Annotated in this window: 99 protein-coding genes and 1 tRNA gene (2 of these 100 only partly in view); 78 read left to right on the top strand and 22 right to left on the bottom strand. The window is 50.6% G+C overall.

Translation table 11 applies throughout. From position 1 onward, the window contains the following. The 3 genes from BN3910_RS04865 to BN3910_RS04855 form a co-directional block, all read right to left on the bottom strand. Positions 1-469: the 5' portion of a branched-chain amino acid ABC transporter permease gene (locus BN3910_RS04865; protein WP_066926210.1), read on the bottom strand. The gene continues 413 nt to the left of window position 1, outside the view; only the first 469 of its 882 coding nucleotides appear in the window; its start codon is at positions 467-469; its stop codon lies beyond the left edge, outside the window. Between the two features lie 80 nt (positions 470-549). Then, the gene (locus BN3910_RS04860) at positions 550-1,755 is read right to left on the bottom strand and encodes an ABC transporter substrate-binding protein (protein ID WP_066924905.1); all 1,206 of its coding nucleotides are present in this window, start codon (positions 1,753-1,755) and stop codon (positions 550-552) included. A 432-nt stretch (positions 1,756-2,187) separates the two neighbouring features. Next, positions 2,188-2,721, bottom strand: coding sequence for a biotin transporter BioY (locus BN3910_RS04855; protein ID WP_066924903.1), 534 nt, complete (start codon positions 2,719-2,721; stop codon positions 2,188-2,190). Between the two features lie 302 nt (positions 2,722-3,023). Here BN3910_RS04855 and BN3910_RS04850 point away from each other — a divergent pair, with 302 nt between their 5' ends. The 12 genes from BN3910_RS04850 to BN3910_RS04795 all read left to right on the top strand — a co-directional run bounded on the left by BN3910_RS04850 (position 3,024) and on the right by BN3910_RS04795 (position 17,633). Further along, complete coding sequence (locus tag BN3910_RS04850; RefSeq protein ID WP_066924901.1) at positions 3,024-4,043, top strand: CoA transferase subunit A; 1,020 nt, start codon at positions 3,024-3,026, stop codon at positions 4,041-4,043. A 16-nt stretch (positions 4,044-4,059) separates the two neighbouring features. Continuing rightward, on the top strand, positions 4,060-4,860 hold the full coding sequence (gctB, locus tag BN3910_RS04845; protein ID WP_066924899.1) for a glutaconate CoA-transferase subunit B: 801 nt from the start codon (positions 4,060-4,062) through the stop codon (positions 4,858-4,860). Between the two features lie 49 nt (positions 4,861-4,909). Continuing rightward, the gene (locus BN3910_RS04840) at positions 4,910-6,670 is read left to right on the top strand and encodes an acyl-CoA carboxylase subunit beta (protein ID WP_066924897.1); all 1,761 of its coding nucleotides are present in this window, start codon (positions 4,910-4,912) and stop codon (positions 6,668-6,670) included. Positions 6,671-6,743: 73 nt separating this feature from the next. Next, a complete protein-coding gene (locus BN3910_RS04835; RefSeq protein WP_066924895.1) occupies positions 6,744-8,048 on the top strand; it encodes a 2-hydroxyacyl-CoA dehydratase subunit D in 1,305 nt (434 codons plus the stop codon). 1 nt (position 8,049) lies between these two features. Beyond that, entirely contained in the window at positions 8,050-9,207 is a 1,158-nt protein-coding gene (gene hgdB, locus BN3910_RS04830) for a (R)-2-hydroxyglutaryl-CoA dehydratase subunit beta (protein WP_066924893.1), read from the top strand. Between the two features lie 42 nt (positions 9,208-9,249). Beyond that, positions 9,250-10,029, top strand: coding sequence for an acyl-CoA dehydratase activase (locus BN3910_RS04825; RefSeq protein ID WP_269454182.1), 780 nt, complete (start codon positions 9,250-9,252; stop codon positions 10,027-10,029). 82 nt (positions 10,030-10,111) lie between these two features. Further along, positions 10,112-10,552: a biotin/lipoyl-containing protein gene (locus BN3910_RS04820; RefSeq protein WP_066924891.1), complete on the top strand. Its 441-nt coding sequence runs from the start codon at positions 10,112-10,114 to the stop codon at positions 10,550-10,552. Between the two features lie 25 nt (positions 10,553-10,577). Next, positions 10,578-11,681 (top strand): sodium ion-translocating decarboxylase subunit beta, encoded by a 1,104-nt coding sequence (locus BN3910_RS04815; RefSeq protein ID WP_231862195.1) that lies wholly within the window; start codon positions 10,578-10,580, stop codon positions 11,679-11,681. A 265-nt stretch (positions 11,682-11,946) separates the two neighbouring features. Beyond that, positions 11,947-12,981: a TAXI family TRAP transporter solute-binding subunit gene (locus tag BN3910_RS04810; protein WP_066924887.1), complete on the top strand. Its 1,035-nt coding sequence runs from the start codon at positions 11,947-11,949 to the stop codon at positions 12,979-12,981. Positions 12,982-12,984: 3 nt separating this feature from the next. Then, positions 12,985-13,476 carry a DUF1850 domain-containing protein gene (locus BN3910_RS04805; RefSeq protein ID WP_066924885.1) on the top strand — a complete coding sequence of 164 codons (492 nt, stop codon included), beginning with the start codon at positions 12,985-12,987 and terminating at the stop codon, positions 13,474-13,476. A 107-nt stretch (positions 13,477-13,583) separates the two neighbouring features. Then, on the top strand, positions 13,584-15,548 hold the full coding sequence (locus BN3910_RS04800) for a TRAP transporter permease (protein WP_066926204.1): 1,965 nt from the start codon (positions 13,584-13,586) through the stop codon (positions 15,546-15,548). A gap of 303 nt (positions 15,549-15,851) precedes the next feature. After that, complete coding sequence (locus BN3910_RS04795; protein WP_066924883.1) at positions 15,852-17,633, top strand: Na/Pi cotransporter family protein; 1,782 nt, start codon at positions 15,852-15,854, stop codon at positions 17,631-17,633. A gap of 126 nt (positions 17,634-17,759) precedes the next feature. Here BN3910_RS04795 and BN3910_RS04790 read toward each other — a convergent pair whose 3' ends face one another. Both BN3910_RS04790 and BN3910_RS04785 read right to left on the bottom strand, forming a co-directional pair. After that, positions 17,760-19,265, bottom strand: a complete 1,506-nt coding sequence (locus BN3910_RS04790; protein ID WP_066924881.1) for a 4Fe-4S dicluster domain-containing protein — start codon at positions 19,263-19,265, stop codon at positions 17,760-17,762. Further along, entirely contained in the window at positions 19,262-19,537 is a 276-nt protein-coding gene (locus BN3910_RS04785; protein WP_066924879.1) for an NAD(P)H-dependent oxidoreductase subunit E, read from the bottom strand. Before BN3910_RS04785 ends, BN3910_RS04790 begins: the two co-directional genes overlap by 4 nt. Before the next feature lie 320 nt (positions 19,538-19,857). On the opposite strand from BN3910_RS04785, the gene BN3910_RS04780 reads away from it, so the two are divergent. From BN3910_RS04780 to BN3910_RS04755, 6 genes are all read left to right on the top strand, one after another. Further along, positions 19,858-20,958: an ABC transporter substrate-binding protein gene (locus BN3910_RS04780; RefSeq protein ID WP_075967992.1), complete on the top strand. Its 1,101-nt coding sequence runs from the start codon at positions 19,858-19,860 to the stop codon at positions 20,956-20,958. Continuing rightward, entirely contained in the window at positions 20,959-22,419 is a 1,461-nt protein-coding gene (locus BN3910_RS04775) for an ATP-binding cassette domain-containing protein (protein WP_082790311.1), read from the top strand. A 45-nt stretch (positions 22,420-22,464) separates the two neighbouring features. Further along, positions 22,465-24,297, top strand: coding sequence for a glutamine--fructose-6-phosphate transaminase (isomerizing) (gene glmS / locus BN3910_RS04770; protein WP_066924873.1), 1,833 nt, complete (start codon positions 22,465-22,467; stop codon positions 24,295-24,297). 100 nt (positions 24,298-24,397) lie between these two features. Continuing rightward, entirely contained in the window at positions 24,398-25,132 is a 735-nt protein-coding gene (locus tag BN3910_RS04765; RefSeq protein WP_066924871.1) for an SEL1-like repeat protein, read from the top strand. 218 nt (positions 25,133-25,350) lie between these two features. Then, positions 25,351-26,634 carry an ATP-binding protein gene (locus BN3910_RS04760; protein ID WP_066924869.1) on the top strand — a complete coding sequence of 428 codons (1,284 nt, stop codon included), beginning with the start codon at positions 25,351-25,353 and terminating at the stop codon, positions 26,632-26,634. 88 nt (positions 26,635-26,722) lie between these two features. After that, the gene (locus BN3910_RS04755; protein ID WP_066924866.1) at positions 26,723-27,379 is read left to right on the top strand and encodes a hypothetical protein; all 657 of its coding nucleotides are present in this window, start codon (positions 26,723-26,725) and stop codon (positions 27,377-27,379) included. 59 nt (positions 27,380-27,438) lie between these two features. On the opposite strand, the gene BN3910_RS04750 is transcribed toward BN3910_RS04755, so the two are convergent. After that, positions 27,439-28,617 carry an AI-2E family transporter gene (locus BN3910_RS04750; RefSeq protein ID WP_066924864.1) on the bottom strand — a complete coding sequence of 393 codons (1,179 nt, stop codon included), beginning with the start codon at positions 28,615-28,617 and terminating at the stop codon, positions 27,439-27,441. Between the two features lie 133 nt (positions 28,618-28,750). Here BN3910_RS04750 and BN3910_RS04745 point away from each other — a divergent pair, with 133 nt between their 5' ends. Together BN3910_RS04745 and BN3910_RS04740 are read left to right on the top strand one after the other, a co-directional pair. Then, the gene (locus BN3910_RS04745) at positions 28,751-29,665 is read left to right on the top strand and encodes a nucleotidyltransferase family protein (protein WP_066924862.1); all 915 of its coding nucleotides are present in this window, start codon (positions 28,751-28,753) and stop codon (positions 29,663-29,665) included. Positions 29,666-29,782: 117 nt separating this feature from the next. Continuing rightward, on the top strand, positions 29,783-30,976 hold the full coding sequence (locus tag BN3910_RS04740) for an acetate kinase (protein WP_066926201.1): 1,194 nt from the start codon (positions 29,783-29,785) through the stop codon (positions 30,974-30,976). 65 nt (positions 30,977-31,041) lie between these two features. Here the strand turns inward: BN3910_RS04740 and BN3910_RS04735 are convergent, their stop codons facing one another. Both BN3910_RS04735 and BN3910_RS04730 read right to left on the bottom strand, forming a co-directional pair. Continuing rightward, a complete protein-coding gene (locus BN3910_RS04735) occupies positions 31,042-31,707 on the bottom strand; it encodes an HAD family hydrolase (protein ID WP_066924860.1) in 666 nt (221 codons plus the stop codon). Between the two features lie 12 nt (positions 31,708-31,719). Continuing rightward, complete coding sequence (locus BN3910_RS04730) at positions 31,720-32,493, bottom strand: MBL fold metallo-hydrolase (RefSeq protein ID WP_148417326.1); 774 nt, start codon at positions 32,491-32,493, stop codon at positions 31,720-31,722. Positions 32,494-32,622: 129 nt separating this feature from the next. On the opposite strand from BN3910_RS04730, the gene BN3910_RS04725 reads away from it, so the two are divergent. Together BN3910_RS04725 and BN3910_RS04720 are read left to right on the top strand one after the other, a co-directional pair. Next, on the top strand, positions 32,623-33,948 hold the full coding sequence (locus BN3910_RS04725; RefSeq protein WP_066924857.1) for a glutamate--cysteine ligase: 1,326 nt from the start codon (positions 32,623-32,625) through the stop codon (positions 33,946-33,948). Further along, on the top strand, positions 33,935-35,368 hold the full coding sequence (locus BN3910_RS04720; RefSeq protein ID WP_066924855.1) for a circularly permuted type 2 ATP-grasp protein: 1,434 nt from the start codon (positions 33,935-33,937) through the stop codon (positions 35,366-35,368). Before BN3910_RS04725 ends, BN3910_RS04720 begins: the two co-directional genes overlap by 14 nt. On the opposite strand, the gene BN3910_RS04715 is transcribed toward BN3910_RS04720, so the two are convergent. Both BN3910_RS04715 and BN3910_RS04710 read right to left on the bottom strand, forming a co-directional pair. Further along, positions 35,309-35,863 carry a QueT transporter family protein gene (locus BN3910_RS04715; RefSeq protein WP_066924853.1) on the bottom strand — a complete coding sequence of 185 codons (555 nt, stop codon included), beginning with the start codon at positions 35,861-35,863 and terminating at the stop codon, positions 35,309-35,311. The two genes, BN3910_RS04720 and BN3910_RS04715, sit on opposite strands and share 60 nt — an antisense overlap. A 7-nt stretch (positions 35,864-35,870) precedes the next feature. Further along, a complete protein-coding gene (locus BN3910_RS04710; RefSeq protein WP_187367690.1) occupies positions 35,871-36,950 on the bottom strand; it encodes a polysaccharide deacetylase family protein in 1,080 nt (359 codons plus the stop codon). A gap of 259 nt (positions 36,951-37,209) precedes the next feature. Between BN3910_RS04710 and BN3910_RS04705 the strand changes: the two genes are divergently transcribed. The 5 genes from BN3910_RS04705 to BN3910_RS04685 are packed head-to-tail and all read left to right on the top strand — an operon-like array spanning position 37,210 to position 44,783. Next, positions 37,210-40,029, top strand: coding sequence for an ATP-dependent helicase (locus BN3910_RS04705; protein ID WP_187367689.1), 2,820 nt, complete (start codon positions 37,210-37,212; stop codon positions 40,027-40,029). Next, on the top strand, positions 39,995-41,119 hold the full coding sequence (locus BN3910_RS07685; RefSeq protein ID WP_066924848.1) for an ABC transporter ATP-binding protein: 1,125 nt from the start codon (positions 39,995-39,997) through the stop codon (positions 41,117-41,119). The genes BN3910_RS04705 and BN3910_RS07685 overlap by 35 nt, the downstream gene beginning before the upstream one ends. Before the next feature lie 9 nt (positions 41,120-41,128). Next, positions 41,129-41,980: a hypothetical protein gene (locus BN3910_RS04695; RefSeq protein WP_066924846.1), complete on the top strand. Its 852-nt coding sequence runs from the start codon at positions 41,129-41,131 to the stop codon at positions 41,978-41,980. Position 41,981: 1 nt separating this feature from the next. Continuing rightward, a complete protein-coding gene (locus tag BN3910_RS04690) occupies positions 41,982-42,845 on the top strand; it encodes a hypothetical protein (RefSeq protein ID WP_066924844.1) in 864 nt (287 codons plus the stop codon). Positions 42,846-42,902: 57 nt separating this feature from the next. Further along, the gene (locus tag BN3910_RS04685) at positions 42,903-44,783 is read left to right on the top strand and encodes a cell wall-binding repeat-containing protein (RefSeq protein WP_066924842.1); all 1,881 of its coding nucleotides are present in this window, start codon (positions 42,903-42,905) and stop codon (positions 44,781-44,783) included. Here the strand turns inward: BN3910_RS04685 and BN3910_RS04680 are convergent. Then, complete coding sequence (locus tag BN3910_RS04680) at positions 44,777-45,535, bottom strand: exodeoxyribonuclease III (protein ID WP_197457242.1); 759 nt, start codon at positions 45,533-45,535, stop codon at positions 44,777-44,779. The genes BN3910_RS04685 and BN3910_RS04680 overlap by 7 nt on opposite strands. Positions 45,536-45,696: 161 nt before the next feature. Here BN3910_RS04680 and BN3910_RS04675 point away from each other — a divergent pair, with 161 nt between their 5' ends. From BN3910_RS04675 to BN3910_RS04605, 15 genes are all read left to right on the top strand, one after another. After that, complete coding sequence (locus BN3910_RS04675; protein ID WP_066924838.1) at positions 45,697-48,576, top strand: insulinase family protein; 2,880 nt, start codon at positions 45,697-45,699, stop codon at positions 48,574-48,576. Positions 48,577-48,997: 421 nt separating this feature from the next. Next, a complete protein-coding gene (gene rpsF / locus BN3910_RS04670; RefSeq protein WP_066924836.1) occupies positions 48,998-49,282 on the top strand; it encodes a 30S ribosomal protein S6 in 285 nt (94 codons plus the stop codon). A 19-nt stretch (positions 49,283-49,301) separates the two neighbouring features. Continuing rightward, complete coding sequence (locus BN3910_RS04665; protein ID WP_066924834.1) at positions 49,302-49,799, top strand: single-stranded DNA-binding protein; 498 nt, start codon at positions 49,302-49,304, stop codon at positions 49,797-49,799. Between the two features lie 23 nt (positions 49,800-49,822). Continuing rightward, entirely contained in the window at positions 49,823-50,050 is a 228-nt protein-coding gene (gene rpsR / locus BN3910_RS04660; RefSeq protein WP_066924832.1) for a 30S ribosomal protein S18, read from the top strand. Positions 50,051-51,166: 1,116 nt separating this feature from the next. Then, positions 51,167-52,114: a DUF2232 domain-containing protein gene (locus BN3910_RS04655; protein WP_148417325.1), complete on the top strand. Its 948-nt coding sequence runs from the start codon at positions 51,167-51,169 to the stop codon at positions 52,112-52,114. After that, complete coding sequence (locus tag BN3910_RS04650; protein ID WP_066924828.1) at positions 52,107-54,125, top strand: DHH family phosphoesterase; 2,019 nt, start codon at positions 52,107-52,109, stop codon at positions 54,123-54,125. The genes BN3910_RS04655 and BN3910_RS04650 overlap by 8 nt, the downstream gene beginning before the upstream one ends. Continuing rightward, positions 54,106-54,552: a 50S ribosomal protein L9 gene (gene rplI, locus BN3910_RS04645; protein ID WP_066924826.1), complete on the top strand. Its 447-nt coding sequence runs from the start codon at positions 54,106-54,108 to the stop codon at positions 54,550-54,552. The genes BN3910_RS04650 and rplI overlap by 20 nt, the downstream gene beginning before the upstream one ends. 4 nt (positions 54,553-54,556) lie before the next feature. Beyond that, positions 54,557-55,918, top strand: coding sequence for a replicative DNA helicase (gene dnaB / locus BN3910_RS04640; protein WP_066924824.1), 1,362 nt, complete (start codon positions 54,557-54,559; stop codon positions 55,916-55,918). Positions 55,919-56,070: 152 nt separating this feature from the next. Beyond that, a complete protein-coding gene (locus BN3910_RS04635) occupies positions 56,071-57,045 on the top strand; it encodes a DnaD domain-containing protein (protein ID WP_066924822.1) in 975 nt (324 codons plus the stop codon). Next, a complete protein-coding gene (locus BN3910_RS04630) occupies positions 57,042-58,001 on the top strand; it encodes an ATP-binding protein (RefSeq protein ID WP_066924820.1) in 960 nt (319 codons plus the stop codon). Before BN3910_RS04635 ends, BN3910_RS04630 begins: the two co-directional genes overlap by 4 nt. 14 nt (positions 58,002-58,015) lie before the next feature. After that, on the top strand, positions 58,016-58,687 hold the full coding sequence (locus BN3910_RS04625; protein WP_066924818.1) for an NAD(P)H-hydrate epimerase: 672 nt from the start codon (positions 58,016-58,018) through the stop codon (positions 58,685-58,687). Positions 58,688-58,795: 108 nt separating this feature from the next. Further along, a complete protein-coding gene (gene serS / locus BN3910_RS04620; protein ID WP_066924816.1) occupies positions 58,796-60,076 on the top strand; it encodes a serine--tRNA ligase in 1,281 nt (426 codons plus the stop codon). Then, entirely contained in the window at positions 60,073-61,158 is a 1,086-nt protein-coding gene (locus BN3910_RS04615) for an undecaprenyldiphospho-muramoylpentapeptide beta-N-acetylglucosaminyltransferase (protein ID WP_066924814.1), read from the top strand. Before serS ends, BN3910_RS04615 begins: the two co-directional genes overlap by 4 nt. Positions 61,159-61,176: 18 nt before the next feature. After that, the gene (locus tag BN3910_RS04610) at positions 61,177-61,812 is read left to right on the top strand and encodes a chromate transporter (RefSeq protein WP_082790305.1); all 636 of its coding nucleotides are present in this window, start codon (positions 61,177-61,179) and stop codon (positions 61,810-61,812) included. After that, positions 61,809-62,375, top strand: a complete 567-nt coding sequence (locus BN3910_RS04605) for a chromate transporter (protein WP_066924812.1) — start codon at positions 61,809-61,811, stop codon at positions 62,373-62,375. The genes BN3910_RS04610 and BN3910_RS04605 overlap by 4 nt, the downstream gene beginning before the upstream one ends. Before the next feature lie 15 nt (positions 62,376-62,390). Here BN3910_RS04605 and BN3910_RS04600 read toward each other — a convergent pair whose 3' ends face one another. Both BN3910_RS04600 and BN3910_RS04595 read right to left on the bottom strand, forming a co-directional pair. Continuing rightward, entirely contained in the window at positions 62,391-63,770 is a 1,380-nt protein-coding gene (locus BN3910_RS04600) for a UDP-N-acetylmuramoyl-tripeptide--D-alanyl-D-alanine ligase (RefSeq protein ID WP_066924810.1), read from the bottom strand. Further along, positions 63,767-64,858 (bottom strand): D-alanine--D-alanine ligase family protein, encoded by a 1,092-nt coding sequence (locus BN3910_RS04595; RefSeq protein WP_066924807.1) that lies wholly within the window; start codon positions 64,856-64,858, stop codon positions 63,767-63,769. Before BN3910_RS04595 ends, BN3910_RS04600 begins: the two co-directional genes overlap by 4 nt. Positions 64,859-65,009: 151 nt before the next feature. Between BN3910_RS04595 and BN3910_RS04590 the strand changes: the two genes are divergently transcribed. From BN3910_RS04590 to metK, 9 genes are all read left to right on the top strand, one after another. Next, positions 65,010-66,578: a hypothetical protein gene (locus BN3910_RS04590; protein WP_066924805.1), complete on the top strand. Its 1,569-nt coding sequence runs from the start codon at positions 65,010-65,012 to the stop codon at positions 66,576-66,578. Then, positions 66,568-67,860: a BREX system ATP-binding domain-containing protein gene (locus tag BN3910_RS04585; protein WP_066924803.1), complete on the top strand. Its 1,293-nt coding sequence runs from the start codon at positions 66,568-66,570 to the stop codon at positions 67,858-67,860. Before BN3910_RS04590 ends, BN3910_RS04585 begins: the two co-directional genes overlap by 11 nt. Positions 67,861-67,931: 71 nt before the next feature. Then, on the top strand, positions 67,932-70,109 hold the full coding sequence (locus BN3910_RS04580) for a DEAD/DEAH box helicase (protein WP_066924801.1): 2,178 nt from the start codon (positions 67,932-67,934) through the stop codon (positions 70,107-70,109). Continuing rightward, positions 70,110-70,820: an ABC transporter ATP-binding protein gene (locus BN3910_RS04575; protein ID WP_066924799.1), complete on the top strand. Its 711-nt coding sequence runs from the start codon at positions 70,110-70,112 to the stop codon at positions 70,818-70,820. Continuing rightward, a complete protein-coding gene (locus BN3910_RS04570; protein WP_066924797.1) occupies positions 70,810-72,591 on the top strand; it encodes a hypothetical protein in 1,782 nt (593 codons plus the stop codon). The genes BN3910_RS04575 and BN3910_RS04570 overlap by 11 nt, the downstream gene beginning before the upstream one ends. Before the next feature lie 980 nt (positions 72,592-73,571). Further along, complete coding sequence (locus BN3910_RS07980; protein WP_231862184.1) at positions 73,572-73,739, top strand: ASCH domain-containing protein; 168 nt, start codon at positions 73,572-73,574, stop codon at positions 73,737-73,739. Between the two features lie 28 nt (positions 73,740-73,767). Next, positions 73,768-74,316 carry a TetR/AcrR family transcriptional regulator gene (locus BN3910_RS04565; protein ID WP_066924795.1) on the top strand — a complete coding sequence of 183 codons (549 nt, stop codon included), beginning with the start codon at positions 73,768-73,770 and terminating at the stop codon, positions 74,314-74,316. Between the two features lie 372 nt (positions 74,317-74,688). Further along, entirely contained in the window at positions 74,689-76,074 is a 1,386-nt protein-coding gene (locus tag BN3910_RS04560; RefSeq protein ID WP_066924793.1) for a radical SAM protein, read from the top strand. 12 nt (positions 76,075-76,086) lie between these two features. Next, positions 76,087-77,235 carry a methionine adenosyltransferase gene (metK, locus tag BN3910_RS04555; RefSeq protein WP_066924791.1) on the top strand — a complete coding sequence of 383 codons (1,149 nt, stop codon included), beginning with the start codon at positions 76,087-76,089 and terminating at the stop codon, positions 77,233-77,235. 107 nt (positions 77,236-77,342) lie between these two features. Here metK and BN3910_RS04550 read toward each other — a convergent pair whose 3' ends face one another. From BN3910_RS04550 to BN3910_RS04535, 4 genes are all read right to left on the bottom strand, one after another. Next, entirely contained in the window at positions 77,343-78,962 is a 1,620-nt protein-coding gene (locus BN3910_RS04550; protein ID WP_082790304.1) for an ATP-binding cassette domain-containing protein, read from the bottom strand. A 25-nt stretch (positions 78,963-78,987) separates the two neighbouring features. Continuing rightward, complete coding sequence (locus BN3910_RS04545) at positions 78,988-80,058, bottom strand: TDT family transporter (protein ID WP_066924787.1); 1,071 nt, start codon at positions 80,056-80,058, stop codon at positions 78,988-78,990. A gap of 87 nt (positions 80,059-80,145) precedes the next feature. Then, entirely contained in the window at positions 80,146-81,393 is a 1,248-nt protein-coding gene (tyrS, locus tag BN3910_RS04540) for a tyrosine--tRNA ligase (protein ID WP_066924785.1), read from the bottom strand. A 59-nt stretch (positions 81,394-81,452) separates the two neighbouring features. After that, positions 81,453-82,679 carry an MFS transporter gene (locus BN3910_RS04535; protein WP_066924783.1) on the bottom strand — a complete coding sequence of 409 codons (1,227 nt, stop codon included), beginning with the start codon at positions 82,677-82,679 and terminating at the stop codon, positions 81,453-81,455. A gap of 120 nt (positions 82,680-82,799) precedes the next feature. On the opposite strand from BN3910_RS04535, the gene metG reads away from it, so the two are divergent. Genes metG through BN3910_RS04510 form a run of 5 tightly spaced genes read left to right on the top strand, consistent with a single transcriptional unit; the run spans position 82,800 to position 87,150 of the window. Then, positions 82,800-84,458, top strand: a complete 1,659-nt coding sequence (metG, locus tag BN3910_RS04530; RefSeq protein ID WP_066924781.1) for a methionine--tRNA ligase — start codon at positions 82,800-82,802, stop codon at positions 84,456-84,458. After that, positions 84,451-85,398, top strand: coding sequence for a TatD family hydrolase (locus BN3910_RS04525; RefSeq protein WP_066924779.1), 948 nt, complete (start codon positions 84,451-84,453; stop codon positions 85,396-85,398). The genes metG and BN3910_RS04525 overlap by 8 nt, the downstream gene beginning before the upstream one ends. Then, positions 85,398-85,973, top strand: a complete 576-nt coding sequence (gene rnmV / locus BN3910_RS04520) for a ribonuclease M5 (protein WP_066924777.1) — start codon at positions 85,398-85,400, stop codon at positions 85,971-85,973. Before BN3910_RS04525 ends, rnmV begins: the two co-directional genes overlap by 1 nt. A 44-nt stretch (positions 85,974-86,017) precedes the next feature. Next, positions 86,018-86,893, top strand: coding sequence for a 16S rRNA (adenine(1518)-N(6)/adenine(1519)-N(6))-dimethyltransferase RsmA (rsmA, locus tag BN3910_RS04515; protein WP_066924775.1), 876 nt, complete (start codon positions 86,018-86,020; stop codon positions 86,891-86,893). Between the two features lie 26 nt (positions 86,894-86,919). After that, on the top strand, positions 86,920-87,150 hold the full coding sequence (locus tag BN3910_RS04510; protein WP_066924773.1) for a glutaredoxin family protein: 231 nt from the start codon (positions 86,920-86,922) through the stop codon (positions 87,148-87,150). A gap of 51 nt (positions 87,151-87,201) precedes the next feature. Here BN3910_RS04510 and BN3910_RS08050 read toward each other — a convergent pair whose 3' ends face one another. Further along, the gene (locus tag BN3910_RS08050; RefSeq protein WP_197457226.1) at positions 87,202-87,492 is read right to left on the bottom strand and encodes a DUF1858 domain-containing protein; all 291 of its coding nucleotides are present in this window, start codon (positions 87,490-87,492) and stop codon (positions 87,202-87,204) included. Between the two features lie 312 nt (positions 87,493-87,804). Here BN3910_RS08050 and BN3910_RS04500 point away from each other — a divergent pair, with 312 nt between their 5' ends. From BN3910_RS04500 to galE, 10 genes are all read left to right on the top strand, one after another. Beyond that, entirely contained in the window at positions 87,805-89,190 is a 1,386-nt protein-coding gene (locus tag BN3910_RS04500; protein WP_066924771.1) for an aminopeptidase, read from the top strand. Between the two features lie 40 nt (positions 89,191-89,230). Further along, positions 89,231-92,875, top strand: a complete 3,645-nt coding sequence (locus BN3910_RS07680) for a Cna B-type domain-containing protein (RefSeq protein WP_187367688.1) — start codon at positions 89,231-89,233, stop codon at positions 92,873-92,875. A gap of 248 nt (positions 92,876-93,123) precedes the next feature. Beyond that, positions 93,124-94,878: a DUF7601 domain-containing protein gene (locus BN3910_RS04490; RefSeq protein WP_066924767.1), complete on the top strand. Its 1,755-nt coding sequence runs from the start codon at positions 93,124-93,126 to the stop codon at positions 94,876-94,878. Positions 94,879-94,959: 81 nt separating this feature from the next. Beyond that, a complete protein-coding gene (gene srtB / locus BN3910_RS04485) occupies positions 94,960-95,892 on the top strand; it encodes a class B sortase (RefSeq protein ID WP_187367687.1) in 933 nt (310 codons plus the stop codon). Positions 95,893-95,930: 38 nt separating this feature from the next. Then, on the top strand, positions 95,931-96,704 hold the full coding sequence (locus BN3910_RS04480; protein ID WP_148417324.1) for a hypothetical protein: 774 nt from the start codon (positions 95,931-95,933) through the stop codon (positions 96,702-96,704). 13 nt (positions 96,705-96,717) lie between these two features. Further along, positions 96,718-97,278, top strand: coding sequence for a signal peptidase I (gene lepB / locus BN3910_RS04475; RefSeq protein ID WP_066924763.1), 561 nt, complete (start codon positions 96,718-96,720; stop codon positions 97,276-97,278). Between the two features lie 191 nt (positions 97,279-97,469). Next, positions 97,470-97,709 (top strand): Veg family protein, encoded by a 240-nt coding sequence (locus tag BN3910_RS04470; RefSeq protein WP_066924761.1) that lies wholly within the window; start codon positions 97,470-97,472, stop codon positions 97,707-97,709. A gap of 57 nt (positions 97,710-97,766) precedes the next feature. Then, on the top strand, positions 97,767-98,600 hold the full coding sequence (ispE, locus tag BN3910_RS04465) for a 4-(cytidine 5'-diphospho)-2-C-methyl-D-erythritol kinase (RefSeq protein WP_066924759.1): 834 nt from the start codon (positions 97,767-97,769) through the stop codon (positions 98,598-98,600). A 306-nt stretch (positions 98,601-98,906) separates the two neighbouring features. Further along, positions 98,907-99,971, top strand: a complete 1,065-nt coding sequence (locus BN3910_RS04460; protein WP_066924757.1) for a M15 family metallopeptidase — start codon at positions 98,907-98,909, stop codon at positions 99,969-99,971. A gap of 78 nt (positions 99,972-100,049) precedes the next feature. Continuing rightward, the gene (galE, locus tag BN3910_RS04455) at positions 100,050-101,057 is read left to right on the top strand and encodes a UDP-glucose 4-epimerase GalE (RefSeq protein ID WP_066924755.1); all 1,008 of its coding nucleotides are present in this window, start codon (positions 100,050-100,052) and stop codon (positions 101,055-101,057) included. A 98-nt stretch (positions 101,058-101,155) separates the two neighbouring features. On the opposite strand, the gene murJ is transcribed toward galE, so the two are convergent. After that, positions 101,156-102,694, bottom strand: coding sequence for a murein biosynthesis integral membrane protein MurJ (gene murJ / locus BN3910_RS04450; RefSeq protein WP_066924753.1), 1,539 nt, complete (start codon positions 102,692-102,694; stop codon positions 101,156-101,158). Between the two features lie 270 nt (positions 102,695-102,964). Between murJ and BN3910_RS04445 the strand changes: the two genes are divergently transcribed. From BN3910_RS04445 to BN3910_RS04390, 12 genes are all read left to right on the top strand, one after another. Beyond that, entirely contained in the window at positions 102,965-103,630 is a 666-nt protein-coding gene (locus tag BN3910_RS04445; protein WP_082790301.1) for an ECF transporter S component, read from the top strand. 164 nt (positions 103,631-103,794) lie between these two features. Continuing rightward, the gene (gene tsaE / locus BN3910_RS04440) at positions 103,795-104,208 is read left to right on the top strand and encodes a tRNA (adenosine(37)-N6)-threonylcarbamoyltransferase complex ATPase subunit type 1 TsaE (protein ID WP_075967991.1); all 414 of its coding nucleotides are present in this window, start codon (positions 103,795-103,797) and stop codon (positions 104,206-104,208) included. Then, positions 104,196-104,963 carry a tRNA (adenosine(37)-N6)-threonylcarbamoyltransferase complex dimerization subunit type 1 TsaB gene (gene tsaB, locus BN3910_RS04435; protein WP_066924751.1) on the top strand — a complete coding sequence of 256 codons (768 nt, stop codon included), beginning with the start codon at positions 104,196-104,198 and terminating at the stop codon, positions 104,961-104,963. Before tsaE ends, tsaB begins: the two co-directional genes overlap by 13 nt. A gap of 12 nt (positions 104,964-104,975) precedes the next feature. Then, positions 104,976-105,485 carry a ribosomal protein S18-alanine N-acetyltransferase gene (gene rimI / locus BN3910_RS04430; protein WP_066924749.1) on the top strand — a complete coding sequence of 170 codons (510 nt, stop codon included), beginning with the start codon at positions 104,976-104,978 and terminating at the stop codon, positions 105,483-105,485. Then, entirely contained in the window at positions 105,466-106,473 is a 1,008-nt protein-coding gene (gene tsaD, locus BN3910_RS04425) for a tRNA (adenosine(37)-N6)-threonylcarbamoyltransferase complex transferase subunit TsaD (RefSeq protein WP_066924747.1), read from the top strand. Before rimI ends, tsaD begins: the two co-directional genes overlap by 20 nt. An 18-nt stretch (positions 106,474-106,491) precedes the next feature. After that, a complete protein-coding gene (locus BN3910_RS04420) occupies positions 106,492-107,217 on the top strand; it encodes a phosphatase (protein WP_066924745.1) in 726 nt (241 codons plus the stop codon). Between the two features lie 8 nt (positions 107,218-107,225). Beyond that, entirely contained in the window at positions 107,226-109,451 is a 2,226-nt protein-coding gene (locus BN3910_RS04415) for an ATP-dependent helicase (RefSeq protein ID WP_066924743.1), read from the top strand. A gap of 9 nt (positions 109,452-109,460) precedes the next feature. Continuing rightward, a complete protein-coding gene (gene ligA, locus BN3910_RS04410) occupies positions 109,461-111,602 on the top strand; it encodes an NAD-dependent DNA ligase LigA (protein WP_066924741.1) in 2,142 nt (713 codons plus the stop codon). 162 nt (positions 111,603-111,764) lie between these two features. Then, the gene (rdgB, locus tag BN3910_RS04405; protein WP_066924739.1) at positions 111,765-112,403 is read left to right on the top strand and encodes an RdgB/HAM1 family non-canonical purine NTP pyrophosphatase; all 639 of its coding nucleotides are present in this window, start codon (positions 111,765-111,767) and stop codon (positions 112,401-112,403) included. After that, positions 112,400-112,888 carry a metallophosphoesterase family protein gene (locus tag BN3910_RS04400; protein ID WP_066924737.1) on the top strand — a complete coding sequence of 163 codons (489 nt, stop codon included), beginning with the start codon at positions 112,400-112,402 and terminating at the stop codon, positions 112,886-112,888. Before rdgB ends, BN3910_RS04400 begins: the two co-directional genes overlap by 4 nt. Before the next feature lie 178 nt (positions 112,889-113,066). Beyond that, a complete protein-coding gene (locus tag BN3910_RS04395; protein WP_066924735.1) occupies positions 113,067-113,390 on the top strand; it encodes a hypothetical protein in 324 nt (107 codons plus the stop codon). 387 nt (positions 113,391-113,777) lie between these two features. After that, positions 113,778-113,849: transfer RNA gene (locus BN3910_RS04390), tRNA-Arg, on the top strand. Positions 113,850-113,940: 91 nt separating this feature from the next. On the opposite strand, the gene BN3910_RS04385 is transcribed toward BN3910_RS04390, so the two are convergent. The 3 genes from BN3910_RS04385 to BN3910_RS04375 form a co-directional block, all read right to left on the bottom strand. Continuing rightward, a complete protein-coding gene (locus BN3910_RS04385) occupies positions 113,941-114,390 on the bottom strand; it encodes a tyrosine-type recombinase/integrase (protein ID WP_066924733.1) in 450 nt (149 codons plus the stop codon). 6 nt (positions 114,391-114,396) lie between these two features. Next, a complete protein-coding gene (locus BN3910_RS04380) occupies positions 114,397-115,056 on the bottom strand; it encodes a tyrosine-type recombinase/integrase (protein ID WP_066924730.1) in 660 nt (219 codons plus the stop codon). Between the two features lie 168 nt (positions 115,057-115,224). Then, positions 115,225-115,343, bottom strand: partial view of an Abi family protein gene (locus BN3910_RS04375; RefSeq protein WP_066924728.1) — the 3' portion only. Its footprint extends 883 nt past the window's final position; 119 of the gene's 1,002 nt are visible here — the last part of the coding sequence; its start codon lies off the right edge, out of view — the gene reads right to left on this strand; the stop codon is at positions 115,225-115,227.

Raw genomic sequence — 115,343 nt, 5'->3', positions numbered from 1 at the left:
TCAAACCGATCATGCTCAGAACAGAAACGAAGAGGGTAACGATAGCGGCATAACTGATGCTGGTGCTGCCCAATTGTAGTGATCCGGGCACCAGCGGATCCAAGCTTTTCGCGTCCGCGCCGAAGAGAATTTGTGCTCCGTTCTGCAACAGAAAACTCATGGCAATGGCCGTGATTAACAGCGACAGACGTGGCGCATTAAGAAGGGGACGATACGCGATCTGCTGGATGAGAAGTCCGACAATTGTAGAAGCGGCAACGGCAACAATGGCTGCCAGTACAGGATGAAAATGAAATTGTACCAGGGCATAAAACAGACTGTAGGCACCGATCATGATGACGTCGCCGTGCGCAAAGTTGAGCAAAAGAATAATGCCGTAGACCATGGAATAGCCTAAAGCCACCAAGGCATAAATCGAGCCGGTCTGTAAGCCGTTGATGAATTGTGTGAAAAATAGAGATAAGTTCATACGTTCCTCCGAAAAATTCCGAACAGCGTGGATAAAAAAGACGCCGACGATCGTCGGCGTCTTTTCCGGCGAAGCGAAAATCAATACATTTCTTTGAAGACCTCTTGTCCGTTCTTCAATTCGATAATCGCCGCCTCCTTAATTGGATTGTTCTGTTCATCAAAGGAATAGGTTCCGGTAATGCCTTTCAGGTTGGATGCGCCCTTAAGCGCTTCAATTACGGCATCATAGTATTCCGGTGTCTGCGGGGTGAGCCCTTTTTCCTCCGCTGCTTTCAGCCCATAGGTCATCAGCATGGCCGCATCATAGCCGAGCGGGGCAAACATATTCGGCACATCCGAAGAGAATGTACTCTTATATTTCGCTTCAAAGTCCGCCACGCTGTCCGTTCCCGGAGCATAGCCGGAGCAGTATACCAAACCCTCTAGGTGCTCGGGACTGGCATATTCCTTAATAGACCCCATGCCGTCACCACCCATAAATTTACCTTGGAAGCCGGCGTTACGGGCTGCGGTAACGGCAAGACCAGCCTCGCTATAGTAGATCGGAAGCATAATGGCATCCGGTTTGGCCGCACTAAGCTTTGTCATTTGTGCACGGAAATCTTTATCGCCGGTGCCGAAGGCTTCAATGCCTACGACAGTCATACCGAGATCTTCCGCTGTCTTGACAAATGCATCTTTAACACCTTCCGAATAGTCGCTGCCCGTTTCATAGAAGACGGCAACCGATTTTGCTCCTAACTTCTCCTTCGCATACTTCGCCATCTTTTCGCCCTGATACGGATCGGTAAAGCAGGAGCGGAAGACGTTGGTGCGTACTTCCGGCTTATCGGCATCCGGATCGATTACCGTTACGCCTAAAGCCGTTCCGGAGGCGGTGATTTGCGGCACATTATCCTCAAACGTTTCATCCGCCAACTGGATGGTAGGACCGGTCAACACGGAGCCGATAATTGCGGTGGCTCCTTCCTGTTTTGCGAGATGATAGGCGTTGATGGCTTCCACGCCGTCGGCTTTATCATCATAGTCGAGAAGTTCCACTTTCTTTCCATTGATACCGCCACTCTCGTTCAATTGGTCAAACCAGAGCTTCACCGCATTTCGAACAGGAATGCCGTACTGTTGATAATCCCCGGTTGTATTGCCGATAAAAGCGACTTTAATGGCTTTATCGGAACCTTCCCCGTTATCGGCAGGCTTTTTGCTGTCGCTTTCCGTGGCATTGCCGGAACAGGCCGTCACAAAAAACATCAACATCACCATCAAGGCAAAAAATCGCTTCATACGCTGCTCCTTCGGTTCATACGCCTGTTTTTCTTCGGAACATCCGTGCGACTGATAGCATCTTCGTACGATGGCGGCTCTTGTGATGAAAGGCCATCTGCCCGATAACCCGTAAGCACGGTAATCCATAAAGAATAAAGAAGGCGTTGACAATCTTGCTCTTCCTTCGGCAAAGCCATTCGTGAGCAAGACTAAAAACGCATTACTTTGCAAAACCATGAAAAGTAATTTATAAAAATCTAACGCAAATAAGGGAAAATGTCAAAAAAAGTGGTTGAAATTCTGTCGTTTCTAAAGGAAAACGTTACGACGCAAGACAGGGGATAAATTGTGCTAATTATGCAAAGAAAAGGGATATTGTTATTAAAAAACGCCCCGCCATGAGAGTCAATGTACGGGGCGTTTAGTAGGTAGGGGATCGGAGACGTTTGATTAGGCTTGTTTTAACAGCGGTTCAACGTGGGGAAGGGCTACTTTTCCAACCGCAAAGGCAATGCCGGCCTTGATCAGATCGCCGGGGATAAAGGGAATGAGTCCGGCTTCCAAGACGGCCATCAGATTCATGTCCGCGCCTTTAAGGACGTCGAGAACATAGTACATATACGGAAGGCCGATGATATAGCAGCTGGCTGCAGCGACAAGAACGGCAAAGGCCATACCGGCGGTCGTTTTGCCGAATGCGGTGCGATGGGTAATGAGCGAACCCAAAAAAGCGGAAAGGATGAATCCGAACAGAAAGCCGGTTGACGGTGAAACGAAAATCGCCGATCCTTTCAAGAACAGCATGAGCACAAAGTGAACGCCCATGGCAAGCGCCGCATCAGCGGGCTGGAGGAGCAGGGCGGTCAAAATGACAAACACGGTTTGCAGAGTAATGGGAATGGGCCCGATGGGAATGCGAATCAGGGAACCGATAAAGGTGAGGGCAGCCATTACGGCGATGCGGGTAATACGTCTTGCGTTCATTTTTTCTCCTTCTACATTTTCACCGACACGGGTTTCGGCGAGAGGTGGCAACATGCTTCGTGCGGCAAGAATTACCAAACCAATTGACAACCTAAAACAAAATAAGGTTAACACGATGGACGAAGTTTACCACAGAAAAAGTATTTTTTGCAAGCGCCTGCGTATCTATTTGTTATGGCTGTTCGCGAGGAAGAATAACTTGATTTTGGCTTTTCGGTGGACGGAATCCCGAAAGTTCTGTAGAATGGATAGGAAGGCATGCAACAAGGAAAAACCTTTGCAAATGAAAGAGGAGGGGAATCATGTCGGACAAAGTGATGTCCATGAAGGACGCCGTCGCGAAGTATGTCGAAGACGGCGATGTCCTGTGCTTCGGCGGTTTCACCACAAACCGCAAACCGTATGCCGCTGTGTACGAAATTTTGCGTCAGGGGCAGAAAGATCTGGTTGGCTGGTCGAGCCCTGCGGGCGGCGATTGGGATCTTTTAATCGGATCCGGACGTGTCAAGGCGTATATCAATTGCTATACGGCGAATTCGGGTTTCACCAATGTATCCCGTCGTTTCCGTGAAGCAATTGAAAAAGGCGAGCTTCTGTTTGAAGATTACTCACAAGATGTTCTGATGTTGCAGTTGCACGCGGCTGCACTGGGTCTTCCGTTTTTACCGACGCGTTTCATGGCCGCCAGTGGATTGACGAAGTATTGGGGAATGTCCAAAGAGGTACGCAAGAGTCTCGAAAAAGTAGATGATTTAAAGCTCATAGAGATGGATAATCCGTTCCATCCGGGCGAAAAGTGTGTCGCTGTTCCGGTACCGAAGCTGGATACGGCGATTATTCATGTGCAGAAAGCCAGCCCCGACGGCACAGCCATTATTTATGGTGATGAATTCCATGACGTGGACATTGCCATGGCCGCACGCAAAACCATCGTGACGTGCGAAGAGCTGGTCAGCAATGAAGAAATCCGCAAAGACCCCGCGCAACCCAACATCTTCCAAGGCTGTGTAGATGCCGTTGTTCATGCCCTTTACGGCGCATGGCCGGCACAGTGCTACGACTACTATGACGATGATCCGGATGCGCTTCGCGAATACGACCGGGCATCCAAATACATGGATGATGAGGACGCCAAGGCAAAAATGGCGAAGAAAAACATTCCCTATGATCCGGAAAACAAGCCGGAAACCTTCAAGGACTACTGCGAAAAGTGGATCTATAGTGTAGAGAATCACGATCAGCTTTTAGACAAGATCGGTGGAAGCCGTTTAGCCAAGCTGAAAGTTGTGCCGGGTCTCGGTTACTCGACCTACGTGAAATAGCAGGAGGGGAATCGACATGTCAGATTACACAAAATATACCAAACAGGAAATGCAGGCGTATGCCATTGCCAAATCCATCAAACCGGAAATGATCGTCACGATCGGTACGGGACTGCCGCTGATTGGCGGTTCTTTGGCTAAACGTGTGATTCAGCCGAGCTGCCACCTCATCGTCGAGAGCGGCCTTATGGACTGTGCGCCGATTGAGGTGCCCAGAAGCGTCGGCGATTGCCGCTTTATGGCGCATTGCGCCGTACAATGGCCGAACGTTCGCTTTGTCGGCTTTGAGACGAATATGTATCTGCACGGTTTTGACAACAATATCGCCTTTATCGGCGGCGCTGAAATCGATCCGTACGGCAACGTCAACTCGACCTCGATCGGAGACTACAATCATCCGAAGACCCGCTTTACGGGTTCAGGCGGTGCGAACGGTATCGCGACATATCAAAATACGGTACTTATGATGCAGCACCAGAAACGCCGTTTCACAGAACATATCGACTACGTCACCAGCCCGGGATGGGTTACTGGTCCGGGAACGCGCGCCGCTGCCGGGCTTCCGGAAGATCGCGGCCCGCAGATGGTCGTTACCGATTTGGGCATCATGAAATTTGATGAGCAGACGAAGAGAATGTATCTTGCCTATTATTATCCGTACTCGTCGCCGGAAGAGATTCAGGAAAATACCGGCTTTGAGATTGATCTGAGCCGTGCGGAATTGATGGAAGGACCGAGCCCCGAAATCATTCGCATCATCCGTGAAGAAATTGATCCGGGCCAGGTGTTTATCAAGGTCCCGAAAGAAGCGAAGTAATCAACGAATGCCGAACTAACGAAAATCGGTAGTGAAAAATGGAGGAACAATGAGCGATTACATGTATTCCATGCCCGGGTATTTTCAGACGATGCCGACTGTCGGCAGACCGTTGAATCGTCCGAATCCGGAGAATGAAAAAGAACTGAAAGATATTGAGGCGGATATTGCCCGTCGCGTGAAGGAAGCTGCCGATGCCGGAAAACCGGATGAAGGCATTCATAAATCGGGCCAGATGACCGCGTGGGAGCGCATTCTGACCTTGGTGGACGACGGCATGTTCCTGCCGCTGAACTCCCTTTACAATCCCATGAACAACAAAAATGGGTCCACCGGTATTGTCAAGGGACTGGGCAAAATCGCCGGTCGCTGGACGGTGATTGTGGCATCCGACAACAAGAAGTTGGCCGGTGCTTGGGTTCCGGGACAGTCCGAAAACCTCATCCGCGCATCCGATACCGCGAAGATGCTGCATATTCCGCTGGTCTATGTTCTCAACTGCTCCGGCGTCAAGCTGGATGAGCAGGAATTGGTGTATGCCAACCGTCGCGGCGGCGGCGCGCCGTTCTACCGCAATTCGGAACTGAACCAGTTGGGCGTTCCCGTCATCGTCGGTATCTTCGGCACCAACCCGGCCGGTGGTGGCTATCACTCCATCAGCCCGACGATTCTAATTGCCCATCAGGATGCCAACATGGCTGTCGGTGGCGCCGGTATCTTGGGCGGCATGAACCCGAAGGGCTACATGGATCAGGAAAGCGCCGAGCAGCTGATTGAAGCGACTAAGCGCGATACCTCGACACCGCCGGGACGTGTGGCGGTTCATTACAACGAAACGGGATTCTTCCGCGAAGTCTATGCCGATGAACAGGGCGTTTTAGCGGGCATCCGCAAGTATGTGGGCTTCCTGCCTTGCTATGATCCCCAGTTCTTCCGCGTGGACGACCCGAAGGAACCGCTTTACTCCTCGGAAGATCTCTATTCCATCGTTCCGCTGAATAAGAAGAAACAATATAAGCCGGATGACGTGCTCGGTCGTCTCTTCGATGGTTCGGAATTCATGGAGTTTAAGAAAGGCTATGGCCCCGAAATCATCTGCGGCCTTGCCAAAGTCAACGGCTTGCTCGTCGGTGTTGTGACCAATAACCAGGGCTTGCTGATGAACTATCCCGAGTATAAGGAAGGCTCCGTTGGTATCGGTGGGAAACTGTATCGTCAGGGCCTGATCAAGATGAACGAATTTGTAACGCTGTGTGCGCGTGATCGTGTACCGCTGGTTTGGATTCAGGATACGACCGGTATTGATGTCGGCGATCCGGCGGAGCGCGCAGAGCTTTTGGGCTTAGGCCAGTCGCTCATCTATTCCATTCAGGATACGCATATGGCATCGCTCGAAATCACCTTGCGCAAGGGTACCGCTGCGGCGCACTACGTCATGGGCGGTCCGCAGGGACATACGTCGAACGTCTTCTCCCTGGGAACAGCTGCGACCGAGATGAACGTTATGACCGGTGAAACTGCTGCTGCAGCGATGTACAGCCGTCGCCTGGTTAAAGAGCAGAAAGCAGGCAACCCGCTTGATCCGACGATTGAGAAGATGAATGAGCTAATCAATGATTACACGGAGAAATCGACGCCGCAGTATTGCGCGAAGTTGGGACTTGTCGATGAAGTGGTCAACATGGTTCACCTCCGTTCGTACATTCAGGCATTTACCGAGAGCTATTATCAGAATCCGCTGTCGATCGCCCCGATGCATCAGATGATGACTCCGCGCATCATTCGCGATTTTGATATGCTGCAGAAATAAATAAAGGAAGTTCGTGCCGCGCCGGATTCGATTCGGTGCGGCGCGATCTCCCGATGGAGGAAAGGAGATTACAGTGACGGAACAAAAAGACACGGTACAGGATAAAGCCGTAACGGAGGCACCGAAGACGGACGCTGCTCCGGCTGCACCGAAGAAGAAAAAAGAGGTATTGCCCGGCGTTAAAATGTTGCAGGACATCGTAACGAACGTCTATCAGGCGGCGTGGGACGCGAAAAAAGCGGGCCGCCCGGTAGGTTGGTCTTCTTCGAAGTTTCCGTGCGAATTAGCTGAAGTTTTCGATTTGGCAGTCGTGTATCCCGAAAACCAGGCAGCGGGCATTGCCGCACGCCATGACGGTGAGCGTATGTGCCAGGAAGCCGAAAACATGGGCTTTGACAACGATATTTGCGGTTATGCGCGCATCAGCTTGGCGTACTCCGCCGGCGTTGAGACGACCAATGAGAGTCGTCGCGTACCGGAGCCGGATTTTGTGCTTTGCTGCAACAATATCTGCAACTGCATGACCAAATGGTATGAGAATATTGCGCGCATGCACAATATTCCACTGATCATGATCGATATTCCGTACCGTAACGAAGTCGGCGTTTCTCAGGACAACATCGACTACATCAAAGCACAGTTCCAGGATGCCATTAAGCAGCTGGAAAAAATCTCGGGCAAAAAGTTTGACGAGAAGAAATTTGAGGAAGTTTGCGCCAATGCCAACCGTACCTCTCAGGCATGGCTGAAAGTCTGCGATTTCCAGAAATATGTGCCATCGCCGATGTCCGGATTCGACCTGTTCAATCATATGGCGGACATCGTCACCGCACGCGGCAAAAAAGCTACGGCGGAAGCGTTTAATCAACTCGCGGTTGACCTGGAACGCTATCGCCAGGAAGGAAAGTCCACGGCACCGTTTGAGGAACAGTATCGCATTCTCTTTGAAGGCATTCCGTGCTGGCCGGCATTGCGTGACCTCTTTAAGCCGTTAAAGAAGGATGGATTAAACGTCACCGCCGTTGTTTACGCACCGGCATTCGGTTTCGTCTATGATGATTTGGACAGCATGTGTGCTGCGTACTGCAAAGCGCCGAACAGCGTTTGCCTTGAGGAAGGCGTTGAGTGGCGTGCCAAACTTTGCCGCGATAATAAGGTGGATGGCGCGCTTGTGCATTACAACCGCAGTTGCAAACCGTGGTCGGGCTATATGCCGGAAATGCAGCGCCGTTGGACGGAGCAGCTGGGCATTCCTTGCGTCGCTTTTGACGGTGACCAGGCGGATCCGCGCAACTTTAACGCCGCGCAATATGAAACCCGTGTTCAGGGCTTGGTGGAAGCCATGGCCGATCGTCGTGCGAAGATGAAGGAGGACTAAGATGAGCATGCAACAACAGTTTGAAGCGTTTGCCAAGGTCGCCAATCATCCCGACGAGCAGCTCAAGGCCTATAAAGCGCAGGGGAAAAAGGCAATCGGCGTTATGCCGTACTATGCACCGGAAGAACTGGTCTTTGCGGCCGGTATGGTTCCCATGGGCATGTGGGGAACGAATAAGAAGAATATCAAAGAAGCGAAAGAATATTGCGCTTCCTTCTATTGCTCACTGGCTCAGTTGGATTTGGAAATGCTGCTTGACGGCACGTTGGATGATTTAGATGGCGTCATCATGACGACCCTCTGCGATACGCTGCGTCCGATGAGCCAGAATATTCGTGTTTCGATGGCAAAACTTGGCAAAATGCCGACCATTTTCCTGGCGCATCCGCAAAATCGCCGTCCGGAATACGGCATCCAATACACCATTTCTCAGTACCTCAACGTCAAAGAACAGTTAGAAGAAATCGCCGGTGGAAAGATCACCGATGAAGCGCTCAAGAATGCGATTAAGGTATACAACCAAAGTCGTGCCGAGCGTCGTCGCTTTGTCAAATTGGCAGGGGAACATCCCGAAGCCGTTTCCGCGGTCAACCGCAGTGCGGCCTTGAAAGCTTCCTATTTTATGCTGAAGGATGAATACACCGAAGCGTTGAAAGCGCTGAATGATGAGTTGGAAGCGTTGCCGAAATCCGATTGGAAGGGCGTACGCGTTGTAACGTCCGGCATTATTTGTGACAACCCCGATCTGCTGCAAATTTTAGATGACAACCAAATCGCGATCGCTATGGACGATGTGGCACATGAAAGCCGCAGCTTCCGCACGGATGCTCCCGAAGAAGGGGATCCGATGCGCGCTTTGGCACAGCAGTTTGCGGATTTGGACTATTCGGTTCTTCTTTACGATGAAGCCTCGGCGGAAAATCGCCGCGCTGAACATGTCGCCGATCTGGTTCGTGAGTATCATGCGCAAGGCGTTGTGGTCTTTATGCAGAACTTCTGCGATCCGGAAGAGATGGAATATCCGTCGCTCCGTCAGGAGTTGGACAAACAGAATATTCGTCATATTCGCCTTGGTATCGACCATCAGATGCGCGACTTCGGTCAGGCCAAGACTGCGTTACAGGCCTTTGCCGACGTAATTGCAGATGAAATGGCGTAAACCTTTACTTGAGGAATAGGCAAAAAACAGTAAGGAGATACCGTGACCTATACAATGGGAATTGATATCGGTTCTTCGGCCTGTAAAGCGGTTATCTTAAAGGATGCCGACGAAATTGTCGGCACCTTTAAGGTGGCGGTAGGTACAGGCACGTCAGGACCGGATCGCGCGTTTGAAGGCGTTTTGAATGCCGCAAATCTTTCGGCCGATCAGCTCGATTATATTTTAGCGACCGGATATGGGCGCAATACGTTTTCGCGTGCGGATGCGCAGATGAGCGAGCTGAGTTGTCATGCCAAGGGGGCATACTATCTGTTTCCGGATGTGCGCACCGTCATTGACATCGGTGGCCAGGACGTCAAGGTGATTCAGATTGATAATGGCGCCATGGTGAATTTTCAAATGAACGACAAATGTGCCGCCGGCACCGGACGATTTTTGGATGTCATGGCCGGTATCTTGGAGGTGGATGTGTCGGATTTGGCGGGCTTGGCCGAGAAATCCACAAAACGCATTGCGATCAGCTCCACCTGTACGGTTTTTGCCGAATCCGAGGTGATCAGTCAGCTGGCAACTGGTGAAAAGAAAGAAGATATTGTCAACGGTATTCACTATGCCATCACCGCCCGTGTCGTCGGGTTGGCACGCCGTGTCGGGATTCGTGACCGCGTCGTCATGACCGGCGGTGTTGCACAGAACGAAGGGGTCGTAAAAGCCCTGCAGGATCAGTTGGAGCACGAGGTATTCACTTCTCCGCTGTCTCAATATGTGGGTGCATTGGGTGCTGCGCTTTACGCGCATTCAAAGGCAAAGCGAAAATAGCTGCTGGACGATTTTTGCTTTTTGATGGATAATACCTTATAGGTACTACGGACTTATTCAGGTACTATGGAAGGAGAAATTTATGCAGAAAACATATCATGTCACCGTCGAGGGGAAGACCTACGAAGTGACGCTGGAAGAAGTTGGCGCCGCCGGAAGTCCGGTTTATCGTGCACCGCAGGCGTTTGCTCCGGTTGCTCCGGTTGCCCCTGTAGCGCCCGCTGCTCCGGCCGCACCGCAGACACCGAAGCCGGCACCCGCTGCAGAAGCGAAGCCGGTCGAAGAGAAGAAACCGCACGTTGCCGGCGATGGCGAAGATCAGGAAGCTCCGCTGCAGGGCAACATTTGGAAGATCGTTGCCAATGAAGGTGACGAGGTTGCCGCAGGTGATACCGTGATCATCCTCGAAGCGATGAAGATGGAAAATGAAATTGTCGCACCGCGTGACGGTGTGATTGGCACCATTTATGTCACGGAGGGACAAACCGTTGACACCGGTGAGGCGCTCTACTCGTTGAAGTAAAGTAAGGAGATCTTCTATGATCGATATGCTTGTATCTTTTTTCAACAGCAGCGGGTTTATGGCGCTTGACTTTGGCTCGATCGTCATGATCGGTATTGCATGCCTATTTCTCTATTTGGCAATTGCCAAGGGCTATGAACCATATCTTCTCATTCCTATTTCGTTCGGTATGTTGCTGGCGAACCTGCCGCTGGCCGGATTGATGGATCAGGGAGGACTGTTGAATCTCCTTTATGAAGGTGTTCATTTAGGTATTTATCCACCGCTTATTTTCTTGGGTGTCGGTGCTTCAACGGATTTTTCTCCGTTGATTGCGAACCCCAAGAGTTTACTTTTGGGCGCTGCGGCACAGCTGGGTATTTTCTTCGCTTTTACCGGCGCGATCCTGTTGGGCTTTAATCCACAGGAAGCGGGTTCTATCGGCATCATCGGCGGTGCGGATGGACCGACCGCATTGTACCTGACCAGCCGCATGGCTCCTCATCTGTTGGGCGCGATTGCGATTGCCGCCTATTCTTATATGGCGCTCGTTCCGGTCATTCAGCCGCCAATTATGAAGGCGCTGACGACGAAAGAAGAGCGTCGTATCAAGATGACGACGCTTCGTCCGGTTTCCAAACGAGAGAAAATTCTCTTTCCGATTATCGTAACGATTGTCGTTACGCTCATCGTTCCCGCCGCGGGGCCGCTGATCGGTATGCTGATGCTTGGCAACCTGTTCAAGGAAGTCGGCGTCGTACCACATTTGGTCACGGCTGCTAAAGATACCATCATGTACACCGTTACGATTCTCTTAGGTACGACGGTCGGTGCGACCGCACGCGCGGAAAACTTTCTCACACCGCAGACGCTGGGTATTTTAGCTATGGGCCTTGTAGCCTTTGCTATCGGTACGGCCGGCGGCGTGCTTTTCGGCAAGATCATGTGTAAACTTTCGGGTGGAAAGATTAACCCGTTGATCGGCGCTGCGGGCGTATCCGCTGTTCCGATGGCTGCACGTGTCGTTCAAAAGGTGGGGCAGAAAGAAGATCCCTCGAATTTCCTTCTCATGCACGCCATGGGACCGAACGTGGCCGGCGTTATCGGATCGGCGGTTGCAGCAGGCTTACTGCTGAATATGTTCGGCTAAACGAATGTGCCATTGTTTACGATGAACTCCGTTTTTTCGACCACGTAATGTTCGCGAAATGTGGGCAGCCCTATCCGGGGTTGCGCATAAGAGAAAACGATATCATTCTTAGTTACGAGTAAGGACTACTATACAAAAAACAGTTCCTGCGGTACAGCTCAGCCGCTATTGGGAAAACTGTTGATCGGAAATGAATAAAGGAGTAGAAGAGGACCGAGTCCTCAGCAGCTGTCTATTGTTTAGACAGTATTGAAAGGAGACCCTAATGAAAAAGACACTCAGTATCTTACTTACTTTAGCCCTGGCGATTTCGTTGACTGCTTGCGGCGGCGGAGATAAACCGGCAGAATCCAAACCGGCAGAATCCGCAGGTACGGAATCCTCAATGGAGGAATCGAAGGCGGCACCGACTGGTGAAGCAGTCAACTGGAACTTTGCTACCGGCGGATCCACGGGTACGTACTATGCCTACGGCGGCGTCATTGCCAACGTGTTCAGCGAAAAAGTCCCGAACGTCAAATTGACCGTTCAGTCAACCGGCGCATCCAAAGCGAACATCTTCTCGTTGGATGACAACGAAGCCCAAATCGGCTTTGTGCAAAACGACGTTATGGATTATGCGATGAAGGGCGAGAGCCTCTTCAAAGAAGACGGCGCAATCACGAGCTTTTCGGCTGTTGCTGCGTTGTATCCGGAAACCTGCCAGATCGTCGGTGCCAAGGGCTTGACCTCGGTTGCGGACCTCAAAGGAAAGAATGTCTCTGTCGGTGATGCCGGATCGGGCGTTGAGTTCAACGCAACGCAGATCCTCGCTGCGTACGGCATTGACATCAATAAAGACATCACGAAGCATAACCTGTCCTTCGGTGACTCCGCGGAAGCCTTAAAAGACGGCAAAATTGATGCTTTCTTCTGCGTTGCCGGTGCTCCGACGACTGCCATTACCGAGTTAGCCACCACGAATGACATTTCCATTCTGTCCGTAGACCAAGAACATGCTGATCAGCTGAAGAAAGACTTCCCGTTCTATTCGGACATCTCCATTCCGGCAAACACCTACAAAGGTGTTGACGCAGATGTGCAGACGGTTGCCGTTAAAGCGACCATCATCTGCCGCAATGATCTTCCGGAAGATGCTGTTTACAACCTGGTCAAGGGTATTTTCGACAACAAAGATATGATTGGCGAATCCCATGCGAAGGGCAAATTGCTGGATCCGAACTATGCCGTTGAAGCCATCTCTGTACCGTTCCATCCGGGCGCTGAGAAATACTTCAAAGAAATTGGCGTCATGAAATAATCGATGACTTCACGCCATAAAAATGTTTTTTGGGCGGCGGTTCTCGCGTTTGTCGTTGCCGTCGCCTTCCTTCTCGTCGGGTATTTCGCTTCCGCAGGACATGAGCTGGTCCTGCGGAGCGGAAAGACGGGCAAGGTCTTTGCCCGGTATCCGATAGCGGAAGGAGATACCTTTACCGTAACCTTTATTCATTCGGTCAATCAAAAGCCATACAGCGATATGTACCGCATTGAAGACGACATGATTTATGCCGAAGAGACGCGCTTTGCGGAATTCGGCGCCGGAGTGGAAACGGAATTGAATGAGGGAGAAACGCTCTCCACCGGAGAAAACGGGGAGATCGTCATCTCCAACATCCACACGCCAATGAAACACCTGTCCTATATCGTCGGAACGGTTTCCGATCACATCCTCACTGTGGGAGGGAAAGAGGTCAGTCTACGCGACTTATGCGGACGAAATGCGACAGTTGTTTTTACTTATGAAAAGAAATAGAGCTCGAATCACCATACTTGGAAAAGGCGGATTTGTTTCGCCAGCAGAAGGAAAACGTTATTCCTTTAACCCATTGTCTTACGGACAACAAGAAAGGAGAAACGGCAATGACAGACGATATCAAAAAAACGCCTGACCAGACGCCGGAAGTAGAAGATACCGGCACCGGAACAATGGCGGATGTCGAAGAGATCATGAAAAAATATGATCGTGAATCCAACACCCGTATCTGGACCGGTACGCCGGGAATGATTATTAAATTTACCATGGCGGCTTTTGCCCTTTTCATGATCTGGCTGAATTTGTTTGCCAACTGGGATGAACGCATTCGCCGTTGTTTATTTCTCGGTACCATCATCGTATTTGCCTTTGTAATGTATCCGATGCGCAAAGGGGATACTTCGCGTGTCAACCATATGCCTTTTTATGACATTATTTTGATGCTTTTGGGCGCGGGCAGTTTCTTTTATTACATCATTAACTTTAAGGCGATCATTGACCAGGCGACCCGTATCCACCAGACCGAAATCATTCTGGGTATCATCGGCATTATTATTTTAGCGGAAGCCTGCCGACGCGTTGTCGGCTTGCCGATTCTCTTTGTTGCCGGCTTCTTTATCATTTACTCATTTGCGCAGGGTAAGGCGCTGCGCGTGATTGTGTACAACCTCTTTTATACCACGACAGGCGTCATCGGCACCCCGATCGGTGTCTGCTCGACCTACATTGTGCTCTTCATTATATTTGGTGCTTTCCTTGAAGGTACGGGCATATCTGACTTCTTTATTCAGGTTGCGAACTCAATAGCCGGCGCTTCGAAAGGCGGTCCGGCAAAAGTTGCGGTTATTTCTTCCGCCCTTTGCGGTATGGTTTCCGGTTCATCCGTTGCCAATACCGTGACCACCGGATCGGTTACGATCCCGCTGATGAAGAAAACCGGCTATCGTAGTGAATTTGCCGGTGCGGTGGAGGCGTCCGCTTCTACCGGTGGACAGATTATGCCGCCGATCATGGGCGCAGCAGCGTTTCTAATGTCGGAAATGGTTGGCGTTCCGTATGCGGATATTGCGGTTAAGGCGATTCTTCCGGCTTTCCTGTATTTTCTTGGCATCTTTATTGCCGTCCATCTGGAAGCGCTTCGCACCGGCCTGAAGGGGCTCAAGAAAGAAGACCTTCCGAAATTCGGGAAATTGGTACTGAGACAAGGGTATCTGCTGTTGCCGCTGGTTGTCCTCGTTTGGATGGTCATGAACGGCTTTACAATGGCGCGCTCGGCGGTTATCGCTACGCTCGTCGCTATTGTAGTCAGCATGTTCCGCAAAGAAACACGCCTGACGCCGATGGGCTTCGTTAATGTTTTGGAAAATGGAACGAAAAACACCATCTCTGTTGCCATCGCCTGCGGTGTTGCAGGAATCATCGCCGGTGTCGTCACCATGACCGGCCTCGGACAGGTGCTGATTTCCGCTATTGTCGGTCTGGCTAACGGAAAGCTGATCATCGCATTGTTACTCACCATGGTGACCTGCATTGTCCTCGGCATGGGTGTTCCGACGACAGCGAACTATATCATCATGGCGACGACTTGTGCCCCGATTCTGGTTTCCGGCATGGGCGTCAATGCGATTGCTGCAAATATGTTCGTCTTCTACTTCGGTATCATCGCCGATATTACTCCGCCGGTTGCGCTTGCCGCATATGCCGGAAGTGCGATTGCCCGTTCCAACCCGATGAAGACTGCTTTTACGGCCACTCGTCTGGCGATTGCGGCATTTATCGTGCCGTACATCTTTGTCATGAGTCCTGCGCTGCTCTTTATTGATACAACACTGCCGGAGATCATTCTGATCGTGTTGACTTCGATTGTCGGTCTCTTTGGCGTATCGGCCGGGCTTGCCGGATTTATCTACACCAAGATGGCCATTTGGCAGCGCATCCTCTCCGTCATTGGTGGCCTGTTGCTGATTTACCCGGGGCTTGTGACGGATATCGCCGGTGTCGGCCTGGTTGGTGTTGTGCTCGCGTTGCAGTATCTTGGCGGGAAGAAAAACAAGGCACAAGCGATAGCATAAAGTGGGTTGTTTCTAACAGATAGACATTTCTATCTTCTTAACAAGTGAAATTCAATGAAACAATCACCTTGAACGAAGCAAAAAGCAGAACCGTCGGCAAGCCCGCGGTTCTGCTTTATTTTAACCGGAAAAAAAGTAGAGTACAGCAGGGAATATCCCAATATTTCGCTTGAATGCGTTAAATTTCAGAGAACTTTTTATTCACTTCATGTACAATGATTAGGTGGGCTTGACCGAGAAGCGGCCGCCCGATTCAATGAATCCAAAACAGCCGAGAGGAATCACGAGAGGAACGACGGGACCATGACGCTATTTGATTACTTAGAATTGTTGGGCGGATTGAGCATGCTGCTCTTCGGCATGTCGATATTAGGCGACGGATTGAACGTTGTTTCCGGCGGAAAAATGGAGAGTCTGTTGGAACGGCTGGTGTCCAACAAGCTCAAAGGCGTGCTGCTCGGTGCAGGCGTAACCGCCGTCATCCAGTCTTCTTCGGCGACAACCGTCATGGTGGTGGCGTTAGTCAACTCCGGGGTGCTTAAATTAAAGCAGGCTGTTTCCATCATCATGGGCGCGAATATCGGAACGACCATTACCGCGTGGATTCTTAGTTTGAGTGGTTTGCGTGGCGACAGTTTTCTCATTCAAATGCTTAAACCCAGCTCCTTTTCTCCCATTCTTGCCATGATTGGCATCATTATTCTGTTTACGGCGAAAAACGAAACGAAAAAAGCAAAATCCGGCGTGTTTCTTGGCTTTGCTGTATTGATGTTCGGTATGGAGACCATGATGCGCGCCATGGAGCCTTTGCAAAGCTCCGCTGCCTTCTTTGAAGTGGTTGCGCTCTTCTCCAATCCGATTTTAGGATTACTTTTGGGTATTGGGATTACTGCGCTGATTCAGTCTTCCTCCGCCTTTACGGGAATTTTACAGGCCCTTTCTTCCACCGGTGCGATTACCTTCGGTACGGCGATTCCCGTTATCATGGGGCAGAACATCGGTACATGTATTACTGCGCTTCTTTCCAGTATCGGTGCGGAGGTGAACGCGAAGCGAGCGGCGATCATTCACTTGATTTTCAACGTGATTGGTACGGCATTGTTTCTCTGCGTATTCTATTTGGGCAATGCGTTTTTGCACTATACATTTTTGAATGACACGGTGAATGCGGTAAATATTGCTATTATTCATACGACATTTAACATTGCGACAACGGTGATGCTCTATCCCTTTGCGGACCATTTGGTGAAGCTGTCGAAAAAGCTCATTGTGGACAAAAAAGCGCCGGTGGAAGTGGATGCCATCGATCAGGATCTGCGCCTTCTCGAGCCGCGTCTGTTGGACCGCCCGGACTTTGCGGTGCAGCAAGCCTATACCGTTTTGTGTCAGATGATGAAGCTGACGGCTCAGGAATTTGAAGAGACCGCCTTATTGATTGAGCAGTATACCCCGGAGCGACACGAAAAAATAGAGTGGATGGAACGTCAGGTCGATCGCTATGAAGATGCTTTACAGGATTACAGTGTAAAAATCTCAAAGGCTTCGCTGTCCGATAGCGATGCGCACAAGCTGACGGCCCTGATGTATTCGCTTAACGATATTGAGCGCGTGAGCGATTATGGCATCAACCTTGCGGATCAAGTGCTGAAAAGCGTCGAATCGCCGCAGAAGTTTTCCTTGTTGGCGAAGCGGGAGTTAAAGGTCTATACCGAAGCGGTGAAAGAGATCGTACAGAACAGCTATGTTGCGCTGGAAAGCCTCTCCTATGAGAAAGCGATTCAAATTGAGCCATTAGAAGAATACATTGATGAGATCAACCAGACGTTGTCCCATCGTCACATTGATCGTTTGCAAAATGGGGAATGCAGCGCAATCAACGGCCCGATCATCATCGAAATGTTTAACAGTTTAGAACGTATTGCCGATCACTGTTCCAACATCGGCATCAGCGTCATTCAGTACACGACACAGAAGTATCTGGCGCATGAGTATCAGTCACACATCGACAAGACGAGCGATGCGTTCCGTGCTACTTTTGAATTCTATCGCACCAAGTATCAGTTACCGGCCGCTTCGGCGCAGTAGGACAACGTGTAATGCAAAAAACCTTCCCTTAGACCGACTTCTTCAAAGTGGAACACAGCGGTTCCACTTTGTCGATAGTAGCCGGTGTAAAGGAAGGCTTTTTTCTGCGCAAGAGAAAAGCGGTGATTAGACCGGTTTATCTTCCTGCGGAATATTGGTATTGTCCCAAGGGGATGCAAAGGGGGACTCGGCCGAAAATTGCGCATTTGCTTTTCGTGCACGATGTCGTGGAGTGATGACACCGGGACCGCCGATACAGCCGGCTTCGCAGGCCATTCCTTCCAGCAACATACCGTTCTTTCGGCCGGCTTTGGCCATGCGCATGAGCATCACGCAATCCGCCAATCCTTCCACCGCTTCCACTTCAATTTCGCGGTTCGGATCGATTTCTTTGGCGCGCGCAACCACTGCTTTGGCGACACCGCCACCAACGGCATAACCGCGTCCGGTTTTCGACGCATCGTGAAACGATTCTTCCGTTTCAATGGAGGAAGGCTCAATTTCTTTGGCGACAAACATACCCATGAGCTCTTCAAATGTGATGACAAAATCGACCTGATCATGCACAGCCGGTTGCAGGCCTTCCAATTTTTTGGACAGGCAGGGCCCGATAAATACGACTTTACAGCCGGGATGCGCTTTTTTAATCTGTTCCGCAGTATACATCATTGGCGTGGAACTCTCGGAAATCAGCGAATCCAGTTCCGGAAAATTCTTGCGCACCATGAGTTTCCAGGAATAGCAGCAACTGGTCCCCATAAAAGGCTGTTCATTCGGCACGCTGTGTAAAAATTCTTTCGCTTCATTCATCGTCGTTAAATCGGCACCGAGACCGACTTCCACTACATCGGCGAAACCGAGTTGTCGAATGGCCTCCCGCAGCTGTGCAGGACTGGTGAGCGAACCGAACTGGCCGGTAAAGGACGGTGCAATGATGCCATAAACAGGAGCATCCTTTTTCATCGCTTTGATGACCTGATAAATCTGCGATTTGTCCGCAATGGCTCCAAACGGGCAGGAGGCAATGCACGCACCGCAGCTGACGCATTTCTCTTCGTCAATTTCTGCGCGACCAAGATAATCCGAGCCGATCGCCTTGACTCCACAGGCTTGTGCGCATGGACGTCCTGTTTCCAGAACGGCGTTATACGGACATTCTTTTATACATTTTTTACATTTGATGCATTTGTCCTGGTCGATAACCATCTTCGTTTTACCGAAGGAAATGGCGTTTTTCGGGCAGGCGTTCTTGCACGGATGCGCCAGACATTTGCGGCAGTTGTCCGTGATCATAATGTGCCGTTCGGGACACGCTTCACAAGCGATTTTGATGACCGAAACAAGCGGGGGATGGTGAACACGCGTTGCCACATCGACTTTTTCAATATCCTGCGTGATGGATTCCGTCACATCCGCGGCGCGGGCATCCAGCCCAAGCGCCATGCGAAGACGTTCGCCATAGACGGCACGCTCGCGGAAGATGTTTTCCCGGAAGTGTGCGACTTCTCCCGGCAATGCCCGGAACGTTTCTTCATACAGGTCATGCAGGTTTTCGTCGTTATAGGCCATGCGGGCAATGCTGGCAAAAGCCATACGACGAAGCCGGATGACATCAACGTAACTGTATTTCATTCTTCCTCCTGTAAACCGTCCAGAATGCGCTCCATCACCTGAGGACTGGTTGCCTTTGTCATTTTTTCCCCATCAATGGTGACGACGGGTGCAATCCGTTTTTCTGAGGTTTTGCACGTGCCGTCGCAGGAGCACAATTCGATTTCAAAATCCGCCCCTTCAGGAACACTGGGGTATTCATATAAACTTTCTTTTAAGTCGGTGACATTGTCCAAGATATTGTCAGCACCGTAAAAGACACAACGCGTGCCGGTACAAATTTTGACTTTCATTGTTCCTCCTCGACTACAGGGGTACGCTCGCCGTCATGCGCCGAGCTGTCAGGGTGAGCCTGCCGAGACGTTTTCCCACAAGAAAAACAAACGACGAATTCGACAGACACGATGCCTTTTATTCTTTGGGAATATGTTATCACAGCCTGTACAAAAGAGATAGACTTGGCGCAGCAAGGACAGAAAAACTGGTACAATAGGGACGAAAAAAACGCCCCTTCTGTAAAGCGGAGGAGCGACCGAAAGAGAAATAAAACGTAGAAAAAGGTGCTACGCGCCATTACGTCTTAGTACGCGTGCGAAGAAAAAGGGAGAGACGAATGAAGAGAGAAAGAAATAGGACGGTGGTAAAGAGCTTTTGTTCTATCCTGTTGCTCTGTGCAAGTATGATGTTGTTCAGCGCCTGTGGCGCACCGAAGCAGCAGGAAACAGAGAAAATAAGTACGGGAGAAGAGCGTTCTTCCATAGAGACGACGGTACAGGAGAGCAGTGAAGCGGATGAATCGCTTACAGGGGAATCTCCGCTTCGTCTTGTCGCCCTGAAAGGCCCGACCTCTATGGGCATGGCCTACGTGTTATCGTCCGGAGATCAAGAACGGCATTCCTACTATTGTCGTGTTTTAGGTTCACCGGAAGAGATTGTGCCGTTGCTGGTGAAAAAGGAAATCGATGTGGCGGCTGTACCGTCCAATCTGGCCGCCGTGCTCTACGCAAAGACAGAAGGCAACATTCAGGTGTTGAATATCAATACGCTCGGCGTGTTGTATCTGGTGGAGCGTGGGGAGCGTGTCCACGCGATAACGGATCTTAAGGGAAAAACCGTGCTTGCTTCAGGCAAAGGAGCGACGCCGGAATATGCTCTGCGCTATCTTCTGGAAGCCAACGGGCTAAACGAGGACGAGGTATCCATTGAATGGAAGAGTGAACATGCCGAAGTGGTTGCTGCATTAGCGGAAAACCCCGATGCCGTGGCGTTGTTGCCGGAACCCTTTGTTTCGTCAGCAGAGGCGAATCTCGCCGACCTTCGTCGTGCGGTAGATTTGACCGAAGCCTGGGATGCTGCACAAAACGAAAGCGATGCGCCTTCTGCGCTGGTAATGGGCGTCCTGGTTGCACGGCGTGAAATCGTGAACGAACATCCCGATGCGATCGCTCAACTCCTTGCAGACGTCACGCGATCGGTCGACAAAGTAAAGCAAAATCCGGAAGAAGCGGCGAAAATCATCAGCGAATTGGGCATCGTGCCGGAAGCCGTAGCAAAAAAGGCGATTCCACACGCCAATCTCGTATCCATTACGGGTGTGAAAATGAAGGAAAAATTGGGCGGCTATTTGCGCGTTCTTGCCGAACAGGATGTGAAGGCGATCGGCGGAGCGCTGCCGGCGGACGACTTCTACTTCCTCCCGGAAGGACAGCGGTAAATGCGTGAGCCGATAAAGAGGACAATGGTTTGGGGATTTTGGCTTGTCGTATGGGCGGTTGTTGCCCACGGCATCCACAATCCGCTCATTTTGCCCTCGCCGGGACAAACGCTGGCCGCGTTGGGCTCTTTGGTGGTTGATCCGTCATTTTTTGCGCGGATCGCCACCTCACAGCTGCACGTCTTGGGCGGCTTCCTTCTTGGGTCCGCATTGGGGGTGTTTCTGGGATGGATGGCGGCGATTCACACCGCGCTGTCGCGGCTATTGGCTTTGCCCGTGCAAATGATGCGCGCCATTCCGGTGGCTTCTTTTGTCGTTTTTGCGCTGTTTTTGCTTCCCTCCGCGCATTTATCTCTTTTCATTGTTTTTCTGCTTGTTTTTCCGTTGGTGTACCAGAATACCGTTGAGGGAAGACAGGCGGTGGATGCTTCGCTCGTTGAAATGGCTGATGCGTTTCATGTGCCGTTTTCACGTCGCCTCCGCGGGATCGTATTGCCTTCGATTCTTCCTTTTCTGAGTGCTGCGTTGCGAACTGCTTCCGGGCTTGCCTGGAAGGGCGGTGTAGCGGCCGAAATGATTGCACTTTCCGGACACAGTTTGGGGGAGGCCTTATTCCAATCCAAAATTACGCTGGACATGCCGGCGCTTTTTGCCTGGACGGTGATTATTCTTCTTCTTAGTCTGCTGAATACGACGTTGTTGCTTGCTCTGTGGAACGGCGCGGCATACCGCCTGATGCGCATTCGACCGATTTGTCGGAAACGAGATTTGCAAGATCAACAAGATACTTCGCTTTCCGCACACAACCGAAATTCCTTCGGACAGGAAGAAAAAACACCCCTTGTCCGGTTGCAGAAGGTGTCCGTTTCTTTTTCGCAAAAGCTGGTATTACAGGACGTCTCGGCAACGCTTTTTACGCATGACCGCATACACATCCGCGGTTCGTCCGGCGTCGGGAAAACGACGCTGCTGCGTGTCATGGCGGCAGCAAAGGCTCCGGATGAGGGAAAAGTGGTTTATTCGTCCGGCAGCGTGCCGCGATGCAGTATTCTGTTTCAGGAAAACCGTCTGTTGGAAGGGCATAGTGTGCGAGAAAATCTGCGCTTTGTCGGCCTCGATGAGATGACAATTGAGGAAGGACTTTCGTCGCTTGCCCTTTTAGATGCAGCGGAACAGCCGGTTTCCACGCTTTCCGGCGGAATGAAACGTCGACTGGCACTGCTGCGCGCATTGCTGTCATCGGGGGCTCTGCTGTTGCTGGACGAACCGTTCGTCGGTCTGGATGAAGCGTTGCGCAGAAAGACAGCGGAGGAAATTGTCCGGCGAAGTGACCGGTTTTCCGCTCTCGTCGTCTGTGATCACGTTCTGGGAGGAGATGAGCTGGCAGAGGAGATGCTGGCAATTACCGCAGTATGGCATCTTCACGACGACGGGCATCTATGTGACATTCGTCAAGTATGATAAAATGCAAGCGAAGGTGCAGAGCATCTTTTTCAGGAGGAAACTATGTGTGGCATTGTAGGTTATGTCGGAAAAGCATCCGCCGTCGACGTACTGATGGACGGATTAAAAAAGTTGGAATATCGCGGATATGATTCAGCGGGTGTCGCCATACGCAATGATGCCGGCGCTTTTGATGTGATCAAAGAAAAAGGACGCCTGGTCAATTTGGAAAAGCGTATCGCGGAGGAAAAGCCTTCGGGAACCGAGGGCATCGGCCATACGCGTTGGGCGACGCATGGGGAATCTACGCGCAACAATGCCCATCCGCATTATTCCGCAGACGATCGCGTTGTCGGGGTGCACAACGGCATTATTGAGAATTTCAAAGAAATCAAAAAAGAACTGACCGAGAAGGGTTATACGTTCTATTCCGAAACGGATACCGAGGTCTGCATTAAGCTGATCGATTATTATTATGGCGAAAAAGCCGACCCCTTAGAGGCGTTGAAAGCGGCCAAGGCACACATTCACGGCTCGTATGCGCTGGCTATTTTGTTTCAGGATCGTCCGGGTGAAATTTGGGTCATGCGCAAAAATTCGCCCATGATTTTGGGGGTAAGAGAAGGCGCAAGTTTCTTGGCGTCCGACGTGCCGGCCATTTTGAAACACACTCGTGATGTATATTACATGGAAGATGACCAGATTGCGCGGTTAACACGTGAAGGCATAACCTTTTTTGATGCTGAGGGACATGTCGTTACCGTGCCGAAACAACACATTGATTGGGATGTTGCGGCGGCGGAGAAAGGCGGATATGACCATTTTATGCTCAAAGAAATTCATGAGCAGCCGGTGGTGATCGCCAATGCACTGCGCCATTTTGTGGATCTTAACGGTTGGATCCGCTTTGAAGGCGCAAAGCTGACGCCCGATTTTTACGATTCTTTCAATCGCATCCATATTGTTGCCTGCGGTTCGGCGTATCACGTGGCCTGTGTGTCCAAGTATGTGGTGGAATCGCTCGCCCGTATTCCGGTAGAAACAGATATCGCTTCAGAATTTCGTTATCGTCATCCCATCCTGTCGGATAAAGATTTGGTTATCATCATTTCCCAATCCGGGGAAACCGCCGATTCGCTGGCCGCTTTGCGCGAAGCACAGGCGCTGGGTGCTTCCACATTGGCCATCGTCAATGTGGTCGGCTCCTCGATTGCGCGTGAAGCCGAGCGTGTCATCTATACGGTGGCCGGTCCGGAGATTGCGGTTGCCACGACGAAAGCCTACAGTTGTCAGCTGTTGGTGATGGATTTGTTTGCACTGGATTTGGCCCTGCATCATAAGCGCTTAACCGAAGAAAAGGCACAGGAACTGATCGGCGAATTGAAGACGCTTCCGCGTAAAATGGATGCGATATTGCGTGAAGAAGAATCGTATCGTAAGGCGGCGGAGCGTTTCCTCGATAAGGAGCATATGTTCTTTGTCGGCCGCGGCGTGGATTATGCCGGCTGCTTGGAAGCGAGCCTAAAGCTCAAAGAAGTATCGTATCTGCATTCCGAAGCATATGCCGCAGGAGAATTGAAACACGGTACCATCAGCCTCATTGAAGACGGAACGCCTGTAATCGGTATTGCCACGCAGACCGATCTAATGGAAAAAACGCGATCCAATCTGTTGGAAGTAAAGACGCGCGGCGGAGACGTCACCACCTTGATTATGGAGGGAATGGAAGGCTTTGAGGATGTAGGGCAGGTGATCACCATTCCGGCCATTCATCCACTGTGGGCGAACAGCCTCTCGGTTTTGCCGATGCAGCTTTTAGCGTACTATGAATCCACGCTGCGCGGATTGGATGTGGATAAGCCGCGAAACCTGGCCAAGAGTGTGACGGTCGAATAATCCGTCTATGGGTTTGGCGTAGCTTAACCCCGGTCTCAGTGTGAGTTGAAGTGCAAGGAACAATCATCTCCATGCATTCTCTGAACAAAAGGAGCAAACGTTGATTACCTATACTTTTCCCCAATTGATCCATGATGCCTGTGTGCTCGCTGTGCAACCGGTGCTTTGCCGTGCACTGAGCGGAGCTATCGGGGATGATATGGACGATAAGGAAGCGGAACATTATATTCTTTCCATTCTCAAGGAAGAGCAGGACGCGAAAGACGTGCAGCTTTTGCCGGGGGAAGAAGGTCCGGATCTTTCCGGCCTCGGTTTTCGTGCGCTTTTTTATCTGGTGTTTCGCCAGCCGTATACCGGCCTGGAGCGCGATCCGAGTATCAGCGGAGCGCTGTCCAGTTTAACCAAGCACTATGATATGACAGAAGAGCAGATCGATATGCTTTGGATGACGCAGCATATCTATCAGACGGCATGTGATCAACTGCTGTCAGCGGATCTGCTTTCGCCCGAGGAGAAGGACTTTTCCACGTGGACGGACGAACGTGCGTTTGAAATTATGAAAATGGCCATTTCGCCTTTCGGTGAGGATGTCGACGGCTTTTTTGCTCCGTTGACCACTAATCTTGAGGTGCAGACGGATATGAAACGCGCGGACAACGGTGATCCCAATGCGATGATGGAAGTGGCCTACGATTTGATCGAAGGTCGCGGTGTGGCGACGGATTTCAAGCAGGCTGAGCGTTGGGTGAGGGAAGCGCTGGCGCAACAAACCAACCGTACGGAAGAAGCACAGAAAATGCTGGCGTTTTTGGAACTGCTCAATGAGCGCGAATAAGTAAAGTTGAAAGAGTAGAAGAAAGACCGGAGCGAATCCAAGCTTCGGTCTTTTTCTGTGTCTTAACAAAACGATTGAAAAGTGACCAGTGAAACGACTGAAAAGTGACCAGTGAAAAGACTGAAAAGTGACCAGCGAAACGACTGAAAAGTGACTAGCGAAATGATTGAAAAGTGACCAGTGACGTGATACGCTAATGATGAATAGGGGGTGATTGCGTGCCGCTGACTAAAGAAAACTACATTCCGCGCTTAATCGATAAGAAGATGGAGAAATACTTACGGGTGTTCGGTGCTCTCTGTCTCGAGGGCCCGAAATGGTGCGGGAAAACATGGACCGGCCTACATCATGCACAAAGCGTTACCTTTATGACCGAAAAAAGCCAGCGCAATTTGGCAAAGGTGGATCCAAAATACATTTTTACCGGAAAATTTCCGCAGCTGATTGATGAATGGCAAGTGGTTCCTTCGATTTGGGATGCTGTGCGCCATGAATGCGATAGAGACCATGGAAAAGGAAAATTTATTTTAACCGGTTCGACTACATTGCATACAGATGAGGGGGAAGATGAGGTCTTTCATTCCGGAACCGGAAGAATCGCATCGCTTCGCATGGATCCGATGAGCCTCTATGAGTCAGGAGAATCAACAGGAGAAGCTTCCCTTTCTGAAATGTTGGAAGGACACGTTCAAGAAGGTTATGTACGTAAGGTTGAACTGGATGAATTGGCGCATTACATCGTTCGTGGAGGATGGCCGGAAAATTTAACGGTAGCTAAAGAAGACATCGGAATCATTCCGGAAAGCTATCTTTCTGCTATTCTCGAAACAGACATGCATGAGCGTCAAACGAAAGAGAGAAGTCCGGAGAAGATGCGTATGCTACTTCGTTCCCTTTCGCGAAATGAATCCACCATTGCGGGTATAAATACACTCATCAAAGATATTGAAGAGGTCGAAAATCAGGAAGCACTCATTGAAAGCAGAACGACGCTATCGGATTATTTGGGCGTTTTAGACAGCCTCTTTCTTATCGCAAATCAGGAGGCTTTTTCCGTCAACTATCGTTCCTCTGCAAGAGTCGGGAAAACAGCGAAACGGCACCTGGTTGACCCTTCGTTATGCTGTGCAAGTTTGCACTTAACGGTAGAGAAATTATTGTATGATCATGAAACCTTCGGCTTGCTTTTTGAAGCATTGGTGGAAAGAGACTTGCGAATCTATGCCCAATATCTGGACGGGCGGTTGTATCATTTTCGGGATAATATCTCCGGCGATGAAGTGGATGCAATTATTGAATTTAAAGACGGTCGCTATTCTGCATTTGAAATTAAGCTTAGCGATGGCAGCGTTCAGGAAGCAATAGAAAGCCTTTGTCGCTTTCAAGAGAATGTCAAGAAAAAGCCGGCGTATCTATGTGTGCTTGTCGGTCATGGCGAAGCGGTAATCAAGGATCCCAAGACGGGGATTTATGTTGTACCGATTACTTCCTTACGGCCATAACAAAACAAGAGAGGGAGATAGCAATCTTTGGGGAGTGTCGTTCAGACCAAGCAAGAGGAAGAATTTTTGAAGAGAGGGGGCAAGAGGAATGAGGAATGAAAAAAAACTTCCAATACATTATCTTTTTCTCATCGTCATTGTTGTTCTTGTCGGTGTTTTTCTCGCAAAAGGAATGTTATCGAAAACCGAAAAACGTCAGAATGAAGACAACACATCGCAGGCGATTGCTTCTGCGGAAGCAAAGTCCGAGGAGACATCCGAAGAAGTGGTGATGTCGTCCTCTTCCGTGCCTAAACAGCAAGAGTCGGAACAAATGATGACGTTGTCAGCAAGAGCGGTTCTCTCCGCAATCAACCTCTTGGAGGTGCATTATGATGAAGAAGGAAAAAATTTCCTAGTCAAAGTGGAGATTGTCCCTAAGCCCGAAATGCTCAATATGATCGCAAAAAAACAGGTAAATGGCACGCTGAAATGTAAAGTGGACGGCACGATCAACACGGAAGGCGGACCGCAAGTTCGCCTCGTCGCAAAAGAAGAAAATATGGAAGTCACGTTCTATGGGAACAGAACGTATGAGATTGCGTTGGAAAACCCAACCGCACCGTTTCCTGTAGATGAGCTCTTTTTGATTAATATCAGTTTTTATTTTAAACAAGACTTGGTTCAGCCAATCGCAGATTCCTACACTTTTGTGACATCTTTGATATGCCAGCCGGATGATCCTCTATTGTTTAAAGATTTATAATCAAGCAAAGAGCATAAACAAAGCACTCGACGTATTCTCGCCGGGTGCTTTGTTTTATTTTACTTTCGCTCCAGATTCAACCGTTTTTCCGCAATGCGTCGATCGGTGTAGTCCATTAAAAGCGTATGCACGGTAGAGACCAATGGGACAAAGAGGAACATACCGACAAAGCCGAAACTGGCTGCACCCACGAGAACAGCGAGAAGCACAAGGATGCCCGGAAGGCCGGTTTGCTGGCCAACGACACGCGGATAGATGATGTTGCCCTCAAGCTGTTGCAAACAAATGAGAAAGACGAGATAGGTCGCCGCGTGCAGGGGCGAAATGGTCAGCAACGTGAAGGCGCCGAGAAGGCCGGACAAGAAGGCGCCAACGAGCGGAATCAGTGCGCCCATCATCACCATAAGCGAGACCATCAGCGAATATTCCATGCCCAGAAGGTTCATGCCCACATAGTTCATCGTGCCCAGCAGGATGGCCTCAAGGAACTGCCCCGTAAAGAAATTATAAAAACTGTCGAATGCCGTATAGGAGACGTACATAACGGTATCGGCGTGACGTTCACTGAGGAAGGTATAGATGATGCGCTTCGCGGCGCGACTTAACTTTTCCTTGCTGAGTAGGGCATAGATGGAAAAAATGAAAGAGATCAGAGCCGACATGGTAATATTCAGCACGGATCCGAGTTGCGTAAGGATATTCTGTGCAAACTGTGAAATCAACGCCTGCAGATCCACACCCTTAAAATACGTGTTGATGAACTCTTGAAGCGTAAGATTATTTACATTGTTGATCACCTGATTGATGGCGTCATTGATGCTCTCTTTCAGCGAACCGAGCCAATCGGCATGCTGAACGAAGGAGCGCGCAGCACGCAACACATCCGGGATGGCGTGAATAAAAAGTTGCATCGATGTAATGACGTTCGGAATGATGACGGCGAAGGTGAGAAAGACAAATGCAAAAATAATGGCATATGCAATGAGCATGGAAAGCACACGCGTGATCATCGGTCCGAGAGGAAGACGGCCGATGAGCGATTCAATGCGCCGCATAGGAATGTTCACGATAAAGGCAATGGACAGACCGATGAGGAAAGGCTGAATCATGCCAAGAAAGGTTAAAAACATATTCCAAAGCACGGGCAAATTGAAAAACAGGAACGCAATAGCGATAGCAAAAGCGGCAATCTGCATTCCGATAATGACGATTTTTTTCTGTTCCGGCGTCAGCTTCATGTCTATTTCCTTTCTGGCTCATTGCTTAATTCTACCATAGCTTCCCGGGTTTCGTCTGCGATAAATTGCCATTTTGTGCTATCATAAAAAGTGAAAAACAACCAAAGGAAAATAGAGCGTAAAAGGGGGGGACATGAAAAACAAACCGATACTGTTGGTGCTTGCTGCCGGCATGGGCTCACGCTACGGTGGTCTGAAGCAGATTGATCCGCTGGGCCCGACGGGCGAAATCATCATTGATTATTCGATTTTTGATGCCGTTGAGGCGGGCTTTGAGCGCTTTATTTTTGTCATCAAAGAAGAAAACCGCGAGGCATTTGATGAAGTTCTGACCAATCATTTGCCGAAAAATCTGGAAATCAATATTGTGTATCAGGATCTTGAGGATGTGCCGGACGGCTTCACTATTCCTGAAGGAAGGGTAAAGCCGTGGGGAACGACGCATGCCATTTGTGCAGCAAAAGACGTCATTGACGCGCCGTTTGCCGTGATCAATGCGGATGACTATTATGGAAAAGAAGCATTCCGGAAAATTTATGCGTTTATGACTTCCGATAAGATCAAAGAGAATCACCATGCCATGGTGGGATTTAAGATCAAGAATACACTCACCGAGCACGGCTCGGTTTCGCGCGGCGTCTGTGAAGTTGAAAACGATAAGCTGGTGCAAATTGTTGAACGCACGAAACTCTTCAAGGAAGGCGACGGCGCGCGCTTTGTCGATGAGAACGGGAACGAGCAACACCTTGATGGTGAGAATGTCGTTTCCATGAACTTCTGGGGATTCCATCCGGCTTTCCTCCCGTTTTTGCAAAATGACCTGGAGCGTTTCTTCCGTGAAGATGTTCCGAAGAATCTGTTGAAATCCGAAGCCCTGTTGCCGACTGCTGTTGGGACGGGACTATCCGAGGGAAAATTGTCCGTTGAGGTCTTAACGACGAATGATACGTGGATGGGCGTGACCTATCATGAGGATAAAGAACCGGCGATGGCCGGCTTTAAAGCGTTAGTGGATCGCGGCGTATATCCGTCCCCGCTTTGGAAGTAACATTTCGCGGCGAAGCGGTTGCAACCGTAAGGGCACGCCTGCGGCATGCTCATTGCGGCGAAAAAAGACGGCGTGCTGCGGCGCACTCGTCGCGGCGGAAAAACAGAGGAGAAGAGAATGAAAATTTTAGTGATCAATTGCGGCAGTTCATCGCTTAAATATCAGCTGTTTAACATGGATAACGAAGAAGTGATGGCGAAGGGACTGGTTGAGCGCATCGGTATTGAAGGCTCCCGTCTGGTGCAGGAAGTGGGTGAAGAGGAATGGATCAACGAGACAGCCATTCCCGACCACAACAAAGCGGTCCATCTTGTTTTTGAGGCCCTCACGGATACGAAACATGGCGTCATCAAGGATATGCAAGAAATTGACGCGGTAGGCCATCGCGTGGTGCATGGCGGGGAAAAATTTACAGAGTCCACTCTGGTGGATGATGATGTGATTGCGGCTATTGAACAGGTAATTCCGTTCAGCCCCTTGCATAATCCGGCGAACTTGCAAGGCATTAAAGCGGCACAGGAAGCGCTTCCCGGGAAGCCGAATGTCGCGGTGTTTGATACCGCATTTCATCAGAGCATGCCGAAGGAAAATTATATGTATGCGCTTCCGTATGAACTCTACACCGATCACGGGATTCGCCGTTATGGATTTCATGGAACCAGCCATTATTTTGTGACGCTTCGGGCTTCCGAACTGTTGAATATTCCCGTAGATGAGCTCAATATCATCTCTTGCCATCTGGGCAACGGTTCTTCGGTTACGGCGGTCAAAAACGGCAAGAGCTACATCACCTCAATGGGGCAGACGCCGCTTGCCGGCGTACCGATGGGAACGCGTTGCGGCGACATCGACCCCGCCATTGTGACCTTCATGCAGACCCGCCTGGGCAAGTCGGCGGAGGAAGTGGATGCGATCATGAACAAGCAATCCGGTGTGGCCGGTGTATCGGGCGTTTCCAGCGACTTCCGTGACCTGGAGAACGCTTCAGCAGAAGGCAATGAACGCGCACAGCTGGCGTTGGATATGTTCCATGCGCGAGTGCGGGAGACAGTGGCTGGTTATGCGGCTGACCTCGGACGGGTGGATGCGATTACCTTTACCGGAGGTATCGGTGAAAACGGCGCAAACGATCGCGCAGCCATCTGCAAAGGTTTAGAGATTATGGGCGTTAAGCTGGATAAAGAGACAAATAGCCAACGCAAGCCCAAGGAAAAGAAAATTTCCGCCGAGGACTCGGCCATTGCGGTCTGGGTCATCCCGACGAATGAGGAACTGATGATCGCGCGGGACACCATGCGTTTGTCGAAGTAAACACGAACAGAAAAAAGAAGCGACGGACAGCTCCGTCGCTTCTTTTTTATTTCCGGAACAAGTCGCTATTTCACTTCCCGAGCAAAACGCTCCGCCACGGCGGATAGCGGGACATCTTCCAGTGAATCCAGCTTCCACCAGGCTTCGTCAAAGGCATAGCCACTTGTCACGCTACAAGGCACCGCTAAGGCGCGTAGACCGGCGGCAGCAGCGGCACGAACGCCATTCATAGAATCCTCGATGACCAGAGCTTCATGCGGCGTTACGTTTGCTCGTTGCAAGGCCTGAAGATAGAGATCCGGGTCGGGCTTTAAGGCGACGGCGTCGTCCGCCGTGAGGACGAACGCGAAGCGGTCACGAAGGCCTAAGAAATCCAGGCGCGAATGAATCGTTTCGGCTCGATTGGAGGAGACGATGGCGCAACGAATACCGAGGGACTCGGCGTCCGCCAACCAGCGTGCAACGCCGGGCATTAGGGGAAGACGACCGAGTGCTCTCTCTTCGAGCGTATGACAAAAAAGTGTAAATCCCATTTCATCCAGATCGATGTGATATTCCCGTTTGAAATAGTTGACCAATTCCACATGCCATGCGCCTGCAGCGATGGCATATTCCTCCAGTGTTAGGGCATGACCGGTATGCTCGAGGATCCAGTCGCGCATAAGACAATAGACTTCCTTTTCGGTATCGGTGATGACGCCGTCAAAGTCGATGAATAAATAGTTGAGCATGTAAGGTCCTTTCTATGCCTGAATCACGAAGCGTTCACCGGCATGGGTAATCGTCTGAATCAGCGTGCCCGTATCGCTGCGATAGCGTGAATGAAATTCTTCGGTGATTTCGGGATGGTCGCGAAAATGCATGGGAATGAATATCTGCGGATGCAGATGTTTGAGAAAATAGGCTCCGCCAAGCATGGCATTTTCTTCCAGTCGCGGATCCACTACGCCGAAACCGATATCGATAGGATGGACCGTCACTTCCCGAAGAACTCGCAGATAATCGCGTACCTCCCGCTTCTGCTCAGCCTCTGAAAAAGAAGGCCATTTCCAGGCGTTCAAATCGCCGGCATGGAAAAAATTCACTTGATGTAATGTGAACAGGATCGAGAAGCCCTGATCGGTGGAAGGAAAGGTTTGAAAAGACATTCCGCCGAAGTCAAATTGCATATTGGGTTCGACACGGCGCGTGCGTGCAGCATTATAGGCGATTTTTCGTGCGCGGGTTTGCGCCGGGCTGCTGCTCAGTTGAAGAATATTTCCCTGTTCTTCTATTCGCTCCACATCTTCCGAAAGCACATAGAGTGCATCTTCACTTCCGGGGAAAGAGAAAATAGCCGGATTGTAGTGATCTGCATGCGCATGGGTAACTATAAACAAAATCCTTTTGTTCGTCGGCAACACCAGATCACCCTTCCAATAATCAATGACGACGAAGGTATCCTGATAATCGATGGTGAAGCCGCTGTTGTATAAATATTGAATGGTAAGCGTATGGGACATGATCGTTCCTTTCATCGGTGCTTTTTCGATTATACCCTACACGGACAAAAAAGACAGGCGGAAACCGGGGATGAGGTATGCGTCGATAAAGTTGCCGCCGTCTGAAATGCGCTGAAAATGAAATCAACCGGGAAAGGCGGAGACATGAACAGAATGTTGACGGAAGAAGAAAAAAGACGGCAGATCACGAACGTGATTCGCGCCGGGTATACCGATCGAATTCGATGGCAAGTAGGCCCGGAAATTGAGCACTTCGTTTTCGACCGGCAAAGCGGAAAACGCATCCTGTATCCGGGCGAGAATGGCATCGAGGGCATTTTGCGGGCGTTTGCTCAACGTCATACGGACTGGACGACCACTTGGGAAGAAGGTCATCTTCTCGCGCTCGAAAAACTGGGCAGCAGCATCACGTTGGAACCGGGCGCGCAGCTTGAATTTTCGCTCGCTCCCTCGGAGTCGGTGGCCATTATCCAACGCCGATACCAGGCCATGTTGGATGATCTGTATGAAATATTGGATCCGCTGGGTTATATGCTGGTGACGATTGGCCTGGATCCGTTCAACGCTGTTGAGGACATTCCGCTTTTGCCGAAATCCCGCTATCACATGATGGATGCCTATTTGTGTAATACAGGGGACTTGGCGCGTACGATGATGCGCAAAAGTGCCGCCTTGCAAGTTTCGGTTGATGTCGGAAGCGACCGCGATTTTTGCAGCAAATATCGTGTCTTGACCGCGCTCTCCCCGATTCTCTATACGCTTTTCGATTCCGCTGTGGATAACGAGGGAAAACGACTCACGACGTATAATGCCCGTCAGGAGATCTGGCGGCGAACGGATCCGGCACGCACCGGCTTTCCGGCGGATGTGTTTTCTGCGGATTTCGGTGTGGATCGCTATGCGGATTGGGTGCTTTCCGCACCGCCGATTTTTCTGCCGAAAGACGGGAAGGTCGTCGCAACCGGAAATCGTCCGCTGCATGAACTTCTTGATGAGGCAAAGGACGAAGAGGAACTCGATCGCTTTGTTCGCCACGGCATGTCCATTGTTTTTCCGGATGTGCGGGCGAAACAGGTGATGGAGATTCGCATGATGGATTCGATTGCCGCGCCCTATGCTTTCGGCGCTATGGCTCTCTTTAAAGGACTGCTCTACAACATGGATACCTTGCGCCGCCTGGAAGAGCGTTTCACGCCCATGCAGGCGGATTGGGTGGAACGGGGGAAAAATGCCGGTAGAGATAATGGAATTCAAGCATATTATCACGGCGATTATTTTGCCCATTGGGGAACGGCCCTTTGCGCCATGGCTCGAGAAGGATTAAGCGAGCAGGAAGCAGCATTTCTTGTTCCCTTAGAGAAAATGTGGAATAACCTTGACACCCCGCGTTTGGAAATCGAACGTCTGGTGGAACGTGAAGGATGGACGGAAACGTTAAGAAAGTTGGAAGTGCGTCATGTTTTATCCTGAATTTACACAAGAGTATATTCGTCGCGTAATGAAAAATCCCGACCGATATGCCGAAGATGCCCGGTCATTGATCGATGGAAGCGTGGAGAAGCGTCGGCTGTATCATGGTCAGGAAGTTCCGATGACGTATCAGGGGATGTTTTTGACGCAGGAGGATGTGGAAACGTTTCAGGAAATGATACGCACGATGGTCTCCATCGGTCGAAAAGTGACGGCGGAGTACGTAAAAAATCCGGACTATCGCAAGGGATTTCACTTTGATCCGGAAATGGAAGAACTCATTTTATTGGATCCGGGCTATGATATTCCCGTTCCGGTCGGCCGTTACGACATTTTTTATCGCGGGGGAAATGACTATCGTTTTTGCGAACTGAATACCGACGGAGCCTCTGCGATGAACGAAGATCGCGTTCTGGGTGAACTGCTCGTTCAAAGTCGGATTATGCAGGATATGCAGGAGGATTGGTACCTATCGCCCTTTTCCCTTTTTGATTCTCTTGTTTCGGCGTTTCTTGCTCGTTATCGGCAGATTCGTGGGCGGGAAGCGGAGAGCGTTGCCATTGTCGATATTTTGGAAAAAGGTACACGAATGGAGTTTGACGTCTATCGTGACCGTTTTGCCGCTGCCGGTGTCCGTGCGGTCGTTGTCGATGTCCGCGATTTACATTTTGCGGAGGGAAAATTGTGGGCGAAGGAAGAAAACGGGAAGCCGCTGGCGATTGACCTCGTCTACCGCCGATTGGTCACTTCCGACTTTCTCACCGTGCGGAAAGAAGCTCAGGCGTTTGAAGAAGCATATCGTGCCGGCGCGTTTCTCTCTTTCGGCTCATTCCGTTCCCAGGTGATGCATGCCAAAACCACCTTTACCATGTTGCATAAAGACGAGACGAAGTCCTTGCTGACGGAGGAAGAACGGGAATTCATTGCTCGACGTATTCCGATGACCTGGGAAATAACCGCGTCCGACGACAAAAGGGAAGTGATCCAACATAAGGATGCCTATATTCTTAAGCCTTACAATTCCTATGGTTCACAGGGGGTCGTCATCGGCCGTGATTATACACAGAAAGAATGGGAGTCGCTGGTGGATGCGCTCCCATATGAGAAATATATTGCACAGGAATTTGTAGACAATGATCCGACGCCGTTTTTGTTTTTACAAAACGGATTGAATGATGCGCCGAGCTTGGCTGATGAGCAGATCGTTTCCTTTGCTCAAGCGTTGAACGAAGCCGATACACCGGAAACCGCCGGACCTTTTGTGGTGAAGCCTTTCGGGCACGTGCTCGGCTGTTTCCTCTTTGATGAACAATTTGCCGGCTGTTATGTGCGCATCGGACAACACCATATGATTTCCGGTTTACGCGACTATTTTACCGCACCTGCTTTTGTCGTCACGCCCCGAAACCGGATCGGATAAGGTTTCACGAACCAGTTTGTTTCGCCATAAAAAGGTCCAAAGCGGCAAACCGATCACCGCTGTGATAATAAATTGCGAGAGCATGATTTGCGCCGTTACCAGGGGAAACAAATCAGCGGTGATTTCCCCTAAAAACCAGGCTTCACCGCTGTAGAGAAAAGAAAAGGCGGCGGGAAAGAGCGAGGCGAGCCATTTCGAGGAAACTCTGGCCATTAAGAGCGTTGAAAAAAGCGTTCCCAGTGTGCCGATGACCATGTCGATGGCACCGAAAGGGCTCCACATATTCGCCACCAGACAGCCGAGAGTGAGTCCAATAACGTTTTTGGGATCAAAGAAGGCCAGCCATGTCATCACTTCCGCATAGCGGAATTGCACCGGGCCATAACTGAAACCGAATCCCGAAAGCGTAAAGATAACGTAGACGGAGGCGATGATGCCTTGACGGGCCAGCGTTCTGGCCGACAAGAGGGAAGAGAAAGAATTCGTTTTGTTCATGTAAACCTCACTCCAGTACACCGAACGAGAAGCCCTGCTCCTGTAGCGCATGAACGATGGCAGGAAGGGAATTGCGCGTGAGCGTTTTCGCGGCGGTATCATGCATCAGAATGGTGATGACGTTCGGTTTACCGTAGGCTTCCCACGCCTCCAGGATGCGACTTACCTGCCCTTCTGTGGAATCCGGCGATGTAGAGCCTTCGGCGTCGCCGTTGAGGCAATTCCAGTCCATCCACTCGACGCCTTCTTTTTTCAGCTCAGCATCGGCTTCTTCCAGACCGTCCCAGGACATATGGCCGCCCGGATAACGCCAGGGCTTGGGATCGACTTCTTTACCCAGAAGCGCCTGCAGTGCGTCTTTTGATTTGTGGTATTGTGCGAGAATTTCGGTAGCATTACCGACGCCGCCCGGATAAAGCTTATCGTAGTCATGATCGAAGGAATGGAACGCCAAGGCATGTCCTTCCGCAAGGGTTCGTTCCAAAAGCGGTTTATTTTCCGCCGTGAACGATTGTCCGACCATAAAGAAGGTCGCCGGTACGCCAAGCTCTTTCAGCGTATCCAACAGAAGCGGCGTCGACGCCGCATCCACACCGTCATCAAACGTGAGGAAAGCTAATTTTTCGGTAAATATCGTTTTGCCGTTGTACATCGCATCATTTACATCGGCGGTATTATACGCATAGACACCAGCTGCGCGATTGTGGTTCTTTCCGGTACCGCCGGCATTCTGTTTGACTTCCGTCGTATTGGCATTGGGCTGAGCGATGCCGGAAAAGATTCCGCCTGTTTCCGCTGCTTCCGAAGAGGAAGCGGAACGATCGCTTTGATCCTCGGATAGGGAGGAACTCGGAGAGGAGGAGACTTCCTCCGTCGCGGAAGAAAGTGAAGATACCGTCGGTGTTGTGCTTTCCGGTGACGATAGATGTTTCCACAGCGAGAATAACAGCGAAAACGCAAGAATGAGAAGAATGAGGACAAGTATTGTCCCCAGAATCATTCGCCGTTCCCGCCGTTTCTGGCGTCGTTTTCGGCGCTCCGGCAAATCCGGTGCGGAATGCGGATTACGATGTCTTGTACTACGCATGGGGCGCGAAGTGTTCTCGGTCGATGCACCTGTCCTCGGCTCGCCCGACCTATCCGTCCTCGAGCGTCTTGGTGTATTTGAATTGTTATTCTCCTCTAACATATTGACCTCCCTTTTCCTCCGCATCATAGCATAGAAAGCGGGCACAGAACAAGCACGACGGCCGCTCAATACGCAGGGGCTTTTTTCTGTGTTCCGTTCCAAAAAAAACCGACAGTCCGGCAGCCTTTGATAGAATGGAAAAAGAAAGGCGGTTATGATGGACAGGGCCAACGAAAAACAGAAACAAGCGATCCGTACGACCGAGGGACATGTGCTCATCCTTGCCGGCCCCGGAACGGGGAAAACGCGCACGCTTGTTCAGCGCACGGCATATCTCATTCGGGAAAAAGGCGTTTTGCCCAAAGAGATTACGGTGACGACCTTCACGCGTAAAGCCACGCAGGAAGTGGTTGTACGTCTATCTCGCCTGTTGGCGGATGCCGGGCGCGCGCAGGACGCCGGAAAAGTACATGTCGGTAATTTCCACCATCTTGCGGGTGCTATTGTGGAAAAGGCGGCCGATCGTGCCGGATTCGGTCCTGGAGTAAAACCGCTGAACGATATGGCTAAACAGGCCTTGGTTGCCGCTCATCTTTCTTCGTTTCGCGCTATTCCGCACATTGAAACGCTCGGAATTGCCTTATCACCGGAAGCTCCGAGAGCGGTAAACGCATGGTGTCGGCTATTTGATCAGCTTCGCGAAGGCTTTGTCGATTTTCGTCCACAGGATGCGGCGACTACCGCTGCAAAAGAGGCGCTTCAACAGTATCGTCAGCTTTTGATGCGCCACAACGTGATGGATTTCAGTGAGATGCTCTTCAGTGCGTATTTACTATTAAAACAGAATCCGGACATCCTATCGGCAGAACAGGAAAAGTGCCGCTATCTGATGGTGGATGAGTATCAGGATACGAATCCAATTCAGGAGCAGATTCTTCGTTTATTGCAACAAAAGAGCGGAAACCTCTGCGTGGTGGGCGACAGCGATCAAAGTCTGTATCGCTTCCGTGGAGCAAGTGTACACAATCTGCTTTCGTTTGCCGATCGTTATGCGGATACGACCGTCATTCGTTTGGAGGAAAACTACCGTAGTGACGGCATGATTCTGGATAGAGCCGAGCGTGCATTTCGACGTGACGTCCAAATGATGTCTTCGGCTGCGCCTACCGCACAGTTGCGTGAGGACAAAGCGCTGTTTCCGGCGGATTCTACGCGTCGTCATGATGCGGCGGTACAACAGTTATTTTGTGCCGATGCGTCCGTTTGGGCTGAGCGGGTAGCCGATTCGCTTTTGCTCTTGCATACGAAGGGGCTGCCATATGAGGATATGGCGATTCTTTCTTTCTCGGTACGCTCTCCGATGATGATTACGCTTGCGCAAACATTGCATAAACGCGGTATTCCCGTCAACATGCCGCGCGGTGGGACACTGATGGCAGATCGGGATGTCCGCCGCTTTTTGGGCAGCCTCACATTGGCATTTCGTCCGTTTTTGAAGCAGGCAATGGACGAACATCTTCTTACGCGTTCTATGCTGGATCCGTTCGTTGCCTATGCGATGAACATTCCCAAGCGGGATTTTGCGGAACAGGAAAAGTATGCACAGGCGTTTCGGAAACGCCTTGCGGAAGGCGAAACGATCGTTTTTCTTGATCTCTGTTATGGTCTTCTGGGCGTTTCGCCGCTTAAAGCAACGATAAAAAAAGCGCTTTGCAATGAAGACGGCGCGGAAGCGCACCTTGGCGCAGTGCGCAATGTATTGACAGATTTGTTGGCCATGTTGGCCGTAGATCCGGAGGCGGAGAGTCGACTGACGCAGGACAATATCGTCCGCCAAAGCGCGATTCTGTTCGGCCGCTGGCTTCCTCTGCTGAATCGTACGAGACAGGCGGCTTTGCGGGAAGAACAGGAAACGGATGTTTCGGATGCCCTTTCGCTATTTACCATTCATCAATCCAAGGGACTGGAATATTCGGTTGTCTTTCTGGTGGAATCGGATCCGCGTTCCGCGTTTACTTCGCGAAGCGGAATTGCCCGTCTTACGCGATCTCCGTCGCTTGGCGAGCCGCTTTCTCCCGGCATTGCCGAGCAGATGGATCACGCGCGCCTTATGTATACGGCACGAACGCGTGCGAAATCGCTGTTGGTGGAAACGGGTATCCGCTATGGAAAAGATGATCCCGCGATTTCTGCGCAAACGGTGCAATCCTGTGTGTTCTATCCGTCCGATCCGGCGCCGGAAAGCCATCGCTTTGCCTTTACCAGCGACATTGCCTGCTATCGTCGTTGCCCGAGACAGTATTATTTCCTGCGCAAAATGCATATGCCTACGAAGCCGAATCGTGCGGCGGATCGCGGAACGTTGGTACATGAATCCTTAGCACGATATTATCGTTTTATGGTGGAACATGGAGAAAAGCCGACGGATGAGGCCGTGCTCTCCATGGTACAATTAGTACGTAACGGAATGGAACGTTCCGGTGCGGTGTTGGATGCGGACGACGGAAAATGCGCCGAGGAGCAGGTTTTGGCGCTTCATCGTGCGGAACCGTTTTTGCCGACGCAGATTACGGGCGTTGAGCAGGAAGTACATGCCCTTCTCGATCATCATGTGTTGGAAGGCAAGATGGATCTTGTATTAGAGGAAGGAAAATGGATCGTCGACTTTAAGACCGCTCGTCCGGCACCGGAACAGGAGAACGTGTATCGTGATCAGCTGCGCTTTTATCGCTGTCTGCTTTCTCCAATGCAGGCTGAAGGGACAAAGGGAATTGCTACAGAGGAAACAGCAGGTCAAATGCTGTACTATACCGCAGCTGAGGAATCGGAGCATCCTCGCGACGAATTTTCTTTTCCGATAGGGGAACGCGAGCCGTTTTTACAGGAAATTCGAGAAACCGTTGCTGCCATTGAACAGGGCGATTTTTCAGCGAGAACCGGGAATCAAACGCATTGCAGGACCTGTCCGATGCGTGAATGTTGTCCACGAGAGGAGGAGTTGCATGAGCGAGAAGAAACACGTGTTGACCATAGCTGAGATGCTGGAGGGTGTGCAAACGGATAATGAGCGCATAGCATCGTCGGAGCAGGATGTCGTACAGGACACGGCCCCGATCGACATCCCGGCGGACACCATGAGCGAAGTGCGGACGGACGTGCCCATGAAAGAATTTACCGAAGCGGGCATGGAGACACCCGTCGTCGAAGAACCCGAGGAATCGTTCCGCACCCGCCCCTGGATTATGCCGGAGCCTCCTGAACCGCCGGTAGCTCCTTCGGAAGAGGAAGAAGTGGACAATGTGCCGCTAACCGTTCCGTCCTCCGTTGCTGAGGAACGTGAAAAGGATGAGCAGGAGGAACCTGCTCTTATCACCGCTGTACCGGAAGTAGAAGGCACGCATGAAACAGGTGATGCGAACGAAACCGAAGCCGGTCGTCCAGTAGCGTTTATTTCCCATTTGTGTAAAAAAATAGCCGGAAATCCAGTGCTGGAGGACGTGAACCTCGCTTTGCTTAACGGGCACGTTCTTGGTCTTCTGGGTCCGAACGGATCAGGAAAAACAACGTTATTACGCATTCTTGCAGGCCTGGCGCATCCCAGTTCCGGTCGTGTCGAAATTGACGGCATTGTTCCGGGTACGGAGACAAAGGGAATGGTGTCCTATCTTCCGGACACGCTTTTCCTGGGGCGGGAAATGACGGTGGAAAGCGCCCGCAAGTATTTTCAGACCTTCTTTATGGATTTTGATCGGGAACGCTTTGATGAATTGGCGCAGCGCCTCAACTTGCCCGAGCGCACAAAGGTGGGCAAAATGTCCAAAGGCTATCGTGATCGTTTAGCTGTCGCGTTGGTGATGAGCCGTCGTGCGCGTCTTTATCTTTTGGACGAGCCTCTCGGTGGAGTGGATCCGGTTGTGCGCGATGAGATTCTTGACATTTTGGTTGAAGCGCTGGGCGATGAAGCGACGATGCTGATTACGACGCATCAGGTGCGTGACTTGGAGCGTATATTTGATGAGGTTTGTTTCCTGCGCGAAGGTAAGGTAGTGCGCTATGGCGTTGCGGAAGAGATTCGCAACGAAGAACAGGCGGATCTGGATCACGTGTATCGCTCGATATTCGGATAGGAGGATACGATGAAGTATTATTATTCTCTTCTACGCCGTCGTACCGCTCCGGCCCGTTGGGGCATGATGCTTGGCGCCATTGCGGTGATTTTAATGTCGGCCGCACTTCTTCCCCTTGTGCAGACAGGTGAACTTAGGGAAATGTATGCGGTTATTCCAACGGTTTCGACCACCGCTGCCCGTTTTGTACTCATTGTGGCTTTTGTCCTTGAGCTCTTTCGCTCTGTGCCGCTGGTTATGGACAACCGTTTTGGTCACCTGCTTCCGGAACAGGAACGCAAACCTCTGCTGGCCGCCCTACTGAGCGTGTTGTTCAGCGCGCTTCTTTACTTCCTTTGTGCCATTGTTTGTTCTTTTCTGGATGAATTGTTGCGCACCGGCGCTGTGCAGCAAAGTGTGCGGATGTTGACGGAAAATATGCGATTGCATCTCTTGGTTTTCTTGCCGGCGGTGTTCGTTCAGTTATTTTTCTCCATCACGCTGGTGATGTGCCTACAACTTTTTTTGCGCCGCTTAGCGCAAAAGTATGGGCTGGTCGGCCGTGTTCCGCATTCGGCAGGAAGACTTCTCACTTTTCTGGTTACCTTGGGCGTATGGGTGTTGTTTTACCGGCTGGCGATGAAAGCGCTTTTTCGTTTTCCGCTTGTTCTTGATCTGCCGAACGGTGTTATTCATCATTCCGTATTTACTGCAGAGGCCTGGAATTTCGCCGGCAATCTGTTCTTGTGGCCGGTTACCATGACCGAAACGGCGCAAACCGTATTGTCTGTTCCGGTTTTGCTGGGACTTGTGGTCTTCATTGCGTTGCAGTGGGTTGCTGCGGTCATTCTTTCGGAAGACCATCTGGACTGGGAGGTATGAAATGGGTAAGCGATTTCGTTTTGAATTTGCACGCAGTCTACCGTTTTTCCTGACGCTTATTCTTGGTGGGACAATCTATTGGCTTGTTATGCGGCAGATGTTGATGCATCCGGAGGTTCTGTTCACGCTGCCGATTCTGTTACCGCTGTTGATCGGGTTGGCCTTTGTTGTGGCATCCGTTGTTTACGTTATCGTGAACGTGAGTCATGAACTGTCCCAGCCTTCCGGCTTGTTGACTTTTTTAACGCCTCTGGCTCCATGGAAGGTGATGGTCGCGAAATGGCTGAACTTCATGGTTTCCTTTGGTCTGTCGTTTCTCGTGATGCGCTTTTTGCTGGTTCTCTTCCCTTTAGCAGGAGAAGATTTTCCGGGCGGCATGGAGATCATCGCTTCGTTGGCGGAAAGCCATCATCCGGTGAATGTTCCTTTTTTCTTCCTCATTGGCATGAGTGCCTTGAGCGGTTTGATCTTTGTGTTGCGCTGGACGCTGGTGCTTGCACTCGTGTTTTGGGTGTTGGGCTGGACGGAAATGCTTGCTTCGCGGGCTATTCTCCGCTGGGGGAAATTCCCTCTACGCGTCGTTTCGTTTCTTGCGACGCTTTTCGTCCTTGATGAAGCGGGCACGTTTCTTACTTCAATTCTTCCATGGTGTATCGATGTGGAATCCTTTCAATTGTTTCGTCCGATGAACGCGGTACCGATTCATTTTACGCTGGAATCCGCTGCCGGTTATGAGCATGGCATCGGATTCGGAGAATCGCTCTATTCCATGGGCATACCGGTGGTTCTTTTCTTGTTTTTGCTCTTAGCGATCCTTTTCTTTCTTTGGCGTGCACAGGCATGTTGGAAAAAGATTGATCGTTAATGAGGAAGAGATGTACGCGATAATATGAAGTATGCTTTGACGACGAAAGGGGAGAAAATGAACCGGTTGAGACAACACAGAGGGAAAAGCGGCTTTCTTTTGCTGGTCATGTTTTGTGCTTTTTTGCTGGGCACAGTTACGTCGGTAAAGGCGGAGAAGTCGACCATCCCGGAGCCACAGGCCGGCAATGCGATCATCGTCGTTTCCGGGGAATACGAAGGCGTTCAACCGAATGCCTTGCTTGTAAGATTGAATGAGATTCGTGCGGAGGCAAAAAAAGAAGGATTGGTGAATGCCTATGTGCCTCTTACCTGGTCCGGAGGGATGGAAGAAATTGCTCGTTTACGCGCTCCGGAAGCCGCCATTCTGATGGGACATTCCCGCCCGAACGGGGCGCGTCATCCGTTTATGGTGGCATCGAACGGGATGCGCAACAATGCGGAGAATCTGGCCTGGAGCTCACAAGGCGGAAGCACGCGCGCAGTGGAGCAATTTTATGAAGAAAAGGCGGATTATTTGTTGCGCCGACAAGGGAAAACGCCCAATGGACCGACAGGACATTATGCTACGCTGATCAATCCGGAATACGTGAGTGTCGGCGCAGCAGCGTTCTATTCGCCAATCACCGAGTGCTATCAGTCTGTGTTCGTGTTTTCCGTAGAGAAAGAACAACAGCCATTCACACTTCCGGCGTATCCGGAAAAGGCCTATGTCGAAGTAGAAAGTGGTCGAATGGCGAACTTGTCCCTTTCCTTGCCCAAGAAGGCAACAGCCAACATGGCGGCTGACTGGTCGGCAACGGCTGAGGTGCGTCGGGAAGATATTTTTTCTTCCTCGGGGATCAGCTATGCCGACGTCCCGGTTGTGGCCGGCCTGCATTGGACGATTACGCCGAAGGAGGGAGCCCGTGTGGACGGGAACCGTATTCTTTTCGCCGGCGGCGGACGTGTACACGCGGAAGCTGCTATCGGAAACACAACGGCATCAGCAATTGTCGATGTAGAAGAGACGTCGTCCGGCCAAGAACAAACGCCGGACGAAGAGAATAGAATCACCGTGGATCGCCTCTCGGGGGCGAACCGTGAGGAGGTTGCCGCAACGGTTGCGCGCACCTATTTTTCGAAGGCGGATACGGTGTTGATTGTCAATAATATGGCTTATGGAGATGCCATGAGCGCAACGAATCTCTCACGCGGAGAGATGCCGATTTTATACACGCGCCGGGACGATCTTCCCGACGCTACGCGGCTATGCCTGTTGGATCTTGCCCCGGAAAACATCATCGTTCTCGGCGGAACCGGTTCCGTCAGCAAGACGGTGGAGAATACGTTGCGTCGAGTGCTTCCGCAGGCATCATTTCGTCGCCTTGACGGACCGGATCGCTTTGCGGTCAACGCAAAAACCCTGACCAATCCCGTCGGCGGAACCATTGCCGTAAACGGCCTGGTCTTTGCGGATGCGCTTATGGCCTCGCCGCTTGCCCAGGTTAAGGGGGCACAGATCGCCCTCATTCGACCGAATGAAGTGCCGTCGGTTGTGGAGGAGCGGTTAGATAGCGCAAACAATGGCGCTCCGATTCATATCGTCGGAGGAACAGGATCCGTTTCCCTCAATGTGCAGCAGTATTTTATGCAACGCTATGACACGACGGTGGATCGCATCGCCGCGCCGGATCGCTATCGTCTTTCGTCGATGGTGGCGACGCAATTTCCACAGGGAAAACGTGCAATTTTAGTCAGTGGCGAAAAGTTTTCGGACGCGCTGGTCGCTGCTCCGCTTGCCCAGCAGTGGAATGCTCCAATTTTTCTAACCCGCGCTTTTGCGTTGGATACAACGGTGCGAGAAAGTCTTTCCCATTTTTCCCTGATTCGTCTTTTAGGCGGTCCGGCCAGTATCGCGGAAACCGTTGTGGAGGAGCTCACCGGAAAGGCTCATTGAAGCGAAAGCACCAGTTCGACGGGACAATGATCGGAGCCCATGACGTCATCATGAATGGCTGCCGAAACCAGACGCTTTTCGAGCGCCTGCGATACCAGGAAGTAGTCAATGCGCCAACCGATGTTGCGTTCACGTGACTTCGCAAAATTGGACCACCAGGTATAGGCTTCGGTTCGGTCGGGATAAAAATAACGGAAGGTGTCGATAAAGCCGTGATCCAGAAGTTGATTGAATTTGGCTCGCTCTTCATCGGTAAAGCCGGCGTTTTTGCGGTTTGTAGAGGGATTAGCCAAGTCGATCTCCCGGTGCGCTACGTTTAAATCGCCGCAGACCACCACGGGGTGGGTTTCTTCCAACTTTTTCAAATAGGCGAGGAAGGCGTCTTCCCAGACCTGGCGGTAATCCAGCCGCTCCAGACCGCGTTTGGAATTGGGCGTATAGACGGTAACCAAATAAAATGACGGAAACTCCATCGTAATGACACGTCCCTCGTCGTCATGTTCGGCTATTCCGATGCCGTACTGCACGCTGAGGGGCGCTGTTTTGGTGAAGATTGCCGTGCCGGAGTAGCCTTTTCGTTCTGCATAATTGTAATATTGCTCGTAGTCGGGAAGATCCAAAGTCAATTGTCCTTCCGACAGTTTGATTTCCTGCATACACAGGATGTCCGGATTCAGCTCTTCCAGTTTATCCAAAAAGCCTTTGCGCACCTGGGCACGCAGACCGTTTACGTTCCAAGACATGAGTTTCAACATGGTTTTTCCTTTCTATTTCGCTTGTCCTTCATGATAACCCATTTCCGGGCAGGGGGACACCGGGTATAATGAAACCGTATAAACTTCGATTACGTACAACCTAAGATTACGTACACACCATGATTACGTACAATCTATGAATACCCCCGGAGGTTCCTATGAATGAATTTCGCTTGCTGCGCTCGGAGCTCATCGCCGAGGAACAAACGACCTTTCAACAGTATGTGCATGAAAAAACCGGTGCACAGGTGTTTTGGCTGAAAAATGATGATCCCAATAAAATGTTTGCGATCGCTTTTCCGACGTTACCCATCGGATCGACGGGAAATATGCATATTTTGGAACATGCCGTTCTTAACGGCTCCCGAAAATTTCGCACGAAGGAGCCATTCTGGGATCTGTTGAAATCCAGCCTTCAGACGTTTTTAAATGCCATGACCTTTCCGGATCGCACGGTGTATCCGGTGGCGAGCCGAAACGATACGGACTTTATGCATTTGACGGAAATGTATCTGGATGCGGTATTCTATCCCCAAGCGGTGCAGGATCCGCTCATTTTCGAACAGGAAGGCTGGCACAAGGAAATTTTTTCCGCCGAGGAGCCCATTACGTATAAAGGTGTTGTGTATAACGAAATGCGCGGAGATATGTCGGCGCCGGAACAGCAGGTGATTCAGCAGATTCAACAGGCATTATTGCCGGACACCCCTTACGCGGATAATGCAGGAGGGGATCCCTACGAGATTCCGACGTTGCGCTATGAGGAATTTTGCGCCTATCATCAGGAATACTATCATCCTTCGAACGCCAAAGTTTTTCTGTACGGCGCCATTCCTGAAAAAGATGTGTTTAGCCTGATTGCGTCCTATTTTTCCGCTTTTACGCGGCGTACGATGAACACGCTGCCGGCGAAGCAGACGCCTTTTTCCGCACCGAAAGAAGCGGAATTTACGTTTTCCGTTGCGGACGGAGAAGAGGCGGAGAACAGGGACTTTCTTGCGCTCAGTTGGCTGGTGGATGAAGCACGAACCGACAGCGTGCGCTATCTCAATCAGATGCTAAGCGATGTGCTCATTGATGCCGAATCGTCGCCGCTCAGACAGCGCCTTTTTGCGGAACTGCAGCCCGCGGACGTGCTCGCGTCGGAGATGAGCTACCGAGACGTCAGTTTTCTGCTGCTGGTAAAACACGTCGACGCGTCGAAAAAAGAACGTTTTGAACAGATTGTGCTGGAGACGTTAGAACAAATCGTCCGGGACGGGATTGATCCGGAAATCTGGGAAGGCGTTTTGCATCGTATGGAATTTGATCTGCGGGAGAAAAATGGTCGGGCGACAAAAGCCATAACCTTTCTATTTGCGCTTCTTAACGAGGGCATCTACGGTCTTGACCCGGCCCCCGTTCTGCATTACGAAGATCAGCTTCATGAATTGCGCGAACTCTTGCGTCATGGCGCGCTTGAGCGCTATATTGAGGAGCGCCTGTTGAAGAATCCGCATCGCGTGTTAAGCGTGCATCGCCCGGAACCGGGGAAAAATGCCAGAAAGGATGCCGAGGCGGCTAAGGCGTTGGCAATGGAAAAAGAAAAGATGTCCGCGGACGAATTGGACGCGCTCATTGCCGAAAATCAACGCCTGCGCGATCGTCAGAATCGTTCGGACACCGAGGAAGAAAAAGCGACCATTCCGGTATTAACGCGAGATGTTTTGCCGCAAACACTGGAGAAGACGCCGCGACGCGTAACGAAAAACGGGGAGGATACACTATTATTCCATGATCTGCCCACAGCCGGCATCAACTATCTCATCGTCTCTTTTGACCTTTCGGGCTTTACACAGGATGAGTTGCCATATGTGGCCTTAGCGGCCGATCTCCTTGGAGGACTGGACACGGAAAACTATTCTTATCGCGAGTACGACAAGGCGGAGCATCGCTTTACCGGCGGCATCACCGTGACACCGACCATTTTTTCCAAGGAGGACAGCGAAGAAATTTGTCGCACGTTGCTCGTGGAGATGCCGGTCATGGGAAAAGAAAATAATGACCGGGCGTTTGCTCTCCTTGAAGAGCAGTTGCTGCGTACGTTATGGACGGACAAGGAGCGTATGCAGGAGCTGATTCGCATTCGCTACACGTCGTTTGTACAGCAAATGGTGTATGCCGGAAACACCTACGCTTCCGAGCGCGCGTTGGCAAAACACAATGCGGCCGCATATTATCGTCAAGCCGTTTCCGGTCTGACGTATTTCCGCTTCCTGGAAGGGCTGAATCAGCACTTTTCCGAAGAGGATCGGACGAAATTGGAGGAAGTTGCACATCGCCTTTTTTTCGCTCCGGGACGAGTAATCAATGTCACCGGACACGGCAAGGAGGGGGAGGTTTTCCTCGAACGCGCACGGCAGGTCGTTTCCGCCATTCCCACAACCGATACGATAGAGAAAGTTTGGACGTTTGTCCCCGCTCGCGCAGCCGAGGCTTATTCGGCAACGTCCGACGTGCAGTATAACGCGGTCGCTGCACCATTTATTAAGCCGGAAAGTCTGCACGGCAGTCTCTTTGTACTGATGAATATTCTGAACAATTCCCTGTTGTACAACGAAATTCGCGCGAAAGGCGGCGCATATGGACAGTCCGCCCTGTTTACCACGGACGGAAATGTCATTATGTCCTCCTTCCGCGATCCGCAATTGGATGCAACGTATCGCGTATTTGAAGACGTCGGAAAAGCGGTTTCGACATTGTCGCTGACGCCGAAAGACATCGATCGCTTTGTTGTCGGTGCGGTGGGCCAGATGGACAGGCCGCTCACCGATGAGCAAAAGGGACGCCGTGATCTGCTCGATTTTCTGCGCCATCGCGATATCACACGCGAGGATCGCTATCTGCAGGAAGTGCTGCATACGTGTGCGGAAGATCTTCGTGCCTGGGGTGAACCCCTTTCTCGCGCGATGGTGAACGCATCGAAAGTGACGATCGGCAATGCGGAGGCCATCCACGCGAGCGAAATGCCATTTGATGTTGTGGAGCGTCTTTCTTAGGGGATGCCGGTGATGCGCCACTCTTGGCATTTGATGTTTTATATCTTGCCGGCGATGTGTCACTCATGAAGCAGGATACGTCATCTCTTGTCGGTGCTGTGTCATGTCTTGATGGTGATGCATCATGCCGTGTCGGTGATATGTCAGGGCGTACCGGCGATATGTCCGAGCGTACCAAATTACCGGAAGTCCGATTTTCCACGCGTTTGCGCGGTATAATGAAATCGGTGAAGAGACCATCGGTCACGTGAGCGCCGGAGCATGCACGAACGGCAAAAGAAGGTAGCGATGCCGTTTTGGAGTTGCACTTCCGCATGATTTTGGTATAATAAGCGGGTGACGCAGGCGCGGCGTGTTCGCGCATGGTCGTAATCTCTGCTCCGTTAAAAAGCGGGGCGAAATCCAGAGGGAGGTGAAACGCATGAATCAGTACGAAATGGTCCTCATCCTGAAGGCCGGTTTGGAAGAAGAAGAGCGCAATCAAGTGCTCGATCGTCTTAAGGACGCCATCAGCCAAAACGGTACCGTCGGTGAAATCGATGATTGGGGCACCAGAAAGCTGGCGTACGAGATCCATTACAACAAAGACGGTTACTATTACGTCCTCAATTATGAGGCCGATCCGTCCGTTGTTGCTGAAGTGGAACGTCGCGCACGCATTTTGGATCAAGTCCTTCGCTACCTTACTGTAAAGAAAGAGGCTTAGTTCTTTTAGGAGGTAACCGATGAATCAAGTGACGATTATGGGGCGCTTAACCCGTGACCCCGAGTTGACTTACAACAATACGACAGGAAATGCCATGGTTCGCTTTTCAGTGGCCGTGGACAAAAAACTGTCCCGCGAAAAGAAACAAGAGATGGAATCACGCAATCAGCCCACCGCAGACTTCATTAACTGCGTGTGCTGGGGCAAATTGGCGGAAACGGTCAATAATTTCACGGCAAAAGGCAAACGGGTCATCGTTGAAGGACGTCTGCAGACAGGCTCCTACGAGGCACAGGACGGTTCACGCCGTTATACCACGGATGTGGTTGCCAATGCGGTTGAATTTATTGATTGGAAAGATCGTGACGGTTTCGGCGGTGGGGATGCTTCCCGTGCTTCCGGCGCCAACAATTTCCCGAAAAACAATCAGGCGGCATCGCCCGCAAATAGCGATGGCGGCGACGACTTTTTCGATGCCAACTTCAGCCCTGTGGATGATGAGCGCATTCCCTTCTAACGAAACGCATCAGGGAGGACGATATGGCCCAACGCAAGTTCAGACCGCATAAGAAGGTCTGCATTTTCTGCAAAGACAAAGAACGCGTGCTCGACTATAAAGATGTCGATGCCGTAAAAGAGTTTATCAGCGAAGCGGGAAAAATTCTTCCCCGTCGCATTACCGGCACTTGTGCTAAGCATCAGCGCGATGTGACCACCGCCGTAAAACGCGCCCGTCACATTGCCCTTATTCCTTACGAGGATAAATAAGCACAATATTGCAGTGTGCATGAAACGCCCTCAACCCGGAACGGGTTGAGGGCGTTTTTTGTTGAATTAAGATGCTTTGTCCTGAGATAGGATGCTTTATTCTGAGACAAGATTTTATTCTGAGGCAAGGATTTATTCTGAGGCATGGGTTTTATCCTGAGGAGGGACGTTATGTCCAGTGAAGGTGCGTGCTGCTAAGCGGTTGCAGGCCCTTATGATGTTTAGATTGCGTATAGTATAGGCAGTGCCCGCCGTGCTTTGTTCCGTGGAGTCCTGGCAAATAGCCGAGAGCCTCGGTGGCCCTGACATAAGCGTAATATCGAACGCTGCCAGGGTCGCGCAGAGCCCTTCGCCCCTGGCAAACGGTCGAGAACCTCGCCAGCCAGGGTCGCGTAGCGCTCCTCGCCCCTGGCAAACAGTCGAAATGGAAAGACATCAGGGGCAGCTACCCTGATAAGCGCATAATACGGAAAGTCGTCAGGGGCAGCGCCCCTGACAAAAGTGCAATACCCAATGTTGACAGGGTCCCATTGCCCCTGATGAATGACCGAAATGGAAAGTCGTCAGGGTCGGCAACTCTGACAAAAGTGCAATATCGAACGTTGACAGGGTCCCATCGCCCCTGATGAATGCCTGAAATGGAAAGTCGTCAGGGTCGGTGGCCCTGACAAAAGCGCAATATCGAATGTTGCCAGGGTCGCGCAGAGCCCTTCGCCCCTGGCAAATGGCCGAGAGCCTCGGTAGCCAGGGTCACGTAGCGCTCCTCGCCCCTGGTAAACAGTAGAAATGGAAAGACATCAGGGTCGGCAACCCTGATAAACACATAATATGGAAAGTCATCAGGGTCGGCAACCCTGACAAAAGTGCAATATCGAACGTTGCCAGGGTCGCGCAGTGTCCATCACCCCTGGTAAATGGCCGAAAACCTCGCTAGCCAGGGCCAGGGAAACAATGCAATTGGAAATCAAGTCCCGCGCCATTTGCCTGCGGAAAATGCAGAAAGCAGAAAACAGAAAGCAGAAAGCAGAAAACAAAAGGCAGAAAGTGGAGAAGAAAAGTCATCCCATCACCTTGCCTTCTTCCTACTATGTTAAAATAGGAGAGGAAGGAGAAGACATGACATTCGATATGAAAAAATGGACGGCGCCGGTTAATGCGTTGTTTGCAGCCGCGCTCACCGTCTTTATCTATTACATTTCCGCCCAGTCTGTGGGCGCCGTGCGTCTTTTGCTCTATTTTCCGTTGACGACGTTGTTTGTCGTTCAGGGCATATATTGGGCGGGTGCGGCCGGTGTGCTCAGTGTAGCTGCGATTGCGGCGTTATTTGGCATCGAAGTCGGCGTTTCCATGGCCTTACATCTTCTGGTCATTTCCTTCATCATCGGCATGATGATCAAAAGGAATGCAGCCCTATTTCACGAAATTGTATTTCCGGCGCTTCTATTTGCCGCTTTAAGTGTGTTGCTTCTTTTTGTTCAGCAGTGGATGACCGGGCAGGACGTGATGGCTATTTTGCGCGAAGAAATGCAGATTGTCACGCAGCAGATTCTCGAACTTGCCCAGCAGCAGGGCAATTTGCCTGCCGGGTCGGAAGTGCTTATACGACAGATTTTTGCCACCATGCTGAATATGTTGCCGGCATTTCTCTTTATCGAGGGCCTGGTTACTGCGATAGTGACGTCCATTTTCTCCCATCTCGTGCTTTCCCATACAGAAGAGGACGTGGTGCGCTTTTCCCTTGTCAAGTTTCAGATCACACGAAAGATCAGCGGTATCCTGTTGGGCATGGTGGCCATCGCGATGGGACTGTCCTTGACGGTCGAGTCTCTGGCCTACTTGGGCGCTAACATTGGGCTCGGTGTAATGGTTCTCTATGCTCTCCATGGTATTGCGCGCATAGACGAACAGCTTTCGCGGCGGCACGTGCCTAAGGCGTTGCGGGTTATTCTTTATCTGTCGTCGTTCATTTTCGTGTTTTTAACCTTTTTCTTCGTCCTTGTCGGCTTCTTGCTGAGCTTTCTCTATGAGCGCAATACGACCACCGAAGGAGGCAACCATGAATAGCGATTACTCTTCCGAAAACGCACAACAACGACTTTGGACCGAGGTATTGGTCGTGACGCTTATCGGCCTGTTCATGACGGTTGGCCTTTTTCTTTGGAATGCCTATGCCGGTGTGGCGGGCGTTGTCGGTACCGTTTTTTTAAGTGCCCACAGCTATATTCGCGAGCGAGAAGCACAGCGTTCTGTTGTGAATGCCATTGAAACGCTGGACCTGCATTTTGATGAAGTGACGAAAAATGCGGTCTTCGGTATGCCTTTCCCGATGACGGTATTGGATGAACGTGGCCTTTTTCTGTGGTATAACTCGTATTTTAAGAAGCTGTTTCATATTCAGGATTCGCTTCTTGGACAAAGTTACGACAAGTTGTTTGCAGACGTTCCCGTCAAGATTCTAACCGGAAAGAATGCTGAGCCCTTTCGCGTGACCGTCGGGGATCGCATTTATCTGTTTTACAATAGTGTAACGAGCTCCCAAAAAGGAGAAGCGCTGATCCTGCTTTACGGCATTGATAACAGCGATGATGAAGAAGTGCGCGAACGCTACCATGAAGAACAACAGGTGTTGGCTGTGGTGGTCTTGGATAATTACGATGAAGTGCGCGCAACGATGCATGAAGCGGATCGGCCCCTCGCCTTTGCGAAAATAGACGGACTGGTTAACCGTTTTGCGGCGGACTATGATGCAACCGTCATCAAATACGAATCCGACCGGTATCTGTTGGTATGCACACAGGCCGCGCTGGATCGAATGAAAATAGAGAGATTCCGGCTGTTGGAGCAGTTAAAGACCGAGATGGAAGGTCTCACCAACATTCGTCCTACTGCTTCTATAGGCGTAGGTTACGGGCAGGATACCCCCGCAAAAAAGATGCTGGAAGCGCGATCTGCCTTGGATATTGCTCTTGCCCGTGGAGGTGATCAGGCAGTGCTCAAATCCGGCGAACAGCTCGATTATTATGGCGGAAAGAATCAGGCTACGCAGCGCATGACCAAGGTCAAGGCGCGCGTGATGTCCAATACCATGCGCTCTTTCGTGGAAGAAGCGTCAAACGTCCTCATCATGGGCCATCAGAATGCTGACATGGATTCTCTCGGTGCCTGCCTCGGCATGCTCACCTTTGCGGAACAGGCGGGCGGCGATGCTTGGATTGTGTTGGATGAGGTCACCGCGTCCATTGAAAATCTGTACAACAAGGTCATGAACGAAGCACCGGATCTTGCCAAGCGTATCATTCGCCCGCAACGTGCGGTCGAATTGCGCAACGAGCAATCGCTCATTGTGGTGCTGGACAATCATCGTCACGACGCCACAGCGGAACCGAAGCTGTTGGATGAAGGCAATCGCGTCATCATTATCGATCACCATCGCCGTGGTGCGGGGTATATCCAAGGTGCCGAAATAGCTTATATTGAGCCGTATGCCTCGTCGACCTCCGAAATGGTGACGGAGCTGATCAGCTATCAGGATAGCGATATGGCGCTGCCGAAAGTGGCAGCTGAAGCGCTGCTGGCCGGCATTACTGTGGACACCAAGAATTTCTTTTATCAGACTGGAACCCGGACTTTTGAGGCGGCAGCCTATCTGAAAGCCAGAGGGGCGGATTCCGTTGTGATCAAAGAGCTCTTTAAAGATGACTTTGATTTGATGCGCTATCGTTCCGAGATTCTGGTCGGGGCAACCCATTTTGCTCAGGACATGATGATCGGCCGTTTTCCGCACGACATCGAAGGTTCTACGCTCATCGCTTCACAGGCGGCGGATGATCTTCTGGGCATTCGGGGGGTAAAAGCGTCGTTCGTGCTGACACTCGCAAAGCAACGTGTACACATTTCCGCTCGCAGCCTGGGTGATATCTCCGTGCAGCTGATCATGGAGAAATTGGGCGGAGGCGGACATCTGACTTCGGCGGCAACACAGCTCAACGGGTCATTGGATGAGGCACAGAGACAATTGGAAGAGGCGATTAACGCCTATTTAAAGGAGGAAAAGGATGAGAGTAATCCTGCTTAAAGACGTCAAGGGATTGGGAAAAGCCGGGGATCTGGTGAACAGCAAACCGGGCTATTTTCACAACTTTTTAGCAGCCAACGGCCTTGCCATTGAAGCGACACCGGCGGCCGTCAAGCAATGGAAAGCCAAACAGAAGCGCCTGGAAGAAGAGGAAGCCCAGCGCAAAGCCGAAGCGGAGGAATTGAAGAAAAAGATTGACGATCTGACGGTAACCGTCTCGGCAAAAGGAGGCGGAAACGGCAAGCTGTTCGGCTCCATCACCGGACAGGACATTGCTGATGCCCTGCAGAAGCAAGCGGGCCTTTCCATCGACAAGAAGAAGATTGAGCTCAAAGAATCCATTCGTGAAGTTGGTGTGCGTGAAGTCGATGTCCGCGTTTATGCCGACATGACGGCACGCCTCAAGGTGAATGTAGAAGAGGAATAGAAACATGACGGGCCAACAATTGCCGGGAAGCGCCAATGCCGAACGAGCGGTATTGGGAAGCATCCTGTTCGATGACAAGATGATCAATACCGTCATTGAACAGGTAAAAACCGAAGATTTTTATTTTCCCAAGCATCAAATTCTTTATGACGCGATGCTTGCGCTAAACCGCGCCCATGAGCCCATTGATTTGCAAACGCTCGTCGCCGAACTGGAACGCGAAAAAAAGTTAAAAGAAATCGGCGGGATGGACTTCATCGTTCAGATTACGAGTGAACCGTTCTATTCCGCTAATCTGCAGGCATACATCGATTTGGTGAAAAATCATGCCCTGCAACGCGCCCTCATTCATTTTGGAAACGATGTTGCTGCACATGCAAGCGATGGCAGCGATCCATCCAAAATGGTATTGGAGTCTGCCGAGGAGCAGCTTCTGCAGCTTTCGCAGGATCGCACCCGCATCGGCTTGACACCGATTGCCGTGACCATGCAAGAGACACTCGCGCGTATTTCCGATTTGGCCGTGAATCAGGGAACGATTACCGGCGTGCCGACCGGTTTTCGATGGCTGGATCATCAGTTGGCAGGTCTGCACCCTTCCGATCTGGTTTTGCTTGCCGCTCGTCCTTCCATGGGAAAAACGGCTCTCGGCTTAAACATCGCGTACAACGTGGCGCGTACAGAGGATAAAGAAGGCAACCATCCGTTCAAGGTGGCCGTGTTCTCGCTTGAGATGAGCAAAATGCAGCTGACGCAGCGTTTGTTTGCCATGGCTTCCGGCCTTGGTCTGCAAAAGATCATCACCGGTGATCTGCAGACGGATGAGGAATGGTCACTGCTTTGGGACGCGACGGAAAAGCTTGCAAAATTGCCAATTTACATTGATGATACATCGTCCATTTCCGTGCAGGAATTGCGCGCCAAATGCCGTCGTTTAAAAATGGAACAGGGCTTGGATCTAATCATGGTTGACTATTTGCAGCTGATGAATGCCGACAATGTGCGGCGAAACGAAAATCGGCAGCAGGAAATCACTCAGATTTCGCGCGGTTTGAAAGGCCTGGCAAAAGAGATGAACTGCCCGGTGCTTGCCCTTTCTCAGCTTTCCCGAAAAGCGGAAAGTCGTGAAGGGGGTCGCCCTTTAATGAGCGATTTGCGAGAATCCGGCGCGATTGAGCAGGATGCGGACGTGGTCATGCTTCTGCATCGTGAAGACTATTACGACAAAGACACCGAACGGCCCAATATTACCAAGGTGATTATTGCCAAGCACCGCAACGGGCCGACAGGAGAAGTTGAACTGTACTTTGAGGATTATCTCACGCGATTCAAAGATCTGAATCGAGAGGACGATCCCACTGCATAGGGGGCAATTATTGCTCGTGAGAGGCAACCCTTGCTCGCGAGACGAAGCCGTTTCTCGTGAGAAACACTCCTGCTTGCGAGAAGAAGCCCTTGCTTGTGAAAAATCATTGCTCGTGAATACAAACCTTCGCTTGGTCGAAAGAAAGGAGCAGGATGAAAGCGTCATTTGAACTGTCGCGTGTGGATTTTCGCACGACGCCGGTAGAAAATATTTTTTTAGACACGTATCTTTCCCATGCTCCGGCGGACGCTTTGCGAGTCTATCTTGCCGGCTGGAAAGCCTGTTACAGTCGATCGAATGAGCACGTGGAAGAAACCGATCTTGCGGACTTGTTGGGAATGAGCGCTGAAGCGGTCAAGGATGCGGTGGCATATTGGGTGAACGAAGGACTGGTCGTTGTTGATCCGGATCATCCCGACCGACTGACCTTCCGTTCCATGCTCCTTCTATGGGCGGGAATTGGCGAACCGATGCCGACTGCATCTACGACGAATCTTTCAAAAAGCGACGCTCCCTCAATCGATGGACGGCAAAGTGGAGAGCAAACGACAGCGAAAAACGAAAATGGGGTAAGCACAGAGCAACAAAGCGCTGAGCCGCAAAAAGTCTCGGCTTCCGGAAACGGGCTTTCCCAGGCGGAAATGTTTGATGCGCTGGAAGAGTTCCTTTCGGAAGGACTTCGTTACCACGTTGCCTTGAAAGAAAATGAATTGCGCCTCATTTTGCAGGTGATGGAACATTACGCCTTCACCCCCGACTATTTTTTGTATGCCTATCAAAGCGCCTGTCAACGAAATGAAGTCGGCTCCCGTTCGGTAAACTATGTCGTGGCGGTCATCGAGAACTGGGCGCGTTTTGAACAGATTACCGATCGCGAAGCGCTGGACGCCTATTTTGCCAAAGCGGATCGCGAAAAAACGTCCCGGCCGACCAGGCGGAAGCGCAAACAGGCAGCCTTCGCGCAAAAGGATAACCGGATGACTCGGGAAGAACGTAAGGAATGGGTGAACCGAAAATTAGAGGAATCGCGTAAACGCAGCCTTCGCGGAGACGGCGGAGCAAGCGAGAAGACATTACCGCTTTCCACAGAAGAGCTTTCCGATAAATCCGAAGGAGGGGAAGCATGACCAATGTCAGCGACATTTTAGCAAAACGCCGTCAAGAGGCCGTGCAAAAGCGTGATCGTCGTGTGGAAGCCCTCTTTGCTGCGCATCCGGAAATGGCACGCCTGCATCAGGAACGTCTGCAAAAAGGGCGTGTCTTGCTGGGCAAAATGCTGTCGATGAACGAAGAAGAGCGCAAAGAAGCCGAGGACGACCTGCGCCGCCAAAGAGAAGAAGAGCGTGCCGGCTGGGAAGCGCTGGGTGTTTCACCCAATGCATTTTTGCCGGATTACGTCTGCTCTGATTGTCACGATGAAGGATTTGTGAATGGGGTTTCCTGTCATTGCCGCAATCGTCTGTTGGCGGAAGCACGATACGACATGAGCGCCATCGGCAAGCGGGTGGAAATTGAGAATTTTAAGACGTTTAATCTCCTTCTCTTCCGTCAGGATCGACAGCCCAACGAACCTTGCAGTCCGTTCGAAAACATGGCGGATTTGCATCGACGTATGAAGGAAGAATACATTCCGACCTTTTCCAGGCGTTCACCGAATCTCTATTTTTATGGGCCGACCGGAACCGGAAAGACATTTCTTATCAATTGCATCGTGAAAGAGCTTCTGGATCGCGGTGTACAGGTATATTATCGGACGGCTCCGCAACTTTTGGAATTTCTGACGACCTATTCCTTTTCCTACGCAGGGGAACGTACCGAAAGCGATCGCGCGAAACACGATTTCGCTTTTTCGTGCGATTTGTTGGTGATCGACGATCTCGGTACGGAGTTTCTAACGGATAAAATGCGTGCGGAATTGTTTGAATTGATTAACGCCCGCATTGTAGCGGCACTGCCCACGATTATTTCGTCCAACGTTCAGCTGGAGGAATTAGGGGATCTGTACGGCGAGCGCATTGCATCGCGTATTGCCGGGGAATATGTTCCCTTTGCGCTTTTCGGCAGCGATTTGCGCAAACAATGAGAAAGGAGGCGCCTATGCAAAGCGTGCATGTGGAAGAAATGCGAGAGATGGAACAAATCGCCATCAAACAATTGGAAATCCCGGAAGTGCTTCTGGTGGAAAATGCTGCGCTGAGCATTTTGCGTTGTCTGGACTTGAATACACGTCATTCGTTTGCCGTTTTTTGCGGCCCCGGAAATAACGGAGCGGATGGCTTGGCGCTGGCACGTCATCTCATCGGTCGAGAAAAGAAAGTCATGGTCTATTTAATAGGGGAAAGCGAGCATCCGGGCGAAGCCTGGACGATCAATCTGCGCATCCTCCGGCACATGACCCAAAATGTGCGTCGCGTGGAGACGCTGGGGGAAATTGAAGATATGCTCAAGGAAATGAACGTCTACAACACCATCATTGACGCCATGTATGGAACGGGGCTTCATGGTGCGGTGAAGGGCGTTGCGCCCATTGTGATGGACAATATCAACCAATCCCGCATTTACACCATTTCGGTGGATATGCCTTCGGGGCTGGATGCGGACACGGGAAGACCGTACGGCGCCTTCATTGAAGCCAATGAAGTGATCACCATCGAGATGATGAAAAAAGGATTGGAAAACAATCCCTATGTAGATTGTCCGATTCAGGTGGTTTCGGCAGGATTGCCGCAGTCGGTCAAAGATCGGGTGCTTCGAAAACGCGAACGTTAACGAATGAACTCGGACGGAACCGGCGGGTAGGGAAAACGGCCGGAGGTTCCGTGCTATAATAAGGCAGAAAACGGCAGCGTGGCGCTGCAGAAGAATGAGGAGGAACTCATGTTAGACATCAAGCGTATCCGAGAAGAGCGGGAAAAGGTCGAAAAAGGTCTGGCCGGACGCTCGGGATCATTTTCGGTGGAAAAGGCCTTGCAGTTGGATGATGAACGCCGTGCAATATTGAGCGAAGTCGAAGCGAAAAAGGCTGAACGCAATCAGGTGTCAAAGGAGATTCCTCTGCGTAAAAAGGCGGGAGAAGATGTGTCTGCAACCATTGAACGTATGCGCGTTCTGGGCGATGACATTAAAGCGGATGACGAGAAGTTGCGTGTGATCGAAGAAGATTTGCGCATGGAGCTGCTTTCCATTCCGAATGTGCCGCATGAATCGGTTCCCTTTGGTAAGGATGATACCGAAAACGTGGAGATGCGCCATTTTTCCGAACCGACAGCGTTTGATTTTGATCCTAAGCCGCACTGGGATTTGGGCACCGATCTGTCTCTATTGGACTTTGATCGCGGGGCCAAACTCTCCGGCGCCCGTTTTACCATCATGAAAGGCCAAGGCGCTCGTCTGGAGCGTTCCATTTATAACTTCATGCTGGACTTGCACACCATTGATCAGGATTATCTTGAAATTGCGCCACCGTATCTTGTCAATCGCGCTTCAATGACAGGAACGGGTCAGCTGCCGAAGTTTGAAGAAGATATGTATCATTGCAACGAGGACGATCTCTTTCTCATTCCGACGGCGGAAGTGCCGGTAACCAATATTTATCGCGATGAGATTTTGGATGAAAAGGACTTACCGCAGTACATGACGGCGTTTACGCCCTGCTTCCGTCGGGAAGCCGGCTCTGCCGGACGCGACACGCGTGGGATCATTCGACAGCATCAGTTTGACAAGGTGGAGCTGGTGAAATTTGTTCATCCGGAAGGAAGCTACGAGGAGCTGGAAAAATTGACCAATGATGCGGAAGAAGTGCTCAAGCGTCTGGAGCTTCCGTATCGTGTGGTGACGCTATCGTCCGGCGACCTCGGCTTTTCTTCGGCCAAAACCTACGATATTGAAGTCTGGATGCCGAGTTATCAGCGCTATGTCGAGATTTCTTCCTGCTCTAACTTTGAAGACTACCAGGCGCGTCGTGCCAACATCCGGTTCCGCGATGCACAGGGCAATGTCCGTTTTGTACACACGCTCAATGGCTCCGGTCTGGCGGTCGGTCGCACGTGGGCGGCCGTGGCGGAAAATTATCAGAATGCCGACGGCTCCATCACTATCCCGGATGCGCTTCGTCCGTATTTCGGCAGCGATCGCATTGAGAAGAAAACGCGCGGATGATGGAAAAACGTATCGTACTGACCGGCGGGGGATCCGCCGGTCATGTTGTAGTAAATTTGGCGCTTCTTCCCCGTCTTAAAGAAGAGGGATGGGAAGTGCATTATATCGGTTCTGAAGACGGAATCGAGAAGAGTTTGCTTGCGGATTACCCGGAAGTTCGTTACCATGCCGTTCCGACCGGAAAATTGCGTCGCTATCTCTCTCTGGAAAGTGTCGTCACCAATGTGCGGGATATGGGTCACGTGATTTCCGGCATACGTGAGGCACGCCGGCTGTTAAAACAGATTGCGCCGCACATCGTCTTTTCCAAAGGCGGATTTGTTTCTGTTCCCGTTGTTATGGCCGCTAAGATGCGCCACATTCCGGTGATCAGCCACGAATCCGATTTAAGTCCCGGTCTGGCGAATAAGATGACAGCTCCGTTTGTAAAGCGCATACTCCTGACCTTCGAAGCGACGGCATCGCAGGTGCCGGCAAAGAAGGCATTTTATCTCGGTCCGGTCATTCGTCCGCAGCTCAAAGGCGGATCGGCAAGAGAGGGGCGCATTCGTTTCGGCATTCAATCCAACAAGCCGATTTTGTTGATTTTGGGTGGTTCTCTGGGCGCGGAGGCGCTCAACAATTTGGTATGGGAGAGCCTTGATCCGCTTTTGGAACGCTTTGAAATTTTACATGGCGTTGGTGCGAACAAGGGCGATTCGGCGATTGAACGCCCGGGATATCACCAGGTAGATTATATTAAGGCCGGCATGAATGATGCTCTGGCCATGGCGGATATTGTGGTTTCGCGTGCCGGTTCCAATGCGATTTTTGAATATCTCTATTACCATAAGCCCATGTTGCTCATCCCGTACTGGAAGGGAAGTCGTGGTGATCAGGTGGAAAATGCGCGGGAATTTGAGCGTGCCGGTTATGCCAAAGTGCTCGATGAACGCGAGGCAACGCCTGAGGAGTTTTTAACGGCGGTGAATGAGCTCATGAATCATCGGGACGAGATTCAGCGCAGACAACGCAGCTTTGTTTTTTCGGACGGTGTCGAGACGATTCTTTCGCTGCTGGAAGCACACCGTTTGTTGTCATAACGTATCGAAGGAGAAGGTATGACCGAACAGAGGCCATTCCCGACCGATCAAGGGGAACAAAATCATCAAACGGAACACAAGAAAAGAACGCCCACCGGAGCACTTTCTCTGTGGACGTTGTTTTTGACGTTTTTCAAGATCAATCTTTTCACGTTTGGCGGCGGCTATACCATTGTGCCGGTCATTCGCGATGAATTTGTGCGCAATAAGAAACTTATTGAAGAAGAGGAAATGTTGGATTTAACGGCTCTTGCTCAGTCCGGACCGGGGCCGATGGCGGTGAACACCTCCATTCTTACCGGCTATCGTCTTTGCGGACCTGTCGGGGCAGTGGTGGCACTTCTGGCGGCCACTTTGCCATGCCTTTTGGTCATCACGCTGTTATTTTACGTGTATCAGTCTTTGCGCACCAATCCTTGGGTGAATGCCGCCTTCTCGGTCATGGGCGGAGCGATCTCGGCCGTTTTGCTGTTGACCACATGGAATATGGGCAAGGTCGCCTTAAAACAACATCCCGCTTTCGGATCCGGAATCATGCTGGGCGCTTTTATTTCCGGCTTTTTTCTTCATCTGAATGCCGCCCTCATCATTGCCGTTTCGGGCCTGTTCGGGCTCTTACTGTTTTCTTTTGTCGATGAATCGAGGATCCGATGACCCTGTGGACGCTTTATCTCGTTTTTCTACAAATTGGTGCTTTTGCTTTTGGCGGCGGCTATGCGGTTTTACCGCTCATTTCCCAGTATGTCGTGCATGAGCAGGGATGGCTTTCCACCGCTGGACTGACCGATCTTGTTTCACTTTCGCAGATGACGCCCGGCCCTATCGCCATCAATGCCGCGACGTTTATCGGCACCAAAGTGGCCGGCATCCCCGGTGCAATTGTAGCGACACTCGGCAATGTGACACCACAGTTTATTTTGATGATGACCCTCGGTTATTTTCTTTTCACCCGTCATCAGGAAATGCCGTGGCTGGATCGCATTTTAAAAGGCCTCAAACCCGCCATTGTTTCTCTGGTAGGGCTTGCGGCCTTGGATATGATGAGCGCTTCGCTCTTTATTGGAGAAAGTTGGACGCTTTCCGCTCTCAGCCTCGGCGGCGTCATCGGTTTTGTAATCGGTTTTGCGCTCTATCGCAAAAAACGTCTCAGTGTTATCGGCATCGTTATCGTTTCCGCGATGAGCGGCGTTGCACTTCATGTAGTGGGCTTACTTTAACAAGTAGTCAAGCGCTTATACGGTGACGCCCGAAAGACTTTCCACCACTTCTTCCAGTCGCATGGCGCGTGAGCCTTTGATCAACACAAGAGAATTGCGCGAAATGAGATATTTGGCTTTGTCCACCAGATCGGGCTTGGAGGAAAAGTGGAAAAGGCGTGAAGCGTCGAAGTGTTCGGCGGCGCCTTCCATCATCGCTTTGGACAGTGGCCCATAAAAGAGAACCGCGTCAAAGACGTTCGGATCGATCTTTCGGCCGACCTCCCGATGCAACTCACTTTCCTGTTCGCCAAGCTCGAGCATATCGCCTAAAATGGCGATTTTCTTTTTGTATCCATGAAGAAGCTCTGCCGTATGCAGCGCTTCTTCCAGAGAAGGCGGATTGGATTTATAGACATCGACCAAAATATCAAAGCCGACAAAGTGTTCCAGATCGGTGCGCCATTTGGTCTGATCCGTGACGTGCAACCCTTCCTGGATGGTGTCATCATCCAGACCGAGAAGGCGAGCGATGATGACGGCAACGGCAGCGTTATACATCTGATACGCACCCAGAAGATCGACGGTAAAGGACTTCCCGTCGAGGGTAAATGTGGTGCTGATCGGTGTCGTGCGATCCAAGGTAAGCTGAACATCCGCTTCGGGATCGGTGCCGAAGGAAATCACGCGTGGAATAATGGTGCGTTCGGCAACGGCTTTACGGAGAACCTCATTATCATAGTTGTAGAGGAAAATATCCTTCGCTTTCATGCCTTCCAGAATTTCCAGCTTGGCTTTGGCGATATTTTCGCGTGATCCGAGTTGCTCCAAATGTACATCGCCGACGTTCGTAATGACGGCAATGTGCGGGCGAGCCATCTTCGTTAAATGGGAAATTTCACCGAATCCACTCATGCCCATTTCAACAACGGCAACTTCGGTGTCTTCATCAATTTGCAGCAAGGTGCGCGGCACACCGATTTCATTGTTCAAATTGCCGGTGGTTTTTACGGTGCGGAAGGTTTGCTGTAAAACAGAATGCACAATATCCTTCGTTGTCGTCTTGCCGTTGGATCCGGTGATACCGATGACCGTAGTTGCAAGAGACGCACGATAGTTGGCCGCCATACGGGTAAAGGCTTCGGTGGTGTCGTCCACGGCAAGGTAGGCACGCGTGTCGTCGACGGAAGGCGTGTGTTTCGCGTCGTGAAGGCAGGCAACGGCACCTTTTTCAAAAGCCATGTCGATGAACCGATGTCCATCGAGACGCTCCCCGATAATGGGCACATAGAGATCGCCTGGATCCAGGGTGCGCGTATCAATGGAAACGGCGCGTACCGGTGCATTGGCATCGGCTGCGGGCGAAAGTGTCGCGTTCGCATAGGCGGCGATTTGGCTTAAAGTCTGTTGTTTCATGCTTGCCTCCAGGAGGTTTCCACCGTATTTTGCGCCGCTTCCGATTCGAGCGCATAGGCGATCAATTCATCCAGATAGTCGCTAAACGTCATCTCCGTCAGCGCCGTCCACAGTTTCGGTGCAAGGGAGGAGGGCGTCATACCGGGGAAGGTGTTGATTTCATTGAGATACAGTTTGCCGTCGTCACCAAGGAACAGATCCACACGGGCAAAGCCTTCACAGCCGAGAGCTTCGTAGGCTTGCAAAGCAAGCTCCTGTACAGCTTGCGTCATTTCCGGCGGAAGCGGATGCGGTACATTCTCTTTGGTAGATGCATCGTTATATTTCGCCTCGTAGTCCAGCACTTCGTGTGTTGAGGTGTAGCTTCCGGGGAGGGAAGCCTTCGGATGTGCGTTCCCGAGGACGGAGACTTCCAACTCGTGGCCGCGAATTTCTTCTTCGATCACAATGCGCCGATCAAAGCGGAAGGCTTCCGCTACGGCATCAGCAAGCGTGGCTTCGGTTGCACGGCTTACGCCGACCGAAGAGCCGTTGTTGGCCGGTTTGACAAAGCAGGGAAAACCGAACGAATCGGCAATGCGTTTTCCGAGCGTATCGCTTTTCTTTCCCTCCGCTTCCCACTGTGTGCGGGTGTAGACCAGATAATCCGCTTGGGGCAGGCCGCAAGCGCGAAAGACTTCATTGGCGAAGCCTTTGTCCATGCAAAGCGCGCTGGTGGTCAGGCGATTGCCGACGTAGGGTACACCCAAGGTTTGCAAGAAGCCCTGAATTTCCCCATCTTCTCCCGTTTGTCCATGCAGGACGGGAAAAACGATCAGCGTGTCGCTTTCCGCAGAAAGCCGCTCGACCAGAAGACAAAAGTCGCTGATGGTTTCCGGACGCGAGCGATCACTGGTACGGATGAGCTCTTCTTCGTGTTCAATGTGGGTAAGTGCACCAAGAGGCAGGAAGCGTCCTTCTTTGTCGATATAACAGACTTCTACGTGATAGGCCTTGCGATCCAAGCCGTTGATCACCGATTTTGCGCTGCGCAGGGCGATTTCGTGTTCGGTCGATCGCCCGCCGCAGAGAATAAGTATGGTCTTCAAGCGTCACTCCTTTTGTTTCCAATGGTCTTATTATAGTCTACTTGTTCGAACGTGCCAAAAAGAACCGCATGGAATTGTTGTCGTCGCAGACGATTTTATTATGCGGTAGAATAGAAAGAATGGATCCACGCGGCGATAGGAAGGAGGGGGCATGAGCGACGACTTTTCAACTTGGATGCTGGCACAACTGCAAGATCCGAAGCTCAGAGAAAAAGCGAAAGAGCGAATGGAAAAATCGCCTTTTTCCTCCTCTTCTCCGGCCAAAGCGTCTACAGTTTCCTCATCGCCGGCGCCTTCATCCTCAATGTCCTCTTCATCGAAGTCCGTTTCTCCGGTGAAAAGACGGTTTATTCAGGTGGCGAAACCGCATGAGGAAGGCTTCTGGAAAACGCAGCTATTGCAGGGCGCCCCGTATCGAGCGTCTTTTCCGGCCACTGCGCAGCTTCAACGGCAGGTAGATGACCTGTTTGAGCAGACGGCGGAGAAGGCCTATGCGCTTCGCTTAGCGCGCACGGATTACGGTAACGAAAGCGATGCGCCACCGGCAGATAAGCTACCTTCCTATCTATTAACCAAGCTTCACACGCTGACCGAAGGGCTTGTCTGCGATCACTATCGCGGGCGAAAGATACACAGCCATTTCGACGACGCGTACCTTTCCTTTGCCCTCGGGCCGGAGGGAAAAAATGCGCTTGAAGCGTTCTTATCGCAGGCGATAAGCCAATTGCCGGCGGCAGATGAGGAAACGCTGCGTTATTTCGGTTTTGATAAAAAGGGCAGGCCGATTCTCTGGTGGGATCCGGACGGCATCCTTCGGGATCATTACGAAGTGGATGAGAAAACGGTTCGCCGTTTGCAGGAACAGCCGGCGCTATTGAGCAAGATGTGGACTTTGCCTCCCTTGGTGATGCGTGTCGTCTTTCTCTATGATGCCGTTATGGATGTGATTGAAGAGGCAAAACAGAAACAAGATGTTCGCTGGAATAATCGCATGATGCGCGATTATCTTTTTGATACCGCTTGCGGAAGAGAAACCATCAATCCCTACTACTACACCATCCTTACCAGCTTCTTGCGCCTGGCGGAGGCGCGCGTTCGCGTTGAAATTGCGGGCATTGCGCCGATTCAAACGGAACGCGATCGCCGGGAAGTTTCCCGTCGATTGCCGAAGAGTATTGAAGACGAAGTCATGGAAGCGTTGGAAAAGACGCCTCTTCCGCCCATCACCGAAGAGGATGTCCGACTGCTTCCCGCAGAAGACAGACTTGCTGCACGCATACGCCTAAAATGGCTGTTTCTCCTTCCGGACGACGAAAAACGGCTGGCGGCTTTCGATGCGATGTGCGAGAAGGAAGTTGTCTCGGCATTGAATCGACGCGAATTTCGGGAACAACAAAGTCCTACGTTAATGCGATTACAACGATTTTTTGCACTGCGTAGAAAAAAACAAGAGGAAATTACGCAATCGGCGATACGCGAGGTCGTAGATTCCTCTTGGGAAGAAGAGTTGCGCCGGACGCTTCGCGACGTTTCACCCAACAATCCGCACTGGGTAAGTGAACTGGCAAAACAACTTGATGATTGGCAAAGTCCGAAAGTACGCTCCCTTCGCCTGAACCGGACACGCATTCGCGAAGCGAAAAAGGAGTTAGCCAAAACGGTTGCGATGGTGGACCGCCTGTTGACCACTGAAACAAAGGAGGAAGTCGATGACGAATAAACAAGCGCGTATCCTGGCGCGTGACGATGCCCAACAGATACTGCAGGCTCTCGAAGGAGGCGTGGTGCCGCCCGTCGGCATCCAGCATCTGTTAGTCGGTCGTCATCAGGAAGTCGAAGAGGTAGTGTCCATCCTTTCTCGCCTTGGGGAGGGCACATCCGAATTTCGTTTATGGGTGGGGGACTTCGGCTCCGGAAAGAGCTTCATGCTTCGCACCATTGAACAGCTGGCCTTGCCTATGAATATGGTGACGGCGACGGTGGATTTGACGCCGACACGCCGATTTCATGCCACCGACGGAAAAGGCGTCGCTCTTTATCAGGAGATTTTTAAACGTCTGCGAACGCAGGAGTTCCCCTCCGGAAATGCGCTCGCCGCAATTCTGGATCGCTGGTATGCCGAAGAAGGAAAAAATCAGCCGCAGATCGGTGCCTATCTTTTTGAACGACTGGCGTCATTTACCGGCGGCGGTTTGCGCTATGAATTGACGCAAGTGCTGATGGTTTATATGGAAGCGATGGCCAATGCGAATCCCATGAAAAAAGCCATGGCGCTTCGCTGGCTCAGTGGCCACATGCCCACAAAAACGGAAGCGAAACGGACGCTCGGCGTCGGAGCGATTATCACCGACGACAACTGGACCGAGGCGCTGCTCAATTGGAGTGAATTGTTCCGACTGCTCGGCTATCGCGGCTTTGTCGTCAATTTTGATGAATGCGTGAATCTCTATAAACTGCCGCGCAGCATGACGCGTGAACAGAATTACGAACGCATATTGAACCTCTATAACGAGACCAAGAGCGGCAATACGCCCGGTCTGTGGATCAATTTAGCGGCCACCCGAAAAACTGTCTTCGATGAACGACGGGGGATGTCTGGATATGGCGCATTAAAAGGTCGCTTCGGGATTGAGCGGGCGGATTTAGGGGATCTGGTGGATACAACGGCCACGGTACAAATCTTAAAGCCTCTCACGCCGGAGGAAATCTATACGTTGCTTGAAAAACTGCAGGCGATTTTTGACCTCTGTTACGACGTTGCTGAGATCGCTTTTTCAGAGGAGCAGATCGCACAATTTATGCAGGCGGAACTCAACCGTCCCGGTGCCGCGGAATTTCTTACGCCGCGTGCCGTCATCAAGGACTTTTTGCAGCTTCTCCAATGGGCAAGGCAGAATCCGTCCATTCCTGCGGAAGAACTGTTAACGCGTCGCTTCGGTTCACTGGGTCGGGTGGAAAAGGATCCTGACAACCGGGATGATGCGGAGATTGAAATTCTGTAACTGCAATTCTGTAACGGTGTGAAAATTTTGATGTCCTCTTGCACGTTTCCCAAGATGGAAAGGAGGCTGTGATGTTTGCCTTTGGGCGTCTCTCGGAGCCAATTCGTCATTATATTTATGATCAGGGCTGGCAGGCTCTTCGTCCGATTCAGGAAGCGGCAATCTGTGTCGCGACGGAAACAGAGGACAATTTCCTTCTCGCCGCACCGACAGCGGCCGGAAAGACGGAAGCGGCTTTTTTGCCGGCGATGTCTCTTGTGGCGCCATCCTCATGGCAGGAGGGCGTGCGCATACTGTTGATTTCGCCGCTTGTTGCGCTCATCAATGACCAGACCAATCGATTATGGTCGCTGTGTAAGGCGCTTGGCGTTCCGGTTACCGCCTGGCACGGCGAAGCCAATACCGCGGCGAAGCGTCTCTGTTTGGCGCATCCGGCCGGCATCGTCCTCATCACGCCGGAGTCCTTGGAAGCGATGTTTGATACGCATCCCGAACGTATTTCCTTGCTGTTTTCTCATTTGGATTGGGTGCTGGTAGATGAATTTCATAGCTTTTTGTCCGGTGCTCGCGGTGTGCAGCTGCGCTCGCTCCTAATGCGACTCGAACGGCGGAGCGGTGCACATCCGCGCTATATCGGTATGAGCGCGACACTGGTGGAAGGCAATTACGACGATGCCAAGCGCTTTTTTCCGCCGGGGAGAGACACTCGTTTGGTTCTGGATCGCACGAAACGCACCATTGAAAGTTCGATTCATCTTTTTCCTGCGGAAAGGGAAATCGAGGAGGACAGCTCGGCACAATCGGCTCTCTATGACGCCCTTTTTGCACAATTGAAAACGGAAAACCTGCTGATTTTTCCCAATTCGCGGCGACGGGTGGAGGAAATTGCCCATGCTCTGCAGGAGCGCATCGCGCACGAGCATCTTTTTGTTCGCGTCATGGCGCATCACGCCTCCATGGAAAAAGCGTTGCGTGAGGAAGCGGAGCAGTGGGCAAAGGGCGGATTTTCGCGCTTTGCGCTTTGCGCCACATCTACGCTGGAACTTGGTATCGACATCGGCGCGGTGGATGCGGTTTGCCAGGTGGATGCGCCTTTTTCGGCAACCTCGCTGGCGCAGCGCCTTGGTCGAAGTGGCCGTGGAGAGACGGTTGACCCGTATACGGGAAAAAGTATCCCGGAGCCGGCACGCGTTCATCTCCTGACCACCGAGGATGAGGCTCTGTTGCAGGCTGTCACGGCACTGGTCATGGTGGAGGAAGGAACGCTGGAGCCGGTAGAGCCCCTTGCGCATCCCTACGACGTCTTTGCGCATCAGGTTTTGGCGATGGCGCTGGAAGGAAGCGGACTCTCTCTTTCGGATTTGTATGCACTTTCCGAATGGCCGGTCTTTTCGTTTTTGACGAAAGCCGATATTGACGCCATCTTGGATCATCTTCTTGCGGAAGATTTTCTGGAACGAAGCGAAGGAGAGGGAGAGGAAGTGTTTTTGGGCCTTGCGGGCGAGCGCATAGCCACAAGGCGCGATTTTTATGCGCAATTTCAAACGCCACAGGATTTTACCGTAATAGCCGGAAAAGAACGCATTGGTACGATTCCGTTGACGCCGCAGACGATTGAAGGGGCGCATGTTCTGCTTGCCGGGCGCGTCTGGAAAATCGAAACCGTGGACGAAAAGGCGCGCAAGATTTTTGTGGTATCGGCGAAAAAAGGGCGCGCGCCTCTCTTTTCCGGCAGTGCCTATGATGTTTCTTCTTTGCTGCGTCGACGGATGCTTGATGTGCTCTACCATCCGCCGGAAGCGGTCGTTCGTCATACCGAGGCGATGGACGCTTTTCTGCGGTTGCGTTCTCGTTGGGCGCCTTCGCCTATGATACAATCAGACGGGAGCGATGCCTTCGAGCCGGCACTGACCCTTTTTCTCGGTAGCCGTGCGGAGCGTACGCTCTTTTTGCTGCTGCGTGCTCTTTGTGAAACGCCGCATCCAGAAATCTATTGGGACAGCCGCCACGGGCGTCTGTATGGCGATGCGCTAAAAGGGGCGCTGCTGCGCCTGCGCCATGCCTATCGTGAAGAGGAGGATGCGCTGCTCAGTCGCCTGCCGGCCTATTTGCGGGAGGATTCCGCCATGCTTTCCCGGATGCTGGGCGAGGTAAAATATGCTTTTTTGTTGCCGGAAGATTATCGCATTCGCTATGTCTGCGAAAACCTGTGTCTTTCGAGCTTACAATTGATTATGAAGGAGTTGTAGATGCGATTACATGTGGAAGAGTTGGAGAAGTCGTTCGGAGAAAAACGCGTCTTGCGTGGTGCGAGCGGCGTCTTTGAACAAGGTACGGTTTATGCGCTTTTGGGTCGAAATGGCGCCGGAAAGACGACGCTTTTTTCGCTCATTGCCGGTGAGCGTACAAAAGATGGCGGGCGCGTGATGCTGGAAGAAGAGGGCGAAATGCGACCGCTGCTTCCGGAGGATGTCTTTTTCATGGTGTCCGAACCGACGTTGCCAAATTTTCTTACGGGCCGGGAGATGGTGCAATTTTTTGTAGAGGCCAATCAGGAAAAAATCGGCCACGAAATCGATGTGGATGACTATTTTTCGCAGATTGATTTTGCAGAAGATGACCGCGACCGTCTGATTCAAAGCTATTCCACGGGCATGAAAAACAAAATCCAGATGCTCATGTTCATGATTTTGCGTCCCCAGGTGATTCTGATGGATGAACCGTTAACGTCCTTAGATGTGGTGGTGCAGCACGAGATGAAGGAATGGATTCGCCGCATTCGTGGCGAGCACATTATCCTTTTTTCCACCCATATTCTGCAGCTTGCCAAGGATCTTTGCGATAAAGTGGTGCTGCTGAAAAATGGCTCACTGCTGGCCGTGGACGAGGATTTGCAGGATGCGGACATGGAAAATCGTGTCATCCATCTGTTGACGGAAGAGGGAACTTATGAACAGTAAGCGTCTCTGGAAGGACATGCTTCTCGTCACCATGATCAGCTGGTACAGCTTCATCAACGGTTTTGTGTCGATGGTGCGTCGGTTGCCTCTCATCGGATCATTGTTGGGCGAACACTATCGTTTTGCCGTATTCAAGAAGGTCAGTCGGGCGCTCAGCCCGCTGGTGATGGTGATTGTGGAGCTGTTGAAAACAGCGGTCGTCTCCGCCCTATGTTTAGCGGCTTCTACCTTCATTCTTTCTGTGTTGCGAGGCTGGATTTTCGGTTCTGCTCCGTATGCTTCAAACTTGTCACCTGCTGCCTATTTGGCGGAAACCGGCAGCTTTGTCGTGGTTTACCTGCTCACCAGTTGGGGAACGTCTCGTGTGGTTTCCGAAGGCAATACGCTCTATGGTTGGCAGCGTTACTTTCATCTCGATATGCACCGCAGCGTGGTGCTGCTGAGCATTGTTGAGCCACTAAAGCATTTTCTTTCCCGCTGTGTGATTTGGAGCGTGCTGTTTTGCGTGCTTTCTTCGGCCTGGTCGATTTTGGATGCTGTCGGATGGAGTCTTGCCGTCCTTGTCTTGGAGTGGGCCTTTGCGAAGCATAACTATGAGAAAAAGCTCAGGGTTCATAAGACGGAAAGTACGGGACGACAGCTGGCTTCTGTGGCTCTTCGACTGATTTTAACCGCTCTGGTTTTCGCAATGCTTTGTAAATGGAATGTCATGCCGACCTTTTTCGGCTGGGTGATCAGTGCTGTATTGGCTTATCCCGCGCTTCGTTCCGTGCGCTATTTTCTCCAGGAAACGGATTTTGCCCGTCTGATGGAAGTCAGTGGCGATATGCACTATTCTCTTGCCGACCTTTCCGACGCGAAGGGAAATGATGTTCGCATAAAAGACGAAGACCTGAAAAATAGCGGTGCGCCGGAGGCGTCTGTCACGAAGGCTTCGATTGTTAAGCCGGGTGCGTCTGCTACGTCGGATGCATCTGTCGCGTCCACCGGCTCTGTCGCGACGGGTGCGCTTGTTGCGTCCGCCGCGTCTGACACGGCTTCTGTGCCATCCGCATCTTTCAAGGGGAAAACCGGCTATGCCTACCTCAATGCCATGTTTTTTGCGCGTCATAAACGCATTATTGAACGGCCGATCTGGATTCGTACAGGAATCGGCTTGGCCTTTGGCCTGGCTTTAACCTGCATCAGCATGTTTTTTGCCGGGAAAGTTCAGCTCGGGGAGTCCCCGGCCTTTCTAGTGTACTACTTGCCGACATTCATGTATCTTCTCTGTTCCTATTCCCGACTAACCAAGGCGATGTATGTCAATTGCGATCAGAGCCTTTTGCATTACAGCTTTTATAAAGAGAAGAAGGCCTTGTTGGAGATGTTTCGTCTGCGCATGGTAAGTCTTTGGAAGCTGATGGCTTTACCGACGTTGTTGGTGCTCGTCCTGGTTTTTGTTAATGGGCTGATTCTGAAATTTTCCACCAAGCTGCTTATTGCTGCACTTCTGTTAACGCTGGCAAATGGTGGATTTTTCACTATTTATCCGTTGTTTATTTACTACGTATTTCAGCCCTATGATTCGGCCGGAACGATCACCTCTTTTGCGCCTTCTTTTTTGAATGCGCTCGTGTACATGTTCTGCTTTTTCGGCGCTCCTCGCCTGGATGACGCGTTTTCGCCCATGACCTTCTCGCTTCTCTCTATCGGCTTTTTTGCACTCTTTTTGCCCTTTGCTCTCTTCCTGATCCGCATACGCGGACCGAAGGTGATGCGCAAGGAGTAGGAACGTCTCGGTCTCCTTTCAAGCGCTTCTGGGAATGTTAAGGTCTGTGCAACGGAAGGGGAGCACGAAGAAGGCTGAAAACGCAGGGTGTTCTACAGGATCATCATTTGTTTGAAGGAAGGCGACGGCTTTTTCCGTCGCCTTCCTTTTTATTTCAAAAGGTGCGCCGCGGGACCGCCGTTGGCGGCGCGATTGAAGGCTCAAAAAATGTAGGCGACCCTGGCTGAACAAGATGGAGTGCCAAAGCCAGGGCCGATTTTTGCGTTGAAACCCTGGCGGTGCAAAACAAAATGTCGTAGCCGGGGTTAATTTTTTCTGCCGAGCCCTGGCTGTGTGAAACAAAACGCTGTAGCCAGGGCCAATTTTTGCGGTGAAACCCTGGCTGTGCAAAACAAAATGCTGTAGCCAGGGCTAATTTTCTCAGTAGAACCCTGGCTGGCAGAAAAAAAGTTTATCAGCCAGGATTAATTTTCCTACATGCGACCCTGGCTGAGTGAAATAAAGAGCTATAGCCAGGGTTTCTTTTTGCTCGCAAGCCCTGGCTACGGATAATAGCTTGCACCAGCCAGGGTCAGGCACTGGCGTTCGATCCTCGATGCCTTCTTCAGCCAGATTTGACAAAAGCGGAGCGCCGCTGGAACTGCCGTTGGCGGTGCGATTTGAAGGCGGAGCGCCGCTCGAACCATTAACGGCGGCGCGTCTGAAAATGGAGCCGCCTTCGGCGGCGTTTTGAAACCGCCGGCCGGAGGCCGGCTCCTTATTATTACCTGTGTGCGCGTGTCATGCTTCGCGTTTTGTGTTATGTTGAAAGAAGAAAGAGAGCAGCATTCCGAGAGTTGAACTCGCACTGCAACGGCATTAATTTCTCTTCAGAACGTCGAGGACATGAGCCTTCTGACGTCGCTGGAAAGCCGACGCGACAGAACGCCGAAGCTGACCCCGGCAGAATGTCAAGGCCGGCGCATTGAAAGGAGCAGAGAATGAAAGCGTTAAGCATACAACCGTTTTATGCCACGATGATTGCCATTGGTGCGAAGTTTATTGAATTGCGTACGTGGAAGACGGATTATCGGGGATGGCTGCTCACCTGGTGGAAAGACAACGGGTATATCGAAAATTTAGATCTGCTTGAACCGGAAGAAGAATAAATCCTCAGTCAGAAGAAGAGAGGAAGGCATGGCAAAATATACGACAACACTCATCATAAATACATTCCAGATGATGCTGGACGAAATACCCTTTGATAAAATCACGGTGTCCGCATTGGTGAAACGTGCTGGGGTCAGCCCCAATACGTTTTATTATCATTATCAGGATATTTATGCTTTGTTGGACGTCTGGTTTCAGGAAAAAGTCGACGAGTTTGTGCCCAAGGATGTGTCGTTAGAATGGAAGAGCGTTACAAAAGATGCGTTGCGACACTGCAAGGCGCATTCTCGCATGGTTTACCATGTGTTTAACGGTCTTTCCCGAGACCGGTTGGAACGCTATATTTTTTCCTTGACGGATGATGTGTTTTCGCGGATTGTAAGTCAAGTTGCTGAAGGTCGCTCCCTTTCTGAGGAATATTTGCGCAGCATCGCCTCGTTTTGTCGCTATGCCTACATCGGTTTTGTGATGCAATTCTTTTGGAACCACATGGAAGATGATATCGACGAAGGCGTGGAGAGGCTGGGGATACTTTTTGAGCGCTTTTTAATCAGCGCAGTACAGGCTGAAGACTAAATCGAATTTACTTCGCGGTACAGGCCGACTAAATCAAATGTACTTCGCGGTACAGGCCAATGACTAAATCGAATGTACTTCGCGGTACAGGCCGACGACGAAATCGAATTTATTTCGCCCTATTCCGTATCCATGAGTCGCCCTTGGGCGACTTTTTTGCGTAATTCGTAGAAAATAGGCAAATTTGCGCAATTTTTCCGTTCTTTGAAAATTCGGACATTCGACATTTTTTACCCATGGCTCTTTTTCGACGACTCCGATAGGCTAAAGGCAAATCCTATGGAATGAGGCAGTGAAAGCCGGAATGACCGTGAAACCTGAATCAGCCAGCAAAACCGGAATGAGGTATGGAAACAGAAAGGAGTCGTCGTAATGAAAGCGACAGAAGCAGTAAAAGGCTTTGCCATGAAGAAGGTCTATGACTATTTGGACAAGGACCCGGAGACCAATATCCCCAAATTATTGGACCTGCTGGAAAAATATGACAAAAACGGACAGTCTATTACCACGCAGGTTGAAGGCATTCGCAAAGCTCTGGCAGATCCGGACAACAACTGGTCACAGCTGGTCAAGAGCCTTTGGACGGATATCGACAACGGCCAACGAAAGAAGCTGGTGGAAACCGTAGCGATCAACAGCATGTTGATCGGTATGCCGCAGATCATGAAAATGCAAGAGATGTATCAGTGTAATGTTCCCTGGGCCATTCTTATGGATCCGACTTCCGCATGCAATCTTCAATGTACCGGTTGCTGGGCGGCGGAATACGGCAACAAGATGAATTTGACCTTTGAGCAACTGGACGATGTGATTCGACAGGGAAAAGAACTGGGCACCTACGTGTACATCTATTCCGGCGGTGAACCGCTCGTGCGCAAAGCGGATTTGATTCGCCTGTGCGAAAAACACAGCGATTGTGCCTTTCTTTCTTTTACCAATGCAACACTCATTGATGATGCCTTTGCCGATGAAATGTTGCGCGTAAAAAACTTCGTTCCGGCGATCAGCATTGAAGGCTTCGAGGAAGCTACCGACTTCCGTCGCGGACAGGGCACGTATCAGAAAGTGATTGAAGCGACCAAACGCTTGAAAGAACGCAAGCTGCTGTTTGGTCTTTCCTGCTGCTATACCAGTAAAAGCGCAGAGGTAATCGGCAGCGAAGAATACTTTGACGCCATGATTGAACTTGGCGCGAAATTTGCCTGGTTCTTTACCTATATGCCCATTGGCGCCGGTGCGGTACCGGAACTCATTGCCACGGCGGAACAGCGCAAGTTCATGTATGAGCAGATCCATAAATTCCGTCAAACCAAACCGCTCTTTACCATAGACTTCTGGAATGACGGCGATGCGGTAGGCGGCTGTGTTGCCGGTGGACGCGGATATTGCCATATCAATGCAAATGGCGACATGGAGCCGTGCGCATTCATTCATTACTCCGATTCCAATATCAAAGAAAAGACACTTCTGGAGTGCTATCAGTCTCCGCTTTTCATGGCCTATCGCCATAATCAGCCGTTCAATGAGAATATGTTGCGGCCCTGCCCGGTTTTGGATAATCCCGGCCGTTTAACGCAGATGGTGGACAAATCCGGTGCGCACTCGACCGACCTGCAAAGCCCGGAAGAAGCGCGGGTTTATAGTGACCGCTGCGTTCCGGCGGCAAAAGCATGGGCGCCGGTGGCAAAAGAATTGTGGGAGGCGAAGCCAAATCGAAAAGGTGTGCAGCGTACCGGAAAAATGGCGAAAAAAGATTGATCGGAGAAAATCATGGACAAAATGTTATTTACTTCGGAATCGGTGACCTGTGGTCATCCGGATAAAGTCTGTGATCAGGTAGCCGACCGTATTTTGGATGCGCTGTTGGCGCAAGATCCCGATTCCCACGTTGCCTGTGAGGTAACCTGTGCGGAAGAAAAAATGCATATTTTTGGGGAAATCTCTTCGGAAGCGGAGGTCGATTACCGTGCCATTGCCCGCGAGGTGATCTCGGAAATCGGCTATACGCAACCCGGACACGGCTTCGACGCGCAAACGTGTGAGATTACGGTGGACATTCATCGCCAGTCCCCCGATATTGCCCGTGGGATTGCCCGCAGTCGGGACGCCGAGCGACTCGATGCCGGTGCAGGCGATCAGGGGATGATGTTCGGCTATGCTTGTAACCAAACCAAAAGCCTGATGCCTCTACCCATCGAACTTGCGCATACCTTGACGAAGCGTCTGGAAGCGATGCGACGCAGCGGAAAGCTCCCCTTTCTCCTGCCAGACGGCAAATCACAAGTCACCGTGGAATATGACGGCAATCGACCTATGCGCATTGCGTCAGTATTGGTTTCCACGCAACATCGGGCGGATGTTTCCATTGAGGAGGTGCGCGCCGAAGTGTGTCGCCATGTCATCAATGAGGTGCTTCCTGCAGCGATGCTGGACGATGATACGCAGTATTATGTCAATCCCACAGGCCGTTTTGTGCAGGGAGGCCCCGCTGCAGATTCCGGCCTGACCGGCCGCAAGCTCATCGTAGACACCTACGGCGGTTACGCTCGTCATGGGGGAGGCTCGTTCTCCGGAAAGGATGCCACCAAAGTGGATCGTAGCGGCGCCTACATGGCTCGTTACATCGCGAAAAACATCGTGGCGCAAGGCTTAGCCGATCAGTGTGAAGTGCAACTCAGTTATGCCATCGGCTTGGCGGAGCCCATGTCGGTACGTATCGAGACCTTCGGAACCGAAAACGTTAAGCAGAGTATCCTCGCTCGTGCAATCCGAAACAGCGTCGATATGCGCCCCGCGGCCATCATTCAACGCTTTGGCCTGACAAATCCCATCTTTTCATCGGTATCCTGCTATGGTCACTTTGGCAGTAATGCCGCCAAGATGCCCTGGGAACAGACAGATTTGGCGATCAAACTGTAGTGTAAGAATGTAAAAAAGCACCGCCGCCTGAGGATGGTTTTATCTCAAGGCGGCGAAGTGTTTTTTTAATATATGCCGATTATCGGCAAACTGGCAAACGGTCCATCTTATTTTAGCACATGGATCTGATTATTTTCTATGCGGATGATGTGTTGGTAATTCTCGTCTTTTTCCTCGGTACGATGGGAGACGACAATCACGGTCACATTCTTTAGAGAAAAGATGCAACGTTCAATCTCTTCCAGTGAACGATTATCCAGATTAGAGGTGTATTCATCCAAGAGGATAAATGGTGTTTTACGCAGTAAGGCCCGTGCAAGAGCTAAACGTTGCTTTTCACCGCCCGATAGGTTTCTACCGTTTTCGAAGAGAATGGTTTGCAATCCGTCTTTTAATCCATGAACATAATCCAGCAGCCCGACTTGGGCTAAGACCTGTTTGACTTCTTCTATACGGAACGTTTCAAATAACGTTACATTGTTTAAAATCGTATCGTTAAAAAGGAAGGGAGTCTGTTCGATGAGACAAATGTTTTTTGCTATATTTTCACGACTGATTTGTCGTCGATCGATATTGTTATACATAATTTTTCCTGTATATTCTTCCTCTAAACCGGAGAGTAAATTGAGCAAAGTCGTTTTTCCTGCGCCGTTTTTTCCGACGATAAGGTATTTTGTGTTGTGGTCAAACTGATAGGAGACGGTGTTTAGTATGCTCTTCTTCTCGTAGGCAAAGGAAACATTGACCAATTGAATTGTCTGCAATGATAGCGGCTGATCATTAACCGGACTTTGCTCTACTTCTTGATTCAGGATTTTTTCTATCCGAAAAAATGCGGCTTGTGCGGCCTTGATCTTTGCTAAATCATCAACCAAATACAAAGAAGGACCGCTGATATACGAAACGACATTCGTAATTGCAACAATAATTGACAAACGAATGCTTCCAATAATCAGCAAATAGCCTCCGACAAGGAAAATTCCCAAATATGCAATTTTATTAAAAACATAAGAAAAAGAATTAACGAAAGAGCTTAAAAACTCCTTCTCTTTCCATTTTGTTTCCACCTCATGTACGGTTTCTCCATAATGGTTCGTCAACGTTTGTTCAATATGAAAAATTTTAGCTGTCATATAGGCAGAAAGGTAGTCTTTTAGGCTTGCAATGTGTTTCTCCTGTCCCATCGTATAGGATGACCCGGCGCGTTCTAATTTTTCTCCAAAAATAACGGGAATAAACGCCTGTAAAAAGGAAGTAAGCAGAATGAACAGACCTATCTGCCAGCTATAGTAAAACACGACAAGAATCGCGAAAAACATGCGCAAACAATCTTCCATCATATCCATAATCGTATAGAGAACTTCACGCAGAATTTCCACGTCATTTTCGATAACGGATAGATAGGTTGATGCTTTATTCAGAAATAAATCTTTATTTTGCCACATCATTTTTTGAAAAAGGCGCTGTCTTACGCTGGAGATACTCTTTTGAATTAACGTAAAATGTATTTTTGCATCAAAAATATTTATGAGGAAATCGACGACGATGTACCAGAAAAAATACAAAAAATATTTCGGCAATTGATGCAATGATCCGCTCATCGCGAAATCAATAATACTGGCAATAATAGCCGTGACCGCTACAGAGCTCAGAGCGCGCAAAGGCATTAAAATCAGAAATAGAGAAAACTCTTTCTTTTCGTTTACGATATAACGTAGCATAGTCATTCACTTTCATGCGAATACAGGACTTTTATTTTACGAGATTCCACAACAGCCGCAGAAACAGGAGATAACAAAGCAATGTTGCCAGAAGAGTTGGCAGGAGATAGAGCCATTGCATCGAGACGCCAAAGGTCAACGACATGGTCGCGCCGCCCACTGTAGAAAGCTTTTCAAGATAAAGGTCCGCACGTTGTAAAGCCAGCGCGGAAATCGCGAACGGGAAGGCGGAGAGCAATAGACCGGAGGAGAACGGCTTGATGAAAAGGCCGATCAGACGCCAGAGGGAAATTGCCCAGCGTGCGATCGTGGCAATCCGTAAAAAAAAGAACAGTGGGCCGGCGTCTTCAAAAAGAAGCGGATACGCGGCAAGCAATATGCCCACCGGCGCAAGAAGTGTGGTCTCCAGCTGCGCGGAAGCGAAGGCCGAGTTTTCCCGACCCGAGCGATTGCTTGCCGTAACGCCCGTGTTTTTCTTCTTGTCGGTGCTCGTGTTGGTCGCATTGCTCGCGCCCGAGGAAGCACCACCGATCGTCGTAGCGTCCGCATCCGCAACCGATGCCTTCGCCGGCTTCCGCCTTTTTAGACGATACCATAAAAGAAGGGCATAGAGAGGAAAAGCGGTGGCCAGGCCGATAAAAAAGAAAACGCGGCCGAAGGCAATCAGGTTGAAGGAGGCTGCTGTTTCGCCGATAACGGCAATGCCGACAAAAAAGAGCAGGGATGTTGGCTGCACAGCTTCTACGCGACGATTCCGAATAAGACGATAGAGATAGTAGAGCGTCAGGATCAGATGCGCGACCAGACCGACCAAGAATAGCTTTTTCGCACTTTCGCCGATGAAATAGTCGCGTGCATAGGGCGAAAGATAAAGGAGCGCCAGCGGAAAATAGGCAAAAAGCGAAAACCCGACAGGGCCCTGCATCTCGTTGGCCAGATGTGTGGAGTCGGCAAAGGACTGGATAATAAAGGCGATGCCGACAACCATGGCAATAGCTCCGCAAAGTGTGCGCAATTCGGGACGGTAAACCTGTAACGATTCGCCGAGAACGGCAAAACCGGCAATCAAACTCAATGTAGCAAGGGGCAGACGACGTTTCATCTTTTGCTCTTTCTCTCTTTTCTCTGTATCGTTTACGGCGCGCAGGAGGTCATTTCCGCGCGCCGTTTTTTCTTTTCGATTCGTTTGTTATTCCTCATCCACAAGAACACGCAGATAGACTTTTTTGCCTTTTTTGACGGTAATGCCATCGCGCAACGATGCGCGCGGGATCTCCGCCGTGATATCGGTCACTTTGGCATCATCGACCGCAATACCGCCCTGTTGCACCAAGCGACGTGCTTCGCCGTTGGACTTGGTGAGCTCGGCAAGAGTCAAGAGATTGAGAAGACCGATGGATTCGCCCTCAAACGCGATGCGCTTTTCGGGCATATGCTCATGATCCACCCCGGCGCTGAATAGCGCTTTGGAAGCGGCGAGCGCCTCATCCGCTTTTTCTTTGCCGTGTACGATGCGCGTCACCTCGTAGGCCAGGCGTTCCTTGCCCTGATTGATGCGCTCATCCGAATAACTGCCCAGCTCCACGCATTCCGCCTTGGGCAGGAAAGTCAGCTGCAACAGGAACTTCGTCACATCGCGATCATCCACATTGCGCATATATTGGAAAAGCTCATAGGGAGAGGTTTTTTCCTCGTCAAGCCAAACGGCGCCCTTCATGGATTTGCCCATTTTTACGCCATCCGCTGTCGTTAAGAGTTTAAAGGTCATGCCGTAAACGTTGGCATTCTCTGCTTTTCGTACCAGATCGACACCGCCGATAATGTTGGCCCATTGATCCGAACCGCCGAATTGTAGACGGCAGCCCTCACGGCGATACAGTTCCAAAAAGTCATAGCTTTGCAAAAGCATATAGGCAAACTCAAAGAACGTGAGACCACCGGTGGCCAGGCGATTTTTATAGGCATCTTTTTTTATCATTTCGCCGACGTTGAAGTGGACCCCAACATCGCGCATAAAACCGAGGAAATTCAGATCCAACAGCCAGTCGCGGTTATTGACCACCATTGCGTTGCCATCGTGAAAATCGATGAAGCGCGAAAGCTGTTTATAGAAGCACTCCGCATTGTGATTAATTCTTTCCGGCGTCATAACCGTACGCATATCGCTGCGTCCGGAGGGGTCACCGATCATTGTGGTACCGCCGCCGAGAAGGGCAATGGGAATGTGTCCGTAGGCCTGCATACGCATCAGCACCATGATCTGAATGAAATGTCCAACCGTCAGGGAATCCGCCGTAGCATCAAAGCCGATGTAGAATTTGACGGGTCCTTCTTCCAGAAGTTTGCGCAGGGATGCCTCATCCGTAGCGTTGTCAAAGTAGCCGCGGTCTTTCAGTTCATCTAAAACGTTATCGTATTCCTTTTTGTACTCGATCATGACTGTCTCCTTTTTCTTGTTCTTCTTATCATACGCCGGAAGATTCAATTTGTCCTCTCTTACGAAACATGCGTTTCCTTTTTGCCGGGATTTTGCTTCGCCTTGATCCATGTACCTGCCTGCCGGATGCCGGAAAGCGCGATCACGCTGCCGGCAAGGCTAATGCCGACGGTAGCCAGCAGAGCCGAGGGGACGCTCAAAAAATTGAGGACGATACCGCCAAGAAGCGATCCCACCGCGCCACCTAAAGACATGATGATGGTCACCACATTTTGTCCCTTCACGAGATCCTTTTTTTCGACGATCGCGGCGGAGAAGTAGCTGATGCCGGCAGTGAAAAAGGGAAAGGTGGCAAACTGGAACAACTGCGAAATGTAGACCAGAAAAACATTGGTCGCAAAATACAGAATAATGGCTTTAATGGTAAAGACCAACGCGGCAATGCCCATCAGAAAGCGATCTGAAACGCGCCGACGAAGATGTCCGTAACTGAAGAGGGAAATGACCTCCATCACAATGGCACAACTGACCGCGATGCCTGCTTCTGTCGCTCCGCCGCCCACATTTTTCACAAGCAGCGCCAGATAGGTATTAATGACCATGTGTCCGGCAAAGAGAAGCGTAAAGCCGATCACCAGAGGAATGAAAAGAGGATACTTGCGATAAAAATGCTGCGTCGGCGGATCCACTACGCCCACGGCTTTCACGCCGGGACGACGCTGGCCGACCGGTACCGGCGGCAAAAGAAAAATCACCAGACCGAAGAGGGTCATGCTGACAAAAAGCAGGAGCGGAAGCTGTGTCAGCGGGTAGTGATCAAAATACATGCCGGCAAAAAGCGACGTCAGCCCGTAGCTGGCTGAGCCGATGCCGCGAATCACACTGAACTGAATGGGGTAACCCGCTTGTTCAAAAGCGACGGATACGGCATTGATGGGACCTTGTATCGCCTGTGCCAAAAGACTAAATACAAAAAAAGACGCCAGGACAACAAATCCGCTCGCTGAGAAAAACGCTAAGGGTACCATGGCCAGCGCTGCGATGCCGGCGTGCGCCAGCAAGACTTCTTTAATCGTAACGACCTTGGAAGAATCCGCCATTTGCCCGGTGATCATTTGCAGCCAGGCACCGAAGAAGTTGGCCAGCCCAAAGATGATGCCCGTATGAAGGGTGGTAAAACCGAGCGATTGCATATACAACACGGTGAATACCGTCATCATGCAAAAGCTGATGAAAAACGTAAATTGCAAAAGGGCATTTTTGAAAAACAGCGACGGCTGACGCATGCCATCTCCTTTCTTGGCGGTTTTGGAAAATACCGTTTCATTATAGCATGAATAGAGCATATGGCTGTGGGAATGGCTATGCTATAATGTGTCCAGCCGTTTCAAACGAAAGGAGCCACTATGTGTGATCATCACGAGAACGGAAAAAAGCCGTTCTATATTACTGCACCAATTTATTATCCCAGCGCAAATTTGCATTTGGGCAATACCTATACGTCCATTATTGCCGATGCGGTCAAGCGCTACAAAAAGGAACAGGGCTATGACGCCTATTATGTAACGGGTTCCGATGAGCATGGCGAGAAACTCGCACGTATTGCGGAAGAAAAAAACGTTGCGCCGTTGGAATACATTGATCCCATCGTCGATTCCATCAAAGAACTGTGGGCGCTTTTGGATGTGGAGCCGGATACTTTTGTGCGTTCGTCGTCCGCGCAACACGAAAAAGACGTACAGGAACTTTTCCAGCGCCTTTATGACAAAGGCGCCATCTATAAAGGAACCTATTCAGGATACTACTGCACGCCGTGTGAGGAATTTTGGACGGAAGCGCAGCTCGAGGACGGAAAATGTCCGAGCTGCGGACGCACTGTGGAACATCGTGAAGAAGAGAGCTATTTCTTCCGTCTCTCCGACTACCAGGATCGTCTGTTGCAGTATTACAAAGACCATCCGGAATTCATGCAGCCGGAAAATCGCCAGAAAGAGATGATCGGCTCGTTTTTCAAGGATGGCCTGGAAGATCTTTCTGTATCTCGTAAACGTCTGAAATGGGGTGTTCCGGTACCTTTTGATCCGGAGCACGTCATTTATGTCTGGGTGGATGCGCTCATTTGCTATCTGACCGGCATCGGCTTCGGCGATAATCCGGAGAAATTTCAACATTATTGGCCGGCAGCTGTACACTTTGTCGGGCGCGATATTATGCGCTTCCATTCCATTATCTGGCCGGCGGTATTGATGGCTCTTGATATGCCCCTTCCGGATACCATTTTCGGGCATGGCTGGATTCTCTTTGATGACGACAAGATGTCCAAGTCCAAAGGCAATGTGATCTACCCCGAACCGTTGATTGCGGAATACGGTCGTGATGCATTGAAATACTTTGTTCTTCGGGAATTTAACTTCGGGGCGGACGGCAATTTCGCAATGCGCAAATTCTTGACACGTCTCAATGCCGATCTGGCCAACGATTTAGGAAACCTGCTTTCGCGCAGCGTGGCCATGGTCGAAAAATATAACGACGGCATTGTTCCGGAACCGACGGCTCCGCAGTCACCGGATGAGGAGTTGACGGCGCTACAGGAAGAGACACCGAAGACCCTGGAACAGGCCATGGAACATTATGATTTTCAGCGCGGTCTGGAAGCGATCTGGACGCTCATACGTCGCACCAACAAATACATTGATGAGACCGAACCTTGGGCATTGGCGAAGGATCCCGAAAAGAAGGAACGCCTGAATACTGTGTTGTATCGTCTGCTTGACAGCTTAACGACGGTGGCGTCGCTCCTTATTCCCTTCATGCCGGAGACCGCACCAAAAATGTTTGCGCAGTTGGGCTACGCCGGCAAAGGCTTTTTGCATGCCGGGGAAGTCAATCAGTTGCCCGCAGGGACGCACGTGCAAAAAGGCGATCCCCTCTTTCCGCGCCTTAAGATTGAAGAGGCAATGGAAAAAATCGCCGATGCCAATAACCGCTTAATGGCAAGCCGCTTGGGCATTAGTGTCGAAGAACTGCTCCGCCGTCAGCACGAAAAGGCGGGGGACCGTGACTGAGCGCATGGATCAAGCGGAAACGACCGAGCGGCCACTGGCGAACACCGAACCTTTCCGTCCGGACATTGCGCCGGAGAATAAACTGTGGCTCATTGATGCGCATTGTCACCTCGATGATGACGCCTATGACGGAAAGCGCGAGGACGTTCTTTTCGCGTTGGAAAACGAAGGCGTTGAGGCGGTGGTCAATCCCGGTTGCGACGAAGCCAGTTCCATAAAAGCACTTGCGTTGGCGCACCGATACGATCGCGTGTTTGCCTGCATCGGGACGCATCCGCATGAAGCCTCGGGCTATACATCTGAATGGGAAGAACAGATGCGCACGCTTGCCGGCGAAAAGAAAGTCGTTGCGATCGGTGAAATTGGCTTGGATTATCATTACGATTTTTCGCCGCGTGAAACGCAGCGGGACGTGTTTGAGCGTCAGTTGTCGCTTGCGAAGGAACTGGATTTGCCGGTGGTCATCCACAGCCGCGAAGCGTGCGAGGATACCTTGGCTATCTTGAAAAACTTTGGCTCCTCGATTCGCGCTTTAATGCATTCTTTCAATGAAGATCCCAAAATCTGGAAAGAATTGGCGGATTTTGGCTATTTTCTTTCCCTCGGTGGCATGGTGACGTTCAAGAATGCTCGCTGGCCGAAGGAGTTAGCCAAAACCGTAGCCGGTGATCGTTTGCTGATCGAGACAGACGGACCGTATCTTGCGCCGGTGCCGTATCGGGGGCGATTGAACCTGCCCTGGTATGTCGCGAGGACGCTGGAAACCATTGCCGAACTTCGGCAAGAATCGTTGCCGACGCTGGCAAAGCAGGTGCGACAAAACACCATCTCTTTCTTCGCTCTTCCTTTCGGAGCGAGTGCTGGGGATAGCGCCTGTAGTTCGATAAAGAGCGAGAAAGACGGCGCTTCGTCCGCGATCCGAAGAGGGGAGACATTCTGATGCGCATTCAAGAAGTCATTGTTGTGGAAGGCAAGGATGACGTTGCCGCTGTGAAAGCGGCGGTGGATGCCCAGTGTCTGACGACACACGGTCACGGCTTGAATGCGCGCCTCCTGAAGGATATCGAAGAGGCGGCCGAACGTTGCGGCATCATCATCCTGACGGATCCGGATTATGCCGGAAAGCGCATTCGTCGTATTCTTACCGAGCATGTCCCGCAGGCAAAACATGCGTATATCACCCGTTTGTCAGCGACGAAAGGCGATGACATCGGTGTGGAAAATGCCTCCCCAGAAGCCATTCGTGAAGCGCTCAAACGTGCGCGGGCGACGCTTTGTGAAGAACGGCATGAATTTGATGCCGCGGATCTCTTTGCGCACGGCTTGGACGGTGCTCCGGGAGCGAAGGAGCGGCGCATCGCGTTGGCTGCCGCACTGGGAATCAGCTACGGCAATGCCAAACAGATGTTGGCACGCCTCAACGATTTCGGTGTCACCCGGGAGGAATTTGAAACCGCTATGCAGGCCGTTCATGAGGAACGACGAGAGGTTTCGGATAACCGGGAAGGCACCTAAGACAACGAGGGAAAGTCAGCCATGTAGCGATCAGGGGGGAGCAAATGATCGACGAACGCCTATATATGCCTTCCGTTCTTCGTACGGTGATGAAGCGTCATCATTTGCGCTTTACGAAGTCGCTGGGTCAAAATTTTCTCATTGACGGCAATGCTGTACGCAAGATTGTGGAGACTGCAGGAATTACCGCAGAAGATACGGTTCTTGAGGTCGGTCCGGGAATCGGAACGCTGACCCAAGCGCTTCTCGAAACGGGTGCACACGTGATTACCGTAGAATTGGATCGCACGTTTTATCCCGTACTGGAAGAAGCCTTTGGCGACAATCCGCGTTTTTCGCTTCTGAAGGGGGATGCATTGAAACTTCCCTTAGAAGAAGAACTCGAACGGCTGGCGACAGGAGCTGCCGTGCACGTGGTCGCCAACGTTCCCTATTACATTACAACGCCGCTTCTTCGTCGTTTTCTGGATGATGCGCTTCCGGTCGAAACCATTACGGTGCTGGTGCAGAACGAAGTGGCGGATCGCATGACGGCCGCGCCGGGAACGAAAACGTATGGCGCGCTTTCGCTTTTACTGGCACTTTATGGCAAAGCAACCAAAGCATTTATGGTTCCGCGCACGTCATTTTTGCCACCGCCCAAAGTGGACTCGGCAGTGGTACAGTTGAAAAAAGATCCTCTGGGCAATCTCACCGCAACGCAGCGTGATGCCGTGAATGCCATCGTTCGGCAGGCATTTTTGGAACGGCGAAAGATGGTGAAAAAATCACTCATGCATTCGACCGGAGCGGATGCCCAAGCCATCGAGTCGTTCCTGGTTTCACGTGGCTTGCCGAAGACGGCACGAGCGGAGAACCTCTCACCGGAGGATTTCGTAGCGCTTTGGCAAACATTTGGGTATAAAGACGAGCGAAAGTAAAACGTCGAAAAAGAAAGGATAATCCAATGGCAGAAGTAACAATTTATACCTCACCGACCTGTGTACATTGCAAGGCGGCAAAGGCGTTTATGGCGGATAATAACATTGCGTACACGGAAAAGGATGTGGCGGCGGATGCCGAAGCGCGCAAATGGATGCTCGATCGCGGCTATCGCGGCGTTCCCGTTATCGTTGTGGATGGAGAAGAAATCATCGGTTTTGATCAGAAGAAGCTTAGCGAATTGCTGAAGAAATAAATAAACACGAAAAAACGACGTAGGAGAAGTTTCTCTCCTACGTCGTTTTTATTAGCACTCGTTCAGCTTTTCCACCAGCATATCCGGGTCAATACCGTGTACCCAGGCGGCTTGCTCTACGGTTTCCATGAGCGAGCTGGGGCAACCGATACAGCCCATGCCGATGAGCATTAAGGTCTGGATGGTGCGGGGTTTACGCTGAATCACTTCCGAAATGAGCATATCCTTGGTGATCAGCACCTCTTTCTTTTCGTTGTTTTCCTTTTCGCTGTCCGGCGAAGCGGTTACTTTATCCTGCGGGGTGATGTCCTCCGCGGTCGATTGATGTTGAAACAGATTCATTGTGCCTCCTTACTTCGGATACAACCTTATCACTCTTTTTATCCAAAAGAAACAAAATGAAACAAAAGACGATTCATTTTGTCGGGGTTCTTTGCGGAACAGCATCAGTGTAGCAAAAGGAGACTACAGAATCAATGCGATGGGCGGGTGAGTTATGTTACTATAATAAAGAAGTAAACAACCACGGCGAAAGCCGAGTTTTATTGTTTTGACAGACTGAGGAACAAATGACAATTCGCACCCGTCTGTCGGTTAGCTATTGGAATGTTAAAGACAACATTTGTAGGGAATGGTATTCGGGAGAGGAAAAGTATGAAATACGAGAGAACGAATGTGTGGGAAGCCCTCACGGATGATGAATGTAAGGAAATGGAAGCCTATAGCCGGGAATACATCACTTTTTTATCTCGGGCAAAAACAGAACGCTTAGCCCATGATTACATTGTGAACGCCGCGAAAGAGGCGGGCTTTCTGATGCTTGACGAGGCGCTCAAGAAGGGCGTTAAGCCGGGCGATAAAATTGTTGCTTCCAACCGCGGAAAAAGCGCCGCGCTCTTTGTCGTTGGCAAGGATTTATGCGATGGCATGGATATTGTCGGCTCGCATATTGATGCACCGAGACTGGATATTAAAGCCAATCCGCTGCATGAAGACGGCAATATGGCGTATCTACGCACACACTATTACGGCGGCGTGAAAAAATACCATTGGGTGAATACGCCGCTGGCATTGCACGGCGTGCTGTTCACGAAAGATGGCAAGCGTGTCGAGGTGCACATCGGCGAGGAACCCACCGATCCGGTGTTCTACATCAACGATTTGCTGATTCATCTGTCCCATAATCCCAACCAGAAAACCTCTGCCGAAAACATCACCGGCGAGCGGCTTCAAATTGTGATTGGCCACAGCAGTCGCGGCAAGCAGGAAGACGACAAGGATCCCATTCGGACGAATGTTCTGTCCATTCTGCATGAAAAATATGGCATTGAAGAAGAAGATTTTCAGGTGGCGGAACTGGAAGCCGTTCCCGCCGGTCCGGCGCGTGAGGTAGGCTTTGACCGCTCGCTCATCGCGGGGCATGGCCATGACGATCGCATCTGCTCCTTTGCCAACCTGAAAGCCATTTTAGAAACGGAAAAGCCTGAGCGCACGGCAGTCGGCCTTTTCGTGGACAAAGAAGAGGTCGGCTCCATCGGCAACACCGGCATGAAGTCTCATTTCTTCGTCAATGCCGTAGCGGAGATTATCGCCTCGGCTAAAGGCGAGTATAGCGAGCTCTATCTCAAGCGCGCAATGGCCCATTCCCGCGTGCTCTCCGCAGATGTCACCGCCGCGTTTGATCCGCAATATGAAGGCACACAAGTCTTTGAAAAGCAGAACACGGCACTCCTCGGTTGCGGCGTAGCCATCGCCAAGTACACGGGATCCGGCGGAAAAGGCGGTTCCAACGATGCCAATGCCGAATTCTTAAATGAGGTGCGTCAGATTTTCAAGGCCGACGGCGTAATCTATCAAACCGCTGAGCTCGGTGCCGTAGATGCCGGTGGCGGCGGAACGATCGCCTATATTCTTGCCGAATACGGTGCGGATGTCGTCGATTGCGGAACGGCCATGCTCTCCATGCACGCGCCGATCGAACTGGCCTCCAAGGCAGACGCCTATGAAACCTATCGCGCCTATCGCGCGTTCTTGAAGTAGACACCGAGGAAAAACTGTTCACATGAAAGGGGAAGAACAAATGAAACGCCATAAGATACCCATAGTCCTCGCAGGCATATTGATGCTCTTGACCATGCTTTGGGCAAAACCGGCCTTTGCTGCCGACGTCACGGTTACGAACCTGACAGAACTTAAAAATGCAATAGGGGGGGGTAACTCGATTACTCTACTGAATGACATCACCGTAACGGAGGAGTTAAACATTCCCGCCACCTACAGCGGTGAAATTAAATCTTCCGGAAAAACGCTAAGTTTGGCTTCCGGCGTTGAAAATATGTTTGTCATTGCTGACAATGCAAACGTAACGTTTGACAACATTGTCTTTGACGGACAGGAACATGGGCGTATTATTGATGCCGGCGAAGCGAATGTGACGATAAAAAATTCAACCCTTAAAAACGCAACAACGGAGCCGTTTGCCAAGAAAGTGGTTGACGGCAAGGATACCCAGCGCTATGAGGGCGGCGCAATTTATGCTGCCCATACGACGCTGAATGTAGAAAATACCATTTTTGAAAAGAACCACACTAAAGCCGAAGTGCCGAAACCCGGTGCTCCACACGGCGGCGCCATTGTTTCCTATTCGGCAAACATCACGGTTAAAGGTGGACAATTCATTAACAACTATACGGGTGCCATTACACCACAACCCGGTGCAAACGGCGAAGGCGGAGCCATAAAATTGCATCCGGGCTCGACGCTTACCATCAATGACGAAAGTGTTACTGAAAAAAAGACAACAAAGTTTACCGGCAACCATCTGGACGGCTCCGGGGATGCCGGTGGTAGACAGGGCGGCGCGATCGAAGCAACAGAATCAACAGTATCGATTTACGGCGCTACATTTGAAGTAAAAGGCCCCTTTAATACAGGCGGTGCAATCAAATTTGAGCGCTGCAAGGGGAACCATAATGCCATTATCGAGAATTGCGATTTTACAATTCTGCCAAATCAAGGTGATTGGGGATTTGGCGTCGCCGGTGGAGCAATTACATCCGAAGGATCTATCCTGTCCATTAACGGGTCTACTTTTAAAGCGGGTGAGGGTACTCGAGTAGTTGAAGCGGGCGGCTTAATTCAAGTTGATAAAGATGGTGAATTTAATCTAACCAACTCAACACTTGAAGGATCCGGCGCATGGTTTAATGGTAGCAGATATACGGCTAATACCGGTGGAGCCATCTGCTTCTACGATGGATCGACGGTTACAGCGAAAATTGAAAATACAACGATTAAAAACTTTATGGTGGACGGTGCCGGGGCCGGAATATCGGTCGCGAAGGCTGCCGGCCATAAGGCGGCCGTTACCTTAACGATGACAGATACCACAATCGTAAACACCTCTGCGTATGTGTGGCAAGGCACTGCACATGGCGGCGCGATGTTCGTGGGAGAAGGCAATACGGTAACGATTAACGGCGGTACTATCTCATCGAAAACGAAATCAAATAATGCCGGCGGTATTTTTAATGAAGGTTCAGTAACGATAACGGGAAGCGATAATGGGCCTGCTCAAATAGCCGGCAATGAGGCTTACCAGATGGTCGGCGGAATTTATAATGATGGCTATCTAAAGATTGATGATGCGAATTTTGAGAAGAACGTAAAATATAACGATCATAGCGATCCAAAATATAGGACAGAGGATGGACATGCACTCAATAAAAATGAAATGGGCGGAATGAACATCTACGCGGATCAAGACGTTATTATAACCCCGAAAGCAAAATTCGACGACAAGGATATTCGTGTCCTTGATGGCCAGTCCAAGATCCTTTTGACCGGTGCATTAACGAATCAAATCAATGTTTCGGTTAGTGAGAGTCCGAAAAATCATAATAATCCAGATAGCATTTTAGATCGCTATTCCGAGACACAGGAAAGATACATCGGTTATACGGTAGCAGGTGGAACGGAAGGCTACACGCCAACCGCTGCAGACGCCAAAAAATTCTATTATGTATCAAAAGATGCAAGTCAGCCCATTGCGGATGTCGATGATCATACATCAATTGGTACATGGGACTATGTATTCAATCCGAATGAGAAAACCGTTGTTTTGGGGCAGCGCGCCAAGATGACGTATCATGCGAATTATAATGAGAAGAGTGCAAAATTCGAGGATGGCTCGAAGGAAAAAGAGCAACTTTACACCTTCTTTGGTTCCGGAAACGGTGAGCCCAAAGTTTCCGTGAATGATGTTGCCGTTGCCTATCTGACCGAATTGGAAGAGAAGCCGGTTTCCAAGTGGATTTTTGACGGATGGTACAACCATACGCCAAAGCAGCCACCGGTGGATGCCAACACGACACCTTTCCAAAATACGAAAAAGAATGATGTCGCTTCTTCTAAGGTGAACTTTGCGGATGCCTATTTTGTGAATACACAGAATAAAATCACCACAATTCTTGATCCCAATGCGTTGCACGTATATGCCGGCTGGAAGCCGCTTGAAATCAAGTTAGAAAAAGTTTGGGATGATAAAGGTGCAAAAGAACAAGCGAAAGAGGCGACAATAACGCTTACTCCTGTTCCGGCAGGTATGAACGGAAGCTTTACCGCAGATAGAACGAATCTTACGAAGCGATTCGATGAATTGGACAAGTACCTCGAAGATGGTAAAACAGAAATCACGTATACAGTGGATGAACCTTCCGTTCCGGACGGTTATACCAAAACGATAACGGAGACAGCTGATGGTGATGGCTCTGTGGTGAACTACTCGGTAACGAATACGAAGAAAGACAAACTCTACAAGGTTGTTCACGAGTTTAAGGCGGCTGATGGCTTGACAGTTGCTTTACCGCAGGACATTAAAAATTGGACGCCGGCGGATCAGAAGGATAAGGCCGACGGAACAAAAGTAACGCCGTCAGATTTTGCGAACAAAGAGTACAACGATAAGGTTAATGACGGGAAATGGGAATTTGTATCTTGGGATAAGAAGGAAGATACGATAAATGGTGCCGACGTTAAGTTTGTAGGAACATGGACCTTTACCAAGACAACACCGACGCCGCCGACACCGAAAAAGATTGATATTCAGGTAAATAAGGTTTGGGATGATCAGGATGATCAAGACAAAAAGCGTCCGACGGAAATTACCGTGCAGCTTCTTGCCGACGGCCAGCCGGTCGAAGGAAAAACACTGCAGCTGACAGAAAATAATCAGTGGACGGCACGATTTGAAAACTTAGATGAGAAGCTTACAGCGGGAACCGAGATTGTCTATACCGTCGAAGAGATTCAGGTTCCGGATGGCTATACCGTAAACATTGCCGGTGATGCGAAGACCGGCTTCACCATTAAGAATAGCCATACGCCTAAGACGCCGGATCCGAATCCGGACCCGGAACCCAACCCGAACCCAAATCCGAATCCAAACCCGGATCCGAACCCAGACCCAGATCCGACGCCGGATCCGCAACCGACCCCGGAACCCAACCCGAATCCGAATCCGCAACCGGAGCCGACGCCGCAACCGGAACCAACGCCGGAACCGACGCCGACACCAAAGCCGGAACCGAAGCCGGAGCCAAAACCGGTAGCGCCTCCGAAAAAACCGGAAGCGCCGAAAACCGGAGAGGGAATTCAGTTGGTGATGGGCACTGCAATGACACTGCTATCCGCAGGTGCATATCTTGGAATGAAGAAGAAAAAATAAACGCTATTCTTCACAAGAAAGTGATGTGATGAAAGCCCCGAGCTACGTGGAAAAGCGTAGCTCGGGGCTTTTTGACCAAAGAGATGTTTCTCATTCCATTTGTACGGCAGCGGAAAGGGACAAAACAACTGTGCATTCCCACAGATACAAAAGGGTAAAAATTCGTCCTATAGGGGGAGTGGAAAAAATCGGACAGTTTTAGTATATTATATATATCATTAATTTTTTACCAATAGGATGATAAAAAATTGTTGTACGAACAGGAAGCCTTACAGAAGGCACAGAAGGCGAAAGGAGTAGGTAATGAAAAAAACAAAGGGGGGGCAAGCCGAATCATAAGCTTCTTGCTTGCGCTTATTATTGTCTTAGCGGGCAGTTCTAATTTTGCTTATGCTGCACCGGAGGAAAATGCCGGATATACTGTATTGGAACCGGACAATATCAAAGGACGGATTCAATTTGTGGATGAATCTGCCCCGCGTCTCCGTGCGGCAATTGTTGATAGTGATACTAGTACTTTTTATATTCTCATCGCGCTCGATCGGGACATCAACTTGGCCGACCATATTGAAGGCGGACGAATCGTCTATTCCACTCGGTTAGGCAGTGAAGATCTTATGGGTCCGAATGTTCTTCCCGTTGAGCACGTTCTCAATAATGGGGGAACGGATTTCTCTTTCCTGATGACGGAAGGAAAAACGGAGTTAGAGAGCCTTGGTTATACCATTGAAGGCGAATATCCGGAAGGATCCCATTTTGCCGATTACAATGGGCAGACTTTAGGCATCACTGTAAAAGGGCAGGCCAACAAGCCGGCGATTGTTGATTTTACCGCTACGGTTGCTTATGCACAGGGCGGTCACATGATTCTGCCCATGCAGGTTAAGATTTTACCGAAGTTTTTCCTTACCAAGAATCTAAAGACCGTGGGCGGCGCAAACCATCCGGCGATGGATTTTGAATTTGAATTTCAGGCGGAAAACGGTGCGCCGGACTTAGGGCTGGATCCTGTTAAGCTTTCGTATACTGCCGATGAAAAAGGCATTAAAACAAGCGAAGACATCATTTCTCTTATTGAACAAAAACAGCCGTTTACGAGCAGCGGAGAGTACACGTATACGCTCACCGAAACCAGTACCAGCTATACACAGCACGACGGAGACGATTATATCGACAATCTGGTCACCTCGAAAGCGAAGTATCAAGTGACGTTTACTGTCGAATCCAATCCGAAAGGTGCCGGTTATCGTGTTCTTTCCGTCGCGGTTAAGAAGTTAACGAATGATGACGGAACGAATGCCAATGGCGCAAAGCAGGATAACTATTATAAGGAAGGCGACGAAAACGATATTCGCTTTGAAAATGAATACAGCAAAGAAGTAAAAGAAAATAAGGGAAAAGACCCCTTAACAAAGCAAGGTTTATTCGTTAAGAAGACGGTTACGGGTAAATTGGGCGATAAAAATGCCTACTTCCCCTTCACGGTTACCTTGACGGCTCCGGCAGACCTTACGGTAGGCAAGGACAATCAGGGCGATCCTGTCGCGCCCAAGACAAGAGCGCGCATCTTTAATAGCCGTACCATGAAGTTTGAAACCGACGTGACGGCCAATGGAATTACCACGGCGGATGCCAATGGCTATTTTGATGTCCTTTATGGAACGGCATTAAACGTGAATCTGAAACATGGTCAGGCGATTGTTTTTGAAAAAGCGTATGTAGGAAGCACGCTTGAAGCAACCGAAAAGGACGCAAAATCGCATACCTTGACGTATCAGTCGGTCAGCGGCGGACAAACGGCTACCGATGCCAATACGATTACGGTCTCGGACAAGGGAATAAACAAGGTCGAAGCCTTTAATGATAAGGATCAAACTACCGTTCCTACCGGTCTTTATACCAATCAATCCTCTTCGATGGCAATGATGCTCATCGCAGGGGCTGGACTTGCGGGTGTCCTTTTCTTCGTCGTAAAGAATAAGAAAAAAGCAGAAATGCAGTAATGGCAGAGCCGGTATGCCGCTTCAAACATCCGGAACAAGGAAGTACGAAGCGGCATGATCCGGTTCAGGAATGATGATGGGATGAAAAACGCAGGTTATCGAGTCCTAAGCGCCCTATCAAGAGGGCTGGATTTTCTGTTTATTCTCTTCTTTGTGGGGCTTTTTGCGATCGGTCTCTATGGATATTGGGATATCGAGTCGGTTTTCGATCAAGCGGAAGGAAAGCACTTTGCTTCCTATAAACCGGAGACGGGGCAAAAAGATCTCCAGATGGGCTTTGAAGAGCTGAAAAAAAGAAATCCGGATACGGTCGGCTGGCTGGAAGTCTATGGCACATCCATTGATTATCCGGTCATGCAAGCGGCGGATAACCATAAATATTTAACAACCGATGCTTTAGGACGTTATTCCGGGTCGGGCAGTATTTTTCTGGATGCCGCGAACAAGAGCGATTTTTCGGACCGTAAACTGGTCATCCATGGGCACCACATGGCGCATCATGCCATGTTTGGCGATTTGGACGATTTTTCGGATGCGCATTTTTTTGCGGACCATCCATACGGAGACCTTTACTTTTCAGGCCGTCACCATGGCCTGAGGGTTCTCGCTTATCTTCGCGTTCTGGGGGATGATCGTCTCATTTATCAGATATCGGACGAATCCCAAGAGGCGTGGAGAAACCTTCTGGCTTATTTGCAGAAGCGCTCTGTTCCGAATCGGTTCAATGAGGTCACAGCGGATGAACTTGATCAAGCCGGCTTGGTGATTCTCAGCACATGCACCGAAGAAACGGAGGGGCGTCAGCTCGTGGTTGCTCAGGTGTTGGCTGAAACGTTTGAAAATCCCTTTGAACAAGATAAAAACGATACAAAGTTTAGCCGGATCCTGCAAACCGGGGAAAGCATCTCGAAAAATAAGGTTTTTATTATTCTGCTTAGCTTATGGATAATGGCTTTGTTCGTGCGAATCCTGTGTTCGAGGCAACTTCGTAAGAAAAAACAAGAAATGAGATAATGATGATGAAAGAGAAAAAAAGAAAGCAGAAGAAAGGAATGGGACGCATATCGGCGTTTCTATTATCGGCATTTCTCCTTTTCAATTTCTTTTTCCTTTCCTGTGGCATGCGGGTGTTTGCCCGTGGAGAGGACGGTGTCTTTTATGACCTTTCTCTGCGTCAGGAACTGATCCATGGAGATGGAAGCAGCAAACCGGTCGTTCGGTATCGTTTAGAGGCATTGGATGGAGCTCCATTGCCGGAGACTGCATCCGGGACCTACGATTTTTCCGTCGAGGGAACGGGCATCCACACGGCGGGGCGAATTTTCTTTACTCGGCCGGGGCTCTACCGGTATAACCTCTATGCCACAAGTATACAAGCCCAATCCGGCGTGTGGAAGCTGGACGAACGACACTATCGATTAGAGGCTAATGTCTATCACACGGGTGAAGGCGATGGGAAATGGACGGTGATTTTGATCATCAAAAATGAAGCGGGCACCAAGGAAGCGGAGATCGTTTTTGAGCATGAACAAAAAGAGAATCCGTCAAAACCGCCAATCAATCCACCAAAACCTCCTGTGGATCCATCCAAACCTCCGGTGATCCCACCAAAGCCTCCGGTGAATCCGCCCAAACCTCCGGTGAATCCATCTAAGCCTCCGGTGAATCCAACGACCCCAACGGTGAAGCCGGTGGAATCACCACGGACCGGAGTCACCATTCGACCTTTTGTTAGCCTTTTGGTTCTTTCCAGCGGATTCTTCTTACTGACGGTTTGCCGGGGAAAAGGCAAGAAGATAGGACATCGAGACGCCTATGTCGACTGATCAGGAGAGGACAGTGAGCGCGGAGAAACTTCGCCCGGATCACATCAAACACCAAGAGAAAAAAACAACATCTGATCAACCTTGGGCAATGGGAAAGCTGATTTCAACCATCATGGTCAAAATCTTCGGGTTTTTACTCCTTCTCTTTTTGATTTTTACCTTTGCTTTTCAATGGGTACGTTATGAAGAGATCAAAATGACACCGGCGGTAAAACCCGGAGATTTGCTTTTGGTGGACAAGCTTAACAAGACGAGCCGGGTTCGCGACTTAGTCGCCCTTCAAGTGGAAGATCAGACGATCATTCGGCGTGTGATTGCAGTGGGCGGCGACCGGGTTCAGATTACGGATCAGGGCGTTTTGGTCAATGGCATCATTCAAAGCGAACCCTATGCGGTAGGCGAAACCGACCTCTATAAAGATGGCTTTTCCGGAGAAGTTGTGCTGGCTGAAGACGAGATATTTGTTCTGGCAGATGTGCGAGAGGACGCTCTTGACAGTCGAGCTTTTGGACCGGTTCGTATTCAAGATACGATGGGGCGGGTTGCTTTTTTTGCACGGAGAAGGAACTTTTAGTTCATACAATTTTTCAGATATCTCGGATACCGTTTTGCGGCTGTTTTGTCTCCTTAAGGGATCTTAAAGATTAGACACATAAACCTTTATTGCGCGGAAAGTGGAGGCTCTGAAACCGAATTTGCATAAATCATATTTTTCCTGTATAATTTGAATGCTATTTGTACCCAAAGTAGGAAGGTGGGTGTGGTATGCAGGAAAACAGCTTAATTCAGGCCATCCGCAGTGAAGTCGAGCAAAATATCGGACGTACTGTGGTTGTGCGTGCGGACAAAGGACGAAAGCGGATCGTCACAAAAGAGGGCATCATTGAGAATGCATTTGATGACGTTTTTACCGTTCGTATTTCGAATGCCTTTGATATGGAACGAACCGTATCGTATACGTATACGGATGTTTTAACCTCTACCGTAAAGCTGACGGTATATTGATCGAAGAAGGACTCTCCGGAGTCCTTTTTTCTTGAGACAAAAACTACGGAGGATGGCATGGAATTGGAAGTACAGGCCAATGCGAAGATTAACCTGACGCTGGATATTCTCGGCGTGCGTGATGACGGGTACCATGACCTGGACGGCGTGATGCAGGAGATTGCGCTTCATGATACGTTGACGATCGAAAATGGACGCGGTGGATTCGTTCTGTTTTGCGACCATCCGCACCTTAAGCTGGACGAAAACAATTTAATTTACAAGGCATGGGACGCACTTCGCGATCGCGTAGAAGACGACTCAATCATCATTGAACTCGAGAAGCGAATTCCGCTTTCGGCAGGACTTGGCGGAGGAAGTGCAGATGCCGCTGCTACATTGGTGGGATTGAATCGCATATGGAATTTGAACCTGACGGAGGAGGAACTGATCGAAATTGCCGGCGGCATTGATTCGGACACCGCCTTCTTTATCCGCGGCGGTACGCAGCGTGCGCAGGGAAGAGGAAATATTTTGACGCCATTGCCGAATTATTCACAGAAGCCGGTGCTTCTGGTCAACACGGGCGACACGATCAGCTCACGCTATGTGTATGATCGCGTGGAGGCGAATGGTAAAATTCCGGTCTCGAAAATGATTGATTTGCTGCAGTACGACAACCTCAAGGCTTATACCATGATGAAAAATCAAATGGAGAGCGTATCCTTTGAGTCGATTCCTAAACTGGCGGAAATAAAGGAAAAATTAGAGGAATCCGGTGCGCTGGCGGCGCTCATGAGCGGCAGCGGTCCAACCATGTTCGGCTTATATGAAACCATGGAACAGGCAGAGGACGCTTATACGCGTTTTCAGGGTCGATATCCCTTTGTTCTGCTGACCAGAACCGTGTAAAATGGACGAAAACTGAATGCATATTCGATAATCGAAAAAGAAAAGGTTTGCAAACGGAAGATTATCCAAAATGAATGACTATTCGACTATCGACCGTCTTCATGAGCTTCCACAATATGTGGTGGAACGATTTGAAGAAAACACATTCATTAGCAGAAATTTTCGCCATTTAGGCCGTTTTTTTTCGTAAAGTGGCTTGAACATCATCTCGGCGTTCGTTATAATACTTGTAGTGTAACAGGAATATTGATGGGATACCGTTTTCATACGAATACGTCCTGAAAGACACAGGAGAATCGTAGATGAATGGCGGAAGAATATAGAGGTGTGTCGATGAGAAATGATCAGTCAATTGAGAAACGCTATAGAGCGCGCCGTAAACGGCGGGAAGCTCTTCAGCGTCGTCGCCACAAGAAAAGTGTACTTATTGGAGTTTGCGCCGGCGTGCTTCTGCTGTTGTCCGGCAGCTTTGTTCTCCGTCATTTTATGAACAGCTCAAGCGCTGTGGATACGCATGCCGCATTGGCGACTTCCGCACAGCTGGTGCAGGATACGCAGGCTGTAACGAAAGAGAACGAATTCGTTTCCGTTGAGTACAAGACGCGTGTCGAAATTGAAGAACAGAAGCAGGAGCGTCCCCAGGAAAAAGAACAGCATGATGGGTATACCGATCGTCTGGATACTTTTTTACGGGTTAGCCGCGATACCACACTGTTCACCCGTGATTCGACAAAGTCTCACGTTGTTGCTCCGCTTGCTGCGGGAACGACCGTCGAAACGTACGGCACGAACGGCGAATGGACCAAGGTTACAAGTAAAGGGCGCACGGGTTATGTGCGCAATGTCGATCTGGCAATGATTACCGATGCCACGTTATGCAAAACCGTTGAAGGAAAAGTGATTGTGAATGCGACCTATCGCCTTCCGGAAGATTATGAAACCGTATTTCATCCGGATGCCGAAGCGGGCTTAAAGGTCATGCTCGAGGCGATGCAGCGTGATGGCTTACAGGTTGAGGTGGCCACTACCTATCGTGGCGTGGAGGAGGAGAAGAAAGAGCTCGTCCTTCGTGGAAATCCTGCCAATGTTCCGCAACCGGGACATACGGTATTTCAGACCGGCTACGGTGTGCAGTTTAATGCGCCGAACACCGATCCGCGCATTGAAAATCACTTTGAAAATACGAAGCAGTTCCAATGGTTGAAAGCGCATGCGCAAGAATATGGTTTTGTTCTGCGCTACCCGGAAGGAAGTGAGTCCATCACCGGTTATCGCGCCGATCCGACCATTTTCTACTATGTGGGTGTGGAAGATGCTTCTCTGATCAGCAATGAAGGCCTTACCATGGAAGTGTTCTACGGTGTCAATTAAAATCCGGTTAATCGAAGTCCGCTGGTAACGTCGTTGCCGGCGGACTTTTTTTGAAAAAAGAAAAAATAAGGAGGAAGAATGAACGTCTTAGTCAGTGGCGGTTTGGGATATATCGGCTCTCATACGGTCGTGGAATTGATCAAGCGACAGCACAAAGTGGTGGTGGTCGATAACCTTTACAATGCCGATGCCGATGTGCAGTTACGCATTGAAAAAATCACGGGAAAGAAGCTGACGACCTATATCGCGGATTGTACCGATGCGGAAGCGATGGAAAAGATTTTTTCCTCTCATAATGTCGATTGTGTGATTCACTTTGCCGGCTATAAAGCGGTGGGGGAATCCGTTGCTAAACCGCTGATGTATTATCATAATAATCTGTTGAGCACCATGGTTATTTTGGACGCGATGAAAAAGCATCACGTCAAGCAGATGGTATTCAGTTCGTCCGCAACGGTGTATGCGCCGGAGAACCGTAGTCCGTTACAGGAGGCAATGCCCCTTGCGGCCACAAATCCCTACGGGTGGACCAAGATGATGATTGAGCGCATTCTGATGGATGTCGCGACGGCGAATCCGGATTTTTCCGCCATTCTCCTGCGTTATTTCAACCCCATCGGCGCACACGATTCCGGGCTGTTGGGCGAACGTCCTGTAGGCATCCCCAACAACCTCTTGCCCTATATCTGCCAGGTGGCGGACGGTACGCGTGAAAAACTAAGCGTTTTCGGCAATGACTACGATACGCCGGACGGCACCGGTGTACGCGATTATCTGCATGTCGTCGATTTGGCACTGGGGCATGTGGCAGCCTTGGAAAAGATGGCCGATCGTCCGGGAGCACATGCGTTCAATTTGGGCACCGGTAAGGGGACAAGCGTATTGGAACTGGTTCATGCTTTTGAGCAGGCCAATCATCTGACCATTCCCTATAGCATTGTAGGCCGGCGTGCGGGAGATATTGATACCGTTGTGGCAGATCCGGCCAAAGCGGAGCATGAACTGGACTGGAAAGCGACGCACAGTATTAAAGAGGCGTGCGCATCGTCCTGGTATTTCCAACAACACGTGAACGACAGTCTCTAATGGAACCGGACCATAGCAGCGAAGAATGTAAAAAAGAGGGGTTTCGCAGACGTTGCGGAATCCCTCTTTTGTTTTGTAGTTAAGATTTAAAGGTAGGGTCACCGGCGTGGCAACGCTTTGCGACGCTGAAAACGATGATAGACCTGATTGACCAATTGGCGAACTTCGGGGATCTGTGCGAAAAGAATGACGATAAGGTAGACGACAGCAGCAACCAAAATGGTGAGCAGAAGGCGAATCGTTTCGTTTGCCACCGGAAGGCCGTGAAAGAGCAGGAAGGCAACCATACCCATGAGCGCAGAGGCGGCAGTCACTTTAGCGATGGACAGGAAAAGTGAACGAAATTCAAAACGACCGCATTTTTTGCGCAAAAACCATCCCATAATGATTGCACCGACGAGGTTACCGATCATGGTGGCGGCGGCAAGGCCGTTTAACCCGAAGAAATAGGACAAAAGGAAGTTCAGAGTGATATCTACGGCAACTTGTATCGCGGAAATGAGAAGCGGTGTTCTGGTATCATGCAGGGCATAAAAGGCACGAATAAAAATTTGCGAACACAATAATCCGATGAGACCGGGCGTATACCAGAACAATGCGCCGGTCGTCATCAGAGTTGAGATGGCGGTGAATTGATCGCGCTCGTAGAAGAGACGCACGATGGGCTGTGCGAAGAGCATCATACCCACGACAGCGGGAATAATCAAGACCATGCCGTGTACAAGAGAATGATGAATGACGCGTTTGAACGGATGTAGATCCTCTTTTTGTGCGGCACGAGACATTCCCGGATAGGAAGCGGTTACAATGGAAACGATAACCACGCCTTCCACCATCATGAAAATCATATTGGCATAATTGAGAGCGGATGCGCCGCCGTTGGGCACAATGGAGGTGGCGATGGCTTTATCCACGATGATGGAAAGATCATTGACCAGGATGGAAAACATGGCCGGAATGGCGATCGCCAACGATTCACGGATGGCGGGCGCATTGGGCTTTAACAGGAACTGGTGTCGATAGCCTGCACGGCGAAGGGCGCCGGGGAAAAAGGCATATTGAATCGCCACGGCGAAAATACTGCCAAAGGCGAGAAGTTGAAGATTGCCCGTCTTGGCGGTCAGGTACGAAAAGAAGATCATCACGATATTCATGATGATGCCCGTCGTCGCCGGGGTTAAAAAGTTGTTGTAATTGTTCAAATAGCTGATGAATGCACCGTTGAGCGCCGAAAAAAGAATACGAAACAGGACGATACGCGTAAAGAGAACGGCCTGATCGAACTTTTCGCCGTCGAAGCCGGCGGCAACGATGCGCATAATCTGCGGCATGAACAGAAAACCGATGCCGGCAATGATGGCGGCAAGAACGACCACAGTATTCGTTAAATTGGCGGTGAAGCGATCGGCTTCCCGGCGGCCGCTTTTGGTCAACACTTTATTGTACATCGGGATAAAGGTAGTCTGGATGGACATAAAGAGAAAGCTGAAGGCCATGGCTGTAATGCTTTCGGAAACGACATAAATGTCCGTTACCATACCGGTACCAAAAAATTTCGCGAAGCTCACTTCGCGAATCAATCCGGTAAATTTGGAGATGATCGTGATGATCATCAGTTGAAAGGTGATCGAACCCATACTTGTTCCTCCCTTGATCGGATTCAGTCTACCATATTTTTTCCTTTTAAAACGCAGCTTGGCTGAGGAATTGCATTTTCTTGCCGTGCATAGCGTTATTCCGCCGTGAAGCCTGTATTCCGGAGCTCAAAAGGACAGTTTTGACAATTATCGGCTTTTGACTGTACAGATAGCATCCAATCGTTTATAATGGCAGAGGTTGTTAAACCGATATCATTCTTTTCGCGGACAGAAGCCATTACATAGTCCCTAATATAGAAAGGAATGATTATGCAATCACAACATACGATAGCAAAACAAATGAACGAATGGACGGAACCGAGAACGGTGTTACAGCAACTTAAGGATGCGACGCGCGTCCGCAATATGGTAAAAATTGCTGCACTGGGCGCGTTGGGCTTTGTAATAATGGAACTGTTTCAGATTCCAATGCCCTTTGCTCCGGCTTTTATGAAAGTGGATTTTGGCGATGTTCCCGGATTGATCGGCGGTTTCGCCATGGGTCCGGTAGCGGGCTTTCTCATTCAGCTTGTTAAAAATATTTTGAAATTATTTACGTCCGAAACCGTCGGTGTCGGGGAATTATCCAATCTCATTGTGGGAAGCACCTTTGTCCTGGTGTCCGCCATCATATATCGTCGCTCTCATACCAAAAAGGGAGCCATCATCAGTTTGATTGCCGGTTCATTAGCCATGAGTTGTATCGCGGTGATCTCCAACACATTCTTCATCTTTCCGGCCTATGCAGCGGCGATTCAGTTGGATTTGGATGTGCTGGCTACGCAGATCGGCGCGGCCAACGGGCTGGTGACCAACTACATGACCCTGATGCTCTTTTCGGTCTTTCCGTTCAATCTGGTCAAGACCTTGCTGGAGAGTGTGGTGACGTTCTTGCTCTACAAACGCATTTCGCCGATTCTCAAACGCTGGTCATAAGGTAGAAACGGGGACGATGTACAGGGATGGTTGCGTTGTCGACGCATCCGCTTCGGAAAAAGAATAGACCTGCCGAAGTAAGTCGATTACAATAAAGGTACAAGAGAAGAGGTTGCCCTGCGGGGCACCTTCTTTTTATTGCTTAAGAAAGAAGGAGAGAATACGTGTATATCGCCTCAAAACAAGCGATGCAAGAGTGGAGCGAACGCTTTGCGCATACATTGCGTTCGGGAGACGTCGTTTCGTTGGAGGGAACGCTTGGTGCGGGGAAAACACAGGTGGTGCAGTGGATAGCGCAGGCGCTCGGCGCCGACCGACCGGCATCGTCACCTACGTTTTCGCTGGTAAATCACTATCGTACACCGAATCGGGACCTCTACCATCTGGATCTGTATCGGCTGGAAAGCCCGAACGAATTGGAAGATATTGACTACGAAACGTATTTTTACCCGGAGGAGGCCATCACGTTTTTGGAATGGGCGGAAAAGGCGAAGGACTACCTTCCGCACGGCATGGTGCATGTGCAGATTGTCGTCAAAGAAGGGGAAGCGAGGGAGGTTAGCGTATGGCGAGACTGATTGGAGCAGACACCTCCACGCGAGCAACGGGAGTGGCCATTGCCGAAACGGGAAAGCCGCTGCACACCGCGGTTGTAGAACAGGATCGCCTGCGTGCGGAAGAACTTTTGAGTGTCTTGGACACTCTCTGCCGGGAAAGCGGCTTCGCCGCCGCTGAAGCGGATGCATTTGTAGTAGGTATCGGACCCGGATCGTTTACCGGCCTTCGCATCGGTGTCACGATGATGAAGACCATGGCGCAGTTTACGCATCGGCCGATTTTAGGCGTATCATCGCTGAAAGCACTCGCGTATGCCGCGAAGGCGGAACATCGTGCGCATCTTCTTGTTCCTGTTATTGACGCACGAGCCAATCGCCTGTTCGCGTCGGTCTATCGTATGGATGCGGATGAACCGGTGTTGATTCTAAAGGAAGGCCTGTACACCGAAGAACAATTGCAGACCTTTTTGCTTTCTGAAAAGGATGCGGTTGGGGAAAAAGACGAAACACAACCGTTTTTGTGCTGGGCTGGTGCAGGCATCGCACGTCATCCGGCGTTGATGGAGGCGTTCTCTTCGGAGGAAAGCGTGCAGCTCTCCTCTCCGGCGGCATTATCGCCCATTGCCGCGATGATGCAAATTGCGGTGGAACGGTTTTCGCGGGGAGAAAGCGATGACGTCCTGCATCTCGTTCCCAATTACCAACGAAAATCACAAGCGGAACTGGATCGTGAACGCCGGGAGACGTTCACGGAAGAAGAAAGAAAAAAGAAATGAAAGGAGGAAAAGATGCGTGTCAAAAACAGACAAACGGTACACCTTCGGCCGATGACCGAAGAGGACGTGCCGGTGATCCATCAGCTGGAACGCGAAGCGTTTCAAAAGGCGTGGACGGTGCAGCAACTGAAAAATGAACTTGCCCACCCTTTTAACACCGCCGTTGTGGCGGAGACGGATGCACGCATTTTAGGCTATTTCTTTTCCTCCGACGTAGCCGGCGAATTAAGTCTTAACCGTATTGCTGTCGCGGAAGACTGCCGAAAAGGAGGCATAGGCAAGAGGCTTGTTGCACGCTTTCTTGCCGATGGGCAAAGAGACGGTGCCGAAGAGGCGTTTTTAGAGGTTAATGAGCGAAATACCGCAGCAAAAGCGCTCTATCAGGCGTTCGGCTTCGTTGTCGTGGGAAAAAGGCATCAATACTACGCGGAAGAAATGGCCGATGCGCTGATTATGCATTGTCGGCTGTCGAAAGAGAGCGAATGCCATCGGGAGGAACGTCATGTTCATTTTAGCCATTGAATCTTCCTGTGATGAGACGAGTGTAGCGGTCCTGCACGACGGGCGCGAGCTGCTCGGGCAGATCATTTCTTCCCAAATTAAAGATCATGCGCTTTTCGGGGGTGTTGTGCCGGAAATTGCTTCACGCAAGCATCTGGAAGCCATCAATCCGCTTTTGGAGGCGGTGCTTAATGAAGCGAATGTGCGAGCGGAAGACTTGGACCTCATTGCGGTTACGCGCGGCCCCGGACTGGTCGGTGCGCTTTTGGTCGGTATTTCCGCAGCCAAAGCCATGGCCTATGTACGCAATATCCCCATTGTGGGCGTGAACCACATGGAAGGGCACCTTTGCGCCAATTATCTGGCGCACCCGGAATTGGAACCGCCCTTTCTCGGTCTGGTCGTCTCGGGCGGACACACATATCTCTGTGTAGTGAAGGATTATGCGCACTATGAAGTGGTCGGTTCCACCGTGGACGATGCCGCCGGAGAGAGCTTTGACAAGGTCTCGCGCGTTCTGGGGCTGGGCTATCCCGGCGGACCGAAAATCCAGCGTATGGCGGAGCAGGGGAATCCGCAGGCCTTTGCTTTTCCACGCGCGATGTCTTCCAAAGAAGACGGCTATGCGTTCAGCTTCAGCGGCCTGAAAACCGCGGTAATTAATGAAGTGCATCACCGTGAGCAACAAAATCTTCCTGTTCCGGTGGCGGATATTGCCGCTTCGTTCCAACAGGCGGTGATTGACGTGCTGGTACAGAAAGCGGAACATTTGCTGGAAGCCATGCCCGAGATGCGAACCTTTTGCCTTGCGGGGGGCGTAGCGGCAAATCGTCCACTGCAGGAAGCCCTTTCCGCCATGTGCGCGAAGCACGATTGTCGATTTTTTGTTCCGCCGGCTATTCTGTGTACGGATAACGCCGCCATGATCGGCTGTGCCGGCTATTACCAGTATCAGGAACGGGGTGCGTCATCGCTTGACTTTGCCGCCGACCCCGATTTAGGACTTTAGAAAAGAGAGGAGTAGGTCATGCATGCCTTGATGGATTTGCACACGCATACGCTGGCCAGCGTTCATGCGTATTCCACGTTGACGGAAAACGCTCGGGAGGCGAAGAAAAACGGTCTGGAAATATTGGGGGTATCCGATCACGGCTACGGAATGCCGCACACGACATTGCCCGAGTATTGGATGAATTTAACGGTCATTCCGGCCTATCTTGAGGGTGTACGCATTCTGCGCGGTATCGAAATGAATCTTTGCGATATGCAGGGGCATCTTTTTGAAGAAGACCTTCTCGGAACGACAGACTATGTAATTGCGTCGTTGCATGGCAATATATTTGATTTCGGCGAAAAGCGTGCGACGGATTTTACACCGGTGTATTTGGAAGCCATGAAACGGTATCCACAGATCAATATCCTTGGTCATCCGGATGATGATCGCTATCCCATTGTTGATTATGAAGCACTGGTGAAAGCCTGTAAAACGCATCACGTGGCTATGGAAGTCAACTGCTCTTCTTTGGATGAAAATAATTACCGTCGGAATGCGGAAAAGAACCAGCGTCGCTATCTCGACCTTTGTAAGGAATATGAAGTGCCCATCATTGTCAACAGCGATGCACACATGAGCACCGGCGTTGGCGATTTTTCGTTGGCCGAGACGCTGCTGGATGAGTTGGATTTCCCTGAGGAACTCATTATTAATACGTCCTGGGATAAACTGGAAAGCCTCCTGGGCTTCGCCATTTAGGAGAAGGTATGGAATACGAAAACCTCAACCGTGCGCAACGGGAAGTGGTGTTGGCGGAAGATAGAGCACTGCTGGTACTTGCCGGAGCCGGATCAGGCAAGACGCGGGTGCTGACGACAAAAATTGTGCGCCTGTTGGAAGAAAAGGCGGTTGCGCCATGGAATGTACTTGCTTTCACGTTTACGAACAAAGCGGCACAGGAGATGCGTGATCGTGTAGAACACGCTTTGGGGCGTAGTACGAGCGGCATGTGGATGGGCACCTTTCACTCCATTTGTGCGCGCTTATTGCGCCGGGAAATTGCCATTCTCGGCTACGGCTCGGATTTTACGATTTACGATACGGCGGATCAGCGCACTCTGGTGAAACAGCTCTTAAAAGAGCAACGGGTCAATCAGGATTATCGTCCGCAGATGGTGCTGGCACGCATTTCGGATTATAAAAATCGCGGCGTCGGTGTGGATGAGGTGCTGGAAAATGCTACGATGGATCGCGAAAAGGTGATTGCACGCGTCTTTCAGCGCTATGAAGCGGAGAAAAAGAAAAACAACGCGCTCGATTTTGACGACCTGATCCTGAAGGCCATTGCGGTATTGCAGAATGAAGAAGTACGCCAACGGTATCAGAAAACGTTCACGCATATCTTTGTGGATGAATATCAAGACACCAATCATCCGCAATATGAGCTGATTCGTCTGTTGACCGGAGAAGAGGCGTCCATTTGTGTTGTGGGCGATGCCGATCAATCCATTTATGGCTGGCGCGGTGCAGACATTCGCAATATCTTGTCGTTTGAACGCGATTTTCCGGGCGCACGCACCATTCTGCTGGAACAAAATTATCGTTCGACTTCGCACATCCTGGACGCGGCAAACCAGTTGATAGCCCATAATAAGGAGCGTAAGGCTAAAAATCTCTGGACAGCCAACGGTGAAGGGGAAGCGGTTCATTTTCGTTGTGTACAAAGCGAAAACGAGGAAGCAGCACTGGTTGCCGCAAAAATGCGTGAGGAACGGCAACGCGGCGTGGATTGGGAGAATATGGCCATTTTGTATCGCACGAATGCGCAATCCCGTCCCTTTGAAGATGCGCTGTTGCGTGAAGGCATTCCTTATCGTGTCATTGGCGGCCTTAAATTCTATGATCGTGCCGAAATTAAGGATCTGGTCGCCTATATGAATCTTCTGATCAATCCGCTGGACGATGTGTCTTTTGCGCGCGTCGTCAATCAGCCCAAGCGCGGCATCGGTGAGGCGACGTTGCAAAAGCTGCGTGAAGAGGCGCTTGACCTGGGCATGTCCCTTTTACAGACGATACAGGAGGAAGAGGCGCTCAGTTCTCTCACTCCTGCACAGCGGAATAAGCTGTTGTCTTTTTCCGATCTTCTTTCCGATTTGAATGCTATGCGTGAGGAGTTGCCGCTCACCAAATGGACGGAATATCTTTATGAAAAAACGGGCTATCGTGCCATGTTGGAATCCGGCGGAACGGTTGAAGATCGGACACGCATGGAAAATGTGGGTGCATTTCTGGATGCGGTTTCGCTTTATGAAGAGGAAGAAGATGAACCGTCCTTGGTAGCGTATTTGCAAAGTCTGTCGCTTCTTTCCGATCTGGATAAGACCGAGGAAAAGGAGAAAGGCGTGAATCTGTTGACCATTCACTCTGCAAAGGGGTTGGAGTATGAAGTGGTCTTCGTTGTCGGCCTTGAGGAAGGACTGTTTCCCAGCCGTCGTTCTATGGAAGAAGGAAATCTGGAGGAGGAACGCCGTCTGCTTTATGTGGCGATGACGCGCGCAATGCGCCGCCTTTATTTATCGCAGGCGCAGAGCCGACGTGTTTTCGGCACACCCATGGCGGCCATGCCGTCTTCTTTCTTGAAGGAATTGGAGGGAAAGATTGAGACGGAGGATATGCCTTCGGTATTGGATCGGGCAAATGTCTATGATCGCAATTACGCCCGACGAAGCAATATGGCGGATCCGAAGCTGCGACAAGAATACGATCGCAAACGGCAGGCATTTCGCGAGAAGATTCGGGAGAAGCAGAAGCTCAGGGATAAGGAGTTGACCGGCGTGTATCGCGTGGGGGATGCGGTACAGCACAAAAAGTTCGGTCACGGCACGGTGGTTTCGGTGGTTCCGCAGCCGAACGGCGATGAAGTGACGGTTGCTTTTGAAGGAAAAGGTATCAAACGGTTGAATGCGGCGCTTGCGCCCATGCAAAAACAGTAGGAGGAAGCCATGGATTCCAAGATGGCCGAACGGATGCAGGAGCTGGTGGAACGTCTCAATCAGCTGAACGTGCATTATTACACCCTCGATGATCCGCTGGTAAGCGACGCAGAATATGATGTCCTTTATGATGAACTTGTCGCGCTGGAAAAAGAGACCGGGGTTGTGCTTCCCGCCTCACCGACGCAGCGTGTCGGCGGGGAAGTTTTGCAAAAATTTACGAAGCATCGTCATCTTGCTCCTTTGTATTCCTTGGGAAAGACAAAGACCGAGGAAGAGGTCCGAAAATGGATGAGCGACGTAGAAACGGCGGTAAAGCGCTATAATGTGGAGCATCCTGAATCGCCGCTTCCGAAGCCGGAATATTTTGCGGAGCTCAAATTCGATGGACTGACGGTAAATCTGACGTATCGCGAGGGGGTTCTCGTGATGGCCTCTTCCCGTGGAAACGGGACGATCGGGGAAGAAATTCTTTCGCAGGTGCGCACCATTCCGACAGTGCCGCTTCAGATTCCGTTTCAGGGTACGATGGAGGTTCAGGGCGAAGGTATTATGCCGCGTTCGGCTCTGCGCCGCTATAATGAAACAGCGGAGGAGCCGTTGAAAAACGAACGCAATGCGGCAGCCGGTGCGCTGCGCTCGTTGGATCCTGCCGTGGCGGCCTCTCGCCGTTTGGATGCCTTTTTTTATCAGGTTGGCTATTTGGAAAATACGGAACACGGTGAGCTTGTTCACGGTGCGCTTGTCGCGGATGCGGAAAAAGGTGAACGTGCGAAGGGAACGGGTGTCGTTGCAGAACGCGATCCATCCGGCGCGGACGATCCGCCTGCGGGAGCGCCGTTTTCCACCGAAGAGGAAATGTTCCGTTTTTTGCGTTCTAACCATTTTCAGGTGCATCCCTTTTTGCGTCGTTGCCATAATGCAGATGAAGTGCTTTCCGCAATTCGTGAGGTCAAAACGTTGCGCGAGGAAATTGACGTGGAAACAGACGGCGTCGTGATCAAGGTGAATGATCTGCGTACGCGGACTTTGCTCGGTTTTACGGCGAAATTTCCGCGCTGGGCGATAGCGTTTAAGTTTCCGCCGCAGGAAGTGGTGACCACGCTGAAGGCGGTGGAGTGGAATGTCGGACGCACGGGAAAGGTGACGCCCACGGCTGTGCTCGATCCTGTGGACATCGGTGGTGCGCAGGTCTCGCGGGCGACGCTTAACAACTATGATGATATTTTACGTAAAGGCGTACGCTTGAATGCACGCGTCAAGATTCGTCGTTCCAACGAGGTGATTCCGGAAATTCTGGAAACGTTGGAGATGCCGGAAATCAAGACCGAAGCTATTGCCAAGCCGACGCACTGTCCGGCATGCGGGGCGGAGCTGATTTACGACCGCGTGCATATTTACTGTCCAAACTCGCTTTCCTGTCGTCCGCAGCTCATCTCGCGCCTGGTGCATTTTGCTTCCCGCAATGCGATGGATATCGAGGGACTTTCTGAGAAAACGCTGGAAAAGTTGTTGGATTTCGGCTTTCATGAGATGGCGGATTTGTATCGCATTACGGCGGACGATCTTTTGCAACTGGAAAACTTCAAAGAAAAGAAAACGAAGAATTTGCTTTCGGCCATTGAAGCTTCGAAACAGCCACATTTTTCCGCCTTCCTGTTTGCCCTCGGCATTCCCGAAGTTGGTGAGCGCACGGCCTCAGATTTGGCCGCACATTTCGCTTCGTTTGACGCCTTGCGCCATGCCTCGGCGGAGGAGCTCATGACCATTCCGGACATCGGGGAGACGACGGCGGCCAATATTGTGGAATTTTTCCATGATGAGCACATTGCCAAAGCCATTGATGCGCTGCTTGCGCAGGGAATTGTCCTGCGCTATCCTGAGAAAAAAGCGGATAACTCGCTTTGGCTTGCAAACAAGAAGATTGTTGTTACCGGGACGATTCCCGGCTGGACGCGCGGCGCAATAGAGAAAACCATTCAGGAAGCTGGTGGGCGCGCGCAGGGCTCGGTTTCGAAAAAAACGGATCTGGTGCTGGCGGGTGAGGCGGCCGGTTCAAAACGACAGAGGGCGTTGGATCTTTCGATTCCTCTTCTGGAAGGCGAGGAGCTGGCGGAGTGGTTGAAGCAATTGGCACCTTCACAGGAATAAGACGTGGGCGGGCACGCCTATGCAAGGAAAAGGACTTGCGTGCGTACTCCCCGGGCGGAGTGCTTACGGAGGGATCGCCGGCGCAGGGAAAAGGACGTTCCCATTTCCGCATCGATCCATGCTTGGGAGGCGGGATCGCCGGCGCAGGGAAAAGGAGCAGCGATGAATGATAAAATAACGATTCTTCTTTCCACCGGAAATCCGGATAAGGCGAAGGAACTTCGTGCGCTTCTGGGGGAGCGCTTTTTGGTGCAAACCAAGACGGATGCGGGATTTTCGGATCTGGATATTGAGGAAACGGGAAATACCTTGGCGGAAAATGCGTCTCTTAAGGTGAGTGGGCTGTATCATGCACTGCTTTTGGCAGGGAAAGATCCGGATGCACACTGGATTTTAGCCGATGACACGGGGCTTTTTGTGGATGCTCTGGAGGGGCGGCCGGGCATTTATGCGGCACGATACGCCGGTCCGCATGCTACGTATCAGGATAATGTAGACAAGTTGCTTGGCGAGATGCAGGGCGTAGCATGGGCCAATCGCAGCGCACATTTTAAGACGGTGATTGCGCTTTGCCGAAACGGCATTACCGAGACCGTGGAGGGGGTTCTGGACGGACGAATTCTGGACGTGCCGCGCGGAACCAACGGCTTCGGTTATGATCCGGTATTCTATGTTCCGGAGGAGGGGCGAACCTTGGCGGAAATGTCGGACGAGGAAAAGAACCATCTTTCCCATCGTTCGCGTGCATATCGTGCGCTGCTTGACCGGCTGGCAAAGGAAGAGCCGGGGGATTCGCTATGACGGAACGTCTTTTGTTGGTCTCGGATACACATGGCGACTTGCAGGCCATTCTCTCCTATATCCGCAATACGCCCGGCATTGACCGTATTCTTCATATGGGTGACCATGCCTGGGATGCCGAAGAGATGCAGCAGATGCTCGGACGCGTTGTTCTCGGCGTTCGCGGCAACAATGATTGGGGTTCGCCGGCACCGTGGGAGTATACGCTTTTTGTGGAAGGCTTTTCGCTTCTCCTTACGCACGGTCACCGTTACGGCGTACATTTTGATCGCCTGCCGCTGGTTCATCATGCGCGAAAACAGCTTGCTGACATTGTCCTTTACGGACACACGCATCGCTTTGCTGTGGAAAAAATCAACAACATTTGGGCGATCAATCCCGGTTCACCGAGCCGTCCCTATGATGGCGCACCAAGCTGTGCCGTTCTTACGCTGACAAAGGGGAAAGAACCGAAAGTGGAGCATGTAGTATTGGATGAGGCATAAGGCCGATCGATGTTGATGTGGTGTTGGATGAGAAATAAGGGCAATCGGTTTGAAGGAAAGAGGCGCTCTCTTCGGAAAGAGGGTGCAGGGACTGAAGGTATCTTCCTCAGGTTAATGAGGGCATCTTCCTTTGGAAGGCTGTGTTGTTGAGGACTTTCTCTTCGGAAAGGACGTTGAAATGAAACATTGGAGTAAAATAATGGCAGTCGCCTTTTGTGCTGTTTTAGTGTTTGTTTGTTTTTCACAGCCGGTTCCGCCTGTCCTCGCCTGTATCTTGCTGAGCATTACCCTTGTCGCCACGTATGCTTCATACTTTGTTATAGAAGAAGATCCGACCGAAGCGAAAAAAGGCTTTTTCATCTATTTTGGCATTGTGGTTGCCTTTCTGCTTTTTACGTATTTCCGCAATCCCGATTCCTTTGCACGTTCTTGCCTCCTTATGCTTGCGCCGGGCGCCGCCACGATCGTTCGTGCAGCTTGGAAGCTGGACGCTCGGAAATAGAAGTTAACGCCTTCTGCATTGCACAGACGCTTTCTGCGTTGCAAGGACATCTCTTGTGTTGCAGGCCTCCTACGTCGCAAAGACATCTCTTGTGTTGCAAAGATACCTCCTGCGTTGCAAAGACATCTTATGTGTTGCAAAGATGCCTCTTACGTCGCAAAGACATCTCTTGTGTTGCAAAGATACCTCCTGCGTTGCAAAGACATCTTATGTGTTGCAAAGATGCCTCTTGTGTTGCATGTTTCCTGCGTTGCAAAATCAACCTGCATCGTTTAAAATGGAACGACAGGCTGGGGCGTATCGTGTGCTTTTTATGAGGTAAACACAGGCGTTTTGTTTGCCGGTCGTGGGCTGTTCATGAACTGAACGCGGCTCTTAAGCCATCGTGTGCCATTAGCGCAGTGGAAGCGCGCCACTCTCCGGAAGTGGAGGCCCGGGGTTCGAATCCCCGATGGCACGAAACTTTAAAGCCGTTGGAATCACTTGATTTCAGCGGCTTTCTCTTTTTGCAGAGGCCAGCTTGTTTATGAGTTTGTCCTCAATTTTGTCCTCAATTTTTTTCTACCGTCTTTTCCAGGACGTCGATTGCCTGTTCCATCATAGTGTCAGTAATCTCCACATAATACTCCAAAGTAGTCTTAATATCTTCGTGGCCCATGATGGTTTGCAGTACGGTAGGGTTCATACCAGCTTCGGCTTGTCGTGTTGCAAAAGTGTGCCGGAAGTCATAGAGACTGCATTCAACGGCTGCCGTTATCAGTTTAATTTTTTTCAAATGATTTCTTCCGCCTCTTTCCCATACTTCCGTGCGGCGGAGAATCCTTCGGAAGGACTTGATGAGGGCGATCATGCTTGGCATTTCGTTATATGTGGCAAAAAGCCAGCTACTATGCCCGACGATATTGATTTGCTCGTCCAACACGCTACGCAGGCCTTTAAACAGTGGGAATTCACGACGCGCTGCAGCCGTTTTCAGTGTAGATATTCCGTCTCGTGTCACTCCTCTTCAGATGTAGATTTTTCCATCGTGCACATCTGATGCTTTTAGTCCCAGTGCTTCACTTGGGCGCATGCCGGTATAGAGCAGTATATATATCAGATTCTTGTATTTGCTCTCTTCCGCCGCCTTCTGAATCCTCTTGATGTCCTTGTCGTTTATGACGCGCTTGCGCGCTGGTTTAGCCTTACCTCCATAATCAAAGACAAGACCTTCTGTCGGGGAGACTATCTCATAACCAAGCGAATTGATGGCAAAAGAATACGGGGAAGAAATGGTCGAGCGAATTTTCTTCATGGTAGTTGGTGCCAGACCCTTCTGCTTTGCTTTAGATAACAATCTGAAGACATCTTTGCGTTTGATATCCGTGATGCGCCGAGAGCCTATAAAAGGCTTCACATAGCGCCCATAATAATCCTTGGCTGTACGGATTGTGCCGGCGGAAAGATTAGGCAATACGTGCAGTTGCATCCATTCCCGAAAGAGCTCATCAAATGTATCTGTTCGCGCTTCGCCATGTGCGGTAGCGTCCAATTCGTTGCAACGTACGGCAAAGTCGCGCTTGCTCTCCTTCTTCCAAGATCCGATGGTGATGCGCTTTCCTTGCGCGTCGGTAGTTTGGTAGTAATAACGCCCATCGGCCTTTTTGGTTATGCGATTTTTAGGCATAAAAAGTGCCTCCTTTCGGAGGCTGTGATACACTATATGCGCATATGTTGGTGTAACAGCCTCCATATTTGATTCCGTCCAGTTGCCGCTGGGCGGTTTCTCTTATCGTTTTCTTTTTCCTTGTGCACTCGAGCGATAGAGCATTATTTTGTTCATATGGCTCTGACTTTATTTTTTAGTCAAATATAGTTTAAAACGCTGCACAATATCTATTGGTATCCCAGTTACCTTTGAATACGGATGCCATATAGAATTCTCATGGAATTTTTGCCTGGATACTGAGTCTG

It is taken from the genome of Murdochiella massiliensis (assembly GCF_900059565.1).
GTDB lineage: Bacteria > Bacillota > Clostridia > Tissierellales > Peptoniphilaceae > Murdochiella > Murdochiella massiliensis.
Note: the sequence above shows the minus strand (reverse complement) of the source record. Positions and strands in the feature narration are given on the sequence as shown.

What these genes read in the sequence shown, in the direction of transcription:
- BN3910_RS04860 (WP_066924905.1), bottom strand. Translation starts at nt 1,755, where the DNA reads ATGAAGCGATTTTTTGCCTTGATGGTGATGTTGATGTTTTTTGTGACG.
- BN3910_RS04855 (WP_066924903.1), bottom strand. Translation starts at nt 2,721, where the DNA reads ATGAACGCAAGACGTATTACCCGCATCGCCGTAATGGCTGCCCTCACC.
- BN3910_RS04850 (WP_066924901.1), top strand. Translation starts at nt 3,024, where the DNA reads ATGTCGGACAAAGTGATGTCCATGAAGGACGCCGTCGCGAAGTATGTC.
- gctB (WP_066924899.1), top strand. Translation starts at nt 4,060, where the DNA reads ATGTCAGATTACACAAAATATACCAAACAGGAAATGCAGGCGTATGCC.
- BN3910_RS04840 (WP_066924897.1), top strand. Translation starts at nt 4,910, where the DNA reads ATGAGCGATTACATGTATTCCATGCCCGGGTATTTTCAGACGATGCCG.
- hgdB (WP_066924893.1), top strand. Translation starts at nt 8,050, where the DNA reads ATGAGCATGCAACAACAGTTTGAAGCGTTTGCCAAGGTCGCCAATCAT.
- BN3910_RS04820 (WP_066924891.1), top strand. Translation starts at nt 10,112, where the DNA reads ATGCAGAAAACATATCATGTCACCGTCGAGGGGAAGACCTACGAAGTG.
- BN3910_RS04815 (WP_231862195.1), top strand. Translation starts at nt 10,578, where the DNA reads ATGCTTGTATCTTTTTTCAACAGCAGCGGGTTTATGGCGCTTGACTTT.
- BN3910_RS04810 (WP_066924887.1), top strand. Translation starts at nt 11,947, where the DNA reads ATGAAAAAGACACTCAGTATCTTACTTACTTTAGCCCTGGCGATTTCG.
- BN3910_RS04805 (WP_066924885.1), top strand. Translation starts at nt 12,985, where the DNA reads ATGACTTCACGCCATAAAAATGTTTTTTGGGCGGCGGTTCTCGCGTTT.
- BN3910_RS04800 (WP_066926204.1), top strand. Translation starts at nt 13,584, where the DNA reads ATGACAGACGATATCAAAAAAACGCCTGACCAGACGCCGGAAGTAGAA.
- BN3910_RS04795 (WP_066924883.1), top strand. Translation starts at nt 15,852, where the DNA reads ATGACGCTATTTGATTACTTAGAATTGTTGGGCGGATTGAGCATGCTG.
- BN3910_RS04790 (WP_066924881.1), bottom strand. Translation starts at nt 19,265, where the DNA reads ATGAAATACAGTTACGTTGATGTCATCCGGCTTCGTCGTATGGCTTTT.
- BN3910_RS04785 (WP_066924879.1), bottom strand. Translation starts at nt 19,537, where the DNA reads ATGAAAGTCAAAATTTGTACCGGCACGCGTTGTGTCTTTTACGGTGCT.
- BN3910_RS04780 (WP_075967992.1), top strand. Translation starts at nt 19,858, where the DNA reads ATGAAGAGAGAAAGAAATAGGACGGTGGTAAAGAGCTTTTGTTCTATC.
- BN3910_RS04775 (WP_082790311.1), top strand. Translation starts at nt 20,959, where the DNA reads ATGCGTGAGCCGATAAAGAGGACAATGGTTTGGGGATTTTGGCTTGTC.
- glmS (WP_066924873.1), top strand. Translation starts at nt 22,465, where the DNA reads ATGTGTGGCATTGTAGGTTATGTCGGAAAAGCATCCGCCGTCGACGTA.
- BN3910_RS04755 (WP_066924866.1), top strand. Translation starts at nt 26,723, where the DNA reads ATGAGGAATGAAAAAAAACTTCCAATACATTATCTTTTTCTCATCGTC.
- BN3910_RS04750 (WP_066924864.1), bottom strand. Translation starts at nt 28,617, where the DNA reads ATGAAGCTGACGCCGGAACAGAAAAAAATCGTCATTATCGGAATGCAG.
- BN3910_RS04745 (WP_066924862.1), top strand. Translation starts at nt 28,751, where the DNA reads ATGAAAAACAAACCGATACTGTTGGTGCTTGCTGCCGGCATGGGCTCA.
- BN3910_RS04740 (WP_066926201.1), top strand. Translation starts at nt 29,783, where the DNA reads ATGAAAATTTTAGTGATCAATTGCGGCAGTTCATCGCTTAAATATCAG.
- BN3910_RS04735 (WP_066924860.1), bottom strand. Translation starts at nt 31,707, where the DNA reads ATGCTCAACTATTTATTCATCGACTTTGACGGCGTCATCACCGATACC.
- BN3910_RS04730 (WP_148417326.1), bottom strand. Translation starts at nt 32,493, where the DNA reads ATGAAAGGAACGATCATGTCCCATACGCTTACCATTCAATATTTATAC.
- BN3910_RS04725 (WP_066924857.1), top strand. Translation starts at nt 32,623, where the DNA reads ATGAACAGAATGTTGACGGAAGAAGAAAAAAGACGGCAGATCACGAAC.
- BN3910_RS04720 (WP_066924855.1), top strand. Translation starts at nt 33,935, where the DNA reads ATGTTTTATCCTGAATTTACACAAGAGTATATTCGTCGCGTAATGAAA.
- BN3910_RS04715 (WP_066924853.1), bottom strand. Translation starts at nt 35,863, where the DNA reads ATGAACAAAACGAATTCTTTCTCTTCCCTCTTGTCGGCCAGAACGCTG.
- BN3910_RS04710 (WP_187367690.1), bottom strand. Translation starts at nt 36,950, where the DNA reads ATGCGTAGTACAAGACATCGTAATCCGCATTCCGCACCGGATTTGCCG.
- BN3910_RS04705 (WP_187367689.1), top strand. Translation starts at nt 37,210, where the DNA reads ATGGACAGGGCCAACGAAAAACAGAAACAAGCGATCCGTACGACCGAG.
- BN3910_RS07685 (WP_066924848.1), top strand. Translation starts at nt 39,995, where the DNA reads ATGAGCGAGAAGAAACACGTGTTGACCATAGCTGAGATGCTGGAGGGT.
- BN3910_RS04695 (WP_066924846.1), top strand. Translation starts at nt 41,129, where the DNA reads ATGAAGTATTATTATTCTCTTCTACGCCGTCGTACCGCTCCGGCCCGT.
- BN3910_RS04690 (WP_066924844.1), top strand. Translation starts at nt 41,982, where the DNA reads ATGGGTAAGCGATTTCGTTTTGAATTTGCACGCAGTCTACCGTTTTTC.
- BN3910_RS04685 (WP_066924842.1), top strand. Translation starts at nt 42,903, where the DNA reads ATGAACCGGTTGAGACAACACAGAGGGAAAAGCGGCTTTCTTTTGCTG.
- BN3910_RS04675 (WP_066924838.1), top strand. Translation starts at nt 45,697, where the DNA reads ATGAATGAATTTCGCTTGCTGCGCTCGGAGCTCATCGCCGAGGAACAA.
- rpsF (WP_066924836.1), top strand. Translation starts at nt 48,998, where the DNA reads ATGAATCAGTACGAAATGGTCCTCATCCTGAAGGCCGGTTTGGAAGAA.
- BN3910_RS04665 (WP_066924834.1), top strand. Translation starts at nt 49,302, where the DNA reads ATGAATCAAGTGACGATTATGGGGCGCTTAACCCGTGACCCCGAGTTG.
- rpsR (WP_066924832.1), top strand. Translation starts at nt 49,823, where the DNA reads ATGGCCCAACGCAAGTTCAGACCGCATAAGAAGGTCTGCATTTTCTGC.
- BN3910_RS04655 (WP_148417325.1), top strand. Translation starts at nt 51,167, where the DNA reads ATGACATTCGATATGAAAAAATGGACGGCGCCGGTTAATGCGTTGTTT.
- BN3910_RS04650 (WP_066924828.1), top strand. Translation starts at nt 52,107, where the DNA reads ATGAATAGCGATTACTCTTCCGAAAACGCACAACAACGACTTTGGACC.
- rplI (WP_066924826.1), top strand. Translation starts at nt 54,106, where the DNA reads ATGAGAGTAATCCTGCTTAAAGACGTCAAGGGATTGGGAAAAGCCGGG.
- dnaB (WP_066924824.1), top strand. Translation starts at nt 54,557, where the DNA reads ATGACGGGCCAACAATTGCCGGGAAGCGCCAATGCCGAACGAGCGGTA.
- BN3910_RS04635 (WP_066924822.1), top strand. Translation starts at nt 56,071, where the DNA reads ATGAAAGCGTCATTTGAACTGTCGCGTGTGGATTTTCGCACGACGCCG.
- BN3910_RS04630 (WP_066924820.1), top strand. Translation starts at nt 57,042, where the DNA reads ATGACCAATGTCAGCGACATTTTAGCAAAACGCCGTCAAGAGGCCGTG.
- BN3910_RS04625 (WP_066924818.1), top strand. Translation starts at nt 58,016, where the DNA reads ATGCAAAGCGTGCATGTGGAAGAAATGCGAGAGATGGAACAAATCGCC.
- serS (WP_066924816.1), top strand. Translation starts at nt 58,796, where the DNA reads ATGTTAGACATCAAGCGTATCCGAGAAGAGCGGGAAAAGGTCGAAAAA.
- BN3910_RS04615 (WP_066924814.1), top strand. Translation starts at nt 60,073, where the DNA reads ATGATGGAAAAACGTATCGTACTGACCGGCGGGGGATCCGCCGGTCAT.
- BN3910_RS04610 (WP_082790305.1), top strand. Translation starts at nt 61,177, where the DNA reads ATGACCGAACAGAGGCCATTCCCGACCGATCAAGGGGAACAAAATCAT.
- BN3910_RS04605 (WP_066924812.1), top strand. Translation starts at nt 61,809, where the DNA reads ATGACCCTGTGGACGCTTTATCTCGTTTTTCTACAAATTGGTGCTTTT.
- BN3910_RS04600 (WP_066924810.1), bottom strand. Translation starts at nt 63,770, where the DNA reads ATGAAACAACAGACTTTAAGCCAAATCGCCGCCTATGCGAACGCGACA.
- BN3910_RS04590 (WP_066924805.1), top strand. Translation starts at nt 65,010, where the DNA reads ATGAGCGACGACTTTTCAACTTGGATGCTGGCACAACTGCAAGATCCG.
- BN3910_RS04585 (WP_066924803.1), top strand. Translation starts at nt 66,568, where the DNA reads ATGACGAATAAACAAGCGCGTATCCTGGCGCGTGACGATGCCCAACAG.
- BN3910_RS04580 (WP_066924801.1), top strand. Translation starts at nt 67,932, where the DNA reads ATGTTTGCCTTTGGGCGTCTCTCGGAGCCAATTCGTCATTATATTTAT.
- BN3910_RS04575 (WP_066924799.1), top strand. Translation starts at nt 70,110, where the DNA reads ATGCGATTACATGTGGAAGAGTTGGAGAAGTCGTTCGGAGAAAAACGC.
- BN3910_RS04570 (WP_066924797.1), top strand. Translation starts at nt 70,810, where the DNA reads ATGAACAGTAAGCGTCTCTGGAAGGACATGCTTCTCGTCACCATGATC.
- BN3910_RS07980 (WP_231862184.1), top strand. Translation starts at nt 73,572, where the DNA reads ATGAAAGCGTTAAGCATACAACCGTTTTATGCCACGATGATTGCCATT.
- BN3910_RS04565 (WP_066924795.1), top strand. Translation starts at nt 73,768, where the DNA reads ATGGCAAAATATACGACAACACTCATCATAAATACATTCCAGATGATG.
- BN3910_RS04560 (WP_066924793.1), top strand. Translation starts at nt 74,689, where the DNA reads ATGAAAGCGACAGAAGCAGTAAAAGGCTTTGCCATGAAGAAGGTCTAT.
- metK (WP_066924791.1), top strand. Translation starts at nt 76,087, where the DNA reads ATGGACAAAATGTTATTTACTTCGGAATCGGTGACCTGTGGTCATCCG.
- BN3910_RS04550 (WP_082790304.1), bottom strand. Translation starts at nt 78,962, where the DNA reads ATGACTATGCTACGTTATATCGTAAACGAAAAGAAAGAGTTTTCTCTA.
- BN3910_RS04545 (WP_066924787.1), bottom strand. Translation starts at nt 80,058, where the DNA reads ATGAAACGTCGTCTGCCCCTTGCTACATTGAGTTTGATTGCCGGTTTT.
- tyrS (WP_066924785.1), bottom strand. Translation starts at nt 81,393, where the DNA reads ATGATCGAGTACAAAAAGGAATACGATAACGTTTTAGATGAACTGAAA.
- BN3910_RS04535 (WP_066924783.1), bottom strand. Translation starts at nt 82,679, where the DNA reads ATGCGTCAGCCGTCGCTGTTTTTCAAAAATGCCCTTTTGCAATTTACG.
- metG (WP_066924781.1), top strand. Translation starts at nt 82,800, where the DNA reads ATGTGTGATCATCACGAGAACGGAAAAAAGCCGTTCTATATTACTGCA.
- rnmV (WP_066924777.1), top strand. Translation starts at nt 85,398, where the DNA reads ATGCGCATTCAAGAAGTCATTGTTGTGGAAGGCAAGGATGACGTTGCC.
- rsmA (WP_066924775.1), top strand. Translation starts at nt 86,018, where the DNA reads ATGATCGACGAACGCCTATATATGCCTTCCGTTCTTCGTACGGTGATG.
- BN3910_RS04510 (WP_066924773.1), top strand. Translation starts at nt 86,920, where the DNA reads ATGGCAGAAGTAACAATTTATACCTCACCGACCTGTGTACATTGCAAG.
- BN3910_RS08050 (WP_197457226.1), bottom strand. Translation starts at nt 87,492, where the DNA reads ATGAATCTGTTTCAACATCAATCGACCGCGGAGGACATCACCCCGCAG.
- BN3910_RS04500 (WP_066924771.1), top strand. Translation starts at nt 87,805, where the DNA reads ATGAAATACGAGAGAACGAATGTGTGGGAAGCCCTCACGGATGATGAA.
- BN3910_RS07680 (WP_187367688.1), top strand. Translation starts at nt 89,231, where the DNA reads ATGAAACGCCATAAGATACCCATAGTCCTCGCAGGCATATTGATGCTC.
- srtB (WP_187367687.1), top strand. Translation starts at nt 94,960, where the DNA reads ATGAAAAACGCAGGTTATCGAGTCCTAAGCGCCCTATCAAGAGGGCTG.
- BN3910_RS04480 (WP_148417324.1), top strand. Translation starts at nt 95,931, where the DNA reads ATGGGACGCATATCGGCGTTTCTATTATCGGCATTTCTCCTTTTCAAT.
- BN3910_RS04470 (WP_066924761.1), top strand. Translation starts at nt 97,470, where the DNA reads ATGCAGGAAAACAGCTTAATTCAGGCCATCCGCAGTGAAGTCGAGCAA.
- ispE (WP_066924759.1), top strand. Translation starts at nt 97,767, where the DNA reads ATGGAATTGGAAGTACAGGCCAATGCGAAGATTAACCTGACGCTGGAT.
- BN3910_RS04460 (WP_066924757.1), top strand. Translation starts at nt 98,907, where the DNA reads ATGGCGGAAGAATATAGAGGTGTGTCGATGAGAAATGATCAGTCAATT.
- galE (WP_066924755.1), top strand. Translation starts at nt 100,050, where the DNA reads ATGAACGTCTTAGTCAGTGGCGGTTTGGGATATATCGGCTCTCATACG.
- murJ (WP_066924753.1), bottom strand. Translation starts at nt 102,694, where the DNA reads ATGGGTTCGATCACCTTTCAACTGATGATCATCACGATCATCTCCAAA.
- BN3910_RS04445 (WP_082790301.1), top strand. Translation starts at nt 102,965, where the DNA reads ATGCAATCACAACATACGATAGCAAAACAAATGAACGAATGGACGGAA.
- tsaB (WP_066924751.1), top strand. Translation starts at nt 104,196, where the DNA reads ATGGCGAGACTGATTGGAGCAGACACCTCCACGCGAGCAACGGGAGTG.
- rimI (WP_066924749.1), top strand. Translation starts at nt 104,976, where the DNA reads ATGCGTGTCAAAAACAGACAAACGGTACACCTTCGGCCGATGACCGAA.
- tsaD (WP_066924747.1), top strand. Translation starts at nt 105,466, where the DNA reads ATGTTCATTTTAGCCATTGAATCTTCCTGTGATGAGACGAGTGTAGCG.
- BN3910_RS04420 (WP_066924745.1), top strand. Translation starts at nt 106,492, where the DNA reads ATGCATGCCTTGATGGATTTGCACACGCATACGCTGGCCAGCGTTCAT.
- BN3910_RS04415 (WP_066924743.1), top strand. Translation starts at nt 107,226, where the DNA reads ATGGAATACGAAAACCTCAACCGTGCGCAACGGGAAGTGGTGTTGGCG.
- ligA (WP_066924741.1), top strand. Translation starts at nt 109,461, where the DNA reads ATGGATTCCAAGATGGCCGAACGGATGCAGGAGCTGGTGGAACGTCTC.
- rdgB (WP_066924739.1), top strand. Translation starts at nt 111,765, where the DNA reads ATGAATGATAAAATAACGATTCTTCTTTCCACCGGAAATCCGGATAAG.
- BN3910_RS04400 (WP_066924737.1), top strand. Translation starts at nt 112,400, where the DNA reads ATGACGGAACGTCTTTTGTTGGTCTCGGATACACATGGCGACTTGCAG.
- BN3910_RS04395 (WP_066924735.1), top strand. Translation starts at nt 113,067, where the DNA reads ATGAAACATTGGAGTAAAATAATGGCAGTCGCCTTTTGTGCTGTTTTA.
- BN3910_RS04380 (WP_066924730.1), bottom strand. Translation starts at nt 115,056, where the DNA reads ATGCCTAAAAATCGCATAACCAAAAAGGCCGATGGGCGTTATTACTAC.